General features: G+C 69.3%; 106 protein-coding genes, 1 tRNA gene, 1 other RNA gene and 1 pseudogene (2 of these 109 cut by a window edge). 51 read left to right on the top strand and 58 right to left on the bottom strand.

The features are described 5' to 3' along the window. Both ACL03I_RS14700 and ACL03I_RS14705 read left to right on the top strand, forming a co-directional pair. Positions 1-459: the 3' portion of an alpha/beta hydrolase gene (locus ACL03I_RS14700; protein ID WP_412806211.1), read on the top strand. Its footprint begins 429 nt before the window's first position; only the last 459 of its 888 coding nucleotides appear in the window; its start codon lies beyond the left edge, outside the window; its stop codon occupies positions 457-459. Positions 460-468: 9 nt separating this feature from the next. After that, positions 469-921: a 6,7-dimethyl-8-ribityllumazine synthase gene (locus tag ACL03I_RS14705; protein WP_364427783.1), complete on the top strand. Its 453-nt coding sequence runs from the start codon at positions 469-471 to the stop codon at positions 919-921. A 3-nt stretch (positions 922-924) separates the two neighbouring features. Here the strand turns inward: ACL03I_RS14705 and ACL03I_RS14710 are convergent, their stop codons facing one another. The 3 genes from ACL03I_RS14710 to ACL03I_RS14720 form a co-directional block, all read right to left on the bottom strand. Further along, positions 925-2361 (bottom strand): neutral zinc metallopeptidase, encoded by a 1437-nt coding sequence (locus ACL03I_RS14710; protein ID WP_412806212.1) that lies wholly within the window; start codon positions 2359-2361, stop codon positions 925-927. Between the two features lie 297 nt (positions 2362-2658). After that, positions 2659-3603 (bottom strand): endonuclease/exonuclease/phosphatase family protein, encoded by a 945-nt coding sequence (locus tag ACL03I_RS14715; RefSeq protein WP_412806213.1) that lies wholly within the window; start codon positions 3601-3603, stop codon positions 2659-2661. 138 nt (positions 3604-3741) lie between these two features. Then, complete coding sequence (locus ACL03I_RS14720) at positions 3742-4434, bottom strand: class I SAM-dependent methyltransferase (protein WP_412806214.1); 693 nt, start codon at positions 4432-4434, stop codon at positions 3742-3744. Between the two features lie 229 nt (positions 4435-4663). Between ACL03I_RS14720 and ACL03I_RS14725 the strand changes: the two genes are divergently transcribed. Beyond that, positions 4664-4975 (top strand): hypothetical protein, encoded by a 312-nt coding sequence (locus ACL03I_RS14725; protein ID WP_412806215.1) that lies wholly within the window; start codon positions 4664-4666, stop codon positions 4973-4975. Between the two features lie 227 nt (positions 4976-5202). On the opposite strand, the gene ACL03I_RS14730 is transcribed toward ACL03I_RS14725, so the two are convergent. Further along, on the bottom strand, positions 5203-5850 hold the full coding sequence (locus tag ACL03I_RS14730; protein ID WP_355072994.1) for a cysteine hydrolase family protein: 648 nt from the start codon (positions 5848-5850) through the stop codon (positions 5203-5205). Positions 5851-5852: 2 nt separating this feature from the next. Then, positions 5853-6179 carry a YciI family protein gene (locus tag ACL03I_RS14735; protein WP_040865768.1) on the bottom strand — a complete coding sequence of 109 codons (327 nt, stop codon included), beginning with the start codon at positions 6177-6179 and terminating at the stop codon, positions 5853-5855. A gap of 106 nt (positions 6180-6285) precedes the next feature. Between ACL03I_RS14735 and ACL03I_RS14740 the strand changes: the two genes are divergently transcribed. Then, positions 6286-6621: a winged helix-turn-helix transcriptional regulator gene (locus ACL03I_RS14740; RefSeq protein WP_355072814.1), complete on the top strand. Its 336-nt coding sequence runs from the start codon at positions 6286-6288 to the stop codon at positions 6619-6621. Positions 6622-6679: 58 nt separating this feature from the next. On the opposite strand, the gene ACL03I_RS14745 is transcribed toward ACL03I_RS14740, so the two are convergent. The 3 genes from ACL03I_RS14745 to ACL03I_RS14755 all read right to left on the bottom strand — a co-directional run bounded on the left by ACL03I_RS14745 (position 6680) and on the right by ACL03I_RS14755 (position 12789). Then, complete coding sequence (locus tag ACL03I_RS14745; protein ID WP_356965079.1) at positions 6680-9691, bottom strand: bifunctional [glutamine synthetase] adenylyltransferase/[glutamine synthetase]-adenylyl-L-tyrosine phosphorylase; 3012 nt, start codon at positions 9689-9691, stop codon at positions 6680-6682. A gap of 57 nt (positions 9692-9748) precedes the next feature. Beyond that, a complete protein-coding gene (gene glnA / locus ACL03I_RS14750; protein ID WP_355072810.1) occupies positions 9749-11086 on the bottom strand; it encodes a type I glutamate--ammonia ligase in 1338 nt (445 codons plus the stop codon). A 164-nt stretch (positions 11087-11250) separates the two neighbouring features. Next, positions 11251-12789 carry an alpha/beta hydrolase gene (locus ACL03I_RS14755; RefSeq protein WP_412806296.1) on the bottom strand — a complete coding sequence of 513 codons (1539 nt, stop codon included), beginning with the start codon at positions 12787-12789 and terminating at the stop codon, positions 11251-11253. A gap of 188 nt (positions 12790-12977) precedes the next feature. On the opposite strand from ACL03I_RS14755, the gene panB reads away from it, so the two are divergent. From panB to ACL03I_RS14785, 6 genes and pseudogenes are all read left to right on the top strand, one after another. Continuing rightward, positions 12978-13832 carry a 3-methyl-2-oxobutanoate hydroxymethyltransferase gene (panB, locus tag ACL03I_RS14760; RefSeq protein WP_379252999.1) on the top strand — a complete coding sequence of 285 codons (855 nt, stop codon included), beginning with the start codon at positions 12978-12980 and terminating at the stop codon, positions 13830-13832. A gap of 59 nt (positions 13833-13891) precedes the next feature. Beyond that, entirely contained in the window at positions 13892-14110 is a 219-nt protein-coding gene (locus ACL03I_RS14765; RefSeq protein ID WP_355072809.1) for a DUF2191 domain-containing protein, read from the top strand. Then, positions 14107-14508: a PIN domain nuclease gene (locus ACL03I_RS14770; RefSeq protein ID WP_355072807.1), complete on the top strand. Its 402-nt coding sequence runs from the start codon at positions 14107-14109 to the stop codon at positions 14506-14508. Before ACL03I_RS14765 ends, ACL03I_RS14770 begins: the two co-directional genes overlap by 4 nt. Before the next feature lie 262 nt (positions 14509-14770). After that, positions 14771-15220, top strand: coding sequence for a hypothetical protein (locus ACL03I_RS14775; protein WP_355072805.1), 450 nt, complete (start codon positions 14771-14773; stop codon positions 15218-15220). 13 nt (positions 15221-15233) lie between these two features. Further along, positions 15234-16181: pseudogene (pip, locus tag ACL03I_RS14780) on the top strand (prolyl aminopeptidase); the annotation flags it as partial. A gap of 45 nt (positions 16182-16226) precedes the next feature. Continuing rightward, on the top strand, positions 16227-17090 hold the full coding sequence (locus ACL03I_RS14785; protein WP_412806297.1) for a CHAD domain-containing protein: 864 nt from the start codon (positions 16227-16229) through the stop codon (positions 17088-17090). On the opposite strand, the gene ACL03I_RS14790 is transcribed toward ACL03I_RS14785, so the two are convergent. The 3 genes from ACL03I_RS14790 to ACL03I_RS14800 form a co-directional block, all read right to left on the bottom strand. After that, positions 17080-17301: a hypothetical protein gene (locus ACL03I_RS14790; protein ID WP_412806216.1), complete on the bottom strand. Its 222-nt coding sequence runs from the start codon at positions 17299-17301 to the stop codon at positions 17080-17082. The two genes, ACL03I_RS14785 and ACL03I_RS14790, sit on opposite strands and share 11 nt — an antisense overlap. Before the next feature lie 241 nt (positions 17302-17542). Further along, entirely contained in the window at positions 17543-18994 is a 1452-nt protein-coding gene (locus ACL03I_RS14795; protein ID WP_355072802.1) for an RNB domain-containing ribonuclease, read from the bottom strand. Positions 18995-19010: 16 nt separating this feature from the next. Then, complete coding sequence (locus tag ACL03I_RS14800) at positions 19011-19325, bottom strand: hypothetical protein (RefSeq protein ID WP_228827325.1); 315 nt, start codon at positions 19323-19325, stop codon at positions 19011-19013. 452 nt (positions 19326-19777) lie between these two features. Between ACL03I_RS14800 and ACL03I_RS14805 the strand changes: the two genes are divergently transcribed. Next, entirely contained in the window at positions 19778-20149 is a 372-nt protein-coding gene (locus tag ACL03I_RS14805) for a hypothetical protein (RefSeq protein ID WP_355072800.1), read from the top strand. Positions 20150-20245: 96 nt separating this feature from the next. On the opposite strand, the gene rnpB is transcribed toward ACL03I_RS14805, so the two are convergent. Beyond that, an RNA gene (gene rnpB, locus ACL03I_RS14810) (RNase P RNA component class A) lies at positions 20246-20659 on the bottom strand. A gap of 36 nt (positions 20660-20695) precedes the next feature. On the opposite strand from rnpB, the gene ACL03I_RS14815 reads away from it, so the two are divergent. The 4 genes from ACL03I_RS14815 to ACL03I_RS14830 all read left to right on the top strand — a co-directional run bounded on the left by ACL03I_RS14815 (position 20696) and on the right by ACL03I_RS14830 (position 23078). Next, entirely contained in the window at positions 20696-21583 is an 888-nt protein-coding gene (locus ACL03I_RS14815; RefSeq protein ID WP_355072799.1) for an alpha/beta hydrolase, read from the top strand. Positions 21584-21676: 93 nt separating this feature from the next. Beyond that, positions 21677-21964 carry a hypothetical protein gene (locus ACL03I_RS14820; protein WP_355072797.1) on the top strand — a complete coding sequence of 96 codons (288 nt, stop codon included), beginning with the start codon at positions 21677-21679 and terminating at the stop codon, positions 21962-21964. 32 nt (positions 21965-21996) lie between these two features. Further along, on the top strand, positions 21997-22620 hold the full coding sequence (locus ACL03I_RS14825; RefSeq protein WP_412806217.1) for an NUDIX domain-containing protein: 624 nt from the start codon (positions 21997-21999) through the stop codon (positions 22618-22620). Next, positions 22617-23078 carry a GNAT family N-acetyltransferase gene (locus ACL03I_RS14830; RefSeq protein WP_412806218.1) on the top strand — a complete coding sequence of 154 codons (462 nt, stop codon included), beginning with the start codon at positions 22617-22619 and terminating at the stop codon, positions 23076-23078. The genes ACL03I_RS14825 and ACL03I_RS14830 overlap by 4 nt, the downstream gene beginning before the upstream one ends. 4 nt (positions 23079-23082) lie before the next feature. Here the strand turns inward: ACL03I_RS14830 and ACL03I_RS14835 are convergent, their stop codons facing one another. From ACL03I_RS14835 to ACL03I_RS14845, 3 genes are all read right to left on the bottom strand, one after another. Next, on the bottom strand, positions 23083-24177 hold the full coding sequence (locus tag ACL03I_RS14835) for a hypothetical protein (protein WP_412806219.1): 1095 nt from the start codon (positions 24175-24177) through the stop codon (positions 23083-23085). Further along, positions 24174-24755 carry a GNAT family N-acetyltransferase gene (locus ACL03I_RS14840; RefSeq protein ID WP_355072790.1) on the bottom strand — a complete coding sequence of 194 codons (582 nt, stop codon included), beginning with the start codon at positions 24753-24755 and terminating at the stop codon, positions 24174-24176. The genes ACL03I_RS14835 and ACL03I_RS14840 overlap by 4 nt, the downstream gene beginning before the upstream one ends. Positions 24756-24940: 185 nt before the next feature. Then, positions 24941-25348, bottom strand: coding sequence for a hypothetical protein (locus ACL03I_RS14845; protein WP_356965071.1), 408 nt, complete (start codon positions 25346-25348; stop codon positions 24941-24943). A 129-nt stretch (positions 25349-25477) separates the two neighbouring features. Here ACL03I_RS14845 and ACL03I_RS14850 point away from each other — a divergent pair, with 129 nt between their 5' ends. Then, on the top strand, positions 25478-26293 hold the full coding sequence (locus ACL03I_RS14850; RefSeq protein ID WP_397281540.1) for a helix-turn-helix domain-containing protein: 816 nt from the start codon (positions 25478-25480) through the stop codon (positions 26291-26293). A gap of 7 nt (positions 26294-26300) precedes the next feature. Here the strand turns inward: ACL03I_RS14850 and ACL03I_RS14855 are convergent, their stop codons facing one another. From ACL03I_RS14855 to cobC, 7 genes are all read right to left on the bottom strand, one after another. Then, positions 26301-33401: an amino acid adenylation domain-containing protein gene (locus ACL03I_RS14855; protein ID WP_412806220.1), complete on the bottom strand. Its 7101-nt coding sequence runs from the start codon at positions 33399-33401 to the stop codon at positions 26301-26303. Between the two features lie 313 nt (positions 33402-33714). Beyond that, entirely contained in the window at positions 33715-36186 is a 2472-nt protein-coding gene (locus tag ACL03I_RS14860) for an FAD-dependent monooxygenase (protein WP_364427734.1), read from the bottom strand. A gap of 314 nt (positions 36187-36500) precedes the next feature. Beyond that, positions 36501-37694, bottom strand: a complete 1194-nt coding sequence (locus ACL03I_RS14865) for a bifunctional RNase H/acid phosphatase (protein WP_412806221.1) — start codon at positions 37692-37694, stop codon at positions 36501-36503. Between the two features lie 31 nt (positions 37695-37725). Beyond that, a complete protein-coding gene (locus ACL03I_RS14870) occupies positions 37726-38463 on the bottom strand; it encodes a zinc ribbon domain-containing protein (protein WP_355072781.1) in 738 nt (245 codons plus the stop codon). 72 nt (positions 38464-38535) lie between these two features. Further along, positions 38536-39180, bottom strand: coding sequence for a hypothetical protein (locus ACL03I_RS14875; RefSeq protein WP_364427725.1), 645 nt, complete (start codon positions 39178-39180; stop codon positions 38536-38538). Between the two features lie 136 nt (positions 39181-39316). Continuing rightward, complete coding sequence (locus ACL03I_RS14880) at positions 39317-40429, bottom strand: Nif3-like dinuclear metal center hexameric protein (RefSeq protein WP_412806222.1); 1113 nt, start codon at positions 40427-40429, stop codon at positions 39317-39319. A 336-nt stretch (positions 40430-40765) separates the two neighbouring features. Further along, positions 40766-41806, bottom strand: a complete 1041-nt coding sequence (gene cobC / locus ACL03I_RS14885; protein ID WP_412806223.1) for an Rv2231c family pyridoxal phosphate-dependent protein CobC — start codon at positions 41804-41806, stop codon at positions 40766-40768. 44 nt (positions 41807-41850) lie between these two features. On the opposite strand from cobC, the gene ACL03I_RS14890 reads away from it, so the two are divergent. After that, positions 41851-42372, top strand: a complete 522-nt coding sequence (locus ACL03I_RS14890; protein WP_355072774.1) for a low molecular weight protein-tyrosine-phosphatase — start codon at positions 41851-41853, stop codon at positions 42370-42372. Continuing rightward, positions 42372-43277: an SURF1 family cytochrome oxidase biogenesis protein gene (locus tag ACL03I_RS14895; protein WP_412806224.1), complete on the top strand. Its 906-nt coding sequence runs from the start codon at positions 42372-42374 to the stop codon at positions 43275-43277. Before ACL03I_RS14890 ends, ACL03I_RS14895 begins: the two co-directional genes overlap by 1 nt. 52 nt (positions 43278-43329) lie before the next feature. Here ACL03I_RS14895 and ACL03I_RS14900 read toward each other — a convergent pair whose 3' ends face one another. Next, a complete protein-coding gene (locus ACL03I_RS14900; protein ID WP_355072770.1) occupies positions 43330-43728 on the bottom strand; it encodes a VOC family protein in 399 nt (132 codons plus the stop codon). A 240-nt stretch (positions 43729-43968) separates the two neighbouring features. Next, positions 43969-44886 (bottom strand): cobalamin biosynthesis protein, encoded by a 918-nt coding sequence (locus ACL03I_RS14905; RefSeq protein ID WP_355072769.1) that lies wholly within the window; start codon positions 44884-44886, stop codon positions 43969-43971. A gap of 135 nt (positions 44887-45021) precedes the next feature. On the opposite strand from ACL03I_RS14905, the gene sigJ reads away from it, so the two are divergent. Beyond that, entirely contained in the window at positions 45022-45972 is a 951-nt protein-coding gene (gene sigJ / locus ACL03I_RS14910) for an RNA polymerase sigma factor SigJ (RefSeq protein WP_355072767.1), read from the top strand. Here the strand turns inward: sigJ and ald are convergent, their stop codons facing one another. Next, complete coding sequence (ald, locus tag ACL03I_RS14915) at positions 45973-47082, bottom strand: alanine dehydrogenase (protein WP_355072765.1); 1110 nt, start codon at positions 47080-47082, stop codon at positions 45973-45975. It abuts the gene before it with no gap. Positions 47083-47212: 130 nt separating this feature from the next. Next, a complete protein-coding gene (locus ACL03I_RS14920; RefSeq protein ID WP_412806225.1) occupies positions 47213-47980 on the bottom strand; it encodes an MBL fold metallo-hydrolase in 768 nt (255 codons plus the stop codon). Between the two features lie 71 nt (positions 47981-48051). Here ACL03I_RS14920 and ACL03I_RS14925 point away from each other — a divergent pair, with 71 nt between their 5' ends. The 3 genes from ACL03I_RS14925 (at position 48052) to ACL03I_RS14935 (ending at position 49923) form a co-directional block, all read left to right on the top strand. Then, positions 48052-48999 carry a GlxA family transcriptional regulator gene (locus tag ACL03I_RS14925; protein ID WP_355072762.1) on the top strand — a complete coding sequence of 316 codons (948 nt, stop codon included), beginning with the start codon at positions 48052-48054 and terminating at the stop codon, positions 48997-48999. 55 nt (positions 49000-49054) lie between these two features. After that, positions 49055-49570, top strand: coding sequence for a gamma carbonic anhydrase family protein (locus tag ACL03I_RS14930; protein WP_355072760.1), 516 nt, complete (start codon positions 49055-49057; stop codon positions 49568-49570). Between the two features lie 167 nt (positions 49571-49737). Continuing rightward, positions 49738-49923 carry a hypothetical protein gene (locus ACL03I_RS14935; protein WP_039803648.1) on the top strand — a complete coding sequence of 62 codons (186 nt, stop codon included), beginning with the start codon at positions 49738-49740 and terminating at the stop codon, positions 49921-49923. Between the two features lie 24 nt (positions 49924-49947). Here the strand turns inward: ACL03I_RS14935 and ACL03I_RS14940 are convergent, their stop codons facing one another. Both ACL03I_RS14940 and ACL03I_RS14945 read right to left on the bottom strand, forming a co-directional pair. Next, positions 49948-50946, bottom strand: a complete 999-nt coding sequence (locus tag ACL03I_RS14940; protein ID WP_355072758.1) for a GAF domain-containing protein — start codon at positions 50944-50946, stop codon at positions 49948-49950. Between the two features lie 104 nt (positions 50947-51050). Continuing rightward, a complete protein-coding gene (locus ACL03I_RS14945) occupies positions 51051-51863 on the bottom strand; it encodes an SDR family NAD(P)-dependent oxidoreductase (protein ID WP_412806226.1) in 813 nt (270 codons plus the stop codon). Positions 51864-52086: 223 nt separating this feature from the next. On the opposite strand from ACL03I_RS14945, the gene ACL03I_RS14950 reads away from it, so the two are divergent. After that, positions 52087-52710, top strand: a complete 624-nt coding sequence (locus ACL03I_RS14950) for a TetR/AcrR family transcriptional regulator (RefSeq protein WP_355072755.1) — start codon at positions 52087-52089, stop codon at positions 52708-52710. Positions 52711-52872: 162 nt separating this feature from the next. Here ACL03I_RS14950 and ACL03I_RS14955 read toward each other — a convergent pair whose 3' ends face one another. After that, positions 52873-54678 carry an Eco57I restriction-modification methylase domain-containing protein gene (locus tag ACL03I_RS14955; protein ID WP_412806227.1) on the bottom strand — a complete coding sequence of 602 codons (1806 nt, stop codon included), beginning with the start codon at positions 54676-54678 and terminating at the stop codon, positions 52873-52875. Between the two features lie 174 nt (positions 54679-54852). Between ACL03I_RS14955 and ACL03I_RS14960 the strand changes: the two genes are divergently transcribed. Further along, positions 54853-55539, top strand: a complete 687-nt coding sequence (locus tag ACL03I_RS14960) for a nitroreductase (RefSeq protein ID WP_364427685.1) — start codon at positions 54853-54855, stop codon at positions 55537-55539. Between the two features lie 12 nt (positions 55540-55551). Here ACL03I_RS14960 and ACL03I_RS14965 read toward each other — a convergent pair whose 3' ends face one another. From ACL03I_RS14965 to aceE, 7 genes are all read right to left on the bottom strand, one after another. Then, entirely contained in the window at positions 55552-56037 is a 486-nt protein-coding gene (locus ACL03I_RS14965; RefSeq protein WP_355072749.1) for a winged helix-turn-helix transcriptional regulator, read from the bottom strand. A gap of 181 nt (positions 56038-56218) precedes the next feature. Continuing rightward, on the bottom strand, positions 56219-57652 hold the full coding sequence (locus tag ACL03I_RS14970) for an acyl-CoA carboxylase subunit beta (protein ID WP_355072748.1): 1434 nt from the start codon (positions 57650-57652) through the stop codon (positions 56219-56221). Between the two features lie 121 nt (positions 57653-57773). After that, entirely contained in the window at positions 57774-59024 is a 1251-nt protein-coding gene (locus ACL03I_RS14975; protein WP_355072747.1) for a KasA/KasB family beta-ketoacyl-ACP synthase, read from the bottom strand. Positions 59025-59034: 10 nt separating this feature from the next. Then, a complete protein-coding gene (gene acpM / locus ACL03I_RS14980; protein WP_039796877.1) occupies positions 59035-59337 on the bottom strand; it encodes a meromycolate extension acyl carrier protein AcpM in 303 nt (100 codons plus the stop codon). 122 nt (positions 59338-59459) lie between these two features. Beyond that, positions 59460-60374: an ACP S-malonyltransferase gene (locus tag ACL03I_RS14985; protein WP_355072745.1), complete on the bottom strand. Its 915-nt coding sequence runs from the start codon at positions 60372-60374 to the stop codon at positions 59460-59462. Positions 60375-60502: 128 nt separating this feature from the next. Beyond that, positions 60503-61837, bottom strand: coding sequence for a PucR family transcriptional regulator (locus ACL03I_RS14990; RefSeq protein WP_355072743.1), 1335 nt, complete (start codon positions 61835-61837; stop codon positions 60503-60505). A gap of 11 nt (positions 61838-61848) precedes the next feature. Then, positions 61849-64764, bottom strand: a complete 2916-nt coding sequence (aceE, locus tag ACL03I_RS14995; RefSeq protein WP_397281517.1) for a pyruvate dehydrogenase (acetyl-transferring), homodimeric type — start codon at positions 64762-64764, stop codon at positions 61849-61851. Between the two features lie 214 nt (positions 64765-64978). Between aceE and ACL03I_RS15000 the strand changes: the two genes are divergently transcribed. From ACL03I_RS15000 to ACL03I_RS15035, 8 genes are all read left to right on the top strand, one after another. Then, positions 64979-65536 (top strand): hypothetical protein, encoded by a 558-nt coding sequence (locus ACL03I_RS15000; protein WP_364427669.1) that lies wholly within the window; start codon positions 64979-64981, stop codon positions 65534-65536. A 126-nt stretch (positions 65537-65662) separates the two neighbouring features. Further along, complete coding sequence (locus ACL03I_RS15005) at positions 65663-66085, top strand: DUF3052 domain-containing protein (RefSeq protein ID WP_355072984.1); 423 nt, start codon at positions 65663-65665, stop codon at positions 66083-66085. A 77-nt stretch (positions 66086-66162) separates the two neighbouring features. Next, positions 66163-66627, top strand: a complete 465-nt coding sequence (locus ACL03I_RS15010) for a peroxiredoxin (RefSeq protein ID WP_355072739.1) — start codon at positions 66163-66165, stop codon at positions 66625-66627. A 17-nt stretch (positions 66628-66644) separates the two neighbouring features. Beyond that, positions 66645-66716, top strand: a tRNA-Val gene (locus ACL03I_RS15015). A gap of 255 nt (positions 66717-66971) precedes the next feature. Then, the gene (locus ACL03I_RS15020) at positions 66972-67385 is read left to right on the top strand and encodes a hypothetical protein (RefSeq protein ID WP_412806228.1); all 414 of its coding nucleotides are present in this window, start codon (positions 66972-66974) and stop codon (positions 67383-67385) included. Between the two features lie 8 nt (positions 67386-67393). Beyond that, complete coding sequence (locus ACL03I_RS15025; RefSeq protein ID WP_412806229.1) at positions 67394-68221, top strand: GAF domain-containing protein; 828 nt, start codon at positions 67394-67396, stop codon at positions 68219-68221. A gap of 135 nt (positions 68222-68356) precedes the next feature. Then, positions 68357-68536, top strand: coding sequence for a hypothetical protein (locus tag ACL03I_RS15030; RefSeq protein WP_412806230.1), 180 nt, complete (start codon positions 68357-68359; stop codon positions 68534-68536). 740 nt (positions 68537-69276) lie between these two features. After that, positions 69277-70200, top strand: coding sequence for a hypothetical protein (locus ACL03I_RS15035; RefSeq protein WP_412806231.1), 924 nt, complete (start codon positions 69277-69279; stop codon positions 70198-70200). Positions 70201-70801: 601 nt separating this feature from the next. On the opposite strand, the gene ACL03I_RS15040 is transcribed toward ACL03I_RS15035, so the two are convergent. Both ACL03I_RS15040 and ACL03I_RS15045 read right to left on the bottom strand, forming a co-directional pair. Next, the gene (locus ACL03I_RS15040; RefSeq protein WP_412806232.1) at positions 70802-71005 is read right to left on the bottom strand and encodes a hypothetical protein; all 204 of its coding nucleotides are present in this window, start codon (positions 71003-71005) and stop codon (positions 70802-70804) included. A 294-nt stretch (positions 71006-71299) separates the two neighbouring features. After that, a complete protein-coding gene (locus ACL03I_RS15045) occupies positions 71300-71731 on the bottom strand; it encodes a MarR family winged helix-turn-helix transcriptional regulator (RefSeq protein ID WP_364427653.1) in 432 nt (143 codons plus the stop codon). Positions 71732-71828: 97 nt separating this feature from the next. Here ACL03I_RS15045 and ACL03I_RS15050 point away from each other — a divergent pair, with 97 nt between their 5' ends. After that, positions 71829-72248: a GlcG/HbpS family heme-binding protein gene (locus ACL03I_RS15050; RefSeq protein ID WP_355072728.1), complete on the top strand. Its 420-nt coding sequence runs from the start codon at positions 71829-71831 to the stop codon at positions 72246-72248. A gap of 52 nt (positions 72249-72300) precedes the next feature. Here ACL03I_RS15050 and ACL03I_RS15055 read toward each other — a convergent pair whose 3' ends face one another. Continuing rightward, on the bottom strand, positions 72301-73665 hold the full coding sequence (locus tag ACL03I_RS15055) for a flavin monoamine oxidase family protein (RefSeq protein ID WP_355072727.1): 1365 nt from the start codon (positions 73663-73665) through the stop codon (positions 72301-72303). A gap of 61 nt (positions 73666-73726) precedes the next feature. Here ACL03I_RS15055 and ACL03I_RS15060 point away from each other — a divergent pair, with 61 nt between their 5' ends. Continuing rightward, positions 73727-74326, top strand: coding sequence for a TetR/AcrR family transcriptional regulator (locus ACL03I_RS15060; RefSeq protein WP_355072725.1), 600 nt, complete (start codon positions 73727-73729; stop codon positions 74324-74326). A 204-nt stretch (positions 74327-74530) separates the two neighbouring features. Here the strand turns inward: ACL03I_RS15060 and ACL03I_RS15065 are convergent, their stop codons facing one another. After that, positions 74531-75346, bottom strand: a complete 816-nt coding sequence (locus tag ACL03I_RS15065; protein WP_355072723.1) for a class I SAM-dependent methyltransferase — start codon at positions 75344-75346, stop codon at positions 74531-74533. A 10-nt stretch (positions 75347-75356) separates the two neighbouring features. Next, entirely contained in the window at positions 75357-76052 is a 696-nt protein-coding gene (locus ACL03I_RS15070; RefSeq protein WP_412806298.1) for a class I SAM-dependent methyltransferase, read from the bottom strand. A gap of 71 nt (positions 76053-76123) precedes the next feature. On the opposite strand from ACL03I_RS15070, the gene ACL03I_RS15075 reads away from it, so the two are divergent. The 4 genes from ACL03I_RS15075 (at position 76124) to ACL03I_RS15090 (ending at position 82204) form a co-directional block, all read left to right on the top strand. Further along, positions 76124-76966 carry a methyltransferase domain-containing protein gene (locus ACL03I_RS15075; RefSeq protein WP_412806233.1) on the top strand — a complete coding sequence of 281 codons (843 nt, stop codon included), beginning with the start codon at positions 76124-76126 and terminating at the stop codon, positions 76964-76966. A 280-nt stretch (positions 76967-77246) separates the two neighbouring features. Then, on the top strand, positions 77247-80345 hold the full coding sequence (locus tag ACL03I_RS15080) for a BTAD domain-containing putative transcriptional regulator (protein ID WP_412806234.1): 3099 nt from the start codon (positions 77247-77249) through the stop codon (positions 80343-80345). A 45-nt stretch (positions 80346-80390) separates the two neighbouring features. Then, the gene (locus tag ACL03I_RS15085) at positions 80391-81605 is read left to right on the top strand and encodes an FAD-dependent monooxygenase (RefSeq protein ID WP_412806235.1); all 1215 of its coding nucleotides are present in this window, start codon (positions 80391-80393) and stop codon (positions 81603-81605) included. Between the two features lie 68 nt (positions 81606-81673). Further along, positions 81674-82204, top strand: a complete 531-nt coding sequence (locus ACL03I_RS15090; RefSeq protein ID WP_412806236.1) for a VOC family protein — start codon at positions 81674-81676, stop codon at positions 82202-82204. Positions 82205-82230: 26 nt separating this feature from the next. On the opposite strand, the gene ACL03I_RS15095 is transcribed toward ACL03I_RS15090, so the two are convergent. After that, positions 82231-82764 (bottom strand): DUF3145 domain-containing protein, encoded by a 534-nt coding sequence (locus ACL03I_RS15095; protein WP_412806237.1) that lies wholly within the window; start codon positions 82762-82764, stop codon positions 82231-82233. A 95-nt stretch (positions 82765-82859) separates the two neighbouring features. Then, positions 82860-83693, bottom strand: a complete 834-nt coding sequence (locus ACL03I_RS15100) for a serine hydrolase domain-containing protein (protein ID WP_355072712.1) — start codon at positions 83691-83693, stop codon at positions 82860-82862. A gap of 42 nt (positions 83694-83735) precedes the next feature. Between ACL03I_RS15100 and ACL03I_RS15105 the strand changes: the two genes are divergently transcribed. Further along, a complete protein-coding gene (locus tag ACL03I_RS15105) occupies positions 83736-84929 on the top strand; it encodes a serine hydrolase domain-containing protein (protein ID WP_412806238.1) in 1194 nt (397 codons plus the stop codon). A gap of 88 nt (positions 84930-85017) precedes the next feature. On the opposite strand, the gene ACL03I_RS15110 is transcribed toward ACL03I_RS15105, so the two are convergent. The 3 genes from ACL03I_RS15110 to ACL03I_RS15120 all read right to left on the bottom strand — a co-directional run bounded on the left by ACL03I_RS15110 (position 85018) and on the right by ACL03I_RS15120 (position 87951). Next, positions 85018-86148 (bottom strand): NDMA-dependent alcohol dehydrogenase, encoded by a 1131-nt coding sequence (locus ACL03I_RS15110; RefSeq protein ID WP_355072708.1) that lies wholly within the window; start codon positions 86146-86148, stop codon positions 85018-85020. A gap of 143 nt (positions 86149-86291) precedes the next feature. Continuing rightward, the gene (locus ACL03I_RS15115) at positions 86292-86822 is read right to left on the bottom strand and encodes a DinB family protein (RefSeq protein ID WP_355072707.1); all 531 of its coding nucleotides are present in this window, start codon (positions 86820-86822) and stop codon (positions 86292-86294) included. A gap of 73 nt (positions 86823-86895) precedes the next feature. Continuing rightward, positions 86896-87951, bottom strand: a complete 1056-nt coding sequence (locus tag ACL03I_RS15120) for a phosphotransferase family protein (protein WP_412806239.1) — start codon at positions 87949-87951, stop codon at positions 86896-86898. 89 nt (positions 87952-88040) lie between these two features. Here ACL03I_RS15120 and pabB point away from each other — a divergent pair, with 89 nt between their 5' ends. Further along, entirely contained in the window at positions 88041-90260 is a 2220-nt protein-coding gene (pabB, locus tag ACL03I_RS15125; protein ID WP_412806240.1) for an aminodeoxychorismate synthase component I, read from the top strand. 14 nt (positions 90261-90274) lie between these two features. Here pabB and ACL03I_RS15130 read toward each other — a convergent pair whose 3' ends face one another. Next, the gene (locus ACL03I_RS15130) at positions 90275-90772 is read right to left on the bottom strand and encodes a hypothetical protein (protein ID WP_355072702.1); all 498 of its coding nucleotides are present in this window, start codon (positions 90770-90772) and stop codon (positions 90275-90277) included. Between the two features lie 85 nt (positions 90773-90857). Here ACL03I_RS15130 and ACL03I_RS15135 point away from each other — a divergent pair, with 85 nt between their 5' ends. Beyond that, entirely contained in the window at positions 90858-92870 is a 2013-nt protein-coding gene (locus tag ACL03I_RS15135) for a TerD family protein (RefSeq protein WP_412806241.1), read from the top strand. A gap of 7 nt (positions 92871-92877) precedes the next feature. Here ACL03I_RS15135 and ACL03I_RS15140 read toward each other — a convergent pair whose 3' ends face one another. Then, entirely contained in the window at positions 92878-93603 is a 726-nt protein-coding gene (locus ACL03I_RS15140; protein ID WP_355072698.1) for a TetR/AcrR family transcriptional regulator, read from the bottom strand. A gap of 8 nt (positions 93604-93611) precedes the next feature. Beyond that, positions 93612-94841, bottom strand: coding sequence for a cytochrome P450 (locus tag ACL03I_RS15145; protein WP_412806299.1), 1230 nt, complete (start codon positions 94839-94841; stop codon positions 93612-93614). 246 nt (positions 94842-95087) lie between these two features. On the opposite strand from ACL03I_RS15145, the gene ACL03I_RS15150 reads away from it, so the two are divergent. Then, positions 95088-95531 (top strand): group II truncated hemoglobin, encoded by a 444-nt coding sequence (locus ACL03I_RS15150; protein ID WP_412806242.1) that lies wholly within the window; start codon positions 95088-95090, stop codon positions 95529-95531. A 332-nt stretch (positions 95532-95863) separates the two neighbouring features. On the opposite strand, the gene ACL03I_RS15155 is transcribed toward ACL03I_RS15150, so the two are convergent. Together ACL03I_RS15155 and ACL03I_RS15160 are read right to left on the bottom strand one after the other, a co-directional pair. Beyond that, a complete protein-coding gene (locus ACL03I_RS15155; protein ID WP_412806243.1) occupies positions 95864-97285 on the bottom strand; it encodes a DUF1254 domain-containing protein in 1422 nt (473 codons plus the stop codon). Between the two features lie 137 nt (positions 97286-97422). Then, a complete protein-coding gene (locus ACL03I_RS15160) occupies positions 97423-97716 on the bottom strand; it encodes a hypothetical protein (RefSeq protein WP_195077704.1) in 294 nt (97 codons plus the stop codon). Between the two features lie 316 nt (positions 97717-98032). Between ACL03I_RS15160 and ACL03I_RS15165 the strand changes: the two genes are divergently transcribed. Then, the gene (locus tag ACL03I_RS15165; RefSeq protein WP_355072692.1) at positions 98033-98308 is read left to right on the top strand and encodes a hypothetical protein; all 276 of its coding nucleotides are present in this window, start codon (positions 98033-98035) and stop codon (positions 98306-98308) included. 85 nt (positions 98309-98393) lie between these two features. Here the strand turns inward: ACL03I_RS15165 and ACL03I_RS15170 are convergent, their stop codons facing one another. The 4 genes from ACL03I_RS15170 to ACL03I_RS15185 all read right to left on the bottom strand — a co-directional run bounded on the left by ACL03I_RS15170 (position 98394) and on the right by ACL03I_RS15185 (position 103759). Then, positions 98394-99680 (bottom strand): vWA domain-containing protein, encoded by a 1287-nt coding sequence (locus ACL03I_RS15170; RefSeq protein WP_412806244.1) that lies wholly within the window; start codon positions 99678-99680, stop codon positions 98394-98396. A 124-nt stretch (positions 99681-99804) separates the two neighbouring features. Next, entirely contained in the window at positions 99805-100704 is a 900-nt protein-coding gene (locus tag ACL03I_RS15175; RefSeq protein WP_412806245.1) for a glucosyl-3-phosphoglycerate synthase, read from the bottom strand. After that, positions 100701-102341, bottom strand: a complete 1641-nt coding sequence (locus tag ACL03I_RS15180; RefSeq protein ID WP_412806246.1) for an MFS transporter — start codon at positions 102339-102341, stop codon at positions 100701-100703. The genes ACL03I_RS15175 and ACL03I_RS15180 overlap by 4 nt, the downstream gene beginning before the upstream one ends. Next, entirely contained in the window at positions 102338-103759 is a 1422-nt protein-coding gene (locus tag ACL03I_RS15185) for a condensation domain-containing protein (RefSeq protein WP_412806247.1), read from the bottom strand. Before ACL03I_RS15185 ends, ACL03I_RS15180 begins: the two co-directional genes overlap by 4 nt. Before the next feature lie 235 nt (positions 103760-103994). Here ACL03I_RS15185 and ACL03I_RS15190 point away from each other — a divergent pair, with 235 nt between their 5' ends. After that, a complete protein-coding gene (locus tag ACL03I_RS15190; RefSeq protein ID WP_412806248.1) occupies positions 103995-105056 on the top strand; it encodes an alpha/beta hydrolase in 1062 nt (353 codons plus the stop codon). An 18-nt stretch (positions 105057-105074) separates the two neighbouring features. Here the strand turns inward: ACL03I_RS15190 and ACL03I_RS15195 are convergent, their stop codons facing one another. After that, positions 105075-106535: an SDR family oxidoreductase gene (locus ACL03I_RS15195; protein WP_379252940.1), complete on the bottom strand. Its 1461-nt coding sequence runs from the start codon at positions 106533-106535 to the stop codon at positions 105075-105077. 147 nt (positions 106536-106682) lie between these two features. On the opposite strand from ACL03I_RS15195, the gene ACL03I_RS15200 reads away from it, so the two are divergent. The 7 genes from ACL03I_RS15200 to ACL03I_RS15230 all read left to right on the top strand — a co-directional run bounded on the left by ACL03I_RS15200 (position 106683) and on the right by ACL03I_RS15230 (position 113053). Next, a complete protein-coding gene (locus ACL03I_RS15200) occupies positions 106683-107822 on the top strand; it encodes an AI-2E family transporter (protein ID WP_355072682.1) in 1140 nt (379 codons plus the stop codon). Positions 107823-107903: 81 nt separating this feature from the next. Further along, positions 107904-108419: an OsmC family protein gene (locus ACL03I_RS15205; protein WP_412806249.1), complete on the top strand. Its 516-nt coding sequence runs from the start codon at positions 107904-107906 to the stop codon at positions 108417-108419. A gap of 48 nt (positions 108420-108467) precedes the next feature. Further along, positions 108468-109763, top strand: coding sequence for a bifunctional o-acetylhomoserine/o-acetylserine sulfhydrylase (locus ACL03I_RS15210; protein WP_355072679.1), 1296 nt, complete (start codon positions 108468-108470; stop codon positions 109761-109763). A 334-nt stretch (positions 109764-110097) separates the two neighbouring features. Further along, on the top strand, positions 110098-110925 hold the full coding sequence (locus ACL03I_RS15215; RefSeq protein WP_412806250.1) for a hypothetical protein: 828 nt from the start codon (positions 110098-110100) through the stop codon (positions 110923-110925). A 202-nt stretch (positions 110926-111127) separates the two neighbouring features. After that, on the top strand, positions 111128-111301 hold the full coding sequence (locus ACL03I_RS15220; RefSeq protein ID WP_355072675.1) for a CsbD family protein: 174 nt from the start codon (positions 111128-111130) through the stop codon (positions 111299-111301). 206 nt (positions 111302-111507) lie between these two features. Further along, positions 111508-112221, top strand: coding sequence for a FadR/GntR family transcriptional regulator (locus ACL03I_RS15225; RefSeq protein ID WP_355072674.1), 714 nt, complete (start codon positions 111508-111510; stop codon positions 112219-112221). Positions 112222-112225: 4 nt separating this feature from the next. Then, complete coding sequence (locus tag ACL03I_RS15230; protein WP_355072672.1) at positions 112226-113053, top strand: sterol desaturase family protein; 828 nt, start codon at positions 112226-112228, stop codon at positions 113051-113053. On the opposite strand, the gene ACL03I_RS15235 is transcribed toward ACL03I_RS15230, so the two are convergent. Both ACL03I_RS15235 and ACL03I_RS15240 read right to left on the bottom strand, forming a co-directional pair. After that, positions 113014-115131 (bottom strand): MMPL family transporter, encoded by a 2118-nt coding sequence (locus ACL03I_RS15235; protein ID WP_412806251.1) that lies wholly within the window; start codon positions 115129-115131, stop codon positions 113014-113016. The two genes, ACL03I_RS15230 and ACL03I_RS15235, sit on opposite strands and share 40 nt — an antisense overlap. A gap of 153 nt (positions 115132-115284) precedes the next feature. Next, positions 115285-115343: the end of an RNA polymerase sigma factor SigF gene (locus ACL03I_RS15240; RefSeq protein WP_355072668.1), read on the bottom strand. 751 nt of this gene lie beyond the right edge of the window; the window shows 59 of its 810 coding nt (coding positions 752-810); its start codon lies off the right edge, out of view; its stop codon occupies positions 115285-115287.

Raw genomic sequence — 115343 nt, forward strand, 5'->3', positions numbered from 1 at the left:
ATCGTGTTGTCCGCCCCGCCGCTGGACATCCCGGTGGGCAATCCGGTGCAGCGCATGCTCGCACCGGTGTTGAGCAGGCTCACCCCGAATCTGGGTGTGCTGAAACTGGATTCGTCGCAGATCAGCCGGGACCCGGCGGTCGTCACGGCCTACGACAACGATCCGCTGGTCTATCGCGGCATGCTGCCCGCGCGCACCGGCGCCGAGATGCTGAGCGCGACGAATACGGTCAAGCAGCGGTTGGCGAAGGTCACCGTGCCGCTGCTGGTGCTGCACGGCACCGCCGACGCGATCGCCGCGCCGTCCAGCTCCGACCTCATCGAGCGGGGCGCCGGGTCGGAGGACCTCACGGTGATCCGCTACGAGGGCCTCTACCACGAGGTGTTCAACGAGCCCGAGCAGCAGAAGGTGCTCGACGACGTCGTCGGCTGGCTGGAAGCGCACCTTACCGAACAGTAGTATCTCTCCATGAGTACTACCGGATCCATCGCGTTCATCCGCGCCAGCTGGCACAGCTCGATCGTCGAGAAGGCGTACGAGGGCTTCCGCGCCGAATACGCCGACCTCGGTTTCGATCCCGCGGGCATCGACGTCTACGAGGTGCCGGGTGCCTTCGAGATCCCGCTGCACGCCAAGCGCCTGGCGCATTCCGGCCGGTACGCCGCGATCGTCGCGTCCGCGCTGGTGGTGGACGGCGGCATCTACCGGCACGATTTCGTGGCCTCGGCGGTGATCGACGGGCTGATGCGGGTCCAGCTGGACACGGACGTGCCGGTGTTCTCGGTCGTGCTCACCCCGCACCACTTCCACGAGCACAGCGAGCACGTCACGTACTTCACCGAGCATTTCCTCACCAAGGGCGCCGAGGCGGCCCGCGCACTGGCGGGCACGCTCAGCTCGCTGCGATCGCTGCCGGTGTAGCGACTACCGGAACTTGTCCAGGCAGGCGCTCTCACCGTCCAGGACGCCGGTGCGGAACGCTTCGAGCCGCTGGTAGCCGCTCGGCACTACCTTTCCGTTCACGTCGGCGGCCGCCGCACCGTCGGCGAGCAGGCCGGAGACCGCTTCGTCCAGATCACCCGCGGACAGGTGCGGGTCGCTGCCCGGCTCGCTCAACTTGGTGGTCACCACGCCGCTGAGGCATGCGGTGCGCAGGCCCGCCGTCTCCGCGCCGGTCAGCGACAGCTTGCGATCCTGTTGCAGCGCGAGCACATAGCGCGAGACGAAGACGACGAACGCGTTGTAGTCGCCGTCCACGACCGCCGACAGCGGGTCGCCGTCGGTCATCGTTCCGCCGCGGCGGGCCAGAGCGGGCACGTCCGTGCCGATCCGGTTCGCGCTCGGGCAGTACGACACCGGCCGGGTGACGGCGCCGTCCGAGCAACCGCGGCCGACCCCGGAGTAGTCGAACTGCGGCGTCCGCGTGACCGGGAAGATCTTGGTCAGCGCCTGGCTCAGGCTGGTCAGCGCGGCGGCGTCCACCGGAAGTTGCGCCTGCTCCTCCCCGGGCTCGAAGGTGGTGGGGAGATTGCCGCGGCGCTGGGCGATCTCCTTCCTGGTGATCTTCTTGCACCCGTCGGCGCCGTCGGTGTAACCGATCTGCACCGCCGTCACCCGCTCGAAGGCCGAGCCGTGCACGTTGTCCGGATCGTTCGGGTCCCGGTCGCGCACCGCCACCGTGGCGCCGAGCACGGCGTTGAGGCCGTCGGTGGTGTTGAGCGTGAAGTGCGCCGAATTCCCTTCGGCCACATGGCGCAGGAATACACCGCCGAGGCAGTCCGCCTGCTGTTCCTGCACGAGCGGCGGGGTCAGCAGGCCCGCGAGTCTGGCCTGCCCTTGGATGGCGTGCCCGTACTCATGGGCGAGCACCATCACCACCGCCATCTCGCCGTACTTCTGCACCAGTTTCGGCAGCAGGACACCCCGGTCCCAGCCGATGGTGTGGTCACCGCCGCAGTAGGCCGCGTTCACCACCTGGTAGGTGTCGGACTTACAGAACTTGACCGACTGCGTTCTGGGCGCCTTGGCGTCCCAGGAGATGAACCTGGTCACCGGCTTGAACGTGCCGGGGAAGTGCGCGGGGTACTCCTTGGTCCAGAAGTCCTGCACGTCGGCGATCGTATTGAGGGCGAGCTTGTCGATGGCGCCGCCATCGCCGTTCTCCGCCGTGATCGGCGCGTCCGGCACACCCTTGCGGGGACCGTTCGGGCCCGAAGCCGTCATCGACCCGGCCAGTTCCCAGGTGTCGGCGGGCGGCGAGACCTGCCGTGCGGCACGGTCGTTCGTGCCCTGCGCGCATCCGGCCGACACCAGCGCCATCACCGCGAGCACGGCCACACCGAATCGCCTGTACTTCCTCATCGAACTCGCCTCCCCGAGTACCGCGTCTCGGGCTCGCCGAGCGCTCACATCGTAATCGCCGCGAGCGCGCTGCGCGCATCACAGCGCCACGATCGTCTCCGGATCGGCAAGGCGCGCAGCACTTTCACGCCTGGTCAGGTGCGCAGCAGGGAATCGGGTGCGGTCGATGACGGGAGCGGCCTCAGCGCGACAATCGAAGATCACCGGAAGCCGGCCGGGGCGCATCACGACTTGCCGGCGGCGAAGTTCGATGTGGCGGCCGTCGCGCGTGGTCTGTGCGCGCCCGACAGTGTGGGGTCACTGAAGGTGGATGTGGGAGAGCAGCGCTCGATGATCGGAGCCGGGGACCGAAAGGGTGCGCACCTCTTCGGCGGTGGCGTCGGCGAGCAGGATGTGGTCGATGCCGATCACCGGTCCCCACGCGCGGTCGGCGGGGAAGGTGGGCAGCAGGCCTGCGCCCGCCTGGTCGGCCGCCGAGGCGAAGCTTCCGCGTAGCAGGTCGCGGAAGGCGGTGTGGTCACGGGTCGCGTTGAAATCCGCGCCCACGATGGCCGGGCCCCGTTGCGCGTCGAGGATTTCCCTGGTCTTGCGCATCTCCGTCTGCCACGCGGGAAAATCGAACGGCGGCGGGACCGGATGGAACGCGAAGACGGTGATCGGTCCCCGTTCGGGGTGATCCATCGTCGCGGAGATGTTGTTGAGGATGTATCCGTCGTATTTCTTGGTGTCGCGCAGCGGATATCGGCTGTAGATGCCGGTGCCGCCACCGCCGTCGCGGGTGGGCTCGGTATAGTGGTAGGGCAGTTCACCGACCAGGCCCGCGCCCGCCAACCGCTCCAGCGCGGCGTCGGTCAGTTCGTCCACGGTCAGCACGTCGACCCGGTCGTCCCGCACCGCGCGCACAACGGCGGCCGGGTCGGCGCCGCCGAACAGCAGATTCGACTGCATGACGGTCAGCTTCGGACCGCCGGCTGCCCGGCCCTGCGGCACGAACGCGGGCACCAGCGTCCACAGCGTCGCCGCCGCCAGCACCCCGGCGACAGCGGCGCTGCGCCATCCGCGCGCGATCAGCAAGAGCACCAGGCCGACGATCGCGCCGATCATGAAGTACGACGCCCCCGACGCGAGCAACACCAGCACTCGCCGCTGCCACGCCCCGAAGTGCAGCGCTATCCCGATGGCGCCTGCGGCTACTGCGCACCACCCCACACCGAACAATGCCCGGTCCATCCATCTACGCATGCGGTCGAGCCTAGGCAATGCCGGTGAAGCTGTTGATCTGGTGCAGCTCGAGACCGGCACATAGGAAACCCGGCCACTTCGATGCCTTGCGATGTCCCTCGCCCGGGCGACGCACCTCGCGACTTCGCTGTCGGAGAATCAGCCCAGGTGGGCCGACAGCAGCCAGGCCGGAACCGACTTGCGGCCGCCGGGCTCGTCGCGTATCCCTTCGAACCGGACAGGCGCGCCCTCGGGCAACTCCGCGGGCAAGTCGGCGTGAATTCGCGCCGGCCTGATCTCATCGATCGTCCAATACTTCGACACCACCTCCCGAAGCTCATCGGCGGTGACCGGCGATGGCCCCGGCTGGGGCACTTCGGGCAGGCCCGCCCGGTCGAACACGAGCGCGAAGTAGGACGCACCCGGCGCGGCGGCGCGTGCGATCGCCTGCTGGTAACCATCCCGCGACTCGACCGGGATCGAATGGAACAGCGTGCTGTCGACAATGGTGCCGAAGCGGCCGTCGTAGCCGGTGAAAGAAGTGATGTCGGCGACCTCGAACGAAGCGCTCGTCAGGCCGCGCCGGGTTGCCTCGGCACGTGCCAGCTCGACCGCGGTCGGCGACAGATCCAATCCCACGATGGAGTAACCCCGCTCGGCCAGATACAGCGAGATCGCCGCCTCCCCGCAGCCGACGTCGAGCACGTCACCGTGGAATTTCCCTTCGTCGATCAGGGCGGCGAGTTCGGGTTGGGGTTCGCCGATACTCCACGGTGCTTTGACACCCGGACCGAACGGGCCGCCGGTGCCCCTATAGATGGCATCGAAATCGAAATCCTCTGGCGTCGTCATAGCAAACGAATATCAGTGCACCTGTCCGATGTCGGGGACCCTCGCCCACAACGCGCTCGATCCGCTCGACGGGCGGGGATGACACCGGGGCTGGGCGAGATCTCCCGCACCGCTCGACACGCCACTGATCGAAGCCGGACCGTGGGCTGGGCGGCGGATCGTCGTCCATGACGAAGTCGGCCGGTCTACCCTTGGCCCAGAACTGATGGCGACGTGACGAGGGGGAAGAATGTACGTCGAGCAATTTCGCGCACAGGGACCGCTCACCGCCGAGATCGCGGAAGAGCTGGCATTCATTCCGGGCTCGTATCGTTCGTCCATCACGATCAGCGGCAACGGCCGCAGCGTGCACGCGCCCGTCCTGCCGGTGGCCTGGGACGTCCTGCGAATCCGCTCCGGCACCGAGGTCACCGTCACTACCGCGAACGGGCTCGGCGACGAAGACCGGCTCGCCTTGCGCCGGTTCGTCGATCGCTTCCAGATCTTGACCGGCGCCGCGAACACCCCACCGCAGGACGACCTGGCGTGCGGGAGTCCGTGACCCGGCCCGCGCAGTGGAGATCACCGCGCGGGCCTGGTGGTGATCCCACACCGAGCAGCGCCTCGTCCGGCCGGTGGTCGACTTGGGCGCCGCATGGAGACCGCGCGCAGGAACGTGGATCGGCCGATTCGCTCCCTGCCGAGATATAGCGGCACATTCGGCCGGGCGAACGAGCCGATGGCCACGGAACCGGCGCGCGACGCACACCGGTTCGGCGGACCGCAACGTCAGTGGGCGTGCCGACTCATGGCCTCGGTCAGCGCGGCGGTGTCCGTGGTGAGCGATCCGCCGGTGAATTCGAGTGTGGCATGCGACCTTTCGGCCGCCGCCGGATGACCGGCGCCGCACGCGTCGGTGACGATGATCGGCAGATAACCCAGGTCCAGGCTGTGCCGAACCGTCGGCTCGATGCCCACCTCCATGGCGATGCCCGCCACGGCGTAGGTGTCGATGCCGCAGTCGCGCAGCGCGAAGTCCAGCGGGGTGGCCGCGAACGCCGACATGGTGATCTTGTCGAACACCACCTCGTCCGGACCCGGCGTCAACTCGGGCACCAAGTGGAATTGCGGCGAACCCTGCGGGAAGCTCGAACGCACGTCCGCCGGGTCGTCCACCCGCTGCCAGGACATCGCGGTGCGCAGCTGGGCGACGCCCGACGCCGCCACCGGCAAGGACATGTGCCGGGTGTAGAACACCCGGAAACCCCCCGCCCGGGCGGCGTCGCGCAGCCGCACGCACGCGCGCACGATCTCCTCGCCGCCGGGAATCTGCCGCACGATGCCGACCTGCATGTCGTAGATGAGCAGCGCCATCCGCGCGGGATCGCAGGCCTCCTGCACGGTCTGCGGGATGCTCAGGCCGAAGGCGTGGCGCATGCTCACGCGGTCCGGTCGTAGGGCTCGGCGACGTCGACGGCGGGATCCATCAGCGCCTCCAGCGGCAACGGCGCCTGCACCGGGACGAACGTCCATTCCAGGTATCCGGCCTTGGTGAGCGGGAAGTCCGCGACGTACTTCCGCGCCTCCTCGACGCTGTCGACCTCGAATACGATCACCACGCCGGGCTCGTCGGCGCGGGCGTAGTTCTCGCGGACGATGCCCGCCTTCCACAGCCGCCACACGTTGGCGACCTCCTCGGGCAGGTACGGGTTGATCGTCTCCAGGGTGACGCCTGGCTTGAAGCGGTCGAAAACGATGACCTTCACGATGTTTCGCTCCATGATTGCGGTGGTCGATACCAACGGCATTCATGGAATCGCGATGATTACAGTGTTACAAGAACGCACTTTTCAGTGAGTACCCGGAGGACAGGTGCCCGACAAGCGCTACAACTGCGCCGTGGAGGTGACCGTCGACCTGATCGGCGGCAAGTGGAAGCCGGTGATCCTGGCCCACTTGAAGGAGGGTGTGCACCGTTACGGCGAGTTGCGCAGGCGGATGCCGACCACCAGCGAGAAGATGCTGGTCCAGCAGTTGCGCGAACTGGAGTCCGACGGCTTGGTCCGCCGCACCACCTTCGACACGGTGCCTCCGCAGGTCGAATACACCCTCACCGACGAGGGCCGCACACTCGTCCCGGTCCTCACCGCGCTCTACGACTGGGGCGAACAGCGCGCCGCCCGCGCGGGTCTGACCGTCGGTCCTTGAGCCCGGCCGCGGGCTCGATTTCGTCAGGCCGAAAGGGACGTGCGCGCGGACAGGAACCTCACGCGCCGAAGACTCGTTCGACGACCGCTTTGGCGCGCCGGGTGACGCGCATGTAGTGGTCGAGGAATTCGCTGCCGTCGTCGTTGGGCCACCCCGCGACGCGGGCGACGGCGGAAAGCAGCCGCCCCGGACCCGGTAGCTGATCGCTGGGTTTGCCGCGTACCAGGACCAAGGCGTTGCGGGCATTGGTGGCGGTCAGCCACGCGTCGCGCAGCAGCGCGACGTCCTGAGCGTCCAGCAGCTCGGTTCGCTCGATCACGTCCAGCGCCTCGAGTGTGGAGGTGTTGTGCAAGCCGGGCACCTCGTGGGCGTGCCGCAACTGCACCAGCTGAACCGTCCACTCGATGTCGGCCAGGCCCCCACGCCCCAGTTTGGTGTGCGTGGCCGGATCGGCGCCGCGGGGCAACCGCTCGGCGTCCACTCTGGCCTTGATCCGCCGGATCTCGCGCACCGCCTCGGCGGACACACCGCCCTCCGGGTACCGCACCTTGTCGATGACGTGCAGGAAACGCACCCCGAGTTCCTGGTCACCGGCCACTTGGTGCGCGCGCAGCAACGCCTGCACCTCCCAGGGTTGCGCCCACTGCTGGTAGTACGCCTCGTAGGCGGCCAACGTGCGCACCAGCGCGCCGTTGCGCCCCTCCGGGCGCAACCCGGCGTCCACGTGCAGCGGCGGGTCGGTGCTCGGCGCGCCGAGCAGCTGCTGCACCCGGTCGGCCACCCCGATCGCCCACTTCACCGCCTTGGTCTCGTCCTCGCCCGGCCGCGGGTCGCAGACGAACAGCACGTCCGCGTCCGAGCCGTACCCGAGCTCCATGCCACCGAGTCGGCCCATGCCGATCACCGCGATGTCGGCAGGCGCGGGCGCACCCCGCTCCGCTTCGCCCGCCCGGATCACCGCACGCAACGACGCCTCGAGCACCGCCACCCACACCGACGACAACGCCCGGCACACCTGCGGCACTTCGAGCATGCCCAGCAGATCGGCCGACGCCACCCGCGCGAGTTCGTGCCTGCGCAGCGAACGGGCCGCGGCCACGGCGCGTTTCGGATCCTCGTAGCGCGCGGCGGCGGTGAGGATGCCGCGGGCCACCTCGTCGGGCTGCGGTCCGAGCAGCAGCGGGCCACTCGGGCCGTCGGCGTACATCCGGATCGTCTCCGGCGCGTTGATCAGCAGATCGGGCAGGTACTCGGAGGAGCCGAGCACGATCATCAGCCGCTGGGCGATCGCCCCCTCGTCGCGTAGTTCGCGCAGGAACCAGATCTGGTCGGCGAGCCCCTCCGACACGCGGCGATAGGCCAGCAGGCCCGCGTCGGGATTCGGTGTCTCACCAAGCCATTCGAGCAGCGTCGGCAGCAGCAGGGCTTGGATGCGCCCTTTGCGGGACACGCCGCCGGTGAGGGCCTTCAGGTGGCCGAGGGCGTGTTCCGGCGCCGCGTAGCCGAGAGCGGCCAGCTGCCGGATGGCGGCTTCGGGGCTCAGGCGCAGCGCGTCGGGTTCCAGCCGCACCACCGAATCCAGCAGCGGCCGGTAGAACAGCTTGGCGTGCAAGCGCCGCACGCGCACCGCGTTCCGGCGGATCTCGCTGCCCAGCACACCCACCGCGTCCTGCCTGCCGTCGGGCCGGATGTGCGCCGCGCGGGCCAGCCAGCGCATGCCCTCCTCGTCGTCGTCGGCGGGCAGGGTGTGGGTGCGACGCAACCGCTGTAACTGGAGCCGGTGTTCCAGCAACCGCAGGAACTCGTAGGAAGCCGTGAGATTGGCCGCGTCGTCGCGACCGACGTAGCCGCCCGCGGCCAGCGCGGTCAGCGCCTCCACGGTGCCCTGCACGTGCAGCGTCTCGTCCACCCGCCCGTGCACCAATTGCAGGAGCTGCACGGCGAATTCGACGTCCCGGAGGCTGCCGCGCCCCAACTTGAGTTCGCGTTCGCGCAGGTCGGCGGGCACCAGATCCTCCACGCGGCGGCGCATCGCCTGCACGTCGGCGACGAAATCGGGACGCTCCGACGCCGACCACACCATCGGCATGAGCGCGGCTCGGTACTGCTCGCCGAGTGCGATGTCACCGGTCGCCGGACGATTCTTCAGCAGCGCCTGGAACTCCCAGGTGCGTGCCCAGCGCTTGTAGTAGGCGATGTGCGAATCCAGCGTCCGCACCAGCGCACCGGCCTTGCCCTCCGGCCGCAGCGCCGCATCTACCTCGAAGAACGCCTGGCTCGCCACGCTCATCATCTCCGCGGCCAGACGCGTGGCGGTGGCGTCGGCGGGCTCGGCGACGAACACCACGTCGACGTCGCTGACATAGTTCAATTCGCGCGCGCCGCACTTGCCCATCGCGATCACGCCCAGCCGCACCGGCACCGGCTCGTCCTTGCAGACCCGCGCCACCGCCACCGCCAGCGCAGCGGTCAACGCGGCGTCGGCCAGGTCGGTGAGCTGCCTGCCGACCACCTGGTAGGGCAGCACGGGCTCGTTCTCCACCGTGGCTGCCAGATCCAGCGCGGCCAGCAGCATCAAGTGATCGCGGTACCGCTTGCGCAGCGACGCCGCCACTTCGGGACCCGAGATCGCGGCGCGGAACAGCATCGGGGTCGCGTTCGGCCCCTCCTCCGGTGCCGCGTCGACCACGGCGAGCAGATCGGCGATCAGCTCGTCGCGTCCAGGTAACTCCTTGCGGCGCAAGCCTTCCCACGACTCCGGCGCCGCGACGAGATGATCGCCGAACGCGCTGGAGGAGCCGAGCAGCGCGAACAGCCTGCCCCGCAGCGACGTATCCGTACGGATGGCCGAATCGACCGCGTCCCAACCGTCCCCGATGCTCTCGCGCAATCGCATGAGCGTGCTCAACGCGAGGTCGGCGTCCGGCGCGCGGGACAGCGACCACAGCACGGGAATGCTCTCGACGTTGTCCCAGCCCAATTCGCGCAGCGACGCGGCGGCGGACGGCTCGAGCAATCCGAGCCGACCGACACCGGGGACAGCGGAGCGCGCAGAGGGGGGCCGGACCATGGTTCTCAAATTACCTGGCCGCGATCGGGGGCACGCCGCCCCCGGGCATCGCTCGGATTACAACCCCAGGTATTCCTTGAGCTCGAACGGCGTGACCTGGCTGCGGTAGTCCGCCCACTCCCGGCGCTTGTTGCGCAAGAAGAAGTCGAACACGTGCTCGCCCAGGGTCTCGGCGACCAACTCGGAGCGCTCCATCGCTTGCAGCGCCTCGTCCAGTGTGCCGGGCAGCTCGCGGAAGCCCATCGCGCGCCGCTCGGCGACGGTCAGCGACCACACGTCGTCCTCGGCCTCCGGCGGCAGCGTGTAGCCCTTCTCGATGCCACGCAGACCGGCCGCGAGCAGCACGGCGAAGGCCAGGTAGGGGTTGCACGCGGAATCGGGGCTGCGGATCTCGACGCGCCGCGAAGAGGACTTGTTCGGTGTGTACATCGGCACACGGACCAGGGCGGAGCGGTTGGACCGGCCCCACGAGGCCGCCGTGGGCGCCTCGCCGCCGTGGATGAGGCGCTTGTAGGAGTTGACCCACTGGTTGGTGACCGCGCTGATCTCCGGGGCGTGCTCGAGGATGCCCGCGATGAACGCGCGCGCCGTCTCCGACAGGTTGATCGGGTCGTCGGGGTCGTGGAAGGCGTTGGTCTCGCCCTCGAACAGGCTCATGTGCGTGTGCATCGCCGAGCCCGGGTACTGGGCGAACGGCTTGGGCATGAAGGTCGCGCGCACGCCCTCGTCGATGGCCACTTCCTTGATCAGGTAGCGGAAGGTCATCACGTTGTCTGCCATGGACAACGCGTCGGCGTAGCGCAGGTCGATCTCCTGCTGGCCCGGAGCGCCCTCGTGGTGGCTGAACTCCACGGAGATGCCCATGGACTCCAGCGCGTCGATGGCGTGGCGGCGGAAGTTCGGCGCCGAATCGTGCACGGCCTGGTCGAAGAAGCCGCCGGTGTCGGCGGGGACCGGGACACCGTCACGCGTGCCGTTCTCCAGCAGGAAGAACTCGATCTCGGGGTGCACGTAGCAGCTGAAGCCGACGTCGCCCGCCTTGTTCAGCTGACGGCGCAGCACGTGGCGCGGGTCGGCCCAGGACGGCGAGCCGTCCGGCATGGTGATGTCGCAGAACATGCGCGCGGAGTGCTGATGGCCCTTGCTCGTGGCCCACGGCAGCACCTGGAAGGTCGACGGATCCGGCCGGGCGACCATGTCGGCCTCCGAGACACGGGCGAAGCCCTCGATGGCCGAGCCGTCGAAACCGATACCCTCTTCGAACGCGCCCTCCAGCTCGGCAGGCGCGATCGCGACGGACTTCAGGTAACCCAAGACGTCGGTGAACCAGAGACGTACGAAGCGGATGTCCCGCTCTTCGAGCGTCCGCAGCACGAATTCCTTCTGGCGATCCATGTCCGCGAGCGTAAGCATCCGGCGTTAAATCTGTGTTACATACACGCTTAAGATTGCTGACCTGGTTTTTTCGGAAGACTCCGCACAGTCGGATCGTCCGGTTTGTGAGATTCTTCCGGACCGGGCAGCATCGCGTGACCGATCAGCAACCGCGCGCGCCCGGCTCAGCAGGTGAGGCCGGCGGCGGGCTCGGTCAGGTCGACCAGATAGGCGATCACCGCGTCGTCGACGCAGGGGACGCCGCCCGCCAGCGCCACCGTGTGCCGGTTGCCCTGATAGGTGATCAGCGCGGCGCCCAACTGGTCGGCCAGGTCGACTCCGGCCTGGTACGGCGTCGCCGGGTCCTCGGTGGTCGACACCACCACCGTCTTCGGCAGACCGGTCACCGAGATGCGATGCGGTTCACTCGTGTTCGGCACCGGCCAGGCGGTGCACAGCTCCAGCGGCGCCGCGCCGGTGCCGCGCCCGTCGTCCAGGAACGGGGCCGCTTTCCGGTATTCGGCGTCCTGGCGTCCGGCGACCCCGCGATCGGTGATGCGCGGATCGTCCACGCAGCGGATCGCGTTGAACGCGTCGCTGGTGTTGGCGTAAGTGCCGTCGTCGCGACGTCCGTCGTACAGGTCGGCCAGGGCCAGCAGCGTATCGCCGCGCCCGTCGCGCAGCTCGGACAGCCCGAGCGTGAGCACCTTCCACAATTCGTCGGTGTAGAGCGCCTGGCGCACGCCGGTGAGCGCGTCGCCGTAGGTCAGACCCCGCGGATCGGTGGTCGGCGCCGGCTTGTCCCACAGCGGGTTCACCAACGCGCGGAACCGCGGCACCGCCTGCGCCGGGTCGGCGCCCAGCGGGCAGTCGGGCTGCCGCGCGCAGTCGGCGGCGTAGGCGTCGAACACCTTCTGGAAGCCCGCCGCCTGGCGCAGCGACTCCTGCACCGGATCCTGCGAGGAGTCGATGGCGCCGTCCAGCACCATGGCGCGCACGTGGTCGGGGAACCGTTCCGCGTACGCCGAACCGATCTTGGTGCCGTAGGAGTAGCCGACGTAGGTCAGCTTCGGGTCGCCGAGCGCGGCGCGCATGATGTCGAGGTCCTGCACGACCTCGCGGGTGCCGACGTGGGCGAGGAACTCCTTCCCGGTCCGATCGGCGCAGCGGCCCGCGTACCGGCGGTTGTCGGCCTCGGCGTCGGCGATGCCCGCCGGGGTGTAGTCGTCCTCCGGCTCGGCGCGCTCGGAGTCTTGCTCCTGAGGTGTCTGGCAGACGATCGAGGGGGTGGAAGAACCGACACCGCGCGGGTCGAAGCCGATCCGGTCGAAGCGCTCGGCCAATTCCGTCTTGTTGCCGAGCGACGACAGGCCGAGACCGGACTCTCCCGGCCCGCCCGGATTCATCACCAGCGAACCGACCCGCCGCCCGGTCGCCCGCGTCCGGGAGATCGCGATCTGGGCGGTCGGCCCGTCGGGCGCCGCGTAGTCCACCGGCACGGTGATCCGGGCGCACTCGGTGCTCGGCGACAGCCGGTCGTCCGGCCCGCCGAATCCGTTGCAGTCACCCCACTGCACCGCCTGGCCGTAGAACTTCTCCAGCCCGGTGGGCGGCGTGGGTGCAGGCTGCCCCGTTTCGGTGCGGGTGACGGCGCACCCCGCAACCAGCACAGCCAGCGACGCCAGCACCGCCACCGGGAGTGCACCGCGCCCATTCCGCACCATCGACATGCTGTCGATACTGCCATCGGGCGAACGCGGTGGCCGCCCCGGGCAAACCCCGTGCCGCGCTGTGACCAATCGCACCGGTCATCGGCCTTAATCCGCCTCGGTGGCGGGTGGCACACTGAAATCGTCAGACACTCCCGGGGACCCGGACGGGCCCCGAGGCGACACAGACGAAAGGGACGATGATGTCCGTATCCGACTCGGAAACCCCTGCCTACGGTGCGGCCCCCGCCGAGCCCAAGAAGATGCGCAAGACCCGGGTGCACCACCTGCAGCAGATGAAAGCCGACGGGGAACGCTGGGCGATGCTGACCGCCTACGACTATTCCTCGGCGCGGCTGTTCGAAGAAGCGGGCATTCCCGTGCTGCTGGTCGGCGATTCCGCGGCCAACGTGGTGTACGGCTACGACACCACCGTGCCGATCACTGTCGACGAGCTCATCCCGCTGGTGCGCGGGGTGGTGCGCGGCGCGCCGCACGCGCTGGTCGTGGCCGACCTGCCGTTCGGCACCTACGAGTCCTCCCCGCAGCAGGCGCTGGCGACGGCGACCCGGTTCATGAAGGAGGGCGGGGCGCACGCGGTGAAGCTGGAGGGCGGCGAGCGGGTCGCCGAGCAGATCGCGCTGATCACCGCGGCGGGCATCCCGGTCATGGCGCACATCGGCTTCACCCCGCAGAGCGTGAACACCCTCGGCGGATTCCGCGTGCAGGGTCGTGGCGACGGCGCCGAGCAACTGATCGCCGACGCCATCGCCGTTCAGGAGGCGGGCGCGTTCTCCGTGGTGATGGAGATGGTCCCGGCCGAACTGGCGGGGCAGGTCACCCGCAAGCTGACCATTCCGACCGTCGGCATCGGCGCGGGCGCCGACACCGACGCGCAGGTGCTGGTCTGGCAGGACATGGCAGGCTACACCAGCGGCAAGACCGCGAAGTTCGTCAAGCGCTTCGGCAACGTCGGCGACGAATTGCGTGCCGCAGCCGCTGCCTACGCCGACGAAGTGCGCCGGGGCACCTTCCCCGCGGCGGAGCACAGTTTCTGAAATCGCCACCTCCCTTTGATATACTGACGTATATCCGTATATCAAGGGAGGTGCGGAGCATGACGCGGACCATAGTCGATCTCGACGACGGCGCACTGGCACTCGCTCAGCAGCAGCTGGGCACACGCACCAAACGTGACACGATCAATCGGGCTCTGGCCATCGCGGCGGGCCTGACCGCGGACGATCGCGCCCGCAGTTTGGCCTGGCTGCAGGCTAATGCCGAGGACGTTTTGGACTTCGACGTTCTGGCAGGCGAGGAGCATCCCCAGCGGTGACCTACCTCGCCGATACCTCGGCCGTGTGGCGACTGCTCCGCGGCCAGGTCGATGATCCATGGCCCCGCCAGGTGGCGCAAGGACTCGTCGCGATCTGTCCGCCGGTCGAAGCCGAGCTCATGGTTTCCGTTCGATCGGGCAAGGACTTCGAACCGTTTTTCGCTGTTCTCGGACGCACGTTCGGCTGGTACCCCGCGCTCGACGATCCCTGGCGCCACGTGTTGGCGGTGCAGCGTGATCTGGTCCGCATCGGCCATCATCGCGGGCCGTCGCCGATGGACATCGTCATCGCGCTCACCGCGCTCGAGCACCGCCTGACGCTCATTCACGCGGACGCGGACTTCGACTCGATCGCGAAGGTACGACCGGAACTTCCGATGATTCGCGTCGACCGATAGAACTCGGGAAGTGCGGCAGGTAGAGCGACGCCACTCGATCACCCTGCGTCGGTGGCGAACCGAGTCCGGCCGACGCTCTGTCTCCGGGCAGCGATTCTCTGTCCATCGAGCGGCTCGGGCGTCGCATGAACACCGAAACTGCTCGACGAGCTGCGCGCGCACTTCGGCTGAACTCTTCCCACCGAAAACGGCCGGTTCGGTCCGGTCGGCGGAATCAATGGCAGACTCGATGCCGACAATACCGACACGACCAGAGGTACCCATGCCGTACAGCCGTTGGATTTCACGCAGCACCCTGCTGGTGGCGGGCGCTCTCACCGCCGCCGCGTTGACCGCTTGCGGCAGCGACTCGGGCCCGGCGCCCACCGGCAGCTCGAGTTCCACCACGGTGTCGGCCACCGCCGCTCCTGGCACGACCTCCGGCCGCGTCACGCCGACGAGCCCGGAGATCTCCGACGCGGCCGCGACCCAGCTGTGCGACATGATCCGGCCGGAGTTGTCCAACTGGCGGATCCAGGGCGGGACCCTGGGCAAGATCGGGCTGAACGCCCTGGTGCACGAGTGGGCGCTGCGCAACGGCGGCATCAACGGCGCGGTTCTGGCCGACAAGCCGATCGTCGACCGCGCCACCGTCAAGAGCTGCCCGGATGTCCGTCAGCAGGCCGTGGAGGCGCTCGGCATCCCGGATCTGGCCTCTGGTCTGGCGTTCTGAGCCGGGCGGCCGGATGCGCACCCTCTATCCCGAGATCGAGCCGCATGACTCCGGCATGCTCGCCGTCGGCGACGGTCAGTCGGTCTACTGGGAAGTCAGCGGCGATCCGGCCGGTAAGCCGGTCGTCTTCCTGCACGGTGGGCCCGGCGGCGGCACCGCGCCGTTCCATCGGCGCTTCTTCGATCCGGCCGCCTACCGGATCGTGCTGTTCGACCAGCGTGGTTGCGGCCGCTCCACTCCGCACCTGGCCGACGGCGCGAGTCTGGAACACAACACCACCGGCCACCTGATCTCCGACATCGAGAGGCTGCGCGAACATCTCGGCATCGATCGCTGGCAGGTGTTCGGCGGTTCCTGGGGCTCCACGCTCGCGCTGGCCTACGCGCAGCGACACCCCGATCGGGTGACCGAACTGGTGTTGCGCGGCATCTTCCTGTTGCGCCGCAAGGAAATCGACTGGTACTACAACGGCGCGGCGGGTTGCGTCTATCCGGACGAGTGGGAGAAGTTCCTCGCGCCGGTGCCCGAAGACGAACGCGATCAAGACCTGGTCGAGGTCTACCACCGCCTGCTGCACTCGGCCGACGAAGACATCGCCCGCACGGCCGCGATCGCCTGGTCCAGCTGGGAGGGCGCGACGAGTTCGCTGCTGCCGCATCCGGATCGGGTGGCCGAGACGTCCGAGCCGCGATTCGCGCTGGCGTTCGCGAGGATCGAGAATCACTACTTCCGGCACGGCGGGTTCCTCGAAGAGGGCCAGCTGCTGCGTGACATCGACGCCATCGCGCACATCCCGGCCGTGCTCGTGCAGGGCCGCCACGACATCGTCTGTCCCGCGGTCAGCGCGTGGGAGTTGCACCGAGCCTGGCCCGGGTCGGTCCTGCACATCGTCGACGACGCGGGGCACGCGGCGAACGAGCCCGGCATCACACATCACCTGGTCGAGGCCACCGACCGATTCGCGAAAGCGCGGACCAGCACGGTGATCACGGCGGGGTCCGCTCTGGTGGACGCGTTGCGCGAGGACATCGACCGGCTCGCGGCCGCCGAACCCGAGGTCCGCGCGGACGCGGAGGACTCGGTCCATCAGATGCGGGTGGCCACCCGCAGGCTGCGCAGCGTGTTGCGGTCCTACGGCAAACTGCTCGCCAAGAAGCCCGCCGCCGCGATGGGCGCGGAACTCAAGTGGCTGGCCGGGTTGCTCGGTGAAGCGCGGGACGCGGAGGTGCGCGCCGATCGGTTCGCCACGCTGCTGGCCGATCATGCCGAGCGAGCCGACCCGGCGGAGCTCGACGCGGTCACCGCGCGGCTGGTCGACGCCGAGCGGGAGCGCTATCGCGCGGCGCACGACGAGGTGCTGACCGCGTTGGACGGCGCCCGCTACCGCGCGCTGCGCGACGAGCTGTCCCGATGGCGCACCGACCCGCCGCTGCGCCACTCACGCGCCGACGCGGCGGCGCCGGACGTGTTCCGGGAGGTGCTGCGGCGCGACCTCGACCGGGTGGAATCCCTGATCCGCGCCGAGCCCACCGTCGATCCGCTCGAACGGGTGGAACTGCTGCACGACATCCGCAAGAGCGCCAAGCGGCTGCGGTACTCGTGCGAGGCGGCGCAGCAGGTCCTCGGCGACGACGCCGCCGATCGCGGCGTCCGGGCGAAGAAGCTGCAGACCGTGCTCGGCGACCATCGGGACGCGGTGGAGTCGCACGACGCGATCCTGCACCGGGCGGCCGAGGCCGCGGCGGCGGGCGAGCGTGCCGGCCTATACGAGGCCCTGGCGGCCACGGAGGACGCCGCGGCGGGCCGTGAACTGAGCCGCTATCCGGCCACCGCCGCGGCGCTGTTCGGAGCGGCCGTCATCACGGGGTGATCCGGTGTCCCGGCGCTGAGCCGGTCGAGACGAGCCGATCACCGCGTTCGCCGACCAGCAGCGCCGCGGGCGGTGCCGTGACCGGTAGCGGTCGTCCGCGGCCGGGATACGACGCGGCCGCGCGTCCGGAGTCGGCAATTCGGGCCGCCTCGTGTCCGGTCGGCAACGCGGCCACCCGCCCGCGGTCGATCAACCCAGCTCGCTGGCCCACGGTCGGTCAACCCAGCTCGCTGGCCCACGGTCGGTCAACCCAGCTCGCTGGCCCACGGTCGGTCAACCCAGCTCGCTGGCCCACGGTCGGTCAACCCAGCTCGCTGGCCCACAGTCGACAACACGGCTCGCTGGCCCACAGTCGACAACACGGCCGCAACCCACGGTCGGCCGCAGTGCAGACCTCTGCTCATCGGCACGTCGCGAGACGAGGTCGTGTACGGCGCGGCCGCCGCTGCCGTTCACGCAGGGTAGGTGAAGGACACCTTCCGTTCCCTCGGGTCGGCCGACAGCAGCCGCACCCGCACGGTCTCGCCTTCCGGCGGTTTCCCCTCACACGGGCCCAGCACCGGCGGGTCGGCGACGAAGACCACGGCGGGCCGGTTGCCGTTGGCCTCGCGCACCACGACGGCGTCGAACGTCGCTCCGGTACGTGGCGCGAGCAGGGTCGATTCGGTCAGGTCGATGCAGGCGCGTTCGATCTTGCCCGCGACGCTGTCGCTGCGCCGCATGGTCTCGGCGGCGCTCACCAGCCCCTCCCGCACCCAGCGCGGCACCTCGGCCCCCGCGCACCGGGCCAGGCAGATCTCGGTCGCGAACCGGTCCGACAACCGCCGCAGCGGAGCGGTGACGTGCGCGTACGGCGCGCCGATCGCGCTGTGCCGCAGAGCTTCCGGCGCGTGCGGCGCTCCTGCCGCGCCGTCGACGACGGTGTAGGAGGCGCCGCGCAGCAAGCTCGTCGCCTCGGACATCAGGACCAGTGCCGCGGGAGTGCCGGTGTCCAGCCGGGCCAGCATCCGGCCGACAGCTTCGCCGTCGGGCCAGGCCACGCCCAGCGCCTGCGCGGTCCGGCGCATCGACTCGATCGCGGATTCCGACGGTGGCGGCATGGTGCGCAGCAGCGCGACCCGGTCCAGTGCGGGCGCGTGCCCGTCCAGCATGATCCGCGCCGCGCACATGCCGGTCAGCAGCGAGACCTGCTCGTTCCAGTCGTCGGCGGCGGTGCGCGGTTCCACCACCAGGCGCCAGTGCCCGTCGGCGTGCTCGTCCTGGACCACGCTTTGCGCGGGCAACCGCAGCCCGATCGCGCCGCGCGCCAGCCCCGCCTCGATGCGCCGCGTGCCGAATTCCGGCAGGGCCGCGATCGAGGGATGCAGCCGACCCGACTCCGCGTCGGCCTGCACACGGGAGTAGTCGAGCCGGGCACGGGAGCGCACCAGGGCGCGGACAACCGAGTACCGCACCGGTTCGGCCTGCTCGTCGAGTTCGATTGTCCACAGCGCGGCCGGGCGCGTCCGGTCCGGAAGCAGGCTGGCGGACCCTTCCGACAACGCAGGTGGGTGCAGCGGCACGGTGCCGTCGGGAAGATAGAAGGTCTGGCCCCTGGCGCCGGACTCTTTGGCGAGCGCGCCGTCGGGGAAGATCACGGCGCCCACGTCGGCGATGGCGTAATGCACGAGGAAGCCGCCGGGGCCGCGTTCGATATGCAGGGCCTGGTCCAGATCCATGGCCCCGGGTGGGTCGATCGTCACGAACGGGATGTCCGTGCGATCGACCCGGTTGCCCGCGAACGCGTCGACCGCGTCGCGGGCCTCGGCACTGGCCTCGGCGGGGTACGCCGAGGCCAAGCCGAACTCGGACCGGATGGCGCCGAAATCGACCGGCGCCGACACGATCCGCTGGTGGAGTTCCACGCTGCGGCGCCGAGTCCTACTGCAGCGCCAGCATGGAGCCGTTCAACTGGTCGAACGGCCCGTAGACGGTGAACGTGACCCGGCCGTTCGGCACCGAGGACGACACCTGAGCCGCCGCGTCCAGCGCCTCGCCGAAGGAGGCGGCGGACGGATGCGGCAGCCCGGCGATAGCCAGACCGACATGATTCTGGTGCACCCATACCGTGTCGGCGGGACTCAGGTCGACCTGAACCCCGCCCGGCAGCGGGGTGACCGCGACCGCGCCGGCCGACCCCGCACCCAGCACCGCGAAAACCGAAGCGGCGCCTGCGACCAATGCGCCGGCGACCATGGAGCGAACTACTCGCATATGTGTTGAGACCTGCTTTCCCGCGATCGAAGTATGAATGGCCCGGTGCTGCCCCGCACCGGCCCTTACCAACGGCGACTACTTTATGACGTCGATCACGATCAGGGCCAGTTCCGCACGAATCGGACAGCGGAAATTCTCGCCCCGCGACACGACCCGGGCGGCGCTGCTAACGTGGCCCGCCGTGACGGGCGTGGGTTCGCCCGCACGTTTGGATATGTCCCGCACGTCGACAATTTGGGAGCTCCACAGCTATGTCATCGATTTTGTTCGACTACCTCTTGCCGCTGCTGGGCCCGGAGCAGGCCGCGTACTGGGCGCAGGTTTTCGTGATCAACCCGATCTGACCGCGCGATTCTTTTTCCCACTGCTCGTCGCCTCCCGTTAACCTGACGGGAGGCGGCGGTGGTTATAGGCGGCTAGCATGCCGCTCCGTGACAAGAACTACCGCCGCCATCGCGGCCAGCGCCACCCTCTTCGCCCTGCTCCTCACCGGGTGCGGGGACGACAAGACCAGCAATGCCACCTCGTCCGCCACCACCACGGCGGCACAGGCCGCCGCCCAGGTCGACAGCGTGAAGGCGGGCGCGTTCCTCGTCAGCTTCCGCGGCGCGTTCCCCAAGCTGGCCGAGGGCAAGGACGACGCGAAGATCGCGAGCATCCTGACCGAAACCTGCGGGGACATCAAAGCGGGCAAATCCGAGGACGACGTCGTCAAGAACATCACCAAGCGCGCGGGCGGCGCCACCCAGCCCAGCGCCGAGGAAGCCAAGGCGATCTACCAAATGGCCAAACTGATGTGCTGACCCCGCGCTATACCGGCGTGCTTCGCACACCCGCCGAGCTCGCGGAACGCGACCTCGCGCGGAGTAGAGCCGGAGTGCGGAGCACGCGCCGGCGGGCGGACGAGTTGGTCTGTAAGCCGGATCCTGTCCCCGGCCTGAGCCGGGAGGCGGCCATCCATCTGGGCACTCCGTTGCCGGGTACCTCGAGCGGTCCACCCGCAGGCTCGGGCGAGCAGCCCTCGAGCGCCTGCGCAGCCGCACCGTAACCGGTGCGGCCTTCGACCTTGCTCCGGGCGGGGTTTACCGAGCCGCCCCGGTCACCCGGGGCGCTGGTGCGCTCTTACCGCACCGTTTCACCCTCACCGCACGACCGCTAGGCCGTGGGCGGTCTCTTTTCTGTGGCACTTTCCCGCGGGTCACCCCGGGTTGCCGTTAACAACCGCCCTGCTCTGTGGAGTCCGGACTTTCCTCGGCGCCGGGCGGCGGCACAGCCGTGCCCGTTCCCAGCGCCGCGGCCGCCCGACCAACTCGTCCGCCAGAACAGGATACTGGGTACGGTTGATGGCCATGGAACGTGTCGAGGTCGGCTTCCCATCCGGAAGCGAACAGTGCGCGGCGTGGCTATATCGCCCGGACGGCGCACCCAAACCCCGCCCGCTAGTGGTGATGGGACACGGCCTGGGGGCCAATCGGGAAATGGGACTGGATCGGTACGCGCGGCGTTTCGCCGCCGCGGGAATGGCGGTCCTGGTATTCGACTATCGGCATTTCGGCGCAAGTCAAGGCACGCCGCGCCAGTTGCTGAACATCGCGCGCCAGCGCGCGGACTGGCATGCCGCCATCGCGTTCGCGCGCACGCTGCGCGGCATCGACGCGACCCGGATCGCATTGTGGGGCACGTCGTTCGGCGGCGGCCACGTGCTTTCGGTCGCACCGGACGATGCCTACATCGCGGCCGTGGTCGCGCAGGTGCCGTTCACCAGCGGCCTGTCCTCGGCGTTGGCCAAGGGGCCGATCAGCCTGGTCAAGGTCACCACCATCGCGGCCACCGACCTGCTGCTCGGAACGCTCCGGCGCAAGCCGGTCGGCATTCGGCTGGCCGGACGCCGCGGCGCCGCGGCGCTGATGAGCGCGCCCGACGTACCGGACGGCTTCCGCAGGCTGACCGACGAGAGCGAGACCTATGAGCCGAAAGTGGCCGCGCGAGTAGCGTTCTCGGCACTCTTCGACGCACCCGCGCGGCGCGCGAAGGCACTGAAGATGCCGGTGCTGTACGCGCTGTGCGATGACGATTCCGTCGCGCCGGTGAAATCGGCGCTGCGCGCCGCCGAACGCACCAAGCACGCGGTGGTGAAACGTTATCCCGCCAAGCATTTCGACATCTATTTCGACGAGGTCTTCGAGAAGACCGTGTACGACCAAACCGAATTCTTGGTGTCGGTGCTGCGACCATAGGGCGTTCGCGGCCCGGCCCGGCGGCCGGGCCGCACATCGGTGCCGCGCTCGGTAGATTGCGAAAGAGCACGCGTCGATCGAAACGAGGCACCGATGATCGATCCCTTGATCCTGGAACAACGGCGCGGCCGATTGCTGCACCGGGTACGCGAGTTGCGGCGCGACCTCGCGGCGCTGGCCGACGACTACGGCGCGTTGCCGGATTCCGGGCTGCTGATCGACACCGACGGGATCGGCGCGCTCACCACCCCCGGCTACTGCGTCGCCGGGGCACGCGAAGTCTTCGAAGAAGCGCTGATCGAACTCGCGGCGGCCGCCGACGCGCTCGACCGCGCCGCGGCGTACACGGCCCGGCTGAAACCCGTTGTGCTGGACGGCTGAACCTGTCGGTGCCCGGCGCTACTGTCCGTGCCATGCAGCCCTCCACCGCCGCGGTCGCCGAGATCGTGCGTCGGATCGCGCCCCTCGACGAGCTCGAGCGACGGCACATCGACACGACGCTGGCGTGGCTCGCGTCGACCGACGACATCTTCCGGCGGGCCAGACCGGCGACCCCGCCGCGGCACCTGGTCTGCTATGTCGTGCTGGTCGATCCGGCGGCACGGGCGGTGCTGCTGGGCAAGCATCGCCTTGCCGGGTTGTGGTTGCCGACCGGAGGGCACGTCGATCCGGGCGAGCATCCGCTCGATACCGCGCGGCGAGAAGCGCCGAGGAGATCGGCGTCGAGGCCCGATTCGACGTCATCGGGCCCGACCCGCTGTTCCTCACCGTCACCACCACGGTCGGCTCGGACTCCGGTCACGAGGACGTCAGCCTCTGGTATGTCATCCGCGGTGACCGCGCCGACGGCCACGCCCTGGATCCGCGCGAGTTCGACGGTGAACGATGGTGGGAACTGGACGGATTCGCCCGCCACGACACCGACCCGCACTTCGGACGTTTCCGCACCAAGCTCGACATCGCTCTGCGACCCGCCGCCGACTGAGGTCCCTTCGAGTCGACGGCGGCGGCCGATGGTGTCACGATGGCGCGGATGATTGTCAGGCTTGCGCGAGAGGACGACCTCGCCGGTTTTCTCGAACTGGCGGGGCAGGTCGAGCACTGGTTCGGCGCGTCCGCCGACGATGCCGGATTTCGCGCCGCGGTGCTGCGGCACGTGCGGCACGGTACGGCGCTCGTCGCCCGGTCCGCGGGGGCGGAAGAGCTCGGCGGCATCCTGTTCGGCTCGAACCCGCCGACCTACCGGGTGCATTGGCTGGTCGTCGCGGAACAGGCGCGCGGGCACGGGATCGGCCGGGCGCTGACCACGGACGCGATCCGCCGTTACGTGCCGACTCCCGGCACGCTCGAAGTGGTCACCTTCGGGCCCGACCATCCCGGCGCGGTCGCCAGTGGTGCGCGCGCGTTCTACGAGAACCTGGGCTTCCATCCCGCGGAGGAGGCGGATCCCGGGCCAGAGGGCGGATCTCGGCAGTTCTACCGGCGGCGCGTGTAAGGGGTCAGCCTCGACGGAACGCGCGCCAGAAAATGAAAGCCAGGACCGAGGCGGGAATCGCAGCGAGGACGGGCTTGTCGCGGAGCGTCTCCAACAGGGTGCGGCCCGGGTGCGCCACCGGGCCGGGAATTCCCGCCGCGCCGCGTTCGGCGGCGGTGGCGGCGTCCGCCTGGACTCGTTCGGCGCGCTCGGCCGCGCGTCGAACCGACTCCCCGACCGGCGTCTGCTCACGACTCCCGGCTCCGGCCGCGTGCCTCCCAGTGGATTCCGGCCCCGGTTCCGGCTTTTCCGCCGCACCAGGAGCGCTACCCGCCTGCGCAGCCGCATCGGCCGGAGTCACCGGCTCCGCCGCACCAGTCATGCGGCCCGCCTGCGCAGCCGCCGCCGAAGACACCGCCGCCGCATCGGCGGTACCGCCAGTCTGCGGGGCCGCACCGGTCGCAATCTCCGCCGAAGACACCGGCTCCGCCGCACCGGGCGCGTGGTCCGCCTGCGGGGCCGCGCCGGTACTCACGGACTCGCCCGCATCAGGCGTGCCGCCCGCCTGCGGGGCCGTGCCGGTCGGGACCTCCCCCGAAGACAGCGGCTCCTCCGCACCAGACGCGTTACCTGCCCGCGAGGCCGTACCGGTCGTGACGGACTCCCCCGCATCAGGCGTGCTGCCCGCCTGCGGGGCCGTGCCGGTCGGGACCTCCCCTGAAGACAGCGGCTCCTCCGCACCAGACGCGCTGCCTGCCCGCGAGGCCGTACCGGCAGTCACGGACTCCCCTGCATCAGGCGTGCTGCCCGCCTGCGGGGCCGTGCCGGTCGGAACCTCCCCCGAAGTCACCGTCGCCGCCGCGTCGGCGGCGCCGCCCGCCTGCACGGACGCGTCTTCCGAGACCTGCGCCGCACTCCCCGTGGCCGACACTCCCGCGCCGCCTTCGTCGGAGTCGCCGGGCGTGCCCGCCGCGCGCCGAGTGGCGCCCGGCTCCGGCTCCCGGCCCCCGTGCGCCGCACCCTCGGCCGGTTGCCCGGTTCCGGCCGACCGGCCACCGGAGACGTCGGCGGTGTCTTGCACGTCGTCGGGTCCCTTGTCCGTGGGCTTGCGCTTGTTCATGGCTGTCTCCTGTGCTCGGCGTCGCGGTGCGGGACGGGCGTCTCGGATGCCGTCGCGGCCCGGATACCCTGCGAAGGGGCGGACAAACGGGACGGCCGCCACGCCATCTCGAATTCCCGTCGCGGGTCGCCCGGGGCCATGGGCCCGCTCACCCCGGTCCGCACGAAGCCATTGCGCAGATACAGCCGCTCCGCGAAGGCATTGTGCTCGGCGAACTCCAAACGGACGACGTCGTGTCCGCCCGCGACCGCCCAGTCGAGCACCGCGCCGACCAGCCGGTCGGACACGCCGGTCCCCCGTGCCCGCGGCGCCACCCACATCGAGATCAGGTGCACGCCACCGCGTTCCGGGTCGAGCATGCCCGCGACGGTGCCCACTTCGGTCCCGCCCGACTCCGCCACGAACTGCACCCGGTCCGACAGGGCGCGCCGCCAGTCGCTTTCGGTGCGGGCCCGCGCCTCGGCCAGGGTGGTACCGAAGAACTGCGGCGCGTCGGTCAGCGCCGCGAGCCGGACGCGCCGGAACACCGCCCAGTCATCGGGCGCGAGCGATCTGATCCTGGGTATCGAGACGTCCATCCGCATGTCTCTACCGGGTCGAAGACCTCGTGCACAACGGATTTCGACCACGGCGAGGCGCTGTCACCGCGACATCGGCGACGGGCAACCCGATCCTCGCAACCTCGAACCGGCAAGGGTGTCCGGAGCAGTCGCGCGGGTCGCTTCGTCGGCGCGGCGGGACCGGTCGTCGTCGAGCACGGCGCTCACCCGAGCCTGCGCAGTCCGGCGAACTCCAGCCCGGCGAAGGTCGCCACCGCCGCCGCTCCGACGAGTAGGAATGCGAGGCCGAGCCCGGTCAACGCGAAGAATCCCGAACCGGCCAGCCCGATCATCCCCGCCGCGGAGAGCGCGTTGACCGTGACCACCGCCCCCGCGTAGCGCGCGGCGACCGCCGGGCGCCGGGCGATCGACAGCAACGCGAGCGCGCCGCCGAGCATGACGACGCCGAACGCGAGGCTCCAGCCCGTCGGTACCCCGAGCGGGTCGCGCAGCAGTCCGGCTCCGGCGAGCAACACCCCGCCGAAGATCCCGGTGCTCCAGCCGTCCACGCGCAATGCGGAGCACAGGAACGCGGCGCCGCCGTCGCGGCGAGCCAGGGTGGTGGGTCTCATGTCGTACTCCCGTGGTCGATCCGGCGGGGCCGATCGGCTCCCGGCACCAACCCTGCTGCCCGGAGATGGGCGTCTCAATAACCTCCGAGGTCATGGCCGCACCGCGCGCCGGGATGCTTAGCTGACCGGGTGACTTCGGTGCGGACACAGTCGAGAGCGGGCATCCTGCTGCGGGAATGGCGGCAACGGCGCAGGCTGAGCCAGCTCGACCTGGCGCTGGCCGCGGACACCTCGGCGCGGCACCTGTCCTACGTGGAGACCGGCCGAGCCGCGCCGAGCCGGGCGATGGTGCTGCGGCTGTGCGACACGCTGGAGGTGCCGCTGCGCGAACGCAATACCCTGCTCGTCGCGGCCGGTTTCGCGCCCGCCTACCGGGAGAGCAGCCTCGACGACGCCCATCTCGCGTCGGTCCGCTCCGCGCTGGACGCCATGCTGACCGCCCACGAACCGTATCCGGCGGTGGTCATCGATCGGCTGTGGAACGTGGTGGTGGGCAACGCGGCGATGAGCGTGCTGATGGACGGCGTCCCCGAGCACGTCCGCGCGCCCCGGCCCAACGTCTACCGGCTGGTGCTGCACCCGGACGGGCTCTCGGCCCGGTTGGCCAACCGCACCCAGGTGCGCGAGCTGTTCCTGGAGCGGCTGGCCAGGCAGGTCAGCGCGAGCGGTGACACGGAACTGACCGCACTCTACGACGAGGTCTCCGCCTACCCCGATCCGCCGGGGACGGACGCGCAGGCGCGGACCGGCATACCGTCCAGCCCGTTCGAGGTGCCGATCCGGATCAGCACCCCGGCGGGCGAACTGTCGATGTTCAGCACGATGGCGACCTTCGGCGCTCCGGCCGACGTGACGCTGTCGGAGCTGGCCATCGAATTGTTCTATCCCCTGGACGACTTCACCGCGGCCGCGCTGCGCGGGGCGGCGGCCGCGGCGAAGTCGTGAGCGGACCTCAGGCGTCCAGCATGGACTCGTCCCACTCGCGGTCCAGGTCCGGATCGGCGGCCGACAGCACCTCGTCCAACCGCAGCCCCAGCTCGCCGATGTTCGGCTCGGTCATCATGTTCAGGTGATCGCCCGGCACGTCGATCACCGTGAACCGGCGCGCCGCGTACTGCTTCCAGCCGTTGTCGGCGCTGTCGAACATGCTGCCGACGGTCTTGTGCGCCAGGTCGACGCCCGGCGGCAGGCCCTCGGTGGCGCGCAGCAGCGTGATGTCGCGCTGGTACGGCTCGAGCTTGTAGTCCAGCATGGCCGAGTAGTTGGCGAAGAACACCTCGTAGAGCCGCCGGATCGCCTGCGGCGAACTGTCGGCGGGCAGGATGCCCGACCGCACCGACTCCGCCAGCATCGCCGCGAACAGATCCTCGGAATTGTGCACGCCGGGCTCGAAATCGACCAGGGCGGAGCGGCTTCCCCGCGCGTACCACAGCAGCTCGAGGAAGAACCACCGGATGAGCTTCTCCTCCGGAATCGGGGTCCGGGTGCGTGCGCGCAGCGCCATGGTGTCCAGCAGCGTCACACTGGAGACCTCGTGCTCGGGCAGCTGGCGGGCCATCTCCAACGCGACGTAGCCGCCGAACGACCAACCCGCCAAGTGATACGGCCCCTTCGGATGCACCCGCCGCACCGCCTGCAGGTACGACTCCGTCATCGCGGGAATGGTCTTCTCCGGGGCGCTACCGGAATCCGCGCCTGCCGCCTGCAACCCGTAGATCGGTCGATCCGGATCCAGATAACGCGCGAGGGCCAGGTAGCACAGCACGTTGCCGCCGATCGGGTGCACCAGGAACAGCGGTGGCTTGCTGCCGCCGACGCTGATCGGCACCAGCGGGTCGAATGTGCGTTGCACGGCACCCGCCCGCACCAGGGTGGCGATCCCGGCGGCGGTGGGCGCGCCGATGAACGCGTCCAGCGGCACCTCGACGCCCCACCGGCGCGACAGCGCCATCACCACGCGCATCGCCCCGATCGAGGTGCCGCCCGCCGCGAAGAAGTCGTCGTCCACACCGATGGCGCGCAGTCCCGCGTACTCGGCGAGCAGTTCGACCGCCGACCGCTCGTACTCGTCGGCGGGCTCCCGCCGTGCCGACACGGTTTCCGTCGCGTCCTCGCCGTAGGCGCGCAGCGTCGCGTCGTCGCGCTTGCCGCTGGGCGTGCGGGGCAGCTCATCGAGCCAGGCGAACCGCGACGGCACCATGTGCGCGGGCAGCATCGAACGCAGGTCGTGCCGCAACGCCGCGAGGTCGGTCTGCTCGGGCGCGCCGACCAGGAACGCGATCAGCGAGCCGTCGATGCCGCCGAAACCGCGCGCCACCACGGCGGCCTCGGTGATGCCGGGGAACTTCTCGACCAAGCTCAGGATGCACAGTTCGACTTCGGCCGGCTCCACCCGGAACCCGCGGATCTTCACCTGGCTGTCGCTGCGTCCCAGGCAGACGATGTCGCCGGAGAACAGCCGGACGCCGAGATCGCCGGTGCGGTAGCGGATTCCGCCCGCGTGCGTGGCGACGAACCGCTGCGCGGTGAGCGCGGGCCTGCCCTCGTAGCCGCGGGCGATGCTGCGGCCGCCGAGATAGATCTCGCCGATCACGCCGTCCGGCACCGGCCGCAGGGCGCTGTCGAGTAGTTCGACGGTGTCGCCGTCGACGGCGCGCCCGATGGGCGGCAGCGCGGGGAACTCGTCGGCCGGACCCGTGAGCGTGAACTTGGTCGCGACGTGGGACTCGGTGGGACCGTACTGGTTCTCCAGCACCAGGCCGGGAACCACCTTGCACAGGGCGCGGATCTCGTCGGTGATGCGCAGCTGCTCGCCGGAGGAGATCAGCACCTTCAGTTCGGTCGGGAACATCCGGTGCGCCACGGCCGCTTCGGCGAACGCCTGCAAGGCCACGTACGGCAGGAAGAGCCGTTCGATGCCCTCTTCCACCACCGTGGCCAGCAGTTGCTCGACGTTCGATCGCAGATCCGCCGAACTCACCCGCAGGGTGGACCCGGCCGCGAGGGTGGTGAAGATCTCCTGGAACGAGACGTCGAAACTCAACGGCGCCAACTGCAGTGTGCTCAGCAGGCCGGTGCCGGTTGCCGCGCGATTCTGCCAGTCCACCAGGGAGGTCAGGCCGCGATGCGGCATGGCGACACCCTTGGGCTCACCGGTCGACCCGGAGGTGAACAGCACGTAGGCCACCGCGTCGGGCGAGACGTGGTCGGGCAGCGCCACTTCCGCGTCGGGCACGGAGTCGTCGAAGAGCGCGGCGGTGTCCAGCACCAAGGCGGCGTCGTCGACGATGTCGCGATAGGCGGTGTCGGCGATCACCCGGTGCGGGCGGGCTCGGTCGATCATCAGATTGAGCCTGGCTCGCGGGTAGCTGACATCCAGCGGAACACACGCGGCCCCGATCCTGGTCAGCGCGAGCACGAGCAGCACCAGCCGCGGGCGGCGCCCCATCAGGATGCCGACCCGGTCGCCCTGCGACACCCCGAGCCCGACCAGGCGCCGGGCCAGCCGGTCGGAGCGATCGATCAGCTCGTCGTAGGTGACCGATTCCTCGTCACCGGCCAGGGCGATGCGGGTGGGGTCGAGCGCGGCCGCCTCGGCCACCAGCGTGCCCACGTCGCGGGCGGTCGCGGGGCCGACGCCACGGTCGATCGCCGCGTCCGGGTCGGCGACGATTCCGGCCAGCATGCGCAACTGGGTGAGCGCCACGGTCTCGCACTGCTCGGCGGTCAGCGTGTGGTCGCCGTCCACCCGCAACCACATCCGGCCGTCGCGCGGGTCGGTGGCCGCGGTGACCAGCAGTTGGAAGTTGGTCTCCTCGCGAGCGTCGAAGTCGAGCAGGCGCACGCCGTCCAGCACGAGCATGGGCTGGAAGACGTGGTAGTTGACGAAGTTGAACGCCGTCTCGAAGACCGGCCCGCCGTCGGCGAGGATCGACCGCAGCGGGTAGCGGCGGAACGGGTAGGCCTCGCGTTCGCGTCGCGCGATCTGCTCTACCGCCGCGCGCCATGTGGTCGCGGTGCCGTCCAACCGGATCGGCAGCGTGTTGAGGAACAGGCCCGCCACTCGTTCGGCGCCCGCCCGGTCCGGGCGACCGTGGCTCACCACGCCGGTGGTGACGTCCGTGCGGCCGGTCAGCGCCCGCAACGCCAGGCAGTGCGCGGCCAGATACACCGATTTCTCCGGCACCTGGTGGCGCGTGGCGAACGCGGAGACCCGTTCGGCCAGCCTGCGCGGCACCAGCGCCCGCGCTTGCGGCACGCCCGCCACCACCGGCTGGTGCACCCCCAGCGCGGTGAGCGCGGTGGGTTCGGCGCCTTCCAGGGCGGTCAGCCAGTACGCGCGGGCCGCGCTGTCGCGCGCGGCGCTCTGCTCGGCCCGCGCGTACTCGGCGAGCACGGTGGCCGGATGCGGGGTGGCCTCGACCCGGTTGCGAGTCATGCCGATGTGGTGGAGGTAGTCCAGCAGCAGTTCCAGCACCGACGTGGCGACACTCCAGCCGTCCAGGATGGCGTGGTGGAAGCTCAGCACCAGGTCCACCGTGCCGACCGGCTGCTGCGAGCCGGGACGGACGAACACCCGGATCGCGAACAGCGGAGCGCGTGAGATGTCGTACTGGGCGTGGGCCCGCTCTTGGAGATAGATCTCGATCAGATCCTCGCCGTCCGCCTCGTCCATCTCGCCGAGATCGATGATCTCCAGTTCGTAGGGCGGCGCGACATGCACGATCTGCAACGGAACCGAATACCTGCTCAGCTCGAACGACGAGCGCAGCGCGGGTTGACGCCGCACCAGCCGGCCCACGGCATCCCTGAATTGCGAGGCGTCCCAGGGTACTTCGAGCCGATAGCGGAACACGTCCTTGTAGGTGACCGAGTCGGCGCGCTCGATGCTGTGATACAGCATGCCCAGTTGCAGTGCCGTTGCCGGGAACGCGTCCTCGGCCTGGTGCAGCGCGGCGCGGTCGATCAGCGGCACCGTCTCCAGGGGCGCGGCGACGCGGCCACGCTCGTCGTGGCGGTCGTCGCGCACGACGCCGGCCAGCTCCGCGATGGTGGGCGCCTGGTAGAAGGCGTCCACGTCGAAGTAGAGCCCGGCGCGTTCGGCTGCGGTGCGCACGGCCAGCGCGAGGATGGAATCGCCGCCGTGGGTGAAGAAGTTGTCGTGCACGCCGACCGACTCGACGCCCAGCACGGTGCGCCAGACCTGCGCGAGCCTGGTCTCGACATCGGTGCGCGGCTCCGCGCCCGCGACCGGCTCGCCGCCGTGGCCGAGGACGAGCTGCTCGGCCAGGGCGCGCCGGTCCAGTTTCCCGTTGCGAGTCAGCGGAATCCGATCCACCCGGATCAGTCGCGACGGCACCATGTAGCGGGGCAGCCGGGCCGCCAGCTGCGCGGCGATCTCCTCACCGGAGACGTCGGCGCCGACGAAATAGCCGACCAGTTGCACGCCGTGCGCTTCCGAGACCTCGTCCACCACGGCTGCCGCACGGACCCCGGCGCAGCCGAGCATCGCGTTCTGCACCTCGCCGAGGGTGATCCGGTTGCCGCGGATCTTCACCTGATCGTCGAAGCGACCCAGGTATTCGAGATTGCCGTCCGGCAGCCAGCGCGCCAGGTCACCGGTCCGGTACCGGCGACGCCCCGGCACCGCGCGATCGTCGACGAACGCCGCCGCGGTCAGCTCGGGCCTGCCGCGATAGCCGCGGGCCACGCCCACCCCCGCGATGTTCAGCTCCCCCGGCACGCCGACCGGCACCCGGCGGCCGATGTGATCGAGCACGAGCAAGTCGATGTTGTCGATCGGGCGGCCGATCGGCACCACGTCGAGCGGATCGTCGGCGGGGCAGTCGAAATAGGAGACGTCGACGGTGGCCTCAGTCGGTCCGTAGAGATTCACCAGCTGCGGCGCCGACGCCCCGGCCGCGGCGAAGACCGCGTGGAACCGGCGCACGAGCGCCGGGGGTAGCGCCTCGCCGCTGCAGAAGACCCGTCGCACGCTGCCGATGCGGGCGACCGTGGCGGGGTCGGCCGCGAGTTCGTCGACGAACGCGGCCAGCATAGAGGGCACGAAGTGCAGCACCGTCACGCCGTGTGCGGCGATCGCGTCGGCGATGCGGCGCGGATCGCGCTCGCCGCCAGGTTCCAGCAGCGCCACTTTGGCGCCGGTGATCGCCCACCAGAACAGCTCCCACACCGAGACGTCGAAGGTCACCGGCGTCTTCTGCAGGATCACGTCCGAGTCGTGTAGGGGGTAGCGTCGCTGCATCCAGGTCAGGCGGTTCACCACCGACCGGTGCTCGATCATCACGCCCTTGGGCACGCCCGTGGAACCGGAGGTGTAGATGAGATAGCTGAGATCCGCTGGATGCGAGACGTTTTCGATACCACGCGCCGGGACGGTGTCGGCCACCGTGATCCTCGTGACGCCCAGCCTGTCGAAAACCGCTCCATGCTCCGGCCCCGCCACGACGAATCGTGCACCGCAGTCGGCGAGCACGGTCTCGATACGAGCGGCCGGGAAGTCGGGGTCGAGCGGCACATAGGCGCAACCGGCCCGCAGCGCACCGAAGATCGCGACGAGCATCTCCGTCGAGCGGGGCAGTACCACCGGGACGCATTCGTTGCCGGTCGCGCCCAATGCGTGCAGCCTCGCGGCGAAACCGTCGGCCAGCGCGGACAATTCGGCGTAGCGCAGCGGCTGCTCCCCGGACCCGGCGACCGGTTCGATCGCGATCCGGTCCGGATGGCGCGTGGCCGCGTCGGCGACCAGCCGGTCGATCGTCGTGTACGGGAATTCCTCGCGCGGTCCGGATTCGAACGCGGCGACGGCCGCCTGCTCCCGCCGCGACATCAGCGGCAAGTCCGAGATCGGCGCCTCAGGCCGGTCCAGCGCCGCCACCACCAGCGCACCGACGCCGCGCACGACCGACTCGAACGGGAAATTCTCGTCGAAGACGTCCTTGTCGTAGTACAGCTGGAGGTTCAGCGAGCCGTCGCGCGCGTGCTCGACGCCGAGAATGTTCAGCGCCTCGAGCACCGTGCCCGGGTTGACGATGTCGAGGGTGCCGAGAATCTTGTCGAGGTGATCCGACGGCGGCATCTTGATGTAGGAGTACGCCACGTCGAACAGCGGCGGCGCCGTGGGATCGCTGCTGAGGGCACGTGCCAGGTCACCGTAGGGAAAACGCTCGTAGCGCTTGAGTTCCCGGATCTGCGCGGCCACTTCCGAGGCGACCGCCGACAGCGGCTCGGCGGGGTCGACCCGGATGCGCAGGGGCACCACATTCGTCCGGTGCCCGGCGGTGCGGAAGGTCTCCGCGCTGTGCCGGTTGAGCATCGGGACGCCGATCACCACCTCTTCGGAGCGGTGAATGGTGGTCAGGTAGGCGGCCAGCGCCGAAACCGTGAACGCGAAGACGGAGAAGCCGGTGGCGCGAATGCGGTCGAGAAACGCGGGTTCCACCACCACGCGCCGCCGCCCCCGGTCGACGTTGGGGGTGCTCGCACGTCCGGAGAACAGCGCGGGGACCACTCCCTCGAAGCGACGCACCAGCGCGTCGCGGTCCGCCACCCACTGCGGGGAGGACAGATACTCCTCGTGCTCGGCGGCGATCTCGCGATAGGTCGCCGCGCCGCGGTCGGTCTGCTCGGTGAACGGATCCGGCTCGGCGAGCTGCTCGAGCGAGAGGTCGGTGCGGCTGTAGTTGTCGACCAGGGCGCTCCAGAGCGCGTTCACGCCCCAGCCGTCGATCATCGCGTGGTGCATCGCCACGTAGAGATGGAAGTGGTCGGGCCCGTCGACCAGCGCGGCGATCCGGAACGGCTGCCGGGGCGGGGACGGCGTCACATTGGCCCGGTTCACCCAGTCGCGGCGCGCCGCGGCCGGGTCCGACGCCCAACTGAGATCGACCAGCTCGACCTCGGGTAGCTCGTCGGAGACCCACTGCCAGAAGCGGCCTTCGGAGAACTCGAACCGCAGGCGCAGCGCCTCGTCGGCGAGCAGCGCCCTGCGCACCACGGCCCGCAACCGGTCCATGTCGAACGGTTCGTCCATGAACGCGCAGTAGGCGTTTCGGGTGACCGGCGCCGGGGCATACCGGTAGGCGACCGACAAGACATCGCGTTGGTACGCGCTGACCGGCCAGGCTTCGGGGGGTCTCTCGGAAGTAGCACTCGGTTCGAATGTCACAGTCACTCCTATCGCGACAGTCGCGGCACCGGCCGTGCGCGGATCTACTCGAGCCCACCCTGATCGCTGACACGCAAAGCTGCTACCACACTTATCCAGTTATCGATATCGCGAATCACGGCATCGGCACTGCCGATGCCGCGACTCTGCTGTTGTTATCGCGGTGTATGCGGGCCGGTCAGCAAGCTGACAGCAGCGCGCGCACGCTTTCGTCGGCCAGACGGTCGGCGCGGTCACGTGATACCGCGGGCTCGACGTAGCCGATGTTGAGGGACAGCTCGTTGTGCGTCGCATTGGCGGTGGCCATGATGAAGCCGCTGACGGACATGCCGGAGACGAACTGCGCGCCCTCCAGCTGCCAGGAGCCGATCTTGGCCGGGAACGGGTAGTCGCCGAGGTAGGTCATACAGAGATGTCCCGGGCCGCGAGTGTCCATGAGTTTCACCGTGGACGCGCTGGCGGCCACCGACTTCGGCGCGGCCACCTTCAGCAGGTTCAACGCGGACAAGTGATCGCGCCGGTCCATCCGCGCACCGTACTCGCGCTCGATCTCGGCGGCGATCTCCCACAGCGAAGCCCACGGCGCGTACTTCGCCGGGGTGGCGATCATGCCCTGATAGGTGCCGACCTCGGTGTCGCCCGCGGCGCCGTCGAGATGGTCACGGAAGTTGACCGAGCTGCCGACGGTGTACCAGGCGGCCTTGTCGGTGCCCGCCTCCCTGGCCGCCGCGGTCAGCAGCGCGGCGGAGAGCGCGGCCTGCAGGCCGACGCCGTGGCGGGCGCAGCCCGCGGTGAGCGCCTCCAACTGGTCGCCGTCGAGGCTGCGGTGCACCACCCGGCTGCGCCGCTGTGCGGGCGGGGCGAGCCTGGTCGGCTCCAGCCTGCGCGGCTTGCGCAGCTGCGACTTCTGGTCGCGCAGGAACGATCCCGCGGTGCGCAGCGCACCGCCCGCACCTTGGAAGCGCGGGGGGAACAGTTCTTCCGGGCCCGGCCGGACCGGCGCGGGCGAGAAGTCCCCCCCTTCCCCGGCGGCCACTTGGAGCACCTGCTTGGCCACCGACAACGCGCTCTCGCCGTCGGCGATGGCGTAGTGCAGCGTGACGATCAGCTCGTTGGTGCCGTCGGTCTCCTTGATCAGCACCGCCCTGGCCAGCGGGCCGGTGCGCCAGTCGAACGGCTCGCGCAGCTCCACCTCGTCGGCCTCGGTCAGCCAGTTCGTGCTGTCCTCGGATTCGATCACGCGCAGCGGGATGGGCGCTTGCACCGGAACGAAACGCGGTGCGGTGCCGTCCGGTTCGGCGGCGACGGCGACCCGCAAGAGCGGATGTCGGCGCTGTACTTCGTCCAAGCCCGCGCGAATCCGGTCGGCTTCGACGTGGCCACGAATTCGCACCCGCGACAGAATGTGCAGCGGTGCCAGCTGATCGGCGATCCAGTGCCAGCGCTCGACCGGCGAGAGCGGACGCGGCAGCCGCGCCGTCGGCCCGTCCGGCGGCGGGAACGACATCGGTTTGCCGAGTTCACGCAGGAAGAATTCGGTGGGCGCGTGGCGGAAGTAGGTGTCGCGCACTCGCACCAGGCGCGGGTCGGTGGTCTGCTCGATCTTCGCCAGCGAAGCCGATCCGTTCACGAACATGGCGGTGCGGTCGGCGCGCAACTTCTCGTAACGACGCAGGCCCGCGACCGGATCCAGTGAGTTGCGCAGCACACTGGCCAGCACCACCGCGTCCTCGATCGCGGCGTTGGCGCCCTGGCCGAGGCTGGGCAGCATCGGGTGCGCCGCGTCGCCGAGCAGCGTCACGCGGCCGCGGCCCCACTGCGCCAGCGGCGGGCGGTCCTGAGCGGGCACGGCCAGGATCGCCGCTTCGTCGGTCTGCTCGATGCAGGCGCGCACCTCCGGCGCCCAGTCGGCGTACAAGCGCAGTAGGTCTTCCTTGTCGCCCTGCCAGTTGGCGGCCTCGTCGGCGGGGAGCGTCTTGGTGCCCCACCAGTACACCCGGCCGTGACCGATGTCGTGGATGCCGAAACGCATTCCGGTGCCCCAGAAGTGCGCCGACAATCCGCGCGCGACATTGGGGTGCTCGAACGGGATGCAGGCCAGCCAGCAGACGAAATCGCCGGGCCGCGGCTCGGCGCGACCGTGCAACTGGGCGCGCACCACCGAGTGGATACCGTCGGCGCCCACGAGCAGATCCCCCTCGGCGACCCGGCCGTCGGCGAACTCGACGCGCACGTGCTCGCCGTCGTCGACGAAGCGGGTGGCCTGCGCGCCGACGAAAGTCGGCGTGTCACCGATCGCGTTCAGCAGCACGTCGTGCAGGTCGGTGCGGTGCAGCGCCACGGCGGGTGCGCCGAGCTGGGCGTCGAGCCGATGCACCGGGAGCACCCGGATCGGGCTGCCGTCGGGGTTGCAGAAACGGAAGGTCTCGACCCGGCCGCCGCGTTCGAGCAGCTGCTCGTCGATGCCGAGACCCAGCGTGCGCAGTGCGTTGATTCCGTTGGCCTGCACGGAAAGTCCGAAGCCCTGGGCCCGCAGTTCCGGGCCCGCTTCGTATAGTTCGACGCCGAATCCCGCATGCCGCAGGGCGGCCGCGGTGGTGAGTCCTCCGATCCCTGCCCCGAGAACGACAACCTTGATCGGACTGCTCATCGAACCTGCACTCTCATCGAACCACTCGACGGCACAGGTGGTTCCCGCCGCGACGCGGCCCGCGGGCCACTCTGCCCGCGCGAAACCGTCCCGCTGAGCAGCACTGACCGAGGTCACTGCGTCGACCCCGACCAGGCAGGCAGCTAGGACGCCTGTGCCTGACCGTCCGGAAGCCTACCGCTACTCGGCGCGCAAGGCCGAGTTGAAGTGAGATTCACCGCATCGCGCGATTGTGAAACGGAAATGTGTTGCAATGAGGCATAATTCGCCCTCCACGCACCGCGTTCGCCCTCGAATCGGGCTCGTCGTCGGCTTCAGAGGTAGGACGTATCGTTCACCAGACGCACCGAAGACCCGCCGTCGAGATAGAACTCGGCTATCGAGAGCGACGCCAGATCCAGATGCAAGCGATACAGCAGCGACGGGCCGGCATCGAGGGCCAGCCGAAGCAGCGTCTTGATCGGGGTCACATGACTGACCACGACCACATTGGCGCCGGGGTACCGCTCGAGCAGGTCGCGCAGAGCCGCGTCCACCCGCGCGCGGACCTCCTCGAAGTTCTCCCCGCCGGGCGCGGCGACGGTCGGGTCACCGATCCAGCGGGCGTGTAGATCCGGGTCGCGTTGCGCGGCCTCCGCGAAGGTCAATCCCTCCCACGCGCCGAAGTCGGTCTCGATCAGCCCGTCGTGGATCTCGACCGGGACCCCGAGCGCGGCGGCGGCCGCCTCGGCGGTCTCCCTGGCCCGGCCGAGCGGAGAGCTGACCACCGCGGCGATGCCGCCTTTGGCGGCCAGCATTTTCGCGGCGCGCGCGGCCTGCTCGCGGCCCAGCGCGGTGAGCGGCGGATTGCCGCGACCGGAATAGCGGCGTTGCACCGACAACTCGGTTTGACCGTGGCGAAGCAGCAGCAAACGCGTGGGCCGACCCGTGGCACGGGTCCAGCCGGGACCGTGCTGCGCGGGCTTCGACTGCTCGGTGTTCGCTTCCCTGGCTTCGTCGATCCAGCTCGGCAGAGCGCGCTCGGTGTCCGCGAGAGCCGGATCGGCGGCCTCCACCGACCGGGTGGAGGCGGCCTCGGCACGGCCCTCGTCCACGTCGGCTCCGGCGTCCATAGCCTCGTTCGCGAGCCGGTCGGCATGCGAGTTCTGCGCGCGCGGGATCCAGCGGTAACTCACCCGGGCGAACCCGGCCGCGATCCTGCGGGCCTGGTCGGCGAGCGGGATCAGGGCCGCGTGCTTGATCTTCCAGCGACCGGACATCTGCTCGACGACCAGCTTGGAATCCATCCGCACCACGACCGATTCGGCGCCCAGCTCCGCGGCCGCCGCCAACCCGGCGATCAGTCCGCGATATTCGGCGACGTTGTTGGTGGCGATGCCGAGGAACTCCCGGCGCTCGGCGAGCACCCGGACGTGATCGGCGTCGTAGACCACCGCGCCGTACCCGGCAGGACCGGGATTGCCCCGCGAGCCGCCGTCGGCTTCGACGATCACTTCGGGGAAGCTCATCGCATCTCCCCGGCAATCGGTCGCGGCGAACTCACAGCCCCGATTCCCTGGTCCGGACCAGGATGGCGCCGCACTCCGGGCAGCGCACGACCACGTCGGGAGCGGTCTTGGCGATACGGGCGATCTCGCCGCGATCGAGTTCGATGCGGCACGCGCCGCAGCGACGCGCCTGCAACAGGGCGGCGCCGACACCGTGCTGTTCCCGCTGACGGTCGTAGATGGCCAGCAGTTCGCCGGGTAGCTTCGCGACCACGCCCGCGCGATCGGTCTCGCAGCGCGTCTGCGCCACCTCCAGGTCCGCGAGCGCCTCGTCCCGCTGTCGCCTGGCATCGCCGAGTTCCTCGTCGGTCTTGCTCAACCGCGCGCCCGCGTGCTCGTGGTCGGCGGCGGAGGCTTCGCGCCGCTCCATCACCTCGAGCAGCTCGTCCTCCAGCACGGAGCGACGGCGCTCCAGACTCCCCAGCTCGTGCTGGATCTCCGAAAGCTGTTTGGCGTTCACGGTTCCCGCGGTGAGCAGACTCTTGTCCCGCTCCTCGCGCTTGCGCACCGCCTCGACCTCGCCCTCCAGCTTGCGGATGTCGCGGTCGAGATCGTCCAGCACGATTTCCACGGCCACCGCGGCGTCGGAGTGCGCGTTGCGCTCGGCCTCCAGCCGCGCCACCTCCTGCTGCTCGGGCAGCACGGTGCGGCGGTGCGCGATCCGGGTCAGCTCGGCGTCGACGGCGGCGAGCCGCAGCAGCTCGGCCTGGATCGGGGGTTCGACATTCAACGCGGACAAACTCCTGGACGGGGTGGACGGGACTGGTGTTCAACCGTACCCCGCCGGATCGGCGGACCGGCGTCAGCCGCCGACCGTGCGAGTTTTGATGGCGTCGCGGGAGATGTAGACGTCGTATTCGCCGGGCACCGCGATCACCGCGTTGCCGTAGGCGGAGCGCACGAACGGCTGGGTCCACCAGCGGCCGGCGCGCATGTCGGCGAAGAAGTCGCGGTCGCCGTCGTTGAGGAAGATCTGGTTCTGTTTGGTCGCGACGCCGTCCAGACGCTGACCGTACAGGCGGCTGATCCGGTAGCCGGAGTGAAAGCCCAGCGCGTTCACCCACGGCTCCAACTCGACGATGCCCGCTTGCAGCACCCACATGTCGCCTTCGACCTGGTGGGTGAGACGCTGCTCGGGGTGGTCGTCGTCGCCGTACAGGGTGACATCGACGTCGAGCAGGTGTTCCTGTCCCGCCACCGGCTTGGCCACCACATGCGCCGCTTTGATCTCGCCGGTCAATCCGAGATAGGTCTGCAGCAGCGTCGCGATCCACAACAGCACCGCGGCGACCAGCAGCAGCGCGAGCCCGCCCGTTCCGCGTGCGAGCAGCGGCCGCATTCCCACCCGGCGCGCGGCGATCAGACCGGAGATGATCAGCGCTACACCGACGACCAGCAGCAGGATCAGCCCGATCTGCACGAGCCCGAAATCCACCGGGAAGTTCATGCGGTAGTTGTACCCCGCGCGAACTACTCGATTCACCCGAAACGCCCAACCCGTTCCGGCCCGGCGCGGACACGCCCCGACACGCCGTTGCCAGTTCGTCGCCGAGACAACGGGTTCGGACGCGGAGGTGCGACGCTCAGCCGGGCGCGCGCACCGTCCACGGATCGGTGCGCAGCGTGGACACCCTGGTCTCCAAACCGGGAAGGGCGGTTCGCACGACCGCTTCCGCCTGCGCGCACCACGGGAATTCGGTCGCCCAGTGCGCGGCATCCACCAAGGCGGGGCCGCCCTTGCGCAGGTGCTCGTCGACCGGGTGATGGCGCAGGTCGGAGGTGAGATACACATCGACACCCAGCCCGCTGGCCCTGTTCAGATAGGAGTCACCCGCGCCGCCACACACCGCGACCGTGTAGACGGTGCGATCCGGGTCGCCCGCGGCGCGTACGCCCCACGCGGTGGGCGGGAGGGCGCGGGCCACGCGATCGGTGAAGTCGCGCAAGGATTCCGGTTGCGGCAGGGTGCCGATCCGGCCGATGCCGAGCGACGACGGCAGCTGGGCGCGTTCGCTGATGTGATACACCGGGTCGTCACCGGGATGCGCGGCCCGCAGCGCGGCGAGCACGGCCGAGCGCGCGGCGGGCGGGGCGGCCACCTCGATCCGCTCCTCCTCGACGTACTGGAGTTCGGTCAGGGAGCCTTGTTCCGCGGCTTCGGGACGGAACTGGCCGGTCGCGGGCACACGCACCGCACGGTCGCAACAGTGCCCGCTCGCGCCCGCACCGGCGGCGAAGAGCGCGGCGAGCACCGCGTCGGTGTGCGTGCGCGGCACCTGGATCACCCAGTTGTCCACGGCTGCTTCGGGTTTGGAGTCCAGCGGGCCGGTCACGGTCAGGCCGATGGCCGCGGCGAGCGCGTCGGAGACGCCGGGATCGGCGGAGTCGGCGTTCGTGTGCGCGGTGAACAGCGCGCAGCCCGAACGGATCAGCCGATGCAGCAGCGCGCCTTTCGGCGTGCTCGCCGCGACGGTGTCGACGCCGCGCAGCAGCAACGGGTGGTGCACCACCAGCGCCTGCGCACGCCAGTCGATCGCCTCCTCGACGACCGCGGCGGTCGCGTCCACCGCGAACAGCACCCGGGTCAGCTCCTCGGCCGGGTCACCGCAGACCAGGCCGACCGAGTCCCACGGCTCGGCCAGCGCGGGCGGGTAGGCCGCGTCGAGCGCCCCGATGAGATCCGCGAGCGTGGTCATCGTCCACCTTCCTTCGCTTCGGTTCCGCACTGTGCGGCAGTGGATTCACCGCCGGGCTTGCCTGCGTGGCTGCGTGCGCTCGCCCGTCTCGTGCCGGTGATTCGCGTGGTCGGACGGTACGAAGGGCACAGTCCAGCGCCACGAACACCGCGTCCGTCGTGGTGAGTGGGCCGGACCCTTGTTCGCCCGGATGCCCGGTGCGGCGACCACCATGCGGCGGACGTGGAGATCGGCCACCGGCCGTGAGACGTCCGACACGCGAAATCTCCGTCCGGCCAGTGCGCCTGCGCGTGGGATCGGATCTTTGAGCGGCGTGGCACGGCCGGAGCCTCGTGCTCACCGGACATCCGCCGACCGGATCGCCGCGACCAGCCGGTCGACCTCCGCGGGGCCACGGACCGCGACGCGCAGGTGATCCGGGCCCAGGCCTGGGAAGGTGTCCGCGCGCCGGATCGCGATCCCCTCCGCGGCCAAATATTTGCGCAGCAATTCACCGTCCGCCACGCGCAGCAGCAGGAACGGGCCTTCCGCCGGAGTGTGGACCGCCACGCCGAGGCCGCTCAGGCGCTCGATCATCGCGGCACGGTGCACGGCGAGCGTTTCGGCGCGGCGCTGCGACTCGGCCACGGCGGCCGGGCTCGCGGTCGCGGTGATCGCCTCCAGTTGCAGGGTGCCCAGCGGCCAGTGCGGTCGCCCGTGGCCGAGGCGCGCCAGCACCTCGGGCGCGCCGAGGAAGTAACCGCAGCGCAGCCCCGCCAGCGCCCACGTCTTGGTGAGGCTGCGCAGGACGAGCAGGTCGGGCGCGGGGTCGGCGGCGAGGGATTCCGGCTCACCGGCCACCGCGTCGGCGAAGGCCTCGTCGACCACAATGACGCGTCCGGGCCTGCGCAGGGCGCGGATGGCGGCGGCCGGGTGCAGTACCGAGGTCGGGTTGGTGGGGTTCCCGAGCACCACCAGATCGGCTCCGGCGGGCACCGCGGCGGAATCGAGCCGGTAGGGCGGTTCGAGTACCACCCTGGTGACGGGAACGCCCGCTTCCCGGAGCGCGAGTTCGGGCTCGGTGAACGACGGATGCAACACCGCGGCCGACCGCGGCGCGAGGCGAGGCAGCATGGCGAAGCCTTCCGCCGCGCCGGCCAGCAGCAGCACCTCCCCGGGATCGCGGCCGTGCCGGGCCCCGATCGCGCGGCGGGCGGCTTCGGCGTCCTCGGCGCTGGGATAACGCCCCAGATCGGAGAGGCGCGCGGCCAAGCGCCGTCGCAGCCATTCCGGCGGTGCGGCCCCCTGCACGTTCACCGCGAAATCGAGCATGCCCGGACGTACGTCCACGTCGCCGTGGTGGCGCAGTTTCGCTCGATCGACGGTGTCCTCGGCCACGAGACCACACCCTACGTGGCGGCGCCGGAGCGGGACCGGCCAGAATGGCAGGCGTGGGCCAGCTGCACGTCTCGTTCGTCTGTACCGGCAACATCTGCCGCTCTCCGATGGCGGAGAAGATCTTCGCCTCGCACCTGTACCGGGCCGGCCTGGCCAATCGGGTGCGGGTGAGCAGCGCGGGCACCGGTTCGTGGCACGTGGGCGACGACGCCGACCCGCGCACCAGCGCGACCCTGCGCAAATACGGGTACCCGACCGGCCACGTCGCCGCGGCGTTCGGCGCCGAGCACAGTGACGCGGACCTGGTGATCGCGCTGGACAGCTCGCACCAGCGCGACCTCGCCCGCCTGGGCATCCCGGCCGAGCGGCTGCGGTTGCTGCGCGCCTTCGACCCGGACGCCGACGGTCAGGACGTGGCCGATCCCTACTACGGCGACACGGCGGACTTCGAACTCGTGCGCGCGCAGATCGAGGCCGCCGTCCCCGGCCTGCTCGACTGGGTGCGCGCCGAACTGGCCGCCGCCGAACCGCCCGACCCGCGCCTCGTCTCCGACGAGCGATCCTGATGCGCAGACTGACCTTCCTGCTTCGCCCCAGCTGGCTGATCCTGGCGGTGCTGGTCGCCGCGTTCGCCTACCTGTGCTTCACCGTGCTCGCGCCGTGGCAACTCGGCAAGAACACCGCCACGTCGCACCGCAACCAGTTGATCGCCGACTCGGTGAAGGCCGAGCCCATCGATGTCACGACCGTGCTCTCCGGCGCGGGGAGCGAGCACACCGAGTGGCGGCGTGTCACCGCCTCCGGCAGTTATGTGCCTGACTCGACGGCGCTGGTGCGGCTGCGCCATCTCGACGGCGCTCCGGGGTACGCGGTGCTCGCGACGTTCCGGTTGGACGACGGGCGCGTGCTGCTCGTCGACCGCGGGCTGGTGGCGGCGGTCGACGGCACGCGCCCGCCGCAGATCCCCGAGCCCCCCGCCGGGCCACAGCGCATCGAGGCCAGGGTCCGGATGTCCGAAGGGGTCACGCCCGGCAAGGACCCGAGCGTCCAGGACGGCTATCGCCAGGTGTACTCCATCGACACCACCCAGGAGACGGCGGTCCTGCGACAGTCCCTGACCGCCGTTCCGACCGGCGGCGAGCGCGGCGGCTACCTGCAACTGAGTGAAAACCAACCGGGCGCGTTCACTCCGACGCCGCTCCCCCAGCTGGATGCGGGACCCTATTTGTCCTATGGCCTGCAATGGCTGGCCTTCGGCATCATGGCTCCCCTCGGCCTCGGCTATTTCATTTACGCCGAGATCCGGGAACGAAGGAAAGAAAAGAGCTCCGCCGCAGAATCGCCCGAGGCCACGTCAGGCACCGAACCGGCCGGGTCCGAGCAGGCTCCGTCGACGGCTCCCAGCGTGCCCGCCGCCGCACCGACCACGCAAGCGCGCCTCGCCGACCGCTACGGCCGCAGCCGCGGTTGATCCCGGCATGGTCGCGGCCGGACTTGCTCGACGCGACGACGGACGATTCGCACTACGGCTGAGCCGGGCCGAGCAGATCCCACCGGTTCCCAGCGATGTCCAGGAAGACCGCCACCTGCCCGTATGGCTCGCTCCGTGGCGCGCCGACGAACTCGACACCGCGCGAGACCATTCGGTCGTACGCCGACCGAAAGTCCTCGACCTGCAAGAAGAATCCGACGCGGCCCGCGACCTGCTGTCCGATCACCGCGGCTTGCCGCGCACCGTCGGCGCGGGCCAGCAATATGCCGGTTTCGGCGCCGGGTGGCCGCACGACTACCCACCGTTTCGGGCGGCCGTCATTCGTGCGAGCCGCTGAGTCCTCGATCAGTTCGAATCCCAACGAGTCGACGAAGAAGTCGATCGCGGCGTCGTACTCCGCCACCACGATGGTCATGAGCCCGATTCGCACCCGCCGACCCTATCCGAGCCGGAATAATCCGGATTCGCACGATCAGCGCCCCTACACCAGCCGATCGGAGGTTCCGCGCGGCGCCGACGCTGCGGCCGATGACCGTCATCGCCCGGCGATCGCGAGCGGCTGCGGCCGCCGGTGCGCGGGCCGACCGCCCGCGGACTCCCGTCGTTCGCGGCTGCCCGGTGCGGCGGACGGCTCAACGCCTGATCGCGGCCACCCGCCGCGGCCAACTACTCAACGTCTGATCGCGGCCACCGCGGCGGCGATCACGGTGGCGGTGAGTTGCACAGCCTCCGAAAGGCGTACGGCGCGGCGCAAGTCGTGCACGGTCGGAGCTGGGCCGTCACCGAGCACCGGGCGCATCTCCACACCGTGCGGGTACTCGGTGCGACCACCCAACCGGACGCCCAGCGCCCCGGCCATCGACGCTTCGACCACACCCGCGTTGGGGCTGGGATGCCCGGTGGCGTCCCGGCGCCACGCGGCAAGGGCGGCAGCGGGCGTTCCGCCGATCGAGGGTGCGAGCACGGCGGTGAGCAAACCGGTGACGCGCGCCGGGATCAGGTTGGCCGCGTCGTCGACGCGCGCGGCGGCCCAGCCGAAATGCCGGTAGCGGTCGTTGCGGTAGCCGATCATCGCGTCCAGCGTGTTGACCGCGCGATATCCGAGCAAACCCGGAACGCCCGCCACCGCTCCCCACACCACCGGGGCGACGGCCGCGTCGGATGTGTTCTCGGCGATCGACTCCAGGGCCGCGCGGGCGAGACCGTCCGCGTCGAGCGCCTGCGGGTCGCGGCCGCACAGCGAGGGCAGCAGCGCGCGGGCGCCGTCGAGATCGCCCGCCGCCAGGCGATCGGCCATCCGGCGACCGGTTCGGGCCAGACTCCGGCCCCCTAGCACGGTCCAGGTCGCGGCGGCGGTCGCGACCACGCCGCCGCGGCGCACGGCCACGCCGAGTCCGACCACCGCGCCGACGGCCATCGCCTCGTGCGCCAGCCCGGCCACGCGCCGGTCGGCATAGGTCACCGACTCCAAAGCCGCCACCGCCGAACCGAATCCGGCCACCGGGTGCCACCGCCGCGGATCACCGAACGCTCGATCGAGCGCGAATCCGAGCAGCAACCCGAGCGCGGTGGAGGTCCCCTTCTGCACCCGGCGACACTATCGGGCGGGCGCAGGCCTGCCCGCACGGCCCGCCCGCGTCACACTCCGCGCCCCTACGTCGTCGGTCTGGTGACGCATCCATAGACTCGCTCCGGCAGGGGCCGAACGACGAACGGCGAACACGTGACTTCCGAGCAGCCTTCCCCCGAGCACCTCGACCAGGCCGAGCTGGCTCGGCGGTTCGAGGAGCACCGCCCGTATCTGCGCAGGCTCGCCTACAGCACCTTGGGCAGCCTCAGCGACGCCGACGACGTCGTGCAGGAGGCCTGGCTGCGGTTGCAGCGGCAGTACGAGAGCGGCGCCGCCGGTGAGATCGACAACTTGCGGGCCTGGCTGTCCACCGTCACCGGCAGGCTCGCCCTCGACCACCTCGGCTCCGCCCGCGTGCGCCGCGAACAGTACGTGGGCGAATGGCTGCCGGAGCCGGAGGTGACCAGCTGGGACGACCCCGCCGACCGGATCACCCAGGACGAGCGGGTCACCACCGCGCTGCTGGTCGTGCTCGAGTCGCTGTCGCCCGCCGAGCGCACCGCGTTCGTACTCCAGGACGTCTTCGGCATGAGCGGCCCCGAAGTCGCCGAAGTGGTCGGCCGCACCCCGGCCGCCGTCCGCCAGCTGGCTTCCCGCGCACGCAAACACGTCGAGGAGGGCACCCCGCGCTTTCCCGCCTCCCCCGACGAGCAGAAGAAGGTGGTGTCGGCCTTCGCGCTGGCGTGGCGTTCCGGCGACCTCGGCGCCCTGCTCGGCGTCCTCGACACGAACGTCAGCCTGACCGCCGACGGCGGCGGCAAGGTGCCCGCGATCCGGCAGCCCGTGCACGGCGCCGAGCTCGTGGCCAAGCTGCTGCTCGGCTGGTACCAAGTGGCGGGCGGCTGGGGCCGCGCGGTGCTGGTCAACGGCCAGCCCGGACTGGTGGTCTTCGACGGCACCCACACGGGCGTCTTCTCCTTCACCGTCGACGACGGTCGCATCGTCGCGATCGACGTGGTCCGCAACCCCGACAAGTTGCGCGACCTGCCCACCACCGGTGAGCCCGACTGGCACCTGGGCGGAAGCCGCACCGAGCGGGAGTAGTCAGCCCGCGACGCCGAGCGGCCGCGAGTATCCGTGCGCGGCCGCGACTTCGGCCGACAGCAGCCGCCCGGCGTCCGCGGTGAGCCCGTGCGCGAGATCGGGGTGCCGGGCGCATGCCTCCTGCCAGCCGAGTTCGGCGATCGCCCGCACGTAGGGCAGGGTCGCGTTGGTGAGCGCGATGGTCGAGGTGTGCGGCACCGCGCCCGGCATGTTGGCGACGCAGTAGAACAGCGAATCCGCCACCCGGAAGGTCGGATTCGCGTGCGTCGTCGGGTGTGCCGAGGCGAAGCAGCCGCCCTGATCGATGGAGATGTCCACCAGCACCGCGCCGGGGCGCATACCGCCGACGAGCTCATCGGAGACCAGCTCCGGCGCACGCGCACCGGGAACCAGCACCGCGCCGATCACCAGATCCGCCGACAACACCGCGCGCCGGACCTCCGTGGCGTTCGACGCGACGGTGGCGATCCGCCCGTCGAAGCGAGCGTCGAGTTCGCGCAACCGATGCAGGTTGGTGTCCAGCACGCTGACGCGCGCCCCCATGCCGACGGCGACCGCGGCCGCGTTCGACCCCGCGACGCCGCCGCCGAGCACCACCACTTCCGCCGGGCGCACGCCGGGGACGCCGCCGGGCAGCAGTCCGGCGCCACCGAGCGGCGCCATCAGGTGATACGCGCCGACCTGGGCGCCGAGCTTGCCCGCGATCTCGCTCATCGGAGCCAGCAGGGGTAGCGACCCGTCGGCGGCGCGCACCATCTCGTAGGCGATGGCGGTGATACCCGAGCGCAACACGGCGTCGGTGCATTCGCGCGACGCCGCCAAGTGCAGGAAGGTGAACAACACCTGCCCACGGCGCATCCGCTGATACTCCTGCGCGATCGGCTCCTTCACCTTCAACACCAGGTCGGCGTCCCGCCACACCTGGTCGGCGTCGGGGACCAGGCGGGCCCCCACCGCGGCGTAGTCGGCGTCGGGAAATCCCGATCCGACGCCCGCGCCCGCCTGCACCAGCACGTCGTGTCCGTGCCCGGTCAGTTCCCCGGCGCCCGCCGGAGTCAGGGCTACCCGGAACTCTTGATCCTTGACCTCCTGTGGAACTCCGATCCTCATACCGCCATCGTGGCCCCGGCGCGGGGCCGACGCCACGACCGACGCGCCGAACGCGCACGGCGACCACCCGAGCCGCGCGCGCCGGGTGAGTTTCTCGGCACGTTGCCCAGCTGAGTTCGGACGACCCGTCTCACACGGTGGTGGTGCGTCCCAGCGGCGGTATCCGCAACTGCTCAATGCGGCCGCCGTAGCGGAAGACACGGCCCAGGTGGTCGAGCGTCTCGCTGAAGTGCGCCCAGCCTTCGGCGTGGACGGGCACGATCACCGCGTCGCCGAGCGCTTCGGCTGCCTCCAGCGCGGTGCGCGCGTTCAGGGTGACGTCGGTGTCGCCGAAACGGCCGACGTTCGCGGCGCCCACGTTGAGCACGGCGATGTCGATGCGGCCGATCCGCTCGACGATCTGCCGTACCAGGTCGACGGAGGCGTTGTCACCCGAGACGTACACCGTCGGTTCGCCTTCGGCGCGCAGCACGAACCCGGTGACGATGCCGCTGAACGGCTCGCAGCCCTCGGGACCGTGCAGGGCCGGCACGCCGGTCACCTGCACGCCGTGCACCGTCACCGTCTCCCAGTTCGCCAGCCCGCGCACTCCTTCGATCCGGGTCGCCGCGCCGGGCGTGGACAGCACGGTCGGCACCGTGGTCAGCAACTTCCGGCCGGAGTCGTCGAGGTTGTCGGCGTGTTCGTCGTGCGAGAGCAATACGACGTCCACGGGACCGACTTCCGCCTGCGATACGGCAGGCCCGACGAGTTTGTGCAATGTGATGGGCCCCGGGTAATCGCCCGGCTCGTCGAAGGTGGGGTCGGTCAGCCAGGTGCGGCCCGCGTAGCGGAACCGCACCGTGGGACCGCCGATGTGCAGGAGTTCCAGGCCGGTGCGTTCGATCGTCTCGCTCATGCCGTTGATCTTGTCCCGCCCGCCCGCCGCAAGCCAGTGGCCCGCGAGCCGCTTACCGTTAAGATCAGGCCATGCGTACGGTGGCCGTCCTGGCGTTCGACGGAGTCAGTCCCTTCCATCTGTCGGTGCCCAGCCTCGTCTTCGGCCGGGTCGGCGTCGAAGGGCCCGCGCCGTATCAGGTGGACGTGTGCGCCGAGCGGCCAGGAACAGTGCGCACCCCGGCCGGATTCGACATCCACGTCCGGCACGGACTCGAGACGCTGACGCGGGCCGACACCGTCGTGATCCCGAGCTGGCGACTCGGCGCTCCGCTGTCCGCCGACGTGCGCGACGCCCTGCGCACCGCACACGCCGGCGGCGCCAGGATCGTCGGGCTGTGCCTGGGTTCCTGGGCGGTGGCCGCCAGCGGACTGGCCGACGGCCGCGAGATCACCACGCACTGGGCCTCCGCCGCCGAGCTCGCCCGTGCGTTCCCCGCGGTCCGGGTCCGTGCCGACACGTTGTGGTCGGATCTGGGCGATGTCGTGACCTCCGCCGGGGTGGCCGCGGCGCTGGACTGCTGCCTGCATCTGGTCCGCGGCGATCTCGGCAGCAAAGCCGCCACCGAGCTGGCCAGGTCGCTGGTCACCGCCCCGCATCGCAGCGGCTCCCAGGCGCAGTACATCCCCGTCGCGGTGCCCGACGCCGCCGACGACGATCCGATCGAGCGCGCCATGGTCTGGGCGCGCACCCATCTCGGCGACCCGGTCGACCTGGACGGCTGGGCCCGCGTCGCGCTCATGTCGCGGCGCACCTTCACCCGCCGCTTCCGCGACCGCACCGGCACCAGCCCCCAGCAGTGGCTGCTGCTCCAGCGCACCGATCGCGCGCGACTACTGCTCGAATCCACCACCGACACCGTGGAACGCATCGCCGTCGACACCGGATTCGGCACGGCGGTGAGCCTGCGCCACCACTTCCACCGCATCCTCGGCACCAGCCCCGCCGCACACCGCACCAGTTTCCAAGGACAGAACTGACCGGGACGGGCCGCGGGTGGCCGGCCGCACAGCCGAGCCCGCTAAGTTCATGGCCATGCGGATTCAGCTGGGCGAGCATGCGCCGGAGATCGATGAGAGCGCGTGGATCGCGCCGAACGCCACCGTGATCGGCCGTGTCCGGCTCGGCGCCGAGGTCAGTGTCTGGTACAGCGCGGTGCTGCGCGGCGACCTGGAGACCATCGAGGTCGGCGCGCGCAGCAATATCCAGGACGGCTGCGTGCTGCACGCCGACCCGGGCTTCCCGCTGACCGTCGGCGCGGGGGTCTCGGTAGGGCACAACGCGATCCTGCACGGGTGCACCATCGGCGACGACGTGCTCGTCGGCATGGGCGCCACCATCCTCAACGGCGCGGTGGTCGGACCCGGCAGCTTGATCGCGGCCAATGCGCTGATCCCGGAGGGCGCGCGGATTCCGCCCGGTTCGCTCGTGGCGGGCGTGCCCGGCAAGGTGCGCCGGGAACTCGGTGCCGAGGAGCAAGATCGCATTCGCCTGAATGCGACTGTCTACCTAGCAAATACAGCCCAACATCGCACGGCGAATGAGGTGTGAAACAGGACACACTGATCAAATGTCCATTAGAGATCGCTGATAGCATTCAGCCAGCGTGCCCGGCGACCCGGGCTCTCCTGTCGACACGGTTGTCGTGCGACTTGTAGCGCAGTGGTGAACCCACCCGGGTCGATGGGTGGGCGAGCGTGCAGGCAGGAGGTATCACGGTGTCGTACGTGCAGTCGGGTGTGCACGGGCCCAAGGGCCGGATCAGCGTCGCCGACATCGCGGCCCAACCGGGGGGAGTCGAGGCACTCCAGCGCCGGGTTCATGAATTACGTTCTCGCGGTGTGGATTTCGCCGCGAACGCGATCGAGAAGGAAATGGCCGAGCTGGATCTGCCGCGCCAATGACTTCGACGCCACGCTCACCGCGGATCACGATGCCGCGGTGAGCGTGGCGAGTCCGGCCGTGGTGTGCTGATCCAGCGCCATCAACGCGGCCCGAATTCGTACCGTTTGCCAGCCACCGTCGACCCGGCGCAGGCGCACCGTCCCCTCGGTACGATGCCGCGCCAGATCTCGCGACATGGTTCGCGCGGTCGCCAGATCATCCGGATGAATCTGCGGCCTCGGTTGCCCGGGGAGATCCGCCCAGGCGACGTCCGGCATGGGTGGCCCGATCCACCGGATCAGCCGCAACGAGCGCAGATTGACGATCGCGCGGTACTCGCCGGGTTCGGTGGCGGCCTCCAGCACCGCGTACTCCAGGATCGTCGGCGGTGGAGCGGCGGAGACGGCGGTGGCCGCGCCGATGTCCTGGGTCACCCCGCGCAGCAGCACATGAGGCTCGCCCGCGTCGTCCGGCTCGGCGACGATCCGGCAGGCGAAATGCCCGGCGCGCAGAGCGTCGTCGTCGCGCCGGATGGTCCAGACCGCCTGATGCTCGGTGCCCGGCGCCGAGTTGACGATCTTGGCCAGCGCCTCGCTCTCGTCGCGGTTGGCGACCAGCCGGGTGAACGCGCCCGCGATGGCCAGCTCGGCGGCACGGTTCTCCGGCGCGACGCCGTACAGGTCCAGCAGGTCGATACTGCGCACCGAGCGGTTGGCCGTGAGATCGAAGTACCACGCCCCCATCGGGTCGGCCGCCGCGACCGGCTCTTGCCGCGGGCCCACCCACAGTCGTACGGCATGCGCCCGCCCCGGTGCGATGAGCAGCGGCTCGGCCCGCACCGTGCGCCGCCCGTCGCCGGAGACGCACGCGACCGGCGCACCGGTGGCGCATGCCCGCCGCAGCGCCGACTCCGCGTCGGCCCGCGACAGCGGATTGCGCACGATGTTGCTCAGCGGCACGAACGCCTTCGGCGCGGACCCCACGGCGATCACTCGCCCCGGCTGGCCCGAAAAGCAGTCCAGCAGCAGCCATTTCGTCACCATCCGCGCCCCCGCACGTCATCATCGGCGGTCCACCGTAACTCGTAATATGCTCGGCCGGTTGTCATTTCGCCCTCCCCGTCCCTGACCGCGCATCCGGCGTGCGGTCAGGACCGGAATACCATGTCCAGCACCTTCTCGTGGTACGACCCCGCCATTCGTGTGACCAGGTCCACAGCGACGGCATCGATTCCGACCAGGACTTTCGCCTCGCCGCGCGCGGCGCCGCGCAGAATGGTCCGCGCAGCCGCTCCGGGGCTGGTCCGCGCCACATGTCCCTCGAATCGGCGCACCACCGCTTGCGCGTCGACGCCCGGCGCGACGCTCGCCGACCGGGCGATCCCGGTGAGCACTCCGCCGGGATACACCCCGGTGACCCGCACCGAGCCGCCCGCCGCACGCATGTCCTGGCGCAGCGAGTCGGTGAAACCGCGTACGGCGAACTTCGCCGCGTTGTACGGCGCGTGCCGCGCGACGGCCACCAGCCCGAACGCCGAGGACATATTGACGACATGCGCGCGATCGGCGGCCAGGAGATGGGGCAGGAACGCCTTGGTCCCGTTGACCACACCCCAGAAGTCGACGGCCATCACCTGTTCGAAGTCGCTGAAGGGCGACTCCAGCACGCCGCCGACGTGCAGGATGCCCGCGTTGTTGAACAGTGCTTCGACCCGCCCGAACCGGGCGACGGTCCGCTCCGCGTACGCGAACACCGCCGCCCGATCGGTGACGTCCACCGTGCTCACCGACGGCTCCCGGCCCACGGCCGCGCACAACACCCCCGTCTCGGCCACGGCATCCGCCGACTTGTCCGACAGCGCCAGCGATGCCCCCGCGCCCGCCAATGCCACCGCCAGCGCCCGGCCGATGCCCGAACCCGCGCCGGTGACCGCCACCACACGATTCGCGAAATACCCCATGGCTCAACCCCTTTCCGGACCGGCCGGAGTCGCGGCCGGACACCGACCACAGGCTAGTCAGCCGAATCTGGACGCGCGACCCACTCCATCCGGCCGCTCCTCGGCAATGCCGGGTCACGCGGCGTCCACCCAATGAAATAATGGACGTTCCCGTCCGCACCCGTCGCGATGCCGCGCCCACCGGCCACGGCCCGGCGACCGCGCCGAACCTACTGGAGATCCGATGCCAACCCTCTCGCCCATGTTGCAGCGCATCCTCGAGAAGCCGGTCGCCGACGGCGAAAAGCTCCTGGAAAGCGCACTCTCGGCGTTCCTGGACTTCGGTATCAAGCGGACCAGCATGGGCGAGATCGCCCGCCGCGCCGGGATCAGCCCGGCCACGCTGTACCGGCGCTACGAATCCAAGAACGACCTCGTCGAGGCGGTCAGCGTCCGGGAGGCACAGCGCTTCGTCGCCGCGATCGAGAAGCAGGTGCGCACCGTATCGGGCAACGACGATCAGCTCGTCGAGATCTTCGTTGCGTTCATCAGCGCCATCGCGGGCAACGAACTGCTGCGCCGGCTGCTGCGCACCGAGCCCGACCTGATCCTGCCCCGGCTGACCACCGAGGCGGGGCCGATCCTCGCCGTCGGCCGCGACTACCTGGCCGAGAAGCTGCGCGAGCTGCGGAACGCCGGTGGCACGCACGACTTCGACGCCGATCTGGTCGCCGAGATCATGGCCCGGCTGGCGCTGTCGCTCGCCCTCACCCCCGACGGCCTGATCCCGGTCAGCGATCAGAACGCGGCGCGCGAGTTCGCCCGCCGCACGCTGCTGCCGATGGTCGGCGTCCGGGTCAGCGCTTGATGGGCGCTGTCGGACGCAGTCCATCTTCAGCCCGCGCATGGCCGGAGCGAAGGCGGAGGTACGCCTGATAGGTGGTGTCGGACGCAGTCCGTCTTCAGCCCGCGCATGGCCGGAGCGAAGGCGGAGGTACGCCTGATAGGCGCTGTCGGACGCAGTCCGTCTTCAGCCCGCGCATGGCCGGAGCGAAGGCGGAGGTACGCGCAATCCGACGCCGAACGCGGCGGCCACCCGCTCGTCCAGCTCGGCCCGCGCCGCCGCATCCGGCGCCCGGCCTTCCACGAACTCGCGCACCAGATCGATGACTCCCGCCGACCGGACTGCCGCCGGATCGGGCACCGGCAGCCGTGACACATATTGGGTGATCCACCGCCGCCTGCCCGAGTACAACCGATTGCCGCAGACCACGTCGTAGAACCGCAATCCGAGCGCCGAATTGGCCACCCCCATAAGCAGGTATGCCAAGCGCGTCGCCTCCGTGGGCGCAGCCGCCAGATCGGGCAGCGAGATCCAGTAGCAGTCGCCGTTGACCACCGCGCCCGAGCTGTCCAGCGCGAAACGCGGACGGTCGCTGATGTCCGGGAATACCAGCTTCGGCTGCTGCCACAGGTGCGGACGCTGCGGCACCCAGATCTCGTACCAGGCGCGGCCGCTCTCGACGACATAGCGTCGCCCGGCCAGTGTGCGACGATGCGACCGTAGATACGCGGCGGCGGCGGGGTATTCGCCGAGATCGATCGGCGTGCGGCGGGCACAGGCCAGGTCGTAGGGATACAGCACGCGAACGTCGCGGGCGCGTGTGGCCCGCCACGGCGCCAGATCGTGATGGGTGATCAGCTCCAGCAACAGTTCCGGCTCGGGACACAGGTCGGCCTGTGCCCAGCGGTCGGAGATGAACACATGGTCGGCGGTCGTCTTGATGCCGACCCGGATGCGCGCCACCTCGCCGAAACTGCGCCAGGTCGCCGCCGCTATCCGCGCCAGCCAGGAATCGATCGCATCGTGCGACATCCGCCACGCGGCCTCCGGCTCCCGCGCCGCACCTCGGAGCGTCCTTCGTTCCGCCGTGACATCCGGCGTGGCGTCACTGGTCGAACTCTCATCGCCACCCCGACCGGCTCCGAGGGCCCCGGGCGGCCCGGACCCCGTTGCCAACGTGCCGACCTCGACGGCGAAGGTCCGGCCGTTGTACTCGACGATCGAGCCGCCCGGGTCGAGCAGCGCCTCGAACAGCGTCTTCGCACCTGGTGTTTCGCCGATGGCCTCGTAGGCGGAGACGTAGCGGCAACCGTCGCCGTGGTTCGCGCGGCGCGCGATGGTGATCGCGGGCAGCACAGCGGCGGTGAACAGTTTGGTGTCCCCCAGGTCGTACAGCTCGACCGGAGCCAGATCGGTCAGCAACAGCCGCCGGATGTTCGCGCCGGCCTTGGTGGTCAGGAATCGGTTGGCGCACAAGAGGCCGAGCACACCTCCCGCGGCCAGCAGCCGGGGCAGCGTCGCCACGAACGGATGGGTCAGGTCGATCCGCCCCCTCAGACCGAACCGCTTGCTCAGCAACTGCGCGGTCGATCCGCCCAACTGCTGGGTGCGCACATACGGCGGGTTGGTGATCACCGCGTCGAACGAGCCGTCCGCGAGCCGCGCCTCGACCGCGAGGAAGTCCGCCTGGTGCCAGTGCGCGTCGATCCCCGCCGAGCGGGCGCGCTCACGGGCGACCGCGAGCGCGCGGGCGTCCAGGTCGTAACCGGTCAACACCAGACGGGCACCGGGAAACCGGGCCGCGACCTCCTCGTGCACGGCGAACAGCAATTCGCCGTCGCCACAGGCCGGATCGAGCACACGCAGGACGCCCGCGTCCGAGGGCTCGGCATGGCGCAGCAGCCGTTGCGCCAGGAACCGCGCCAGCACGGGCGGCGTGTAATGCCTGCCGTGCCGTTTGCGGTCCCGCGCGGCGGGAGCTTCGGACGCCATATCGGGATTCTGCCTGGCGCGACCGCGCCCGTTGCCGCAACGCGGGCAACACTTTTGCGCCCCACGCGCGTCGCGGCCGACTCGCCCGGCGACGGCGTGTCGCCCGGCTTTCGCGTCGGAGCGTTCGATGCTAGCGTTCGGTCTCGAAATAAGACTGCCAAAGGAGGCGGGGGAATGACCGTGACGACCGACGACTTCACAACCCTGACCCGAGTGCTCGACGAACGGTGGACCTGCAGGCAATTCCACTCGCAGCCCGTCGAGCGCGACACCATCCGCGCCCTGTTGCGGCTGGCCCAGCGAACGCCGTCGTGGTGCAACACCCAGCCATGGCAGGTCGTGGTGACGGAGGGCGCCGGAACGGATCGTTTCCGGAAGGAACTGGTCGAACACATCGCGACAGCCACGCCCGCGTCGGATTTCGAGTTTCCCGCGCAATACACCGGTGCGTACCGGGACCGCAGGCGCGAATGCGGAAAGCAACTGTATGACAGCGTCGGCATCGCCAAAGGCGATCACGAGAAGACGATGCGGCAGGCCGTACGGAATTTCGAACTCTTCGACGCGCCGCATGTGGCGATCGTGACCAGCGAAGCCGATCTGGGCGTCTACGGAGCGGTGGACTGCGGTCTGTACATCGGCAGTTTCCTGCTGGGCGCGCAGAGCCTCGGTCTCGGCGCGGCGCCGCAGGCGGCACTCGCCTCGTACTCCCCTTTCGTCCGGGAGTACTTCGGCATCCCGGAGCATCGCAAGGTCGTCGCCGGAATCTCCTTCGGATATCCGGACCTCGATCATCCCGTCAACGGCTTCCGCACCACCCGGGCCGACGCCGACGAAGTCGCCACCTGGTTCGCCGACTGACACCCGAGGGCGTCAGCGCGCGCTACCCGCGGTCGCCTCGGCGCCGGTGACGCCCAGCAAGCCCGGTCCCGGCTTCGGGGTGACATCGCGTGCGGTGAGTTCGGCTCCGCACGAATCGCATTCGAGCCGGACGTGGGCCTCGCCCGCGCACTCGTGATGGGCGTAACGCACCGGAGGCCCTTCCGGCGCCATGTAAGCATCGCCCCAATCACGGATGGCCAGCAGAATCGGGTAGATGTCGTGCCCCTTGGGGGTGAGGCGGTACTCCTCGTGCGCACCCACGGCGGCCTTCTGCTTGACGAGGATGCCGTGCTCGATCAGGCGGTCCAGCCGATCCTGCAACCTGCTGCGCGAGATGCCCAGTGCGCTCTGGAAGGCGTTGAACCGCCGGACCCCGGAGAAGCAGGACTTGAGGATCAGCAGCGTCCAGCGATCACCGAAGATCACGAGCGGGCGCGTGATCGAGCACGGCACGTCGGCCAGTTCTTCGTAGCGCACCTCCCGATGCTACCGACCACCGAGCCGCTCCCGCCCCGTGAGACTTCACGACCTCACCCGCTCGAACTGCGTGCGACACACCAAACCGCCGACTCCACGGCGCCGCACGAGCCCGTCGGTGCGAAATCCGGAAAACGCGAAGCGGGCCCCGGGAATACCGGAGCCCGCTTCGGTGCGTAGATCAGAGCGGAATGTTCTTGTGGTGGCTGGCGCGGGCCGGGGCCGCGGCGAGCGCCGCCGCGATAATGCTGCGGGTCTTCGCCGGGTCGATGACCTGGTCGACGACACCGATGGCGATAGCGCGCTCCACGCCGCCCGCGATGCGCTCGTGTTCGGCGGTGAGCCGCTCGTGCAGCGCCTCGCGCTCCTCCTCCGGCGCGGCCGCGAGGGCCTTCTTGTGCAGGATGCCGACCGCGGCCTTGGCGCCCATGACGGCCACCTCCGAACCCGGCCACGCGTAGACCGCCGTCGCGCCGAGCGAGCGGGCGTTCATCGCGATGTAGGCGCCACCGTAGATCTTCCGGGTGACCAGCGTGACCCGCGGAACGCGCGCCTCGGCGAACGCGTGCAGCAGCTTCGCGCCGCGCCGGACGACGCCTTCCCACTCCTGGCCGACGCCGGGCAGGTAACCCGGAACGTCGGTGACCACGATCAGCGGAATGCCGAACGCGTCGCACAGCCGCACGAAACGCGCCGCTTTCTCCGCGCTCTCGGAGTTCAGGCAGCCGCCGAGACGGATCGGGTTGTTCGCCAGCACACCGACGGTGCGCCCACCGAGACGGCCCAGACCGGTGACGATGCTGCGGGCGTACCCGCCCTGCAATTCCTCGAACGACGACTCGCCGTCGACGTTGTCGAGCAGCTCGTTGATGATCGGCTTCACGTCGTAGGCGCGCTTCGCCGACTCCGGCAGCATCGCCTTCAGGTCGACGTCGCCGTGCTCGGCCGCGACCAAGTCGAATTCGCCCTGCTCGGCGAACATCGACACCAAGCGGCGAGCGCGGTGCAGCGCGTCGGACTCGTCGGCGGCCACGATGTGGGTGACGCCGGACTTCTTGCCGTGCGTCTCCGGCCCGCCGAGGGTGGCCATGTCGACCTGCTCGCCGGTCACGCTGCGCACCACGTCCGGGCCGGTCACGAAGACGCGGCCTTCCGGAGCCATGATCACGATGTCGGTCAGCGCCGGGCCGTAGGCGGCGCCACCGGCCGCGAAGCCGAGCACCACGGAGATCTGCGGGACCAGGCCGGACGCGCGGACCATGGCCTCGAAGACCAGACCGACCGCGTGCAGCGCCTCGACGCCCTCGGCCAGGCGAGCGCCACCGGAGTGCCACAGGCCGACCACGGGGACACCGGAGTCGATGGCGGTGTCGATGGCGTCGACGATGTGCTTGCAGCCCTCCACGCCCATCGCGCCGCCCATGACGGTGGCATCGGAGCAGTAGGCCACGGTGCGGACACCGTCCACCTCGCCGATGGCGGCGAGCACGCCGGACTTGTCACGCGGGTGTAGCGGAAGAATGGTGCCGGGATCGAAGAAACGCTGGAGCCGGCCGAGCGGATCGCGCGGGTCGGTCGTCGTCTCCTGATGCAACGCGGGAGCGATGATTGTCATCGCGTTGTCTCCTGACCTCGATAAGTGCGCCGCTGCCGCGGCTGCGTATGGCGAAACGCGGCGGGGCCGACCACGTCAGATGGCCGGCCCCGCCGGAATCGTTGTGCAGTCGATCGCGCGGCTATGCCCGACCGAAGGCGAGCGCTACGTTGTGCCCACCGAATCCGAAGGAATTGTTGATCGCGTACTCGATCTCCTGGCGTCGGGCTTCGCCCTTCACCACGTCGAGGTCGATCTCCGGGTCCTGGTTCTCCAGGTTCAGCGTCGGCGGAACGATGCCGTCGCGGATGGAGAGCACGGTCAGCACGGACTCCAGGGCGCCGACGGCGCCGATCGAGTGGCCGAGCGCCGACTTCGGCGCGTACACCGAGGCGTGGCTGCCCACGGCTTTGTTGATCGCGTTCGCCTCGGCGGTGTCACCGATCGGCGTCGCGGTCGCGTGCGCGTTGATGTGCGTGATGTCCTTCTTGGTCAGACCAGCGGACTGCATCGCCCTGGTCATCGCCCGCGCGGCGCCGTCACCCGTCGGGTCGGGGGCGACGAGGTGGAAGCCGTCGGAGGTGATGCCTGCGCCGAGCAGGCGGGCGTGGATGGTCGCGCCCCGAGCCTTCGCGTGCTCCTCGGTCTCGATGACCATCAGCGCGCCCGCCTCGCCGAAGACGAAGCCGTCGCGATCCTTGTCGAAGGGACGCGAGGCGCCCTTCGGGTCCTCGTTGCGGGTGCTCATGGCGCGCATCATGGTGAACGCCGCGATGGGCACCGCGTCGATGAAGCCCTCGACGCCACCGGTGACGACCATGTCCGCGTCACCCATGACGATCATCCGCCAGGCGTTGGCGATGGCCTCGGAGCCGGACGAGCACGCCGAGACCGGAGTGACCACTCCTGCCCTGGCCTTCAATTCGAGGCCGACAACGGCCGAGGGGCCGTTCGGCATGACCATCTGCACAGCCAACGGCGAAATCTTGCGGTAGCCGCCGTTCTTCAGCTTGTCCACGGAATCGATGAGGGCGTCGCCGCCTCCCAATCCCGTGCCGATGGCTACACCCAGCCGCTCCGGGTCGACTTCCGGGCTGCCCGCGTTCCGCCAGACCTCGCGACCGAGCACGGTCGCGAGCTGCTCGACGTAGGCCATGCGCCGACATTCGACCCGGGTCAGCAGGGTGTCCGGCCGGACCTTCAGGTGACCGCCGATGCGGACCGGAAGGTCGTATTCCTCGACGAAGGAATCCTCGAGAACGTCGATGCCGCTCTCGCCGTTGAGGAGTCCCTTCCACGTCGCATCGACGTCACCCGCGATCGACGTGGTCGCCGCAAGGCTGGTTACGACGACGTTGGGGAAGTTCCCGTTCAAGGTGGAAGGAGTGGTCACAGTTTCGGCCCTACTCGGCGTTGTCGAACTTGGCCTTGAGCTCGGCCGCCGCCTCAGCGTTCTCGGCCTCGAGCTTCTGGATGTAGTTGACGGCGTCGCCAACGGTCTTCAGGCTGGCCAGATCCTCGTCGGGGATCTTCACGCCGTACTTGTCCTCGGTCTGAACCGCGATCTCGACCATGGACAGCGAGTCGATGTCCAGGTCATCGACGAAGGACTTCTCGATCGTCACTTCGGAGGGCTCGATGCCGGTCACCTCTTCGATGATCTTGCCGAGTTCCTCGACGATTTGTTCCTGGGTCAGAGCGGCCACTTCGTGGCTCCCTTCTTGATACTTTGTAGGGCTCTACTGGTTTTTTTCGGATCGAGCGCGGTAATAGTTACCGCCTCTCGGTCACGACCTCGCATCACGTGATGCATGGTCGCGGAGGAAAGCTAGCCGGACACGGTCAGCTCAGCCAACGCGGGGAGGTCTTGCGGGGTCTTCAGGGCCAGCGTGGGCGTGCCCTTCAGCTCCCTCTTGGCAATGCCGACGAGGGTGCCCGCCGGCGGCAGTTCCGCCACCGCCGAAACGGCGGCCTGCCGGACGGTCTCGGTGCACAGATCCCAGCGAACAGGCCGGGTGACCTGCGCGGCGAGCTTGTCGATCGCGTCCTGTCCGGACGCGACCGGCTTGCCGTCGAAGTTCGAGAGCAAGGTTCTGGTCGGCTCGTTCGGCGTGATCTTCGTTATGGCGTCGGTCACAGCATCCTGCGCGGGCGCCATGAACGCCGTGTGGAACGCGCCCGCGACGGGCAGCGCCCGAACCCTGGCCTTCTCCGGAGGGTTCGCGGCGAGCTCGGCGAGAGCGTCCAACCGACCCGCGGCCACGATCTGGCCCACCGCGTTGCGGTTGGCCGGGACGAGGTCGAGTTCGGTGAGCCGTTCGAGCACGGCGGCCTCATCGCCGCCGAGCACCGCGGACATACCGGTCGGTTCCAGTGCGCACGCCTTGGCCATCTCCGCTCCGCGGATGGCGGCCAACCGGACCGCGTCGTCGGCGGAGATGACTCCGGCGACCGCGGCGGCGGCGAGTTCACCGACCGAATGCCCGGCGACGATGGTAGCGGCGGGCAGCTCGTCCTGGGAGATCTCCGCGAACGCGAGTAGCGCGGCGGCGACCACCAACGGCTGGGTGACCGCGGTGTCGGTGATCTCCTCGGCCGTCGCGGTGGTGCCGAGACGGACCAGGTCCAGGCCGGAAGCCTTGGACCACAGCGTGAGGCGCTCGTTCGCGCCGGGAAGGTCGAGCCAAGGCGCGAGCATGCCGGGTGTCTGAGAGCCCTGTCCAGGGGCGAACAACGCGATCACGCCTCTAAGAAAACACTGTGAGGCGGGCCGCACGAGATGTCGACGCGGATGAAGCTTCGGAAGCGGTTTTGTGGGGGTTCCACAAAAGACCACGTGGGCTGTCCGAATCGACCGATTCCGCCGATGCGTTACAAGCCCTCGGGGCCCAACGCGATCGAAGTGACTTCTGGGACAGGAGTTGACGATTCGTTACGGGTTCGTGTCAAACGACCCACTGTCGCGGCGATCCGGAGGACGTACGCGTCCCGTGGATTCATCGGATCCCGCCCGGTGATCTCGGCGATTCGCTTGAGGCGATACCGAACCGTATTTGGATGGACGTACAGCTGACGCGCACACGTCTCGACCGCCCCACCGCAATCCAGATAGGCATCGAGCGTGTCCGCCAGCGACGACCCCGCCGCAGCCAACGGTAGGACAAGGTACTCGTTCAGCGCGTCGATCGCAGCTCGATCACCCAACAAAGCGCGCTCCGGCAGCAATTCCGCCGCGTGCACCGGTCGCGGCGCCCCCCGCCAACCCACCACGGCCTCCATACCGGCCAGCGCTTCCACCGCGCTGGCGTGGGCCGCGCCCAGCGTGCGGGTGGTCGGACCGATCACCACCGGACCGTCGGAGAACACCTCCGCGAGCAGGTCGGCCAGGAACGGTGAGATCTGAGCGGTCTCCCCCAGATGCCCGGAGACCACCATCACCAGCCTGGTGCCCTGCACCACCGCGAGCGCGGCCCGCCCGTGCCGCGCCGCGATGGAATGCACTGCCCCCACCGACGAGACACCCTGCTCCCCGGGCGGCGTGCCCACCAGCACCGTCGCCGGTGCGGTGGCGTCCCAGTTCAGCGTCGCGGCCCGGGAGAGCATGTCCGGGCCGGTGTCGCCGCGCACCACGGCGTCGACGACGAGCGCCTCCAACCGGGTGTCCCACGCGCCGCGCGACTCGGCGGCGCTGGCGTACACCGAGGCGGCTGCGAAGCCGAGCTCACGCCCGTAACGCAGCACCGCCTCGGTCAGCGCCACCAGCTGCCGGTCGTTGCGCGCGAGCGCGGGCAGCCACTGCTCGAAGAACTCCATGGCGACACGCACCATGTCCACGGTCTGGCGCAGCGTCAACCGCCGCGCGAGATCCTGCGGGATCACCTGGAAGGCGTCCAGGCTGAAACGGATGTCGCTGTCCGGGTCCTGGAGCCATTCCAGGAAGTTCACCACCGCGGTCTGCACCAGCATCTGCACGCCCGCCCGCTGCGCGGCGTCCAGATCGGCGAAGAACGGCAACCGATCCTGCATCGACCCCACCGCCTCCGTGGAGAGGCGGCCGGAGAACTGCTTCACGCGTTTGAGCAGCGTGTCCGGAAGGGGGTCGCGGGTCTGCCGGTTCGGGGAGAGCGCGCCCGTCGGCAGATACACCTCGTGCTCGGAAGAGCCCTCGGAGATCCGTCGCGGCCGCGGCGGTTTACGGTCCACCATCCAATATTCCGCTATGCGAGGTCTTCGTCCGAACTCACCGCCGCCTTCGGCGCGGCGTCCACGTCGGCGATGCCGTATTTCGCCGCCGCCTCCGCGGCCTTGGCCGGGTCGAGCTTGCCGATCCGGCCGAGTCCGGCCAGCGCGGCGACCACGATGGACTGCGCGTCGACGTTGAACACCCGCCGCGCGGCCGGGCGGGTGTCGGAGAAGCCGAAACCGTCCGTGCCGAGCGTGGTGAAGTCGCCGGGCACCCACTTGCGGACCTGGTCGGGCACCGCGCGCATCCAGTCGGTCGCGGCCACGTACGGGCCGTCGACCCGCGACAGCGCCTCGGTGACGTACGGAACCCCGGGCTCGGCGCCCGGGTCGCGCAGCGCGGCGATCTCCTTGTCGAGCGCCTCCTTACGGAGTTCGCCCCACGAGGTGACCGACCACACGTCCGCCTGCACGCCCCACTCCTGCGCGAGCAGCGCCTGCGCGCGCAGGCCGTCCGGCACGGTGACGCCGGAGACCAGGATCTGGGCGCGCACCGCGCCCTCACCGCCGCGCTTGTACAGGTAGATGCCCTTGAGCAGCCCCGCGACGTCGAGGTCCTCCGGCTCGGCCGGCTGCGGGTACGGCTCGTTGTAGAGGGTGATGTAGTAGAAGACGTCCTCACCGCCGAACTCGGTGGGGCTGCCGTGCGGATGGGTGCCGGGCAGCGGCGCGGAGCCCTGCGGCGGGGTGCCGCCGCCGTACATGCGGCGCAGGCCGTCGCGCACGATGTGGGCGATCTCGAACGCGAACGCCGGGTCGTAGGTCACCACGGCCGGGTTGGTCGAGGCCAGCAGCAGCGAGTGCCCGTCGTTGTGCTGGAGGCCCTCACCGGTCAGCGTGGTGCGTCCTGCGGTCGCGCCGAGCACGAACCCGCGCGCGAGCTGGTCGGCGGCCGCCCACAGTCCGTCGCCGGTGCGCTGGAAGCCGAACATCGAGTAGAAGATGTACAGCGGGATCATCGGCTCGCCGTGCGTGGCGTACGAGGTGCCCGCCGCGGTGAACGACGCCGTCGACCCCGCCTCGTTGATGCCCTCGTGCAGGATCTGCCCGACGGTGCTCTCTTTGTAGGCAAGCATCAATTCCGCGTCGACGGATGTGTACAACTGCCCATTGCGGTTGTAGATCTTCAACGAAGGGAACCACGAGTCCATACCGAAGGTGCGGGCCTCGTCGGGGATGATCGGGACGATCCGCTTGCCGATCTCCTTGTCCCGCAGCAGCTCCTTCATCAGCCGCACCAGGGCCATCGTGGTGGCGACGTTCTGCTTGCCCGAACCCTTGCGGACCGAGCGGTAGGCCTCGTCGCCGGGCAGCTTCAGCGGCTTGGCCGCGGCGCGCCGCTCGGGCAGGAACCCGCCGAGCGCCTTGCGCCGGTCGAGCATGTACTGGACCTCGCGGGCCTCCATACCGGGGTGGTAGTACGGCGGCAGGTACGGATCCTTCTCCAACTCGGCGTCGCTGATCGGGATTCGCTGCAGGTCGCGGAAGTCCTTGAGATCCTGCAGGGTCAGCTTCTTCATCTGGTGCGTGGCGTTGCGGCCCTCGAAGTGCTTGCCGAGGGTGTAGCCCTTGATGGTCTTGGCCAGGATCACCGTCGGCTGGCCCTTGTGCGCCATCGCCGCCGCGTAGGCGGCGTACACCTTGCGGTAGTCGTGGCCGCCGCGCTTGAGGTTCCAGATCTCCTGGTCGGACAAATCCTGCACCAGCGCCTTCGTGCGCGGGTCACGCCCGAAGAAGTGGTCGCGGACGTACGCGCCGTCGTTGGCCTTGTAGGTCTGGTAGTCACCGTCGGGGGTGCTGTTCATCAGGTTCACCAGCGCACCGTCGCGGTCGGCGCCGAGCAGCGCGTCCCACTCCCGGCCCCAGATCACCTTGATGACGTTCCAGCCCGCGCCGCGGAAGAACGACTCCAGCTCCTGGATGATCTTGCCGTTGCCGCGCACCGGGCCGTCCAGGCGCTGCAAATTGCAGTTGACCACGAAGGTCAGGTTGTCCAGACCCTCCATGGCAGCGACGTGCGCGAGACCGCGCGACTCCGGCTCGTCCATCTCGCCGTCGCCGAGGAACGCCCACACGTGCTGGTCGGAGGTGTCCTTGATACCGCGATCGTGCAGGTAGTGATTGAAGCGCGCCTGGTAGATGGCGTTCATCGGGCCCAGGCCCATGGACACCGTGGGGAACTCCCAGAAGTTGTTCAGCAGGCGCGGGTGCGGGTAGGACGGCAGCCCGTGGCCGGGGCCGCCGTTGCTGTACTCCTGACGGAACCCGTCGAGCTGATCGGTCGACAGCCTGCCCTCGAGGAACGCGCGGGCGTAGATGCCCGGCGAGGCGTGGCCCTGGATGAAGATCGAGTCGCCGCCGCCCTGATGGTCCTTGCCGCGGAAGAAGTGGTTGAAGCCGACTTCGTAGAGCGCCGCCGAGGACGCGTAGGTCGAGATGTGGCCGCCGACGCCGATGCCGGGGCGCTGGGCGCGATGCACCATGATCGCGGCGTTCCAGCGGATCCACGCGCGGAAGCGGCGCTCCACCTCCTCGTCGCCGGGGAACCACGGCTCGTTCTCGGTGGGAATGGTGTTGACGTAGTCGGTGGAGGTCAAGGACGGGATGGCGACCCGACGTTCACCGGCCCGCTCCAACAGACGGAGCATGAGGTAACGCGCACGGCCGGGACCCTCCCGGTCGAGCATCTCATCGAACGACTCGAGCCATTCGCTGGTTTCCTCCGGGTCGATGTCCGGTAGGTAGGACGCCACCCCTTCGCGGATCACCCGCACCCGTCCGGCCGGCTGCGGCGCGTGCGACCCGTTCGGATCGCGGCTCGCGGCGGGCGCGGGAGCGGAGCTGGTACCAGCGGATTTCGCCGGTGCGGAAGAGTGGATCAGGTCGGTCAAATCTGCTCCTCGTACAGGGGTGGACATGCTGATGGCGTCGGTATCCCCGGGCGGGTTCGCTGGTTGGCGGACCCCCCGTTCACGAAAGGTTCGGGCGCACCATCCATCCTTGCCGATGACGCGTCCCAAATCATCATGTCAGCCGGAAATCCAGTACCGTTCGACAGGCAAGGTGAGCATGTCGAGCGTGGCAGCCCTGAGGAGCGGGAGGACGATGAAGCTGCTGAACCCACGCGGGTTCGGAATGGTGTGCGCCACCGGCGCGGTCGCCGTCGGATTGGTCGTCGCGGGGTGCGCCAACCGCGTGGAAGGCGTGGCGGGTCCGAACGCGAGCGATCTGGCGGCATACAAGACCGAGGCAGCGTCCTCGTCGGCGGCGGCGACCTCATCCAGGCGCGCTGCCGCGCAGGCCAAGGCCATCTCCGACAACTGCGGTCAGTTCCCCACCATCACCGGAGCGGGCGTCAGCAAATACAACGATTTCGTCGACGCACACGATGCGAACGCACCGGACTACGTCGCCAAGCGCGACTCGGCGGCGCAGACTCTCGAGGACGCCGCGAACAAGGTGGAAAGCGGCGTGAACTCCGCCAAGGAGTCGCTACCCGCGGACCTGGTGCCGCTGTTCACCGAATACGTGAACGCCGCCCGCGCACTGGCCGCCGAGACGCGCAAGATGACCTACACCGCCCCGGTCGCGGCGCTCAACGACGCCAGCAAGCGCGTCAACGACGCGCGCAACGCCGTCCGCGACTCGTGTCCGAAGCGCTGAGAAAGCCCTTGACACACCATCGCAACGCGACATTCGGTAGCTATTTCGCCGGATCGGCTTGCGCTGAAGCCCATAACCATGTTCGCTTGCAACTACCTACTGTCGGGAGTTGAGGAGGACGCCACCGTGGTCGCCGCGGCGGACGCGCAGAACTACGCTCAGAAGCTTGGCATCTCACACGGCTTGGTTGTCCAGGAATTGGGCTGGGACGAGGACGTCGACGACGACCTGAGGGCCGATGTCGAGGAAGCGATCGGCGGTGAACTCGTCGACGAGGACTCCGACGAGGTGATCGACGTCGTGCTGCTGTGGTGGCGGGATGGGGACGGTGATCTGGTCGACGCCCTGATGGACGCCATCGCCCCGCTCGCCGACGACGGTTTCGTCTGGGTACTGACCCCCAAGACTGGACAACCCGGCCATGTCGAGCCGAGCGAAATCGCCGAATCCGCACCGACCGCAGGTCTGACCCAGACCTCGGCGATCAGCCTCGGCTCGTGGACCGGAAGCAGACTCGTGCAGCCCAAGGCGCCCTCGAAGCAGCGTTGAGCCACCGCGCTATGGTTTCCACCAGGGTGGTGTCGCACGCCCACCCGGTGGAGACCCGACACGATGGAGGATTCGCTATGCCGCTAGAGGTTGGCACTGTCGCGCCGGATTTCACGCTGAAGGACCAGAACAACCAGGAAGTCACCCTGTCGGCTTACCGGGGCAAGAAGAACGTCCTGATCGTGTTCTACCCGCTCGCCTTCACCGGCATCTGCCAGGGTGAGCTGTGCAAGGTGCGCGACGAGCTGCCCAAGTTCCAGAACGACAACGCGGAAATCCTCGCGATCTCGGTCGGCCCGCCGCCAACGCACAAGATCTGGGCCGCGGAGCAGGGCTACATCTTCCCCCTGCTGTCGGACTTCTGGCCGCACGGCGCGGTGGCCCAGGCCTACGGCGTCTTCAACGAGAAATCGGGCTACCCGAACCGAGGCACCTTCGTCGTCGACCGCGAGGGCTACATCCGCTTCGCCGAGATGAACGGCCCCGGAGAACCCCGTGACCAGGCGGCTTGGGAGAAAGCGCTCGCCGCGCTAGATTCATAAGCCGCCGGTAACGGCACGGGCGTATAGCTCAGCGGTAGAGCTCTGGTTTTACACACCAGCGGTCGGGGGTTCGATCCCCTCTGCGCCCACAGATCAAATGCCAAGTAGAAGCCGCAAACTACGTTTGGTGCGTTTGCCCCACTCGCACTATGTGGGGCACCGGCCAGATCTACATCGGACTACATCTGCGGCCGGGTAACCCGCGCGGCAAAGCCCCCGAAGTATGCGCCTATGCGCGCACCGAATGTCGCTCGGAAGCAGCGTTGACGGGCCTAGCGTTCTTGCCGATGCGGTGCCGTCGGCGAGTGTCCCGACTGCTGTAGTGAGACAAACACTTCAGAGGGATGACGAATGAGCACGGGGGGCACGCCGATTCCGCCAGACCCGCCCGCCCCGCCGGAGAACGATCCGCCCGCACCGGGTCAGTCTTCGCGGTGGGGCAGGGTGTTCCATTGGTCGGGCGGACGGAAAGTAGCGGCCATGGCAACGACAGTGGCGACGCTCGACGCGACGATTACGCTGGCGCCCTATGGTTCACCGCTCAGTCTCTGCGCGCGACGAACAACCAGTACTCCTTATCGCAGCAGACGGCGGTCACCGATCGCTTTCGGCTGGCGGCTGAACAACTCGCCTCCGACAAGATTGACGTACGGCTCTCGGGTGTCTATCTGCTCGCGCGGCTCGGACCGCGCCACCATCACGGCAGCCACAGCGGGTGCGGCATGACCGCAGCAACCACGTACGCTACCCAGGCCTGAACACCCTCATGGGAAGCGAGCACCACACCGTGTCGATCACCGCCGACAGAACCGCCCTCACCGACCCCACCCGGCTAGCTGCGGTACGCCGTTACGAGATCCTCGACGCTCCAACCGACGGCCAGTTCGACATCATCGCGGCGACCGCCGCAGCGGTGTGCGGCACCCCGATCGCCACGGTCAGCATCGTCGACGCCGATCGGGTCTGGTTCGCCGCGACCAAGGGACTGGATGGTGTCGCGCAGGTCGGCACGGAACCGGGACTGTGCGCGTCGGCGTTCTGCGCCGAGGGCCCGTACGTGGTCAACGACGCGGTCACCGATCCGCGCACCCTCGATCATCCGTTGGTACGTGGTGAGCTGGGGCTGCGGTTCTACGCCGCCGCCCCGATCGTCACCGCCGACGGGCACCACCTCGGCACCGTTACCGCGATCGACGCCATGCCTCGGGAGTTGAGCGAGGTGCAGGCGACCGTGCTCGGCTATCTCGCCGACCAGGTCGCGCAGCACCTGGAGCTGCGCCTGGCCACCATCAAGGCGGTACGCGCCGAACGCCAGTTGCGCGACGATGCCGAGCAACGCGCCGCTGCCGCCGCCGAACTCGCCGCCCAGATACGAGCCGCGGCCGCCGTACAGGCCACCACGCCGCACCCTGAGCACTGCCAGCTCGGCGGCACCGCCGGCTGCACCGCGCCGGCCGAGCTGAAGATCGCCGATTCGTGGGGCGACTCGGCCTGGGGCTGCACCACCCACGTCGAAGAGGCCATCATCAACGTCCGTTCGGTGTTCATCGCCAACGAGGAACTCGGTGGCCTGGCCGCCTACCTCAACCGCTGACCGTCACCACGAACCAACCTCCCGGCCCCCGTGCGGCACCGGCAGCCCGGGTGACCGCCCGCCACGCGCGCACCCGCAGCTACCGGCCTCGTGGTCCACTTGTTGTTTCCCCTGGGCGTCACTGCCTTGGGCGGCATGCGCACGACGATGCGGCGGGCCATGCACGACACGACCGACGAGCTCCCGCCACCACGCGTGATCGAGTCACGCAGCGCCGATGACCCGCAGAACCCCACGATCGTGGAGTACCGGCTGGCCGAAGGCACCCTGCCACTGCTCGCCGCGGCGCTAGAACGCATCGACGGCAGAAGGTAGAGCTGACGCCCTACGCCTCCGACGCGGGATCCGCCGCTACGAGCGTCACGGTGCGGACGCTGAACGGGTAGCGGCCGGGCGCCTCGAGCACGGCCTGCACGATCGCCGACCAGTACGCGACGTGATCGAAAGTGTGTTCCCACGGGTCCGACTCCGGGGTGTCCTTGATGTAGTCGACGCCGTCCGGGTTCAGTTACGGACTCGGCCGGGTCCGTGGCGTGCGACCGGCGGGTGACGTAGAGGTCGGTGTGTGGTCGGTGCGTTTTGTTCAAGCTTTTTCTGCTTCATCTATCTAATGTCCGACCTGCCGTTTCGGTGATCGTCTGCTCGGGCGAGCGCCGAGGATGTCGAAGGGGTCGGTGGTATGACAACGACTCGGTGTGCCCGATGCGGCTATCCGTGCGCGGTGAGTGCGTCGCTAGCTCACGCGGTGGTTGATGAGACCGGGAAATCGGCATCTGTCCAGGCGGTGTCGGCACTGCGGTCGCCGAGGTGATTCTCTGCGCAGCAAGCGCTTTCGCGACAGTCGGAGTCGCCGAGGCGGCCGCGATCGTAGGAACCTCCCCCATACCGGATGTGTTGGTGACTGGGCAGGCTGAGCGGATGCTCGATTCGGCAAGGATCAACTCCCCTCGGCCGACGGTGATCGTCGGTTCGTCGACTGATCGGATCATGTCGCGTTGACCGGTTGCGACCTTTGCCTGTATCGGTCGGTGGCGCCGGGGCTGCCTGGACCTGGTGTGAGTTTCGAGCAGCAGATGCTGGCGGGAATCGAGCGGCGCGAAGACAGCGACGGCTCGGACCATCGGATGCTGCGGCGTACGCTGCGCGCCACGGCCGCGGTCAGCCTTTCGGAGGTCGAATGGATACGCCGGACGCGGGCGACTGGGACCGTCTTGCAGCCCCGGGTCAGTGTCGTCGACGGTTATGTCGTTGGCTACATCGCCCAATGGCGTGATGCCCACAGCGCACGCCTCGGTCCTGCGATCATCGACCTCGAGGTCGGCGCAGGTCTGAGCCTGCCCGAACTGCGCGACGGGTGGGGACCTGACCCACACGCGGCGGCGGACGCGCAGAACGAGTGGAAACTACCTCGTTCGGTGGCGCCCTCGGCCAGGGAAACGGTGGTGTCGGCCGACACCGAGTTCTGGGCATACGCCCTGGCTGAAGTCCAGGGTTTCAACGAAACGCTGGCAGGTGTTCCCAGCAGCGAGCGCCCGACCTGGCGATGGGCGGCAAGCCGGGTCTCCGGAGTGCTGGCGCTGTGGTCGTGGCGGATCGAACCGGACGCGCGAGGACCGTTCGCCGTCGCCGCGCACGAAATTGCGAGGTCCGCCCTCGCGGCCGGAAGCCGGGCGCGCCCGTACATCTTCCGCTCACCCGCGCCGGACCTGGAACAAACAGCGTTCGTCCTCGCGCAGCTGTGCAGGGAAGTGCACGACCCGTCCACCGAATCGAATTTGGTCGGCGCGCTGATCACCAGTATCGCCGCGATAATCAAAGCGCATCGCGAACGCGGGGAAATGGCGCGAGCGTCGAGCATCTACGCCACCGCCGTGGGTCCTCTGAAGTGGATAGAACACGACATACGCACTACAGTTCCGACCTCGATGATCGGCTGCCAACTCCGGCTCGGGCACGTCTCACCGTCCCCTCCGGGTTAGCGCCGCGCCAACCATCACAGGATTCCCCGATCAGGCCCTGGCGCCAGGGTCCGGACCGGGTTGCGACGACATCGCGAACCCGCAGTTCACCGACATCGACACCCTGCCATGTTGTCGCGCGGAGTGGCAACGACGCCTCGAACTCGCACACAAACGCATCAAAGAACTGACCGACGAAAACAAGACACTCCGCACCCGGCTCGCACTCGCCCACGGCCAGCGACGAGCCGACCTCATCACCGCGACAAAGACACCGTCCACAACGCAAAACCCCTGATCACCGACGTCATCTACCATCAGCACCCAGGGGAATGCATGTTCGACAACCCGCGCGTGGTGTACCGGCTCAGTGACGGCCGGATCGTCGAGCCCGGCCGCCTCTACCGGCTGCGCAACGGAAAGTGGGCCGAGCCGTGGCCTCGCAGCTGCCCGCATCGCGGGCATCAGTTCGGCCCGAGACAGATGCTCGTCGGGTCGTTGGCCAGCTTCAGGCTGGCGGTCTGCACCGCCTCCACTGGTGCATCCGGTGTGGTCACGTCGTCTACACACCGCCCGTCGGTGCGGACTGCGAGCACCCGACGACGCGGTCGAGCTGATCGGATCAGCTGGCGAGATCCAGGAGGTGGACGGGCGGGTCCTCGTCTTCGGCGGCGCCGCAATAGCAGGTTCCGGCGCAGTCGGTGCACGTCGAGCACCCCAGGCACCACGCCGACAGGTGATGGCCGCACTCGGCGTTCCATTCCGCATCGAGGGTGACTGGGTGCGGGATGAGCGGACCGCCCTGATCGTATGAGCGAAACTGCATAACCTGAATGGTCACCCCAGCCTTCCGCCCTTCCGTCCCGGCCTTCCGGACGGCACGTGGGGTCCAGTTGAACGGAAACTGGCGTTAGCTGGGCTGGTGCCCGAAACACCTTGCTGTGGAGAATCATTCGTGTTGATTGCCATCCCCGAGTGACCACCTCGTTGCCGATCATGGGACAACTGTCGCGAGCCCAGAAGTAGAACCCGGTTCCCGCGCTGCTCACTGACCGACAGGCACTGCCCGGACGCGCGGAACGCGGCTACGGGAGTGCGTTGGTGCGTCCTCGATGACGATCTACTCGAGAACCCGGACGAGTAGCGCTGCGAGATGGTCCCTCTCGGTAGTCGACAAGGCGTTGAGAAGATCGCGTTGAACGCCCGAGAGTGTCGCGTCCAGTTCCGTCAGTCGTTGTCGGCCAGAGCGCGTCAAGGCGATCAGATTGCGGCGTCGATCGTTGGGGTCCGAGGTGCGCGCGACGTGCCCCTGCTCTATCAATTCCTTGAGCATGGTGTGCATATCGCTCTGGTCGATTCCGCACCGTTGGCCGATCCGCGCCTGACTGTCGGGGCCGAATTCGTCCAGCGTGGCGAGGATCGCGAAGTGATAGGCACGGCCGCCGGATGCGGCCATCGCTTCGCCGATGAGCCGATGCGCCCGCACGGCCGCCTTGCTGATCAGCCAGGTCGGTTTGCTGCGCAGGCGCGTGGGCGTTTCCTCCAGCTCCATGCACGAAAGTCTAGTCAAACTCTTGGTCCAACCCATGAATATGGTTATCCTTGGGACGTCCAAGCTTGGTGCACCCAAGAGATTTGAAGGTGGAGCGATGTCACTCACTTCGGAACAAGCGCGAGCGGCCAGCGCCTGCGTACGCGAGCATGCCGCAGGGCTCGGTGCCCGAATCACGGTCGCCATCGTTGACGGCGGTGGACACGTGCTGGTTGTCGATCGGATGGACGGCGCGCCGCCGTTGTCGGCTCGAATCGCCCCAGCGAAAGCATCCAGTGTTGCGCTGTTCCACCGCGACGGCGGTGAGTTGGTGCGATTGCAGCAGGCATGGCCCGCACTGTTTGCACAGCTGGATCAGGTTGCGGGCACACCCATCATCGCGGGTGCAGGTTCTCGACTGATCCGACGTGGCGATGTCGTGGTCGGTGCGATTGCGGTCAGTGGGAGCGCACCTGAACACGACGACGTCTGCGCTGAGATTGGGCTGGTTTCGGTCCGGTCGGCCGTGTCGGACTGAGTCTCATTCGGGCGTTCGCCCACTTCTGCCAGCAGTCGTGGTCGAACCGCCTCTACACCCCACTGCGGCGGAGCGCGGGAGCGACTTCGCGGGCGGCGCGGTGGCCGGATTCGGCGGCTCCGTCCATGTAGCCGGCCCACCGGGTAGCGGTTTCGGTGCCTGCCCAATGCAGCGGGCCGATGGGGGTGCGCAGGGCCGGACCGAAGCGGGTGAGGGTGCCGGGCGTGGTGAACGCGCCGTAGCAGCCGCGGCTGAATTCCTCTTCGGCCCAATCGCGTTCGATGTAGGCGATGGGGTTGCGGGCCCGTGGCCCGAAGTAGCCTGCGAGATCGTCGATCACCTGTGCACGACGATCGGTGAGGTCGAGGCGCGCGCCTCTGTCGGCGTGCCGTCCCTCGAGGAAGCCGACGAGCACGCCGGGTGAACCGTCGAGCGGGGTGTTGTCGAAGACGGTGCCCAGGGGCCGATGGTCGCTGTTGGCTTGGCCGCTCAGACCCGCTTCGCGCCAGAAGGGCTCGTCGTAGGCGACATTGACTTTGATGACCCGGCCCATCGGCATGCGCTGCACGAGTTGGTCACGATCGCCGGGCAGGCCGGGGGTGAAGCGGACGCGCGCCGCCAGTGGCGGCGGAACCGCGATCACGGCTCGACGAGCGCGAACGGTCGTGCCGCCCGCGACGACCCGGACACCCGAGACGTCCCACTCGACATCGGTCACCACGGTTTCCAGGACGACACGGTCACCGAGTTCCTGGGCCAGCGCCAACGCGATGGTCTGCGAACCGCCGACAACGCGGTCCTGCTGTGCACCGCCTGCGGTATTGATCAACGCGTCCAGCCCACCGGCGGCGCCGACGTAGTAGGCGGCCCACAGTGCCGACATATCCTCCGGCTCCGCGGAGAACACCGCCTCGGTGATCAGCTGCAAGAACGACCGACCCGCGGAGGTGTGGGCGGTCCGCCGCAGCCAGGTGGCGAAGGTTTGCGCGTCCAGCACCCCAGCCCGGTCGGCGAGCCACGGCTCCGCCGCCGCGACCCGGCGCGCCACCCGGTCGAGCCTCCACTGGATCTGCGCTACATCGGCCAGTGCCAGCGGGTTCAGCTTGGGAATCCGGCCGGTGTATACCGAGCGGGCCGTGCCGAGTTCGGCGATATGACGGCCCGCGGTGTACGTGGGGAAGGTCTTCAGGCCGAGGTCATCGATCAGCGCGAGCACGTGCTGCTGGCCGGGCCCGACCCATTGACCACCCACCTCGATGGGCGCACCACCGGGGAGTTCATCGTTCAGCAGCCGCCCGCCGACCCGGTCGCGCGCCTCCAGCACGAGCACCTCCGCACCACTTCGCGCCAGGTCGCGGGCGGCTACCAGACCCGCTATCCCGGCTCCGACAACGACGACGTCCACTGATTCGCCCATTACGTCTCACTTCCATACAGTCTGTATCTGACATACATACTGTATGTGATATCCATACCGCATGGAGTCGTTTCGCGAGAAGTACGCGGAGAACACCCGCCAGGCGCTGCTGGAGACCGCGGGGCGGCTGTTCGCCGAACGCGAGTACGCGGATCTGTCGGCGGAAGAGCTGGTTCGCGCCACCGGCCTCACCCGCGGCGCGCTGTATCACCACTTCGACGGCAAGAAGGGGCTGTTCGAGGCGATCGTCGACGATCTGGAGACGCGAGCGGCACAACGCATCCGCATCGCGATCGACTCGGCCTCGGACCCGTTCGACCGGGTCGATCGCGGGGTGCGGGAGTTCCTCGACGTCTGCGCCGAACCCGACTACCGGCACATCGTGCTCCTCCAGGGACCGATCGGCCTCGGCTGGCAGCGCTGGCGCGAACTCGACCAACGCCATCTCGGCGGCCTGGTCGTCGAGGCGGTGCAGAATCTGCTCGATGCGGCGCTCATCCGTCCCTACCCCGCCGCATTACTGGCGAGTGCCTTCTATGGGGCCCTGACCGAACTGTCGCTGACCATCGCCGAGACCGATGATCGGCAACGCGCTCACGAGCAGGCGGCAAGCCTTGTGCACGATCTCCTCGCAGGGTTGGCGATCGGCGCGACTTCCTGACACTACGAACCCGCCGGGGAAGGCGGAGCGATGTGGCACGAACACCCGGCCGCGGTCCGCCCGACGAAATCATCGGTACGGGGTCACCGGCATGCCGCACGGGTTGGGCAGCCCGTTTCTCGATCCGTTGACCGGGCTATCCGGTCGGTCCACCGATATGCCGACGCCGTCACGTGGCGGTGCGCCAGTTCCAATCCCCGTCGCTCAGGAGCGGCGCGCGGTGACCAGGAGGTACTCCCACTCCATGCGCCCGTCGCCCAGGTCATGTCGGGCAGCGAGTTCCGTGAGTTCCCGGTCCAACTGTGCGACGCGGTCGGGCTCGGCGGCGATGGCTTTGTACACCGCGACCGCCGGGCCGTAGTAGGACTTGAAGAAGTCGCGGAACTCGGCGCCGTCGGCGAAGCGGTCGATGACCGCGTTTTCGCGCCGCAGCTCCAGATCGGTGACGCGATCGCCCAACAGCGACCGTACGTGCGTCTCGTCGCCCCACAGCGGGGGCGGCTGGGCGCCGGGCGGGGGTGGCGGCGCGAACGGTTTCATCGTGGCGAACATCTGCCCGATGAATCCGGTCGGCGTCCAGTTGATCAGCCCGATCGTGCCGCCCGGCCTGGTCACGCGGAGCATTTCGTCCGCCGCCGCTTGGTGGAACGGCGCGAACATGACGCCGACGCAGGAGATCACGGCATCGAAGTCGGCATCCGCGTAGGGCAATGCCTCGGCGTCGGCTTGCTGCCACCGCAGCTCGACACCCCTTTCCGCGGCGAGACGCCGACCCGCCTCGAACAGCTCGGGCGTGAGGTCGCTCGCCACGACCTCCGCACCGGTCTCGGCCGCCGGAATCGCGGCGTTGCCGGACCCTGCCGCGATATCCAACACGTGCTGACCAGCGCCGATACGGCAGGCCTCGACCAGACGCCTGCCCAATCCAGAGATGACCTCGGTGGCGACGGACGGATAGTCGCCCAGTGCCCACATCGCGCGATGCCGCCGCTTCAGCTCAGCGGAGCCGGACTCGGTCATCTGACGCTCCCTAGGTGTTTTTGGTAGCCACACCCAAGATCAGCGGTCGAATGATCGGGGGCTCTCCCCGCCACGAAGCTTCCTGTACGTCTTCGAGCTTCAGTTCGGACCCCTGGATGAGCTCGAGTGTGGCACGGTTGCAATGGCAGCCCTCCGCGAACCGGCGCCACGGGCCGGCGAGGCGGTCTTGCCACTGGGCGAGTCGCGGCGACTCCGAACGCACATGCTCGATGAACAGCAGCTGGCCGCCAGGGCGCAACACACGCCCGATCTCGCGCAATACGGGTTCGGGGTGGTCGACAGTACACAGCACGAGCGTCGAGACGACCGTATCCACGGTTTCGTCCTCGAACGGCAGTTGTTCCGCCGATGCGTCGAGCACACGTGCCCGTCGTCCACTGCGACGCAGCTTCCGCGCCAACCGCGTACGCATCGCGGCTTCCGGTTCGGTCAAGATCAGTTCTTCGAGGTCGTCAGGGTAATACCCCATGTTGAGACCGGTGCCGCTGCCCAGCTCGACAGTTCGCCCCCTCGCACGGCTGAGCAGATCTCGTCGGCGAGCGCCCATACCCGCCCTCTCGCCCATCCACAGCAGAGGGTCGTACAGCGCCGCGAAAACCCGGGCCCACGGATCCGAGCCCTTCACCGCTGCCCCCGACACGGCGCCACTGCTCACAAACTCGACGGTACGCCGGGTGGGCAGCATCGCCAATGCCCAGCCTGCGATCGGTCGTCCGCACACTGCGGGGAGCGGCGGTGCGGGGTTAGTGTCGGACCATGTCGAGCGATCCCTCGTCGCCTATCCCGTCGTTCCACGTGAACGCGATCCCTGACTCTTCCCACACCACCGACGACGACCCGATGGCCACGCTGGTCGGCATGCTCGACCTGCAAGCGGCGCTGCCCGGTATCCGGCGCATGCGTGTGTGGGGACACGAGGTCTTGGCCGTCGAGCCGGGCGAGCGGGTACTGGACATAGGTTCCGGTACCGGCACCGAGGTGATCGAGTTGTCCGAGCGAGTCGGCCCCGATGGCGACGCGGTGGGAGCCGACCCGAATCCCGCGATGCTCGCCATAGCCCGTGGGCGAGCCGAGACCGCGGACTCTCGGGCCCGCTTCGTCGAAGCCACCGCCTATCAGCTGCCGTTCTCCGACGGCTACTTCGACGCGGTGCGTTGCGAGCGGGTCTACCAGCACCTCGACGACCCGGCGGCCGCGACCGCCGAGATCGCCCGCGTCCTGCGACAGGGCGGCCGTGTGCTGCTCATCGACACCGACTGGCACACCGTGATCGCGCATCCCGGCGACCCCGGTGTGCTCGCCCGCCTGTCGAAGGCGATGCTCACCACCACCCCCAACCCCGCGTCGGGCCGGCGCTTGCGCGGCCTGCTCACAGCCGCCGGTTTCACCATCGATGACATGGGTTCGGAGGCGGTGATCTGGAATCCGGACACCGCCCTCCCGCTGTACATGCAAATGATCTCGTCCGCGAGCACCAGCGGTGCCATCACCGAACAGGAAGGGCGCGACCTGCTGGCCACCATGGACGCGGGCATCGCCAAAGGCGATTACCACCTGTCGGTGACCATGTTCGCTGTGCTCGCCCACCGAGCGGACTGAACGACCTGGCTCCGACCGCTGCCGAGCACCGGAGTCGATGGCGTGTCGACATACGGTGCGGCTCGCGGTTGCGGGACCGTGAGCGGGACGCGCTGGGTGCTTCGCCGCGGAACGAGGAGTTCCTGAGCGAGCGATGGGACCGATAACGCGGCTGCGGCCATAGCTGGTCTCGAAAGCCGTCGGACCGAACCACAGCGGCGTCCACGACGCAGCGCAGACAAGCCGGTGCTGAGAACCCACCGAAGCGGCAGCCCATCGTTCCCAGGCCATACTGACGATCGTGCGGTTCGGGATCCTGGGTCCGGTGGAGGTGCGGCGGCCCGATGGGGGTCCGGTCGCGGTGGGTGGGCCGCAGGTGCGGGCGCTGCTGGCGGTGTTGGCGTCGGAGGCCGGGCGGGTCGTCTCCCGCGAGCGGTTGATCGACGATCTCTACGGGGAGGATCCGCCGGGTGACGCCGGGCACGCGCTGCAGTCCCAGGTGTCGCGGCTGCGGCGGGCGCTGCGTTCGGCGGGCGCCGACGAGCTGGTGGAGTCCTCGAACGCGGGCTACCGGCTCGCGGTCGACCCGGGCACGGTGGACGCGCACCGGTTCGATCGGCTCGCCGAGGAGGGCCGGATCGCGTTGCGCGCCGGGGATCCCGCTTCCGCGGCCGCGCTGCTGGACGAAGCCGCCGGGCTGTGGCGGGGTGCGGCGCTGGCCGACGTCCGCGATGCGCCGTTCGCCGCGACGGCGGTGACCCGCCTCACCGAAGCGTGGCTGGCGGCGCGGGAGGATCGGGCAGAAGCCGGTCTGGCGCTGCGCGACCATCGAGCGGTGGTCGCGATGCTGACCGAACTCGTTGCCGCACATCCGCTGCGGGAGCGGGCTCGAGCATTGCTGATGCGCGGGTTGTCCGGGACCGACCGGCAAGCGGAGGCGCTGGAGCTGTTCGAGCAGGGCCGTCGGCTGCTCGCCGATGAGCTGGGGGCGGATCCTTCGGCCGAGCTGGCCCGAGCCCACCTCGCGATCCTGCGCGGGGACACCGTCGCCGCGGCCTCGTTGCGCCGCCTACCTGCCCAGCTCACCAGTTTCGTCGGCCGCGACGACGAGTTGGCGCAGATCTCGTCGCTGCTGGCGCGGGCCCGCCTGGTCACCTTGACCGGTCCGGGGGGCACCGGCAAGACCCGGCTGGCGTTGGAGGCAGGCTCCCGGGCTCAGGGCGAGGTCTGTTTCGTGGATCTGTCGCCATTGGTGGACGGCGCGCAGATGGCGCAGGAGATCGCGGCGACGCTCGGCGGCCGCGCGACCGCCGGTGAGCACGAAGACACGGAAAACCGGCTCCGCGCGATGCTCGCAGGCCGGTCTCTGCTGATCATTCTCGACAACTGTGAGCATCTGGTACTCGACGCCGCGCGGCTCGTCCACCGGTTGTTGCGCGAATGCCAGGGCCTTCGGGTGCTGGCGACCAGCAGGGAAGCCCTGCGCATCACCGGCGAGACCGTCCTGTCGATCGGGCAACTACCGGTCGCGGCCGCCGAAGCGCCGCTGTCCGAGCAGCTCGGCTGCGCGGCGGTCCGTCTGTTCGCCGACCGCGCGGCCGCGGCGCGGCCCGGATTCACCGTCGACGCGGGCACGATCGCGGCCGTGCGGCGCATCTGCGCGCGATTGGACGGCTTGCCGCTGGCTTTGGAACTCGCCGCCGCCCGTCTGCGCAACCTCGAAGTGGACGACATCGACGGACGCCTCTCCGACCGGTTCCGGCTGCTGTCACGAGGAGACCGGACCGCGGAGCCCCGACATCAGACCTTGCAGGCGGTAGTCGAATGGAGCTGGGATCTGCTGGAACCGGCCGAGCGCCTCATGGCGCGGCGCTTCGCGGTCTTCGCGGGCGGAGCGTCGGCCGCGACAGCCGCTTCGGTCTGCGAACTCGACGATGCCGAAGAACTGCTCGACGGCCTGGCCGACAAATCGCTGGTGGAGGTGCACGGCGGCCGCTACCGGATGCTGGAGACCATCCGAGCCTACGGTCTGGCACGTTCGACCGACTCCAGCGAGCGTGAGCGCATGCAGCGTGCCCACGCGGCATTCTTCACCGCCCTGGCCGAGCGGGCCGATCCGCGACTGCGCGGCCCGGACCAGCTGGACTGGCTGGCACGACTGAGCGCCGAACACGACAACGTGCAGGTGGCGCTGCGCTGGGCGGTGGCCGCCGATCCGCCATTGGCACAACGACTCATCGCCGCGCACGCGTGGTGCTGGTGGCTGCGCGGTCATCCGGGCGGTGCCGTCGAGCTCGCGGGCAAGCTGCTGCCCGCACTCGATCCGGCGGCCGACGTCGAGAAATACGGCCTGTGCGCGGCGATCGCCGCGCGAGCGGGAAACGGACTGCCGGTCGCGGTCACCCGCGCGGTCACGGAGTTGTCCGGTGTCGAGAAACCCCTTCAACGCCCGCATCTGGTGTTCCTGCTGGCGACCGTCGGCGGGTTGCTGGACCTGCCGCCGCAGCGGCAGCGCCTGCTCTTCGGTGCCGACCCGTGGTCGCAGGCGTTCCTCCGGCTGGGCGCGGGACTGCACCTGCTCATGTCCGGTGAGCCGGTGGCGGCCGAACCCGAATTCCACTGCGCCCTGGAAGGTTTCCGCGCCACCCGCGACCGCTGGGCGATCGCCACCACCCTGGACAAACTCGCCGCCGTCGCCGACTGGCGCGGTGAGCGGGCGGTCGCGCTGGATTTGATCGACGAGGCCGTTGCCCTGCAAACCGAGTTGGGCGCGGGTGACGAGGCCGCCGACCTGCTCAACCGGCGTGGCGACCTCCTCGCCCGCCGGGACGCTTGCCACGACGCGGACGGAGCCCGCGCCGCCTACGAGCGTGCCGCCGAATCTGCCCGGGCGGCGGGCGCGACGGACATGTACGCGAATGCGATACGCGGACTCGGCGATCTGCGCCGTGCGGCGGGCGACCTCATCGGCGCCAGGGAGTACTACGGCACGGCCGTCGCCCTGCCCGACAACGGTTCGTTCGGCATGGCCGAGGCCCGTGCGCGCAGCCTCATCGGACTGGGCTGGGTGTCGCTCGCCGAAGCCGACAGCGAAGCCGGGCAGGCGGCGCACCGCGAGGCCTTCGAGCTGGCCCGTGACCGATCCCGATCGGTGGCCGCGGACGCGGTGGCCGGTCTGGCGGAGGCCGCCGCGGTGATCGGCGATCCGGCGCGGGCCGCGCTGCTGCTCGGCGCTGCCGATTCGCTGCGCGGGATGCCCGCCGCGGGTGACGGTGCGGCGGCCGAGACCGCCGCACGGTGCCGTGCCGAACTCGGCGAACAGAAGTTCCGCGCCGCCTATGACCGCGGCATCGGGCGGTCGATCGAGGAGGTGGCGGCCCTGCTCGGTGAGCGGCGGTGAGCCGATGGTGAGTGCGTGGTGAGCGCCGCGGCCGACGCTGTTCCCATGACAACGACGCGACAGTTCACCAACAAAACCGTTCTCATCTCCGGCGCGAGCGTCGCCGGTCCGGCACTGGCCTACTGGCTGACCCGCCACGGGTTCACCGTCACCGTCGTCGAACAGGCGCCCACCCTGCGCGAGGGCGGCTACAAGGTCGACATTCGGGGCGTGGCCATGGAGGTCATCGATCGGATGGGGCTGCTGCCGGAAGTCCGCGCGGCCTCGACGGCGATGCGTGGCGGCGCGTGGGTCGACGACTCGGGCAAGGCGCTGGCCACGCTGGGGCCGGAGCTGATCGGACTGCGGTCGCCCGGCGACGACGAGGTGCTGCGCGGCGATCTCGCCCATATTCTCTTCGACGCCACCAAGGACGGGGTCGAGTACCTGTTCGGCGACTCGATCACAGGCCTGGCGCAGCACGCCGACGGCGTGACCGTGCGGTTCCGCAACGCCGAGCCGCGAGTGTTCGACCTGGTGCTCGGCGCCGACGGCATCCATTCGACGGTGCGCCGCCTCGCGTTCGGGCCGGAGGAGCGATTCGCCCGGCACACCGGCATGGCGGCCTGCGTGATCTCGGTGCCGAACCATTTGGATCTCGACCATTGGGAATTGGTCCATCCGACTCCGGGGCGAGTGGTGCAGGTGTACAGCACCCGCCGCTCCACGGCCAAAGCCCAATTCATCTTCCAGGCCCCGGAACAACTGCCGGACCGGCGCGACCGCGCCGCGCAGCAGCAGCTGGTGGCCGACGCTTTCGCCGATGCGGGCTGGGAGACACCGAACTTGGTACGCGCCATGCCCGAATCGCCCGACTTCTATTTCGACTCGGTCAGCCAGATCCATCTCGACCAGTGGTCCGCGGGCCGCGTCGCACTGGTCGGCGACGCCGCCTACTGCCCCTCGCCGCTGTCCGGGCAGGGCACGAGCATGGCGCTGGTCGGCGCGTATGTCCTCGCTGGCGAGCTGAAAGCGGCCGCAGGCGACCACAACGCCGCCTTCGATCGCTACCAGCGCGCCATGCAGGACTATGTCACCCGGAACCTGACGCTGGGCTGGAACAACGCCACTCAGATGGTGGCGTCCGACCAGCGGGCGATCCGGACCCAGACCACCATGCTGCGCATGCTGCGGCACATGCCGTGGAAGGGCCTGGCGCTGCGTCCGATCATCAAGCCGCTCGAGCGCGCGGCCAACGCCATCCACCTCGCCGACTACTGAACCGCACCGTCACCTCGCGCCGTTCCGGCGAAAGCACCCCATCCCTGAAGCACCTGAGGAGCACCAGAATGAGCATCGCATCCGGACCGATCTTCCAGTTGGCGTGGGTCGTCCACGACATCGAGGCGGCGGAACGAGAATTCAGCGAACGCTACGGAGTCGACAAATGGGTTCGCCTGCCCCGCATGCGTTTCGGCCCGGACTCGTGCAGCTATCGCGGTGCGCCGGCCGACTACACGATCGACAGCTCGCTCGGCTACGCGGGCGGGCAGCAATTGGAATTGATCGCACCGGTCTCGGGGGCGAACCTGTACACCGAAGCGCTCGAGCGGTCCGGTCCCGGTCTGCACCATATCGCTTGGGTGCCAGACGATTTCGATGTCGCACTGGCGGAGGCGCTGGCAGGCGGCGCCGAAATCGTCCAACACTGCGCTGTCGCGGAGATCGGCATGGAGTTCGTCTACCTCGCCGGGGGATCACTCGGCTCGTACGTCGAATTGCTGCGGCTGCCCGCGGACGCGCGCGCACTGTTCGACAGCATGATTCCGGACGGCTACCGGAATCCGTGGTCACACGGCCAGGGCGCTTCCCGCGGATGACACGGCAGTGGCGACAGCTGGAGTCCTCACCCGACGTCCCGGCGCAGCCAGGTGACCTCCGCGCCGGATTCCGTTCCGTAGCGGTAGATTTCGAGGTCCTCGTCCCACGCGGTGCCGAGGGCGCGGTCGATTTCGTCGGCCAGGTCGTAGGCGGAGTACTTGCCGAGTTCCCGGGTGGCCTGCAGCATCGCGCGCAGGCGCATCTCGCCGAGCATGACGTCGCCGTTGGCGCTCGTCGAGCCGTGCCACAGGCCCAGGCCGGGAACGAAGCTGTAGCGCTCGCCGTCCACGCCGTCGCTGGGGTCCTCGGTCACCTCGAAGCGCAGAACCGGCCAGGAGCGCAACGATTGGGCGATCTTCGACGCCGTGCCGACGGGGCCGATCCACTCGCTGGTGGCGCGCAGTTGGCCGTCGGCCGGTTGGGCGGTCCAGCGCAGTTTCGCGGGGGCGCCGAGGGCAGAGGTGAGCGCCCACTCGACATGCGGGCACAGCGCGGCAGGCGACGAGTGGATGTAGACCACACCCGCCGTCGCGTCCGCGAACTGACTCGATGCGCGCACCACCAACACCTCCAGCTTCGACGAGGAACGTCTTCCCCAACGATTCGTCGAACTGGCGTTGCCTGAGTGTACTGGAGTGCCCGAAGTTACACGTGTTACTTCGTGACCGTGTTGCGCGTGGCGGCCACCTCCGCGATGACGGCATCGCTCAGCGGTGGCCAGGCCGCGCGCGCCCAGTCGCCGAAATTCTCGTCGCTCAAGGCGAGACACGCCAACCCCGTTCTCGGGTCAACCCATAAAAATGTCCCGGATTGGCCGAAATGTCCATAGGTTTGTGGCGAATTCGTGCCACCGGTCCAGTGCGGAGTCTTGCCGTCGCGGATCTCGAAGCCCAATCCCCAGTCGTTGGGGCGCTGCGAACCGTAGCCGGGCAGGACGCCGTTCATGCCGGGGAACTGGACCGAGGTGGCCTCGGCGTGCGTCTGCGCCGAGATCAACTGCGGGTCCAGCAATTCGGCGGCGAAGCGGGCCAGATCCGCCGCGGTGGACCGCGCCGCGTGCCCGGCCGGACCGGCGAGCACCGAAGCGGTCATGCCCAGCGGCTCGAACACGGCGTCGCGCAGGTACTCGTCGAACGCGATCCCGGTCTGGGCGGTGACGAATTCGGCGAGCACCTCGAAACCCGCGCTGGAGTAGATCCGCCGGGTCCCCGGCGCGGCTTGGACGTCGGTGGTGTCGAACGCGAGGCCGGACGTGTGCGCCAGCAGATGACGCACCGTAGCGCCGGGCGGGCCCGCGGGCTGGTCGAGTTCGACCGCGCCCTCCTCCACCGCGACCAGCACCGCGTACGCCACCAAGGGCTTGGTCACCGACGCGAGCGGGAACACCCGCCGCACGTCGCCTTCGCTCGCGGCACCGCCGTCGGCGGTGACCACCGCGGCCGCCGCGTGGCGGACCGGCCATTCCCGGATCTGCTCGAGTGAACGCACCCTGCGAGCCTACGAGAACCGCGTAGCTACCATCGATTCACCATGAGTGAAACGCCCACTGTTCACGGCGACGTCGCGCCCGGTTTCGAGCCGGTCGCCGACGCCTTCCGCCGCAATTTCGAGCGTCACGGCGAAATCGGCGCCGCCGTCGCGGTCTACGCGGGTGAGCGCCCCGTAGTGGACCTGTGGGCCGGGTTCCGCGATCGCAGGCGCACGCTGCCGTGGGAGCGGGACACGATCGTGCCGGTGTTCTCCTCGACCAAAGGCATGGCGGCGTTCACCCTCGCCACCGCCGTGGCCGGGGGCCTGCTCGACTACGAGCAGCCGGTGGCGAAGTACTGGCCGGAGTTCGCCGCCCACGGCAAGGACGCGGTCACCGTGCGTCAGCTGATCGACCACCAGGCGGGGTTGTCCGGCCTGAGCGAGGTCGTGCGACTGCCTCAGATCGCCGACCTGGACGGGCTCGCGACCGTTCTGGCGGCACAGAAACCGGCTTGGCGGCCCGGCACCAGGCACGGCTATCACGCCATCACCCTCGGCCTGTACCAGGGCGAGCTGTTGCGCCGGGTGGACCCGCGCCGTCGCACGCTCGGGCGAATCTTCGCCGAGGACATCGCCGCACCGCTCGGCGTCGACTTCTTCATCGGCCTGCCCGCTGAGCAGCGCATGGACCGCATCGCCACGATGTCGGCCACCCAGGGGCTGGACGTGTTGCGCTACGAACGCGATCTTCCGCTGCGCATCGGCGCGGAGATCTATGCCAAACGCGGCCTGTCCTACGCGGCGCTGACCAATCCGCGCTGCGGAGCGCCTGCGCGGGCGACCCGGCGCGAGTTCCTCGAAGTGGAACTGCCGGGATCCAACGGAGTGGGCAACGCCCGCGCGCTGGCGAAGGTCTACGGCGCGGCCGCCGCTCGCACCGGTGCGTTGCCGATCGACGACGCCGTGCTGGACCGGCTCGCCGCTGCCGAGACCGCCGACGACGTCCCCGCCGAGGATCTGGTGCTGCACACCAAGAGCCGCTATCACCTGGGCTTCCGCAAGTCGCGCGGTATTTTCCGCTTCGGCTCCGACAAACGCGCCTACGGCACCACGGGGCTGGGCGGCTCGTTCGGATTCGCCGATCCCGCAACGGGCCTCGGTTTCGGGTACACGATGAACCGGCTGGGTCTGGCCGTCCTCGACGACGTCCGCAGCCGCAACCTGCGCGAAGCCCTGCTGCGCTGCCGGATCTGAGCGCCTCGATCGCCGGCTCGGCGAAGCGGTGCCGTACGAGCTGATCGCACGGATCGCCACCGCGCTCGCCGAGCGGCGGTGCGGTGCTCTACCAGTCGGCTTCGGTGTACTTGATGATCCCGCGGATGTTCTTGCCGTCCAGCATGTCCTGGTAGCCCTGGTTGATCTCCTCCAGGGAGTAGCTGCGGGTGACCATGTCGTCCAGGTTGAGCTGGCCGGACTTGTACAGCGACAGCAGGCGCGGCGCGTCCTGGCGGGCGTTGCCGCCGCCGAAGATGCAGCCCTTCACCGTCTTCTGCAGCATCGACAGCAGGAAGCTGTTCAGCTTGACGTCGCTCTCGTCCATCCGGCCCATCGAGGTGACCACCAGGGTGCCCGCCTTCGAGGTGAGGATCAGGCCCTCTTCGATGTACTCGCCGTGCATCTCGCCCATGGTCAGGATGACCTTCTCGGCCATCCGGCCCTCGGTGGCCTCCAACAGCGGCATGATCGCGGCGGCCATGCTCTCGTAGGTGTGCGTGGCGCCGAACTTCTGCGCCTGCTCGCGCTTCCACGGATTCGGGTCGATCGCCACCACCTTCGACGCGCCCGACAGCACCGCGCCCTGCAAGGCGCTCATGCCGACCCCGCCGATGCCCGCGATCACCACGGTCTCGCCCGGAGCGACCTGGGCGACGTGGGTGGAGGAGCCGAAACCGGTGGGGACGCCGCAACCGACCAGGCAGGCCACCTCGAACGGAATGCTCGGATCGATCTTTACCACGGAGGTGTGGTGCACCGTCATGTACGGCGCGAAGGTGCCCAGCAGGCACATCGGAATGACGTTCTCGCCGCGGGCCTGGATGCGATAGGTGCCGTCGCTGATCGCCTGCCCCAGCAGGAGACCCGCGCCCAGGTCGCACAGCGCCATGTGTCCTGCCACGCAAGCCGGACAGCGGCCGCAAGCGGGGATGAACGACAGGATCACGTGGTCGCCGACCTGCAGATCGGCCGGGCAGTTCGGGCCGAGCTTGGTGATCACGCCCGCGCCCTCGTGCCCGCCCATGACGGGGAAGGACGGCATCGGGGTCGCGCCGGTCACGATGTGGTGGTCGGAGTGGCACATGCCCGCGGTTTCCATCCGGATCTGCACCTCGCCGGCGACCGGGTCACCGACCTCGATCTCCTCCACCGACCACGGCTGGTCGATCCCCCACAGGATCGCGCCCTTCGTCTTCATTCCTGTCGACCCTCTCGCATGCACGTGCTTATATGTGACTGCACCCACAGTACGAGAAAAATGTAACGCGTTCTAGTACCGCTCGAAAAAATCGTCGGTATAGCGTGACCCAATAGCCGAACGCGTTACAGTTCCGCGACGCGTCAGCCCTGGACGTCGTGCACGTGGTGCACCAGATCGTGCACGAAATACCGCGCGAACGACTCCACCGTGAACTCCGCCCCGTCGCCGCGCGCACCGCGCAGACCACGGCGCTCGGGCGGCACCGACGCGAAGGAGCGCGCCACCCGCTCGGCGGCATCGGCCAGCTCCGCGGCCACCCGAGCCGGGTCCTGCTCGTTGTAGCGGTCGGCCACCGCGGTCGCGTCCTGGTCCCAGTTCGGGAAGCGCGGCGGCTCGCCCTCGGGGTCACCGGCCAGCATCAGGCCGAGGCGAGTATCGAACAGGCGGCAGACGTCACGCACATGTGCGCCGTATTCGAGGGCGGACCAGGTCGATTCGTCCGGCCGCAGGCGGACGCCGGGACGGTCGAGCACCGCGGCGAAGCGGACCGCGGTGTCCCTGGTCAGCGTCGGTACGGCCGCGTAGCTGGTCGCGGCGGCGTCGAAACCGCATTGCGAACAAGGGCGCTCGAGCACCCAGGTCCAGTCCTTGACATCGGGAACGATCGGCATGCGCTCAACCTAGGCGCGGCCGGATCGCGCCTTCCACCGATATCCGGTCAACTATCGAGCACATCCCGACAGTTCACTCCATCAGCCGGTGCGCCCGCTCGAAGAGTTCCAGCGTGATCGCGTGCAGGAAGTCGCCGACCTGTCTGGGGGCCTTACCGGCGAACGCGCGGGCATGCGTGCCCTCCAGGACGATGCCGAGCTTGAAGCAGGCCAGCACGGTGTACCAGGACATAGCGCTCAGGTCGCGGTCGGAGAACTGCCCGTAGTGCGCGATCATCTCCTCGGCCGTCGGCAGCCCGCCGACCGCGCCGAGCTTGCCCACCAGCGCCGCTCCCGTGGTGCCCGGCTCCGGGCGGGTGGCGATCTGCCAGCCGAGGTCGAGCAGCGGGTCGCCGATGGTGGACATCTCCCAGTCGACCATCGCCGCGACCTGCGGGCCGTCGAAGGAGAACATCATGTTCGCCAGATGGCAGTCGCCGTGCAGGATGCCCGGGGTCCACTGGGCGGGGCGATTGCGGTCCAGCCACTCGCCCACCGTCGCCACACCGGGGATCTCCGGGCCGGGGTAGCCCTCGTTGGCCGAGTAGGACTCGAGCTCACCCAGCCAGCGCGGCACCTGACGTTCCAGGAAACCCTCCGGCTTGCCGTAGTCGGCCAAGCCGAGCGCCTGGTAGTCCAACGCGCCGAGGCGCGCGATGGCCTCGACCGCGGACAGGCCCATCTGCCTGCGGATCTCCGGATCGCCCGCATGCAGTTCGGGCAGTTCGTTCTGCGGGTTGAAACCGCGGATCGGCTCCATCAGGTAGAAGACCGCGCCGAGGACCGACTCGTCGGCGCAGGCCGCGATCACCCTGGGCGCGCGGACCTCGGTGCCGCCCAGCGCGCCGAGCAGCCCGGCCTCACGCCGGATCACGTCGTTGCTCTTCGGGCGCAGATGTTTCGGGCCGCGACGCAGCACGTAGGTCCGGCCGCCGCGGGTGAAGCGGAGCATGATGTTCTGTGTTCCGCCGCCCAGCGCGGTCACGTCCTCGAACTCACCCCCGGACAGACCCTGCTCGTCCATCCACTTTCCGACGACGGCGAAGTCGACGACCGCGGGATCCACATCGACCGGTTGCGCAACAGACATGCCCCACATTGTGCACCACCTGCCGACCCGAACTGAAGGCAGATGACAACAGTTGGCTACCACCGGCGCGGCGTAGGGTTTCGAGCACCATGCGCACGCTGTTGATCGACAACTACGACTCGTTCACCTACAACCTGTACCAGCTGATCAGCGAGGTGAACGGCGTCGAGCCGACAGTCGTGCGCAACGACGAGGCGCACACGGTCGCCGAACTCGATCTGGGACGCTACGACAACGTCGTCGTCTCACCCGGCCCTGGGCGGCCGGACGTGGCCCGCGACGTAGGGATCTCCACGGCGGTGATTCGCGAAAGCGACCTGCCGCTGCTCGGTGTGTGCCTGGGCCATCAGGGAATCGTGGTCGCGGCGGGCGGCGTGGTCGCCGCGGCGCCCGCGGCCCGGCACGGATATCTCGATCGCATCGAGCACGACGACCAGGACCTTTTCGCGGGCGTGCCGCAGGGCTTCACCGCCGTGCGCTACCACTCGCTGTGCGCGCTGCGGCCGCTGCCGGACGATCTGGAGGTCACCGCGCTGTCCGGCGACGGCGTCGTGATGGGTGTGCGGCACCGCACGCGACCGCAATGGGGCGTGCAGTTCCATCCGGAATCGATCGCCAGTGAGTTCGGCGCGGCTCTGCTGCGCAACTTCGCGAGACTCACCACGGCGCACCGGAGCAGGCGCGCCGTCCCGGCGGCGAGCCCATCGATCGACGCCGGGGGTGAGTTCGTCGCCGAGCCGGTCGCCGCAGGCCTTCCGCTTTCCGCCACACGCACCGCGGCCTCGCCGATGCCGCTCGCACCGGAGCAGTTCCCCGCCGCGGCAGCCCAACTCGAGCGTCCCGCCGGGCGCACGGGTTTCGATGGCACGGTGCCGCGGACCTTCCGGCTCCAGCGGGCCGTCCTCGAACGGCCGATCGATACCGAGAGCGCGTTCGTGCAGCTGTACGCCAACTCCCCCACCGCGTTCTGGCTGGACAGCGAGCACGTCGAACCGGGGGCCGACCGGTTCTCCTTCCTGGGCGACGCGAGCGGTCCGCTGGCCGAGGTGCTGCGCTACCGGGTGGGCGACGGCGAGGTGACCGTGGAATCGTCCGACGGGCACCGGCGCACCGCACCCGGCGGCATTCTCGAGTTCCTGGCCGCCGAGCTGCGCGCACGCAGGCTCGAACTGCCCGATCTCCCCTTCGATTTCGTCGGCGGCTACGTCGGCTATCTCGGCTACGAGGTCAAAGCCGACTGCGGCGGCAACGCGGCGCATCGCGCGGCGACCCCGGACGCGCAATGGATCTTCGCCGACCGGATGGTGGTGGTCGACCACGTGGGCGAGCGGACCCATCTGCTGGCGCTGAGCGACGACGTGGAGACCGCCCGGTCCGCCGCCGACTGGCTGCGCGACACCCGCGAAACCCTCGACACCCTGCCGACCTGGACCAATCCACCGCCACTCGAATTGCCGCCGGACGGTGACGCCGTCGCGCCACTGCTCACCCGCGGCCGGGAGCGCTATCTCGCCGACATCGCGGTCTGCCGGCAGCGGTTGCATGCCGGGGAGTCCTACGAGATCACTCTGACCGACAGCGCCACGATCCCCGCCACCGCGGCCGACGGCCTCGACTTCTACCGCACGCTGCGCCGGTGCAACCCCGCCCCGTATGCCGCCTACCTGCGCTTCGACGATCTCGACATCGCATGCTCGTCACCGGAGCGCTTCCTGAAGGTCGACCGCCGCCGCATCGTGGAGAGCAAGCCGATCAAGGGGACCGCCCCGCGCGGCGCGACGCCGGAGCAGGACGAGCGCCTGCGCCGCGAGCTGGCCGACAGCCCGAAGACCAGGGCGGAAAACCTCATGATCGTCGATCTGCTGCGCAACGATCTGGGCCGGGTCTGCGAGATCGGCAGTGTGTACGTCCCGAAACTGATGGCCACCGAGCAGTACGCGACCGTGCACCAACTGGTGTCGACGGTGCGTGGCAGGCTGCGGCCGGAGGTCGGCGTGGTCGATTGCCTGCGAGCCTGTTTTCCCGGGGGCTCGATGACCGGTGCGCCGAAGCTGCGCACCATGGAGATCATCGATGCGCTGGAAACCGAAGCGCGCGGGATCTATTCGGGCACCATCGGTTTCCTCGGCCTCGGCGGCACCGCGGACCTGAACATCGTGATCCGCACCGCCGTCCGCTACGGCGGGCGCTGGCGGATCGGCGCGGGCGGAGCCATCGTGCTCGACTCCGATCCCGCCGACGAGTATCACGAGGTTCTGCTCAAGGCGGCCGCCACGTTGCGCGCGGCCGCCGACCACGCGCACCGCTGAGCGTCCGACCTCGACTATTTGTGCCGCTTGCCGGACTTTCGGCGGGGCGGCTCCTCGGCGGGCGGTTCCGGCGCGCTCAAGCCGGTCAGCTTGGCGAGCAAGGCGAAGCCGGGCAGCTTCGCCAACCGCCCGAGCACGTCCTCCCCGAGCGAGATCATCGCCTCCAGCCGGGGCAGCAGGCGGTCGTAGGCGGCGAAGGCCGGATCGGCCAGGGCCAACGTGCGGTCGAGCCGATCGATGGTGGAGTTGAGCCGCTCGATGGCGGTCGACAGGCTCTCGATCAGGCCGGGCAGTTGCGCGGCCAGCTGAGCGGACGCGGGCGGCAGCCGCACCGCCGTGTCGAACGCGGATGTCGCCGTCAGCTGAGCGGCTTCCAGCGCCTGGCCCGCGGCCGTCTGCGCCGCCTCGACCGCCGCCTGGGCGGCGGCCAGCACGTCGGCGGGGCCGGGCACACGCCCACCGGGCAGTTTCGGGGTCGGCGGCCTACGACCCGGGCGTTTCGGGTTCGTCATGGGGAACACTGTGCCGCACGCCCCGCCGAAGGACCGGCCCTCGCGCGTTCGGCGTGTCGGAGGCTCATGGCATAGTTCGAGCACCATGAAACTCAGCAAGGGCGCGAACGCAGCGGTACCGACATCCCTTCTAGCCGTGGTCGTTTCATGGCGATCGGAGCACACGGTGGACGCGCACGCCTTGCTGCTGGACGCGTCGGGCGCGGTGCGCTCGGATCGCGACCTGGTGTTCTACAACGCGCCGCGGCACGTTTCGCAGGCGGTCACCCTCGATCAGGAGCCCGCGCCGGGCACCGCGCGGCTGAGCGTCTCGCTGCCGCGCACGGAAGCCGACGTCGACCGCATCGTCGTCTCCGGCTCGCTGGAGGACGGCACCTTCGGCGACATCCACGGGCTCACCGTCGCCGTGCACTCGGTGGACGGGGCGGTCGTGACGTTCGAGATCGACGACGCGGAGGCGGTGTCGGCGCTGATGTTCGGCGAGTTCTACCGCCGCGACGGGCAGTGGCGGTTCCGCGCGATCGGCCAAGGCTGGTCCAGCGGACTGGCGGGGTTGGTCACCGAGTTCGGCGTCCAGGTCAACGATCCCTCGGCGCCCGCCCGCACCACGCATCCCACCAACCCGTTCCGGGTGCGCCGCCCGGCGGCGAATCCGTCCGCGCGAGAACGACTTTCTCCGGCCGGAGCGGAACCCGCCGCCGAACGGTCCGCTGGGCACGACCCGACCTCGGCACGACGCTTCGCCCACGGATCGTTGCCCTCCGGCCACTCAGCGCGAAACGGGGAAACTCCCGCCGAAATCGGAACGGACCTCGCCGAAAACGCGCCGGTCCAACGCGAACCCGTCCGCACCGACGACTCGCCCGGGCGGCTCGAAGGGACCGAAGTACGCCCGGGCGTAGACACCCCCGCCCGGCCACGCACCGAAGTGCTCGACCGTGGCGATACATCTCCCCTGCCGCGCCCACACACCCACCGCACGGTCGACCTCCACCGGCACAGCCGCGACACCGCACCGCCCGCTCCTCCGCCCCCGCACCCCGAACTCGCGGACTGGCACCCGGATCCGGACAACCCGCAGACCATGCGCTGGTGGGACGGCACCATATGGACCGAGGACCGGTATCTCCGACCCCCGCCCGGCGACCGCCACTGCGCACGCTGCGGAAACACGCTGCGCCGCAAGTTCTTCGGTGGGTTCGCGCCGTGCCAGAGATGCGCCCAGGAGATCGAGGAGTATCTCGTCCACTGGCACACCAGGGCGTGGCGGGTGCTCACCGGCCACGGGCCACGCGGCCCCGAGTGGGCGGACCTGTGGGCATCACTGCGTTACCAGCGCATCGACGCCGAAGCGGGCCGCGCGGTCCTGCGCGACGCGGGGCTCAGCTATGTGGAGCGGCTGGTGACCTTCGCCTTCGCCGACGGTGAAGTACGGCACGCGGAACTGGAACTGTTCGAGCACGCGGTCACCGAACTCGCGCTCGGCGGACCGCTGATCGAGGATCTGCGCAGGCGAATGCATCGCGGGCACACCCTCTACCGGCTGCGTACGGGCGATCTGCCGATCGTCCGCACGCCCGGCCTGCACCTGGACCCAGAGGAGACGGTGCACCTCGATCTGCCCGCGACGCACGTGCGTAAGCTCGCACGCGGCCCGAAGTTCACCGAGGGCAGGCTGATCGGCAGCAACAAGAAGCTACGTTTCGTCGGCGCCGACACCGGCATCGAGATGCCGTGGTCACGAGTGGTTTCCGTGCACGCGGAACAGGGAACGGTGGTACTCGCGGCCACGTCCGCGCGCGGCGGCGCGACCTTCGCCGTCGACGATCCGGATTATGTCTCGGCCGCGCTGGAAGGCGCGCTGCGCGTGGCCAAACGTCTCGTTCTCACGCCAGGCCAGCGCGACACCCGCAGCATCCCGCAAGAGGTGAAAGCGGAGGTGTGGCAGCGCGACGGTGGCCGCTGCGTCGAATGCGGCGACGGGCACTACCTGGAGTTCGACCACGTCATCCCGCTCAGCCGCGGCGGCGCGACCAGCGCCGCCAACCTCCAGATCCTGTGCCGCGCGTGCAACCGGGCCAAAGGCGCCCGCATCTGAACCCGGCTCACTCGCCGAGCAGGCCCGCGGTGCGGCCCAGATCGGCGAGCATCGCGTCGAACAGGATCTCCGGATTGTCCAGCGGTATCGGGTAGTTCCCGAACACCTCGAGCGTGACGTGGCCGTAGAGCCGCGCCCAGATCTGGATCATCAGGTACGTCACACCCAGATCCAGTTTCTCGGCGGGGAACTTCTGGCCCGACTCCGACAGCGCCGCCAGCAGTTCGGTCTGGAAGTGCACCAGATCCTCACGCAACTCCGGCGGGATGACGTCCGTCGATGGCGTGACGATGTCGTAGTTCGCCAGCAGCCTGCCCGCCGCGGCCAGGAAAACCCGGCCGAAGGGCTCGTCGAAGCGGCGCAGCGCGCGGGCCTGGCCCGCGCCGGGCGAGGCGAACACCAGGGTGAACTCCCTGGTGTGCGTCAGCGCCCAGCGCCGGAAGCCACGGCAGATGGCGAAGAACTGCGCGGCGCCGTCGTCGGGCAGCGTGGCGATCTCGGCGGTCAGTTCCCCGGCCAGGTCGGCGCAGAAGTCCAGCCGCAGCCGCTCCAGCAGGTCTTCGAGCGAGTCGTAGTACCGGTACAGCGCGGGCGCGGTGACTCCGAGTTCGCGCGCGATGGCACGCAGGGTGACCGCATCGGGCCCGCGCTCGACCAGCAGCGCGCTGGCCACCCGCCGGATGTCGGTGTCGGTCACCACCGGCGCGCGGCCCCGTGGTCTGGACTGTTGCACTGATCGATTCAAGCGTATTCGACGTCCCAGCGCTTGATCCCGTTCAGCCAGCCCGACCGCAGCCGCACCGGCTCGGACACCTGGCGCAGGTTGGGCATCACGTCGGCGATGGCGTTGAACATCAGATCGATCTGCAACCGGGCCAGGTTCGCGCCGACGCAGTAGTGGGTGCCGGTGCCGCCGAAGCCCACGTGCGGGTTCGGATCGCGCAGCACGTCGAAGGTGAACGGATCCGCGAACGCTTCCTCGTCGAAATTGGCCGAGCTGTAGAACAGTCCGAGCCGTTGGCCCTTCTTGATCTCCTGGCCCCCGAGCACGGTGTCCTGGGTGGCGGTGCGCTGGAAGGCCGTGACCGGGGTGGCCCACCGGACGATCTCGTCGGGCGCGGTGCGCGGACGCTGCTGCCGGTAGATTTCCCACTGCTCGGGATGGTCAACGAACGCTTTCATGCCGTGGGTGATCGAGTTGCGCGTGGTCTCGTTTCCCGCCACCGACAGCAGGATGACGAAGAACGCGAACTCGTCCGAGCCGAGGTGCTCGCCGTCGATATCGGCGTTCACCAACTGGGTGACGATGTCCTCGGCCGGGCAGGCGCGCCGCTGTTCGGCCATGTTCCAGGCGTAGCCCATCACCTCGGCGGTGGCCGCGTGGTGATCACCCTCGAATTCGGGATCGTCGTAGGAGATCATCTGGTTGGACCAGTCGAAGATCTTCTTGCGGTCCTCCTGCGGGATGCCGATCAGTTCGGCGATGGCCTGCAACGGCAGTTCACAGGCGACCTGTTCGACGAAGTCGCCGCTGCCGGACTTTCTGGCCTCGTGCACGATCCGCGCGGCGCGTTCGGTCAGCGCGGCGCGCAGGCTCTCCACCGCCCGCGGGGTGAAGCCCTTGGAGATGATGCGGCGGGTCTTGGTGTGCTTGGGCGGGTCTTGGTTGAGCAACAGCATGTCGCCGAGCATGTCGATCTGCTCGCGCGTGGTCTCCTCGTTGAACCGGATAATCGCGGTGTTCTCGTGCGAGGAGAACACCTCGGGATTCTTGGAGATCTCCTTGATGTGCGCGAGCTTGGAGACGACCCAGTAGCCGCCGTCGTCGAAACCGCTGGCCCGATCGGACTGACCGCACCACCATACCGGGGCGGTGCGGCGCAGTTCGGCGAACTCCTCGATGGGCAGGCGGGTGGCGAGCAGATCGGGGTCGGTGAAGTCGAAACCCGTCGGGATCGAGGGCGTGGTCACGGTCACGGCTAACTCCTACGGCGGTCTGGGCGCAGACCTGGCGAACACGGTCACCAGTGATGCAACCACAGAACCGAGCTTCGTGAACAGCGTTTAGTAAAACCCGTTTACTTTTCATGCCGCCGGTCCGCCCACCGGACCACGGACGGAGGTGGCAGGTATCGGCCATTACCCCGATTCAGGTGTACACCGACGCGGCGGACCACCTCTAATGAGAGCAGCAGCCCTACTCCGGCCGGAGGTGCCATGCCCAGTCTCTACGACCACGTCGGCGGCGACGAGGTGCTCCATCGTGTCGAAGCGGCGTTCTACGACAAAGCGCTCAGCGACCCGGTGCTGAAGACGTTGTTCACCGAACGACTGCCGCAACACGTCGACCATCTCACCTGGTTCACCGCCGAATCGTTCGGCGGCCCGGATCGATTTACCCGAGAGCTCGGATTCGAATACATCATCGCGGTGCACCGCGGCCTGCGGATCACCGACGAGCAGCGGGAACGTTTCGTCGAGGTGTACATGCAGACCTTCGAGGAGGCCGGACTGCTGGAGAACGAAGAGTTCCGCACCGCGGTCTATGAGCACGTCGCATTCGGATCACGGGTGGCGCAGCAGAATTCGCATGCGACCAGCGATTCGGAGTTGCACCCGATCCGCGAGGTCCCACGCTGGAGTTGGGCGGGCGACGACTGACTCAGCGCAGCGTGATCAGCGGCGGCTGCCATCGCCTCCGCAACACCACCGGCTTGGGCGCGAACAACGCCAGGCTCGCCGAGAACGGATCGGATTCCGGGATGGGCAACCAGTTGCCCCTGGGGACGCCGGACCGGGATCGTGCTGCTGGAGTGTGAGATCGTATCGCGATGAGGTCCAGTCCTCCATGATCCCGTTCCGCCTCCCGATGCGATCGGTCGCAGCGCCAGATCCGTCCCGAAGCATATCCGTCTGTTTGCGGAAAAGTAGCTGACCAGCGGTACCTGTCACCCGATCGCCGAGAGCGGCGGCGGGACTTCGCGCGAATCGCGTCAGAGCACCGGGAACAGCGGCGGGGGACGCCAGCGCCCCTGGACGGCCTCCGCCTTCGGCGCGTACAGGCGCAGGGTCAGCGAGAATTGTCCGGATTCGGGAATCGGCAGCCAGTTCCCGGCCGCGACGCCCGCCCTCGGGTCGGTGTACTGCAACGCGATGTCGACGGACCCATCGGGGTTGACCGTCACCGGATCCGGATGGCCGACCGCGTAGATGCCGGCCGGATTGGGCACCAGATAGTTGTCGGCGGCATAGGCGGTCAGCGACCAGAACTCGTCCACGGGCGGCAACTGGCCGGGCGCGAAATGCAGCCGGAATCGGCCCGTGCCACCTCCGGCGTCCGTCGACGCGAACAGCGTCGGATAGTAGGCGTTCTCGGTCATCAGGCTGGCGCCGAGCGCCACGTGAGCGATGACGGCGCGCAGCAGATAGTTGGTGCCGAACCTGCCGACGTCGGGGTCGACCAGCCAGCCGTTCTCGTTGACCGTCCGCGCACCCAGAGATACCGGGATCTGCTGCCGTGCGGTCTCCACCGCCGCCGTGAGCTCGGTATCCGAGATGCCCTCGACTGTGCCACCCGGCCGGATCCCGATCTTCTCGAACCGCCGCATGGCGGGCGCGTCCTCGGGCGCGGTCGGGTTGGTCGACAGCAACGCGCACATCCGGTCGAAGAACACCCGCGGGTCCATCCCGGCGACCCACTCAGGTGGCGGCTGTACGCTCGATAGCCCCGTCCCGATGGGCGCAGGCGGCTCGGTGCCCGCCACCCAAGCGCTCAACGGCACCAATCGCAATCCCTCTTGCGCGGCGCGCACCGCCGGGAGATCGCTCTCGCCGTCGACCCGGATCCGGACGATCAGCCACACCGTCGGCGTCGGCATCGGCAACGGCGTGAGACCTTCCGGTAGCGCACCCGACCACCTCGGACCGGTCACCGCATAGGTATACGGCGGCCCGGCCGACTCAGTCGCCGGCCGCCGGCTGCTGGGGTTGTGCACGTTGTTCGTCCAGGCGTCCGTCACCTTGGCCAGCCAGAACCGGCCCTCGTCCAGCGCGGGGACGCTCAGCACCATCGGCTCGCTCGCCACATCGAGCCACGCGGTGGAACGCAGCGTGTCGCGGTCGAGCCGTACCACGTCTCGCTGCGCCGGGGTGGGCAGCGAGGCGGCGTGGTGGAAGCGGTTGATCGGCGTGACCATCTCCGCAGCCACCCGGGTGACGTCCAGCAGCACCAGAGGGTAGCCGAATACGTAGGCGTCTTTGGCGATCGTGGCAGCGTCACCTGGGACGGGATGCGGCCCGGAATCCTGGCCGAATCCGCCGCATGCCGCCGATCCCAACGCGGCCACCGACGACACCGCGATGCCGAGCGCCGTGCGCCGCGACATCGTGAGCTTGCCTTCGGTCCTCTCGTCCATGATCCGCTCCGCCTCCGATCCTATCGGCACCGCGATTCCCGCACCGGAGCGCGACCGCACTCCGCGACGGAAATCGCGGCTCGAGGGCGTTTGCGGAGGTTCGCCGCGAGAACACGCGGGAAGGAGCGCCGCCTCGCTCAGAATTCCAGGACGGTGTTCATGATGGTGCCCGCACTGGTGGCCACCACCCCGCCGATCATCGCGCCGGCGATCATCTTCGGCGACTGCAATCCGCCGCCGCTCCACTTCTCCCAGGCGAATCTGCCGCCCGCGTAGATGATGCTGACGATGCCCGACGCGAGCGCGAACCAGGTCAGGTACCGGACGAACTGTAAGAGCTTGTCCGCCAGGGGCGGCGCCTCCGGGGTCGGATTGCCGATCTGCGCCAACGTCGTGAACGAATCGCCGACCGACGCAAGAATGATGCTCACCGTCTACTCCCTCTACGCTCGAATACAACCCTGCCGCCGACCAGCCGCTTTGCGAAAGCCGTTCGACCACCGATGAATTCGGCCACGAACCAGGATACGGGCCCAGACGCCGCCGCGGTGCGCGCACTGCGCGGAACCTTCGCGCCCAGCGGCGGAACGGGCAGCAGGCTCAGGAGTTCGGCTACCCGGGCGCGGGCGAGGGAAACACGAACTTCCCTGCGCTACATGGACCTGACTGCATCGCGGCGAGCGAACGGATACGATCTTCTCAGCGAATCACTTGCCCCTGTCCCGAATCCAGAATGAGCGAACGACGATGATCCTGGCCGCCGCTTACGACACCCTGGCGCAGATCGGCAATCCCAGCCCCGAGGCACCGCCGATCTCCGACAAGTTCCTCCAACTGGTCCGCTACCTGACGTGGTTCGTGCTCCTGTCGGGCATCTGCGGCATCATCTACGCCGGTGGCCGCTTCGCCTGGGAGAAGTGGACCGGCGGCGGGCTCGAGTCACCGAAGATGGTGGCCGGAGCCATGATCGGCGGGGTGGTGGCCACCAGCGCGGGCACCATCATGAACGCCGTCATCGGCTGATCCGCAGCGGACCGAATCGCGAACCGCTATAGCCTTTCGCTATGACAAGCGGGCGATGCGCGGTGAGCAGGGCAGGTTCGCGCTGTCAGCGCAGAATGCCCGCGTTTCGCGCTGCGCGCAGCCAGTCCGGGAACTCCCCGAGCAAACGGGCGTAGAGCTGCGCGTCGTCGACCTGATCGATGTCGTCGAGGGCGAAGAAACCCGCGTTGTCGACCGCCCGGTCGGACAATTCGTCCAGAGCGCGCAGCAGACCGTAGTTGGCGCGACCGAGCCCGACGAACTGCCAGAAGGCGGGCAACCGCGCGGCTTCGCGCATGAGCGCCGTGATCTCGCGCTTCTTGGCGAAGCCGCCGTCGGTGAAGAACAACACGAGCGTGGGACGGCCACCAGGGCGCAACGAGTCGATGATGTCGCGCATGACCGGCAGTTCGTCGTTGCGGCCGCCGAGCCGGTCGTAATCGATGTCGCCGTGGGTTCCGCCGAGATGCAGATAGGTCCGGGCCCAGTCGTCACCGTGCTCGACGGTGATGTCGGGCAGCTTGGCGAACGAGAGGGCGTACAGGTACGCCTCCAAGGTGCCGTCGTCGTCGAGCTGGGTGGCCACCGGAATCATCCGCTGCACGACGCGGTGCACCACCTGATCGCGGTACTGCCGTTGCATGCTGCCGGTCTTGTCGATGACCAGCACGACGCGGGCACGGATGCCGAAAGCGTCCTTGTCGATGAGGACCTTCGCGACCTCACGCTTGCGCAGGTCCAGTTTCGCGCGCTTTTCGAAGGAGAGCTTCGCCTCGCCGGGAACGGTGAACACGTCCGCCGCCGGGGCGAGATTCGCCACCGGCCGATCCGGAGAAGGAACGTTCGCACCGGCGGGTTCCTCGTCCACACTCACCCCGTGATCGGTGACCAGCGCGGCGAACCCACCCGCATAGCCTTGCCCGACCGCACGCACCTTCCACGTCCCATGGCGGCGGTACAGCTCGAGCGCGATCACCACGGATTCGCTGCTCAACCCTTCTATGCGGTACTCGTACAGAACGTTTCCCGCGGCGTCGGCGACCGTGGCGACCGGCGGCGCGAACCGGCCGAAGGTCTGCGCCGGATCGTCGAGTGTGAGCACCGCACGCAACTGGGCGATGTCCGCGGGCAGATCACCCAGCGAAACCGACAGCACTCCGGGCGTTCCCGCCGCCAGCGAGACACCGGGCGCGCTGGGCTGGTTGAAGAACACGAAATCCGCGTCGGATCGCACGCGCCCCACTTCGGTCACCAGTAGCGCCGACACGTCAACCGCCGCCTCGGTGCGCACCGACACCAGTAGGTGAGCCAGGTCCAGCACACCGTTCTGACCCTTGACCAATGCCGCGCCCATCGAAGCTCCCAGCCGTCGTCACTCCGCAATCGTCACCGGGATCAGGGTAAGGCCGGCCCGGGCCGGATGCGGAGTGTTCGCCGCGGCGATACCGGTTCACCCGCCGCCGAATTCGCCATCGCCGTCAGCGGATACCGGTGCCGCTCAGCGTGGCCATCGGCGGCCGATCGGCCGCGGGCGCCGCGCCCGGCACCGCATGCCAGCTCGAGCCGTCCGGGAGATACTGCGTCAGCGGGACGCCCGAATCGGGGATTCCGAACCGGTCGAGCAGCGTCGCGATCACCTGCCTGCTCATCTCGGCCAATTCGTGCAGCGGCCGATTGCGATGCACGCGGGCGCCGAGATCGACCTGCCCGATGGCGCCGGCCCCGTGCCTGCGCCAGGTGTCGATGAGGATGCCGATCTCGACGCCGTAGGCAGGTGCGAACGACAACGACCGCAGCAGTTCCCGGGTGGCCGCGTACTCGCCGCCCAGCGGCTGACGCAACTCGGCCAGCTCCGGCGCGAGCGCGGTGAGCAGCGGCCGGGCCACGAGTTGGGTGACGCGTCCGCCGCCGTCGGGAGCGTCGCCGAACGGGCGGCGGTAGAACCCTTTCACCAACCGCAGTCGGTCGTCGGACAGCAGTGGTGCGAGCAGCGACGGCACGAACCGCGGGTCGGGAGCGACGAGATCCGCGTCGACGAACACGATGAGATCACCGGACGCCACCGCCAGCGACCGCCACAGCACCTCCCCCTTGCCCGGACACGGCGGCACGGCGGGCAGCGCTTGCTCGCGGGAATAGACGGTCGCGCCAGCCGCTCGGGCACGGGCGGCGGTCCGGTCGGTGGAGCCGGAATCGAGCACGATCAGCTCGTCGACCAAGGTGCCGACCAGGTCACGGATCGAGCCCACCACATCCGCGACGGTGTCCTCCTCGTTCAGAGCGGGAACGACCACCGAGACGGTGCGGTGCCGCTTGCGTTCGAGTAGCTCGTCGTGCGACCACGCGCGGTCGTAGTGCACGACGCCGGTTGCCGTCACCGTGGCTCCCCGTTCCGCGACGGCAGCGCGAGACTGAGCACGACGAGCACCAGCGCGATCGCCGCGACCATCCACAGCACAGTGACGCAGGCGGCGAGGAAGGTGTGCGCGGCGGCGATCTGTCCGGCCACGTCGGCCCCCGCGCCGGGACAGGTGTGCGCGTCGAGGTGCGGGGTCGGCGAACGCAGCGCCGATTCGGCGCAGTCGGCGAACGACGTGACGACACCGTCGCGCTGGGCGGTCGTCGCCGGAGAGTTCGTCAGCGATGCCGCCAGAACCGCTTTCGCATGACCGACGCCGAGGTCGGTGTCGGCGTCGACCCGGCGGAAGAACAGCGCGCCGAGTACCGCCACGCCCAGCGAACTGCCGATCTGCTGCACGGTCGGCACCGTTCCGGACGCCGAACCGGTCGCCCGTTCCGCGACGCCCGCCATCATGGCCGCGGGCAGCGGCGCGGCGAACAGCCCCATCCCGGCTCCGGCGGCGAAGACCGGTACGGCGAGCCGCCCCAGATCGATCGCCGCGTCCTCGGGGTCGACGGTCAGCGCGATGACCACGATGGCGACCGCGAACACCAGCACCCCGAGGGTGAGCCCGCGACTGCCGAGCCGCGCCACCAGGATCGGCGAGGTGAGCGCGCCACACGCGCCGCCGAGCGCGAAAGGCAGCACCAGGATTCCGGTTCGCAAGGCGGTGAATCCCAGCCCGGATTGCGCCATCACCGACACGGTGAACAAGAACGCGGCGAAGATCCCGAAGAACAGCAGCGTGAGCACGGAGCCGACCGCGAAACCCCGGTCCGCGAAGAGATCGATCCGCAGCAGCGGGCTTTCCCCGGCCCGCAGCCGCCTGCGCTGATGCCAGACGAATACGACGAGCAGCCCGAGCCCGGCGCCGAGCAGCCCGAACAGCTGCGGGGGCCAGCGTTGTTCCCGTCCGGCCGCGAGCGGATACAGCAGGGCGACCAGTCCGCTGCTCGCCAGCAGCGCGCCGGCGACATCCAGCCGTTCCCTGGTCGGGGGCCTGCCGACGTGCAGATGCCGGTGCGCCAGCAGCAACCCCAGGACGCACAGCGGCACGTTCAGCAGGAAGATCGCGCGCCAGCCCAGGCCGAACGGATCGGAAGCGATGACCGCGCCGCCGAGCAACGGCCCCACGATGGCCGCCAGACCGGCGGCCGCGCCGTAGAACCCGAAGGCCAACGGCTGCTTGCCCTTCGGGAACACCGCGCTGATGATGGCGATGACCTGCGCGGACATCGCCGCGGCGGACAGGCCCTGGACAGCGCGCGCCGCGATCAGCTCGCCGGGCAGGTGGGCCAGGCCGCACCACACCGAGGCCATGGTGAACGCCGCCATGGCGCCGAGGAAGACGCGCCGCCGCCCGATCGACTCCCCGATCCGCGCGGCGGTCATCAGTGTGCCCGCGAAGGCCAGGCTGTAGCCCGCCACGACGAACACCTGCGCCGAACCGGGCGCCGCCAGATCCTTGGCGATGCTCGGCAGCGCGGTGTTGACGATCGTCATGTCCAGCATCTGCATGAACACCGCGAGCAGGCACGCGCCCAGCGCGGCCCACTCCGGCGGGCCGACGACCACCGAAGGCGTGCCGGTGGCGATGCTCGCCCGCTTGCTCATGGAAGGGCGCCGACCCGCACCGCGCGGTCGCCTTTCGCGGCGACGTCGGCCACGATCGCCTGCATGGCGGTGACGTAGCGCCCGATCGCCTCGTGCGCCTGCGGCGTGTCGGGGAACAGCAGGCTGAGGGTGGTGACGTCGGTGAACCTGTTGATCCAGATGTAGACCTCGCGCGAACTGCCGCGGTTGGCGAACATGCCGCCGTCGATCTTGTCGAACATCTCGACGCCCGCCATTTTGCGAATGTCCAGGTAGGACAGCATGCGCGCGTACCAACCCGGCCGAGTGCGGATACCGAGTTCGGGCGGCGCCAGTTGCAGTGCCCGGTGCAAGGACACGTCGGTCAGGCCTTTGCCCTGGTCATATGCCTGCTGCGCCGCCGCTACCACGTCCGCGAAAGACTGCTCGGCGCCCACCGAGAAGGCCACCGGGATCAGATTCGTGTACCACCCGACCGAGGCGGCCTCGCCGTCGGTGCGGCGCGTGTTCACCGGCGTGAGACCGAAATACCAGTCGCCACCCGCCAATTCGATCTCCGCGAGCGCGGCCGCGGCGAACAGTCCGCCGGTGAACCGGCCATCGCGCGCCCGGCAGGCCTCCTCGAAGCGCAGCGCACCCGGTTCGTCGATGAGGACGGTGGTCACCTGCGCGCCCCGGACGTGCTGGTCTCCGTCGACCCACAGGTCCACCGGGAAACCGGGCACGTCACCGCCGTTGCGCCGCAGCAGATCCAGCCAGACGGAGATCTGCGGTGAGTCGGCGGTCAGCTCGGCGCTGTGGCGGCGCTCGCGCTCGCAGTACGCGATGTGGCCGGTCACCGGCGCGAGAGTCAGGCTGCCGCCGGACAATTCGCTGCCGTAGAGCGTCAGCAGGTCTACGCACGACAGTGCCTGTGCCACACCGTCGGTGTGCAGGTGATCCACCGCCGCGTACATCGTGAACGACTCCGCGTGCTCGATGACGCCGAAACTGAAGCAGTCCCAGTCCAGCGGGCCGGGCGTCTCGGCGAAGACGTGCGCTCGGATGGTGTCGCTTTCGCTGTGGACGCCGTGTTCGGTCGGCACCATCCGGATGTCCGCCGGGTCGAGTACCCGGCGCTCCACCCGGTCCTCCGGGGTGCGGACGAACCAGCTCCAGAACGTGTCGTGCCTGCGCAGGAAAGCGTCGACCGTGCGCGTGAGCGCGGCATGGTCCGGGACGCCGGGAATCGTGAACGCGAGCATGCACACCCGCGAAACGCGGAAGCCCGCATCGGCATTGCGGTATGTGGTGCGCAGGTATTCCTCCTGCTGATGTGACGGCGGCGCCGGATGCGCCGGGGCACGGCGCGCCGCGGCGAGCGATTCCGGTGCCGCGCGCCAACTGGTGAGCTTTCCCGCGGCGGGATGCCATTCGTCGATGAAACCGAAATTGACCACAGGTGTTCTCGATTCGTGCCGGCGAGGAGAAATCCTCGGCTGAACCCCCATGAAAGTTAACGACTTCGATCATCCGACGACCATGGGTAGCACGGAATCTTGTGACCACCACCAGCAGACGGCGCGGGCGGGTCGTCGAGTTTCCCAAGAATGCTCGCGAGCGCTTGCCGGGCATCGTGACCGCGCCCTACTTTCGCCACCACTACGGTGCACGAAGCAGGTTCGGAGGTCTTGCGTGCGGGCACGAACGACAGGCAGGCCAGGCGCGATCATCACCTCGATCGCCGTCGCGCTCGCGCTCGCCGCTACACCGCTGTCACCGGCCTGGCCTGCGGCGACAGCGGAACCTACGGCCCGGACACCGGGCACGGTGACCGCGGATGACGCCCGAGTGGTCGGCATCGAGCCTGGCACCGGTCGGCTGACCGACGTGCGGATCCATTCCGCCGCGATGGGTACGACGATCCCGGTGAAAGTCATCCGCGCACCGGATAATTCGGCACCCGCGCCGACGCTGTATCTGCTCAACGGAGCCAGCGGCGGCTCGGAAGGAAGCAACTGGACCGATCGGACCGATATCGAGGATTTCTTCCGGGACAAACAAGTGAATGTCGTCGTGCCCATGGGCGGCGAGGGAAGTTATTTCGCGGATTGGCGGACGGACGATCCGGTGCTGGGCAGGCAACGCTGGACGACATTTCTCACCAGAGAACTGCCGCCGCTGATCGACGCCGCTTTCGCCGGCAACGGCGCCAACGCCGTCGCCGGAATCTCCATGGCGGCCACCTCGGTATTCCAGCTCGCCCTCAACGCACCCGGGCTCTATCGAGCCGTCGGCTCCTACAGCGGATGCGTCCGCACCAGCGATCCGCAAGGCCAAGCCATGGTCGCCGCCGTCGTCACCCGCTGGCGCGGCAACGCCCTCAACATGTGGGGCCCGCCCACCGATCCCCGATGGGCCGCCAACGACCCGTACCTGCACGCGGATCAACTGCGCGGCACTGCCATCTACGTCTCCACCGGCACCGGCATGCCGGGACCGTTCGACCGGCCCGACGGGCCCGGCATCGACGGCAATCGCGACAAACTGGTCAGCCAGCTCGTCACCGGCGGCTTCCTGGAGGCGATCATCAACCAGTGCGCTCGCGACCTGAGCGATCGATTGCGTTCCTTGAACATCCCCGCGACGTTCGACTTCCGTCCCTCCGGCACGCACTCCTGGGGCTACTGGCAAGAGGACTTGCACAACTCGTGGCCGCTGATCGCCGCGGCGCTGGCGACCCCCGCCACCGGATAGCCAGCCGAGCGGGCCGCGTCACCGCGCGCGGGAAGATTCCGCGGCGCCGGTGATATTGCGCGCCATCCCGCCGAAGATGACCGCGTGGAACGGCGCGATGGATTTCCAGTACAGATGCCCGGCCAGTCCGTGCGGTTCGAACACCGCGCACTGGCGGTAGGTGGCGCCCGGACCGTCCGGCTCGACCGCGAGCTCGAGCCACGCCCGTCCCGGTACCCGCATCTCGGCGCGCAGGCGCAGCATCCGAGGTCGTTCGATCCGCTCCACCCGCCACCAATCCAGCGCCTCCCCTTCGTGCAGCCGGTGTGGATCGCGGCGTCCACGGCCGAGACCGACGCCGCCGGCGAGCCGGTCGATCCAACCGCGCAGTGACCAGGCCAGCGGGAAGGAATACCAGCCGTGCTCGCCCCCGATAGCCTCGATCACCCGCCACAGCGTCGCGGGGTCGGCATCGGTGTGGCGTTCGCGCACGTCCCGGTACAGCGACCCGCCCGACCACGCCGGGTCGGTGGGCAGCGGGTCCGACGGCGCGCCCGGCGGATGGGCGTCCGACCACCTGGTCGGTACGTCCAGATCGCGAATCTTCTCCAGCGCCAACGCGACTGCTCTGCGGTAACCGGTCGGTCCGTCCGGTGGGTCCGGGATGAGGCCCGCGATCGCGTGGTCGCGGCAGACCACGTCGTTGATCAGCGACTCCATGAGCGGAACGGCGATCGCGCGCGGCACCGGGGTCACCAGATTCACCCACTGCGCCGACAACCACGGCGTCAGCACCGGCACCGGCACGATCAGCCGTCGCGGCAGCTGGGCCACTTCGGCGTAGGCGCGCATCATCTGCACGTAGGTCAGCACGTCCGGGCCGCCGATGTCGAACGCGCCGCCCGCGCCTTCGGGCAGCGTCGCCGCCCGCGTCAGGTAATACAGCACGTCACGCACCGCGATCGGCTGGATCCGGTTGCGCACCCAGCGCGGGGTGACCATCAGCGGCAGACGCTCGGTCAGATAGCGCAGCATCTCGAAACTGGCCGAGCCGGAACCGATGATCACCGCGGCCCGCAGCACCAGGGCGGGTACCGCGCCCGCCTGCAGGATCTCGCCGACCTCGGTGCGGGAGGCCAGGTGCCGCGACAGCCGCTGCGCACCCGGGACGATGCCGCCCAAGTAGACGATCCTGGTCAGCCCCGCGTGCGCCGCCTCGGCCGCAACCAGCGTGGCGGCCTCCCGGTCCACCGTGTCGAAGTCGGCGCGGGTCAGCGAATGGACCAGGTAGTACAGCACCTCCTGCCCCGCCAGCGCGCCGCGCACGTCGGCGGCCGAGGTCACGTCGCCCGCCACCACTTCGACGCGATCGCGCCAGGGGGCCTCGGCGAGCTTGCCGGGTGTGCGTGCCAGCACGCGAACCGAATGACCCGCGCGCAGCAACTCCGGCACCAGTCGTCCGCCGATGTAGCCGGTCGCACCGAACACCACACACCGCACGGCAACCACCCTTCCGATGACCTGCTCAGGTGATGACCGGGGATGCCGGGGCCAAACAGCAACTCCAGTGCGCACAGGACCCGGAATCGACCGCGTCGCCTGATCACGAGTCCCGCTCGATCTCGTGGCGCGTGCCAGACTGGGCCGGTGAGCGAACGCAGCAAAAGCGACAAACCGGACGAACTCACGCCGCGTGATCGCGGTGATGTCATCGGTGTGGGCCTGCTGTGGCTGGCCAAGTGGGCGGTGTGCATCGTCGCGATCGCGGCGGGCGCGTGGGTGCTCGGCTTCCTGGTCGCCCGGCTGTGGGTGGTGATCCTGCCGGTGGCGCTGGCGATCGTGATCGCCACCGTGCTGTGGCCGCCGGTGCGCTGGCTCACCGCCCGCGGCTTGCCGCCCGCCGCGGCGGCCTCGCTCGCGGTGCTCGGTTTCCTCGGTGTGCTCGCCGGTGTCATCGCGCTGATCGTGCCCTCGGTGGTCGACCAGGTCCCGGAACTGGCCGACAAGGCGAGCGCGGGCGTCAACCAGGTGCGCGACTGGTTGCAGGGGCCGCCGTTGCGAATCCGCGAAGAGCAGTTGAATTCGGCGGTCGACGCCATCGTGTCCCGGTTGCAGTCGAGTTCCGCGCAGATCGCCACCGGCGTATTCAGCGGCGTGACCACCGCGACGTCGGCGCTGATCACCCTGTTCCTCGTGCTGGTACTGAGCTTCTTCTTCGTCAAGGACGGGCCGCGCTTCCTGCCCTGGCTGCACAGCGTCTCCGGCAGCCGCGGCGGCAGGCACCTGGAAGAGGTGCTCAGCCGGATCTGGGTCGTGCTCGGCGGGTTCATCCGGACCCAGGCGCTGGTCAGCCTGGTCGACGCGGTGCTCATCGGCGCCGGTCTGGTCATCCTCGGGGTACCGCTGGCGCTGGTGCTCGCGGTGATCACCTTCCTCGGCGGATTCGTGCCGATGGTCGGCGCGTTCGTCGCGGGCGCCCTCGCGGTGCTGGTCGCGCTGGTGGGCAACGGCTTCGTCACCGCGCTGATCGTGCTCGGCATCGTCGTGGCCGTACAGCAACTGGAGGGCAACGTGCTGCAACCGGTGTTGCAGAGCCGCAGCATGCAGTTGCACGCGGTCATCGTGCTGCTCGCGGTCACCGCGGGCGGCTCGCTCTACGGGATCGTCGGCGCGTTCCTGGCCGTGCCGGTCGTCGCGATCGCCGCGGTGGTCCTGCGTTACCTCGGCGAGCAGATCGACGCGGCCACCGCGCCACCGCCGGAACCGGAGAGCGAACCCGCGGACTGACGCAGTACCGCGCACCATCCTTGCACTCAGTCCGAATGTAACTATCGCCGTCGCCCCCTGCGGTTTCTAGCGTCAGTGGACATGACAACTGATGTGGGCACCCCGCTCAACGACATCGCCGACGCGACGGCGAAGGCGGTCGCCGACGACCCGGCGAACGCGCTGGTGGTGTTCCGTGCCTCCGGGACTCCGGAAGGGACAGTGGGCAGCGCGACCACGCTCGGTAGGCACACCGTGCGCGTGGACGAACCACCCGCGCTCGGCGGCGCGGACACCGCGCCCAATCCGGTCGAGGTGTACCTGGCGTCGCTCATCGCCTGTCAAGTGGTGACCTATCGGTTCTGGGCCCAGCGCCTCGGCATCACGATCGACGAACTGGCGGTGAGCGCCGAAGGCGATCTCGACGTGCGCGGGTTCTTCGGCTTGGATGAGAACGTTCGCCCCGGCTTCCAGGCGGTGCGGGTGACCGTCCGCCTCAGCGGGCCCGAGACCGAGCAGCGCTATGCCGAACTCCAGCAGGCCGTCGACGCGCACTGCCCCGTACTGGATCTCACGACCGGGCGCACTCCGGTCGACACCAGGCTGATCACCGATTAGCCGCCGTCCCAACCAGCTCGATCACTCACCAGAAGGAGGACCTTCCCGATGACCGAACCCGACCTGTCGCAGGACTGGAGCTTCGAGACGAAGCAGATCCACGTCGGACAGATTCCGGACGGCACGACCAACGCCCGCGCCCTGCCGATCTACCAGACCACCTCCTACACCTTCCGCGACACCGCGCACGCGGCGGCGCTGTTCGGTCTGGCCGAGCCCGGCAACATCTACACCCGGATCATGAACCCGACCCAGGACGCGGTGGAGCAGCGCATCGCCGCCCTGGAAGGCGGCGTGGCCGCTCTGCTGCTGGCCTCCGGGCAGGCCGCGGAGACCTTCGCGATCCTCAACATCGCCGGAGCGGGCGACCACATCGTGTCCAGCCCCCGGCTCTACGGCGGCACCTACAATCTCTTTCACTACTCGCTGCCCAAGCTCGGCATCGAGGTCTCGTTCGTCGACGACCCCGACGACCTCGAGCAGTGGAAAGCCGCCATCCGCCCGAACACCAAGGCGCTGTACGGCGAAACGATCTCCAACCCGCAGAACCACATCCTCGACATCCCGGGGATCGCGGGCGTCGCCCACGACAACGGTGTGCCGTTGATCGTGGACAACACCGTCGCCACGCCGTACCTGATCCAGCCGCTGGCCCATGGCGCCGACATCGTCGTGCACTCGGCCACCAAGTACCTCGGCGGACACGGCGCGGCCATCGCGGGCGTGATCGTGGACGGCGGCAAGTTCGACTGGACCGGCGGCCGCTTCCCCGGCTTCACCGAACCCGACCCGAGCTACCACGGTGTCGTGTACGCCGAACTCGGCGCGCCCGCCTACGCGTTGAAGGCGCGCGTGCAACTGCTGCGCGACCTCGGCTCGGCGGTCTCGCCGTTCAACGCGTTCCTGATCAGCCAGGGCCTGGAGACGCTGAGTCTGCGGGTGGAGCGGCACGTGCAGAACGCGCAGGCGGTGGCCGAATTCCTCACCACCCGTTCGGAAGTCACCTCGGTGTCCTACGCGGGCCTGCCGTCGTCGCCGTGGTACGAGCGCGGCCGCGCCCTCGCCCCGAAGGGCACCGGCGCGGTGATCGGCTTCGAGCTGGCGGGCGGCGTGGACGCGGGCAAGCGGTTCGTCGAGGCGCTGCGCCTGCACAGCCACGTGGCCAACATCGGCGACGTCCGCTCGCTGGTGATCCACCCGGCCTCCACCACCCACTCGCAACTGACGCCGGAAGAGCAACTGGCCGCGGGCGTCACCCCCGGCCTGGTCCGACTCGCGGTCGGCATCGAGGGAATCGACGACATCCTCGCCGACCTGCGCGCCGGATTCGACGCGGCATCCTGACGCGTTGGCCCCGCCGGGTGTGCCCGGCGGGGCACGTCGGGGATCGGATGGGCTCTTGATCAGGCCGCTGCGTGGCTCGGGACCCGCACAGCGGGGCAAGGCCCCGTTTCGGGGGTGGTTTCCCTGATTTCGGTTGAAGAAAACCGGCAGTCGCGCAGTCGCGATCGGTTGACCACAGCGACAGGACTATTCGGCGCTGTCACGCGGATTCGATTGGCAGGGGCGCGTTTCGCCGCAATGGAAAATAATTCGAACTTCCGCGCATCCGTGGGGCTTTCTGAATCGAACTAGAAGGGTAGGTACATGTCCTCTTCAGAATGAGGTGGGTAAGTCCATGGGCATAGCAGTACCCGAAATCGAAACTCCAGCACACCCGTTCTTCCGCCGCGCCGCCACTCTGGTCGTCGCGGGCGCCATTCCGTTGTCCTTGGTCGGCGCCGCCGCGACCGCCACCGCCGACCCGCTGTTGCCGCAGATCTCCGTCCAGATCCCGTTCGCCCCGGCGCCCGGCCCTGGCCTCATCACCCCGGCGGCCGATCCCGCGGACCCCGGAGCCTTTCCGCCCGAGGCTTTTCCGCCCGCGCCCCCGGTTTCCGCGGGCCGCAACGACCTGAGCGTCAACCGGCCGATGCCGGATCCGAACCTGCTCGCGCCGATCGATCCGCAGCGGCTGCACCTGCCCAACCCCGCAGCCCCGGCTCCCGCGGTCGCGCCGATCGAGGCGCCGCCCGGCACGCTGCGCGTGGGTTCGGTGGTGATCGGCCGCCCGGACTTCATGACTCCCGAGCAGGGCAAGATGTTCAACGACGCGATCGCGGGCCCGGAAGCAGGCATCGCGCAGACCCTGGATTCGGCGGGCTTCGATCCGTCGCGTTCCGACCGCATCGCCGCCGACCTGATCGGCTCCACCGCCATCGGCGCCTCGGCGGGCAGCATGGTGGCCGCGCCGGTCGCCTCGATCGGAGCGGTCATCGGCGCCATCTGCGGCGCCATCGCGGGCCTGCCGATGTTTCCGACCGGGACGTTGGCCGTCATGGCCTTCGGCGCCGCCATCGGTTATGGATTCGTCGCCTCCCCTGCCATCGCCGTCGGCGCGGCCCTCGGCGCGGGTGTCGGTGTGCTGCAAGGCCTTCTGACACCGCCCACGGTTCCGGCCGCGTAATTCCCGGCGCGCCGGAGACCGCACGCAGCATGCGGATTCGGCGGCGATTTCGAATACGCACGATTTCCGCGAAGACCCGGTTTCCCGCCGGGTCTTCCGCTTTTTACGAGGAATGGCCGATGTTTGGCCGCCCGATTACGGGCTACTGCCGAGAAGACCGGCTGAAGATGGCCGGCCGGTCGCTTCAAAGGGAGGTTGTGACATGAGCGCAGTCGACAAGGCGAAGAACAAGACCGATAAAGTCGCTGGTCAGGCCAAAGAAAAGCTCGGCGAGGCCAAGGGTGACCGGGGGAAGCGCGACGAAGGCCGCACCGACCAGATCAAGTCCGACCTGAAGGACGCCGGCGAGAAGGTCAAGGACGCCTTCCGGCACTGACCGCTGCACGTGCGCTGTCGGACGTTGTCCGTCGCCGGCGCCGCGCACGGCCGTAGTGAACGCGGGGTAGCACCGCGCACGGCCGAGCGAAAGCGGAAGCAGATAGGTCGTAGGCGGATGGCCGCATGAAGCGGGCATCCGCCTTTCTTTCCAGGAACTGGTCCAACCAGTTGACCTGTTGACCGCCATACGCGAGACTCGGTGACATGGAATTCGCCGCGGTCGCCCGCACCGCCGTCTCCGATACGGTCTTCGGCCAGATCATCGACGCCATCCTGAGCGGCAAACTCGCCCCCGAGGCGACGCTCCCCTCCGAGCGCGAGCTGGCCGAGATGTTCCAGGTGAACCGCCACGCCGTCCGCGAAGCGCTCAAGCGCGTACAGCAGAGCGGGCTGGTCCGCGTCACGCCCGGTGGCAAGACCCGGGTTCTCGACTGGCGCTCGCACGCGGGCCTGGACATCCTGACCGCGCTCACTCGCTCCGGCGCGGTACCGGCCAGACGGATCCTGCACGACATCGCGGTGATGCGGCGTTCGGTCGCCGCCGACGCGGCCCGGTTGTGCGCCGAGCACGCCGACGCCGACCAACTGGCGACGGTGCAACGCGCCGCCGCGGCCTATCCGGACGCCACCGCCCCGTTCGGCGCCGTGGTCGATGCCGATCTGGCGTTCTGGGTGGCGATCCTGGACGGCTCCGGCAATCTCGCCTACCGGCTGGCGTTGAACACCCTGGTCTCCGGCTATTTCGGGATCGGGATGGAAGTCGTCGCCGAACTGGGCCTGAACAAGGAATACATCGATCCCGGCGCCCATCGCGCGCTCGCGGAACACATTGCCCGCCGCGATTCGGCCGCGGCCTACGACACCGCCTACGCCCTGCTCACCCGCCTGGTGGACGCCCAAGCAGCACCGAAAGATTGACCCATTGTTCGACCTGATCGCCCACGCCATACCGGTTTTCGTGCTCTGCCTTGCCCTCGAAGCGGCCTCCTTCCACCTGCTGCCCGACGACGACCAACTCGGCTACCAGTTCCGCGACGCGCGCACCAGCGTGCTCATGGGGCTGGGGAACGTGGTGGTGAACCTCGGCTGGAAACTCGCGGTCGTCGCGGTGTACGCCGCGGCGTACCTGGCCGCCCCGTTCCATCTCCCGACGGACCATCCGCTGACCTGGGTCGCGCTGTTCTTCGCCGACGAGATCGCCTACTACTGGTATCACCGCACGCACCACACGGTGCGCGTGTTCTGGGCCAGCCACGTGGTGCACCACTCCAGCGAGTTCTACAACCTCTCCACCGCGCTGCGCCAGCCGTGGACCCCGTTCAGCTCGCTGCCCTATTGGTTGCCGCTGGCGCTGGCCGGTTTCCCGCCCTGGATGATCCTGCTGCAACAGTCGGTCAGCCTCGTCTACCAGTTCTTCATCCACACCGAGCGGGTCGCGACGCTGTGGCGTCCCGTGGAATTCGTGTTCAACACCCCGTCCCATCACCGGGTGCACCACGGCTCCAACGATCGCTACCTGGACAAGAACTACGGCGGCATCCTGATCATCTGGGATCGGCTGTTCGGCACCTTCGAGCCGGAGGACGAACGCGTCCGCTACGGGCTGACCAAGAACATCGAGACGTTCAATCCGGCGAAGGTCGCCACCCACGAGTTCGCCTCGATCTGGCGGGACCTGCGTAGCGCGCCCTCGTGGCGCGCCCGCGGCGGCTACTTGTTCCGCGGCCCGGGCTGGGCGCCCGCCGACTGATCCGCGCCGACGCGCCCGTCGCCCTCCTCCTCGACGAGCCGCAGCTCGCTCGGCCACCAGATCTTCCGCCCGATCAGGCTGAACAGCGCGGGGATCACCACCGTGCGCACGACGAACGTGTCCAGCAGGATGCCGAGGCCCACCACGATGCCGACTTGAGTCAGGGTGATCAGCGGGAGCACGCCGAGCACGCAGAACACCGCCGCGAGCACGATGCCCGCACTGGTGATCACCGCGCCGGTCACCGACACCGCCCGCACCATGCCATGCGTGGTGCCGTGGCCCGGAGTCTCCTCGCGGGCCCTGGTCACCAAGAAGATCGTGTAGTCGACGCCGAGCGCGACCAGGAACAGGAACGCGAACAGCGGCACGCTGATGTCCAGCGCCGGGAACCCGAACACGTGCTCGCTCATCCAGCTGCCCAGCCCGAGCGCCGCCAGCGCGCTCAACACCGTGACCGCGACGAGCAGCAACGCGGCAGGCACCGCGCGCAGCAGCACCAGCAGCACCACCAGCACGACGACCAGGATCAGCGGAATGATCAGCTTGCGGTCGCGGCTCGCGGCCGTCTGGACGTCCAGCGCCTGGGCATCGGTGCCGCCGACGATCGCGCCGGCGCCCGGCACCTGGGCCACCGATGCGCGCAGCGCCTCGATCGTGTCGAAGGCACGTGCGGAAGACGGCGGCGCGTCGATCACCACGGCCCACCGGGTCAGCCCGGTCGGCGAGGTGCCGGTCTGCCAGGTCATCACCACGCCCTCCGTGCGGTGGAACGCCGCGTCGACCTCCACCACCGCGTCGCTGCGCGCGAGGACGATCGCGGGATCGGAAGCGCCGGAGGGGAAATGCCGAGCGAGGGCGTCGAATCCCTCCACCGACTCCGCGCGAACCCGGAACTGCTCGGTCTGCGACAGGCCCACCTGCGTCGACAGCAATCCGGTCGCGCAGATGGCCAGCACCACGAGCGCGGTTCCGGCGACCACCGCCGGCCTGCGCACCACCCACGCGGCGACCGCGTGCCAGACGCCCTCGTTCGCCGTATCGCGATCGTCGGCCTCCGGCACGAACGGCCAGAACACGTTGCGTCCGCACAACGCGAGCGCGGCGGGCAGCGCGAGCAGGACGAACACCACCGCGACCAGCAATCCCAGCGCGGCCATCACACCGAGACTGCGCGTGCTGGGCACGGAGGCGAGCACCAGCACGAGCAGGGCGGCGACCACCGTGACGTTGCTGGCCAGGATCGCGGGCCCGGCGCGCCGCACCGCGTGTCGCAATGCCGTGCGGTGGTCGGCTTCCCGATGCAGTTCGTCCCGATAACGCGACACCAGTAGCAGCGCGTAGTTGGTGCCCGCACCGAACACCAGCACACTCGTGACACCGGAGGTCGAGCCGTCGAAGGTCAGGGCGGTCACACGCGCCAGCGCGGTTCCGGCGCCGGTGGCCACCCGATCGGCCGCGCCGACCACCGCGAGCGGCACCAGCCACAGCACCGGGGAGCGGTACGTCGCGATCAGCAGCACGGCGACGACCATCGCGGTCACCGCCAGCAGGGTGACGTTGGCGCCGGAGAACGAGTCGGCGATGTCGGCGCCGAACGCCGGACCGCCGGTGACCTGCAGGACGAGTCCCTCGGGCAGGCCCTCCCGCGCGACGGCACGGATGTCCCCGATCCGGTCGGTCAGCGGGAATCCGCTCAGGTCGGCGTCCACGGGCACTTGCCCGATCGCCGCTTTCCGGTCCGGCGAAGCGAGTAGGTCGCTCGGACCGGGTGTCCGTCCCGACGCGCGCGTGACCGCCGTCACGGTGGCGTTGCGGTCGTCATCGGTCAGCTCGCCGTCATCGGCGCGCGTCACCACGATGATCGCGGCGGCCGACCCCGCGTCCGGGAACTCCTCGAGCGCCTGTTCGACTCGCGCCGATTCGGCTGAGGCCGGTAGCGCGGTAGGGGCCTGCCCGGCGGACTCGTTCTCGCCCACCGCGCCGATCAGGCCGATCGAAGCCGCGGCGAGCACCACGAGCAGCACCCACGAGGTCCGGGCGGTCACCACCGACGCATAGCGATCCCAAGCGCTCACCCCGCCAACTCTCTCAGAAACTGAGCCGCGATGGCCGAACTGCCCGACGCGGACCTGCGCGCCGCACATCGCGTGCTGGTCGCCGTCGTCCACGCGATGCGCGAGCATCACCACGTGCTGACCGGCGAGTGAACGCCTCCGCCGGGGCGCGGGTCAGTCCCGCAGCGCCTGCTCGCGCAGCGATTTCAAGGTTTTCGACAGAATCCGTGAGA

The organism is Nocardia sichangensis (genome assembly GCF_047200615.1).
In the GTDB taxonomy this organism is placed as follows: domain Bacteria; phylum Actinomycetota; class Actinomycetes; order Mycobacteriales; family Mycobacteriaceae; genus Nocardia; species Nocardia sichangensis.

Excerpts from the sequence above, each read along its gene's own strand:
- pabB (WP_412806240.1), top strand. The coding sequence starts at position 88,041 with ATGCGCACGCTGTTGATCGACAACTACGACTCGTTCACCTACAACCTG.
- ACL03I_RS15215 (WP_412806250.1), top strand. The coding sequence starts at position 110,098 with ATGGGCATAGCAGTACCCGAAATCGAAACTCCAGCACACCCGTTCTTC.
- ACL03I_RS14920 (WP_412806225.1), bottom strand. The coding sequence starts at position 47,980 with ATGAGCGAGACGATCGAACGCACCGGCCTGGAACTCCTGCACATCGGC.
- ACL03I_RS15010 (WP_355072739.1), top strand. The coding sequence starts at position 66,163 with ATGCCGCTAGAGGTTGGCACTGTCGCGCCGGATTTCACGCTGAAGGAC.
- ACL03I_RS14875 (WP_364427725.1), bottom strand. The coding sequence starts at position 39,180 with ATGAACTTCCCGGTGGATTTCGGGCTCGTGCAGATCGGGCTGATCCTG.
- ACL03I_RS15135 (WP_412806241.1), top strand. The coding sequence starts at position 90,858 with ATGAAACTCAGCAAGGGCGCGAACGCAGCGGTACCGACATCCCTTCTA.
- ACL03I_RS15070 (WP_412806298.1), bottom strand. The coding sequence starts at position 76,052 with ATGCTGCCCACCCGGCGTACCGTCGAGTTTGTGAGCAGTGGCGCCGTG.
- ACL03I_RS15165 (WP_355072692.1), top strand. The coding sequence starts at position 98,033 with ATGATCCTGGCCGCCGCTTACGACACCCTGGCGCAGATCGGCAATCCC.
- ACL03I_RS15045 (WP_364427653.1), bottom strand. The coding sequence starts at position 71,731 with ATGGAGCTGGAGGAAACGCCCACGCGCCTGCGCAGCAAACCGACCTGG.
- ACL03I_RS15115 (WP_355072707.1), bottom strand. The coding sequence starts at position 86,822 with ATGCCGATCGTTCCCGATGTCAAGGACTGGACCTGGGTGCTCGAGCGC.
- ACL03I_RS15110 (WP_355072708.1), bottom strand. The coding sequence starts at position 86,148 with ATGAAGACGAAGGGCGCGATCCTGTGGGGGATCGACCAGCCGTGGTCG.
- ACL03I_RS15050 (WP_355072728.1), top strand. The coding sequence starts at position 71,829 with ATGTCACTCACTTCGGAACAAGCGCGAGCGGCCAGCGCCTGCGTACGC.
- ACL03I_RS14705 (WP_364427783.1), top strand. The coding sequence starts at position 469 with ATGAGTACTACCGGATCCATCGCGTTCATCCGCGCCAGCTGGCACAGC.
- ACL03I_RS14940 (WP_355072758.1), bottom strand. The coding sequence starts at position 50,946 with ATGGTGACGAAATGGCTGCTGCTGGACTGCTTTTCGGGCCAGCCGGGG.
- ACL03I_RS15020 (WP_412806228.1), top strand. The coding sequence starts at position 66,972 with ATGACGAATGAGCACGGGGGGCACGCCGATTCCGCCAGACCCGCCCGC.
- ACL03I_RS14835 (WP_412806219.1), bottom strand. The coding sequence starts at position 24,177 with ATGAACAAGCGCAAGCCCACGGACAAGGGACCCGACGACGTGCAAGAC.
- ACL03I_RS14825 (WP_412806217.1), top strand. The coding sequence starts at position 21,997 with ATGCAGCCCTCCACCGCCGCGGTCGCCGAGATCGTGCGTCGGATCGCG.
- ACL03I_RS15075 (WP_412806233.1), top strand. The coding sequence starts at position 76,124 with ATGTCGAGCGATCCCTCGTCGCCTATCCCGTCGTTCCACGTGAACGCG.
- ACL03I_RS14765 (WP_355072809.1), top strand. The coding sequence starts at position 13,892 with ATGACGCGGACCATAGTCGATCTCGACGACGGCGCACTGGCACTCGCT.
- ACL03I_RS14960 (WP_364427685.1), top strand. The coding sequence starts at position 54,853 with ATGACCGTGACGACCGACGACTTCACAACCCTGACCCGAGTGCTCGAC.
- ACL03I_RS15155 (WP_412806243.1), bottom strand. The coding sequence starts at position 97,285 with ATGGACGAGAGGACCGAAGGCAAGCTCACGATGTCGCGGCGCACGGCG.
- ACL03I_RS14800 (WP_228827325.1), bottom strand. The coding sequence starts at position 19,325 with ATGGTCGCCGGCGCATTGGTCGCAGGCGCCGCTTCGGTTTTCGCGGTG.
- ACL03I_RS14845 (WP_356965071.1), bottom strand. The coding sequence starts at position 25,348 with ATGAGACCCACCACCCTGGCTCGCCGCGACGGCGGCGCCGCGTTCCTG.
- ACL03I_RS14860 (WP_364427734.1), bottom strand. The coding sequence starts at position 36,186 with ATGAGCAGTCCGATCAAGGTTGTCGTTCTCGGGGCAGGGATCGGAGGA.
- ald (WP_355072765.1), bottom strand. The coding sequence starts at position 47,082 with ATGAGGATCGGAGTTCCACAGGAGGTCAAGGATCAAGAGTTCCGGGTA.
- ACL03I_RS14890 (WP_355072774.1), top strand. The coding sequence starts at position 41,851 with ATGGCAGGCGTGGGCCAGCTGCACGTCTCGTTCGTCTGTACCGGCAAC.
- ACL03I_RS15040 (WP_412806232.1), bottom strand. The coding sequence starts at position 71,005 with ATGCAGTTTCGCTCATACGATCAGGGCGGTCCGCTCATCCCGCACCCA.
- ACL03I_RS15170 (WP_412806244.1), bottom strand. The coding sequence starts at position 99,680 with ATGGGCGCGGCATTGGTCAAGGGTCAGAACGGTGTGCTGGACCTGGCT.
- ACL03I_RS14840 (WP_355072790.1), bottom strand. The coding sequence starts at position 24,755 with ATGGACGTCTCGATACCCAGGATCAGATCGCTCGCGCCCGATGACTGG.
- ACL03I_RS14745 (WP_356965079.1), bottom strand. The coding sequence starts at position 9,691 with ATGGTCCGGCCCCCCTCTGCGCGCTCCGCTGTCCCCGGTGTCGGTCGG.
- ACL03I_RS15210 (WP_355072679.1), top strand. The coding sequence starts at position 108,468 with ATGACCGAACCCGACCTGTCGCAGGACTGGAGCTTCGAGACGAAGCAG.
- ACL03I_RS15025 (WP_412806229.1), top strand. The coding sequence starts at position 67,394 with ATGGGAAGCGAGCACCACACCGTGTCGATCACCGCCGACAGAACCGCC.
- ACL03I_RS14815 (WP_355072799.1), top strand. The coding sequence starts at position 20,696 with ATGGAACGTGTCGAGGTCGGCTTCCCATCCGGAAGCGAACAGTGCGCG.
- ACL03I_RS14710 (WP_412806212.1), bottom strand. The coding sequence starts at position 2,361 with ATGAGGAAGTACAGGCGATTCGGTGTGGCCGTGCTCGCGGTGATGGCG.
- ACL03I_RS14725 (WP_412806215.1), top strand. The coding sequence starts at position 4,664 with ATGTACGTCGAGCAATTTCGCGCACAGGGACCGCTCACCGCCGAGATC.
- ACL03I_RS14990 (WP_355072743.1), bottom strand. The coding sequence starts at position 61,837 with ATGGTGGACCGTAAACCGCCGCGGCCGCGACGGATCTCCGAGGGCTCT.
- ACL03I_RS15205 (WP_412806249.1), top strand. The coding sequence starts at position 107,904 with ATGACAACTGATGTGGGCACCCCGCTCAACGACATCGCCGACGCGACG.
- ACL03I_RS15130 (WP_355072702.1), bottom strand. The coding sequence starts at position 90,772 with ATGACGAACCCGAAACGCCCGGGTCGTAGGCCGCCGACCCCGAAACTG.
- ACL03I_RS15120 (WP_412806239.1), bottom strand. The coding sequence starts at position 87,951 with ATGTCTGTTGCGCAACCGGTCGATGTGGATCCCGCGGTCGTCGACTTC.
- ACL03I_RS15150 (WP_412806242.1), top strand. The coding sequence starts at position 95,088 with ATGCCCAGTCTCTACGACCACGTCGGCGGCGACGAGGTGCTCCATCGT.
- ACL03I_RS14820 (WP_355072797.1), top strand. The coding sequence starts at position 21,677 with ATGATCGATCCCTTGATCCTGGAACAACGGCGCGGCCGATTGCTGCAC.
- ACL03I_RS15105 (WP_412806238.1), top strand. The coding sequence starts at position 83,736 with ATGAGTGAAACGCCCACTGTTCACGGCGACGTCGCGCCCGGTTTCGAG.
- ACL03I_RS15090 (WP_412806236.1), top strand. The coding sequence starts at position 81,674 with ATGAGCATCGCATCCGGACCGATCTTCCAGTTGGCGTGGGTCGTCCAC.
- ACL03I_RS14945 (WP_412806226.1), bottom strand. The coding sequence starts at position 51,863 with ATGGGGTATTTCGCGAATCGTGTGGTGGCGGTCACCGGCGCGGGTTCG.
- ACL03I_RS14830 (WP_412806218.1), top strand. The coding sequence starts at position 22,617 with ATGATTGTCAGGCTTGCGCGAGAGGACGACCTCGCCGGTTTTCTCGAA.
- ACL03I_RS15220 (WP_355072675.1), top strand. The coding sequence starts at position 111,128 with ATGAGCGCAGTCGACAAGGCGAAGAACAAGACCGATAAAGTCGCTGGT.
- ACL03I_RS14755 (WP_412806296.1), bottom strand. The coding sequence starts at position 12,789 with ATGGTGCGGAATGGGCGCGGTGCACTCCCGGTGGCGGTGCTGGCGTCG.
- glnA (WP_355072810.1), bottom strand. The coding sequence starts at position 11,086 with ATGGATCGCCAGAAGGAATTCGTGCTGCGGACGCTCGAAGAGCGGGAC.
- ACL03I_RS15000 (WP_364427669.1), top strand. The coding sequence starts at position 64,979 with ATGAAGCTGCTGAACCCACGCGGGTTCGGAATGGTGTGCGCCACCGGC.
- ACL03I_RS14730 (WP_355072994.1), bottom strand. The coding sequence starts at position 5,850 with ATGCGCCACGCCTTCGGCCTGAGCATCCCGCAGACCGTGCAGGAGGCC.
- ACL03I_RS15060 (WP_355072725.1), top strand. The coding sequence starts at position 73,727 with ATGGAGTCGTTTCGCGAGAAGTACGCGGAGAACACCCGCCAGGCGCTG.
- ACL03I_RS14955 (WP_412806227.1), bottom strand. The coding sequence starts at position 54,678 with ATGGCGTCCGAAGCTCCCGCCGCGCGGGACCGCAAACGGCACGGCAGG.
- ACL03I_RS15030 (WP_412806230.1), top strand. The coding sequence starts at position 68,357 with ATGCGCACGACGATGCGGCGGGCCATGCACGACACGACCGACGAGCTC.
- ACL03I_RS15055 (WP_355072727.1), bottom strand. The coding sequence starts at position 73,665 with ATGGGCGAATCAGTGGACGTCGTCGTTGTCGGAGCCGGGATAGCGGGT.
- ACL03I_RS14715 (WP_412806213.1), bottom strand. The coding sequence starts at position 3,603 with ATGCGTAGATGGATGGACCGGGCATTGTTCGGTGTGGGGTGGTGCGCA.
- ACL03I_RS14880 (WP_412806222.1), bottom strand. The coding sequence starts at position 40,429 with ATGACCACGCTCGCGGATCTCATCGGGGCGCTCGACGCGGCCTACCCG.
- ACL03I_RS15065 (WP_355072723.1), bottom strand. The coding sequence starts at position 75,346 with ATGACCGAGTCCGGCTCCGCTGAGCTGAAGCGGCGGCATCGCGCGATG.
- panB (WP_379252999.1), top strand. The coding sequence starts at position 12,978 with ATGTCCGTATCCGACTCGGAAACCCCTGCCTACGGTGCGGCCCCCGCC.
- ACL03I_RS14855 (WP_412806220.1), bottom strand. The coding sequence starts at position 33,401 with ATGGACGAACCGTTCGACATGGACCGGTTGCGGGCCGTGGTGCGCAGG.
- ACL03I_RS14950 (WP_355072755.1), top strand. The coding sequence starts at position 52,087 with ATGCCAACCCTCTCGCCCATGTTGCAGCGCATCCTCGAGAAGCCGGTC.
- ACL03I_RS14930 (WP_355072760.1), top strand. The coding sequence starts at position 49,055 with ATGCGGATTCAGCTGGGCGAGCATGCGCCGGAGATCGATGAGAGCGCG.
- ACL03I_RS14970 (WP_355072748.1), bottom strand. The coding sequence starts at position 57,652 with ATGACAATCATCGCTCCCGCGTTGCATCAGGAGACGACGACCGACCCG.
- ACL03I_RS14720 (WP_412806214.1), bottom strand. The coding sequence starts at position 4,434 with ATGACGACGCCAGAGGATTTCGATTTCGATGCCATCTATAGGGGCACC.
- ACL03I_RS14925 (WP_355072762.1), top strand. The coding sequence starts at position 48,052 with ATGCGTACGGTGGCCGTCCTGGCGTTCGACGGAGTCAGTCCCTTCCAT.
- ACL03I_RS14895 (WP_412806224.1), top strand. The coding sequence starts at position 42,372 with ATGCGCAGACTGACCTTCCTGCTTCGCCCCAGCTGGCTGATCCTGGCG.
- ACL03I_RS14775 (WP_355072805.1), top strand. The coding sequence starts at position 14,771 with ATGCCGTACAGCCGTTGGATTTCACGCAGCACCCTGCTGGTGGCGGGC.
- ACL03I_RS15180 (WP_412806246.1), bottom strand. The coding sequence starts at position 102,341 with ATGAGCAAGCGGGCGAGCATCGCCACCGGCACGCCTTCGGTGGTCGTC.
- ACL03I_RS14865 (WP_412806221.1), bottom strand. The coding sequence starts at position 37,694 with ATGAGCTTCCCCGAAGTGATCGTCGAAGCCGACGGCGGCTCGCGGGGC.
- ACL03I_RS15225 (WP_355072674.1), top strand. The coding sequence starts at position 111,508 with ATGGAATTCGCCGCGGTCGCCCGCACCGCCGTCTCCGATACGGTCTTC.
- ACL03I_RS15085 (WP_412806235.1), top strand. The coding sequence starts at position 80,391 with ATGACAACGACGCGACAGTTCACCAACAAAACCGTTCTCATCTCCGGC.